92 protein-coding genes, 1 tRNA gene, 1 other RNA gene, 1 pseudogene and 1 other annotated feature (1 of these 96 running past the window's edge) are annotated in these 115,343 nt (G+C 45.5%); of the genes and pseudogenes, 60 read left to right on the forward strand and 35 right to left on the reverse strand.

The features are described 5' to 3' along the window. Window positions 1-254 precede the first annotated feature (254 nt). From AB6E51_RS07395 to rpsU, 6 genes are all read right to left on the reverse strand, one after another. The gene (locus tag AB6E51_RS07395) at window positions 255-593 is read right to left on the reverse strand and encodes a hypothetical protein (RefSeq protein ID WP_372058888.1); all 339 of its coding nucleotides are present in this window, start codon (window positions 591-593) and stop codon (window positions 255-257) included. 1,002 nt (window positions 594-1,595) lie between these two features. Continuing rightward, window positions 1,596-1,671: transfer RNA gene (locus AB6E51_RS07400), tRNA-Ile, on the reverse strand. A 163-nt stretch (window positions 1,672-1,834) separates the two neighbouring features. Next, the gene (gene rpoD, locus AB6E51_RS07405) at window positions 1,835-3,679 is read right to left on the reverse strand and encodes an RNA polymerase sigma factor RpoD (RefSeq protein WP_017069473.1); all 1,845 of its coding nucleotides are present in this window, start codon (window positions 3,677-3,679) and stop codon (window positions 1,835-1,837) included. A gap of 99 nt (window positions 3,680-3,778) precedes the next feature. Further along, window positions 3,779-5,530, reverse strand: a complete 1,752-nt coding sequence (gene dnaG / locus AB6E51_RS07410) for a DNA primase (RefSeq protein WP_017069474.1) — start codon at window positions 5,528-5,530, stop codon at window positions 3,779-3,781. 119 nt (window positions 5,531-5,649) lie between these two features. Next, complete coding sequence (locus AB6E51_RS07415; RefSeq protein ID WP_017069475.1) at window positions 5,650-6,093, reverse strand: GatB/YqeY domain-containing protein; 444 nt, start codon at window positions 6,091-6,093, stop codon at window positions 5,650-5,652. A gap of 25 nt (window positions 6,094-6,118) precedes the next feature. After that, window positions 6,119-6,334, reverse strand: coding sequence for a 30S ribosomal protein S21 (gene rpsU / locus AB6E51_RS07420; RefSeq protein ID WP_004396009.1), 216 nt, complete (start codon window positions 6,332-6,334; stop codon window positions 6,119-6,121). Window positions 6,335-6,592: 258 nt separating this feature from the next. Here rpsU and tsaD point away from each other — a divergent pair, with 258 nt between their 5' ends. Continuing rightward, window positions 6,593-7,609 (forward strand): tRNA (adenosine(37)-N6)-threonylcarbamoyltransferase complex transferase subunit TsaD, encoded by a 1,017-nt coding sequence (tsaD, locus tag AB6E51_RS07425; protein WP_017061410.1) that lies wholly within the window; start codon window positions 6,593-6,595, stop codon window positions 7,607-7,609. Window positions 7,610-7,715: 106 nt separating this feature from the next. Further along, the gene (locus tag AB6E51_RS07430) at window positions 7,716-8,531 is read left to right on the forward strand and encodes an alpha/beta fold hydrolase (protein ID WP_017062922.1); all 816 of its coding nucleotides are present in this window, start codon (window positions 7,716-7,718) and stop codon (window positions 8,529-8,531) included. A 92-nt stretch (window positions 8,532-8,623) separates the two neighbouring features. On the opposite strand, the gene plsY is transcribed toward AB6E51_RS07430, so the two are convergent. Next, window positions 8,624-9,220: a glycerol-3-phosphate 1-O-acyltransferase PlsY gene (gene plsY, locus AB6E51_RS07435; RefSeq protein ID WP_009847793.1), complete on the reverse strand. Its 597-nt coding sequence runs from the start codon at window positions 9,218-9,220 to the stop codon at window positions 8,624-8,626. Window positions 9,221-9,358: 138 nt separating this feature from the next. On the opposite strand from plsY, the gene folB reads away from it, so the two are divergent. The 3 genes from folB to AB6E51_RS07450 are packed head-to-tail and all read left to right on the forward strand — an operon-like array spanning window position 9,359 to window position 11,016. Beyond that, window positions 9,359-9,718, forward strand: coding sequence for a dihydroneopterin aldolase (gene folB, locus AB6E51_RS07440; RefSeq protein ID WP_017061412.1), 360 nt, complete (start codon window positions 9,359-9,361; stop codon window positions 9,716-9,718). Further along, window positions 9,715-10,197, forward strand: a complete 483-nt coding sequence (gene folK, locus AB6E51_RS07445; protein ID WP_017062921.1) for a 2-amino-4-hydroxy-6-hydroxymethyldihydropteridine diphosphokinase — start codon at window positions 9,715-9,717, stop codon at window positions 10,195-10,197. Before folB ends, folK begins: the two co-directional genes overlap by 4 nt. A 15-nt stretch (window positions 10,198-10,212) precedes the next feature. Continuing rightward, window positions 10,213-11,016, forward strand: a complete 804-nt coding sequence (locus tag AB6E51_RS07450; protein ID WP_010434624.1) for an undecaprenyl-diphosphate phosphatase — start codon at window positions 10,213-10,215, stop codon at window positions 11,014-11,016. Window positions 11,017-11,107: 91 nt separating this feature from the next. On the opposite strand, the gene AB6E51_RS07455 is transcribed toward AB6E51_RS07450, so the two are convergent. After that, a complete protein-coding gene (locus AB6E51_RS07455) occupies window positions 11,108-12,424 on the reverse strand; it encodes a multifunctional CCA addition/repair protein (RefSeq protein ID WP_372057804.1) in 1,317 nt (438 codons plus the stop codon). A 36-nt stretch (window positions 12,425-12,460) separates the two neighbouring features. Between AB6E51_RS07455 and AB6E51_RS07460 the strand changes: the two genes are divergently transcribed. Beyond that, complete coding sequence (locus AB6E51_RS07460) at window positions 12,461-14,131, forward strand: ExeA family protein (RefSeq protein ID WP_206360673.1); 1,671 nt, start codon at window positions 12,461-12,463, stop codon at window positions 14,129-14,131. Then, window positions 14,131-15,123 carry a general secretion pathway protein GspB gene (locus AB6E51_RS07465; protein WP_017061416.1) on the forward strand — a complete coding sequence of 331 codons (993 nt, stop codon included), beginning with the start codon at window positions 14,131-14,133 and terminating at the stop codon, window positions 15,121-15,123. Before AB6E51_RS07460 ends, AB6E51_RS07465 begins: the two co-directional genes overlap by 1 nt. A 105-nt stretch (window positions 15,124-15,228) precedes the next feature. On the opposite strand, the gene AB6E51_RS07470 is transcribed toward AB6E51_RS07465, so the two are convergent. From AB6E51_RS07470 to AB6E51_RS07480, 3 genes are all read right to left on the reverse strand, one after another. Further along, entirely contained in the window at window positions 15,229-15,840 is a 612-nt protein-coding gene (locus AB6E51_RS07470) for a TIGR04211 family SH3 domain-containing protein (RefSeq protein WP_017062917.1), read from the reverse strand. 205 nt (window positions 15,841-16,045) lie between these two features. After that, complete coding sequence (locus tag AB6E51_RS07475; RefSeq protein WP_017061418.1) at window positions 16,046-17,308, reverse strand: inorganic phosphate transporter; 1,263 nt, start codon at window positions 17,306-17,308, stop codon at window positions 16,046-16,048. 128 nt (window positions 17,309-17,436) lie between these two features. Further along, on the reverse strand, window positions 17,437-18,117 hold the full coding sequence (locus AB6E51_RS07480; protein WP_010434644.1) for a TIGR00153 family protein: 681 nt from the start codon (window positions 18,115-18,117) through the stop codon (window positions 17,437-17,439). Window positions 18,118-18,324: 207 nt separating this feature from the next. On the opposite strand from AB6E51_RS07480, the gene AB6E51_RS07485 reads away from it, so the two are divergent. After that, window positions 18,325-19,842, forward strand: coding sequence for a CYTH domain-containing protein (locus AB6E51_RS07485; RefSeq protein WP_372057803.1), 1,518 nt, complete (start codon window positions 18,325-18,327; stop codon window positions 19,840-19,842). A 51-nt stretch (window positions 19,843-19,893) separates the two neighbouring features. Here the strand turns inward: AB6E51_RS07485 and AB6E51_RS07490 are convergent, their stop codons facing one another. Further along, window positions 19,894-20,643 carry a potassium channel family protein gene (locus AB6E51_RS07490; protein ID WP_237291157.1) on the reverse strand — a complete coding sequence of 250 codons (750 nt, stop codon included), beginning with the start codon at window positions 20,641-20,643 and terminating at the stop codon, window positions 19,894-19,896. Between the two features lie 97 nt (window positions 20,644-20,740). Between AB6E51_RS07490 and AB6E51_RS07495 the strand changes: the two genes are divergently transcribed. From AB6E51_RS07495 to hldE, 3 genes are all read left to right on the forward strand, one after another. After that, complete coding sequence (locus AB6E51_RS07495) at window positions 20,741-21,997, forward strand: methyl-accepting chemotaxis protein (protein WP_372057802.1); 1,257 nt, start codon at window positions 20,741-20,743, stop codon at window positions 21,995-21,997. A 225-nt stretch (window positions 21,998-22,222) separates the two neighbouring features. Next, complete coding sequence (glnE, locus tag AB6E51_RS07500) at window positions 22,223-25,072, forward strand: bifunctional [glutamate--ammonia ligase]-adenylyl-L-tyrosine phosphorylase/[glutamate--ammonia-ligase] adenylyltransferase (protein ID WP_102393657.1); 2,850 nt, start codon at window positions 22,223-22,225, stop codon at window positions 25,070-25,072. Window positions 25,073-25,193: 121 nt separating this feature from the next. Continuing rightward, window positions 25,194-26,624, forward strand: a complete 1,431-nt coding sequence (hldE, locus tag AB6E51_RS07505) for a bifunctional D-glycero-beta-D-manno-heptose-7-phosphate kinase/D-glycero-beta-D-manno-heptose 1-phosphate adenylyltransferase HldE (RefSeq protein WP_017069485.1) — start codon at window positions 25,194-25,196, stop codon at window positions 26,622-26,624. Window positions 26,625-26,752: 128 nt separating this feature from the next. Here hldE and tolC read toward each other — a convergent pair whose 3' ends face one another. Next, the gene (gene tolC / locus AB6E51_RS07510; RefSeq protein ID WP_017062911.1) at window positions 26,753-28,078 is read right to left on the reverse strand and encodes an outer membrane channel protein TolC; all 1,326 of its coding nucleotides are present in this window, start codon (window positions 28,076-28,078) and stop codon (window positions 26,753-26,755) included. A gap of 227 nt (window positions 28,079-28,305) precedes the next feature. On the opposite strand from tolC, the gene nudF reads away from it, so the two are divergent. The 6 genes from nudF to parC all read left to right on the forward strand — a co-directional run bounded on the left by nudF (window position 28,306) and on the right by parC (window position 35,284). Beyond that, the gene (gene nudF, locus AB6E51_RS07515; RefSeq protein ID WP_372057800.1) at window positions 28,306-28,935 is read left to right on the forward strand and encodes an ADP-ribose diphosphatase; all 630 of its coding nucleotides are present in this window, start codon (window positions 28,306-28,308) and stop codon (window positions 28,933-28,935) included. Between the two features lie 4 nt (window positions 28,936-28,939). Then, window positions 28,940-29,380 carry a DUF1249 family protein gene (locus tag AB6E51_RS07520; protein ID WP_010434670.1) on the forward strand — a complete coding sequence of 147 codons (441 nt, stop codon included), beginning with the start codon at window positions 28,940-28,942 and terminating at the stop codon, window positions 29,378-29,380. Between the two features lie 60 nt (window positions 29,381-29,440). Then, complete coding sequence (cpdA, locus tag AB6E51_RS07525; protein WP_372057799.1) at window positions 29,441-30,265, forward strand: 3',5'-cyclic-AMP phosphodiesterase; 825 nt, start codon at window positions 29,441-29,443, stop codon at window positions 30,263-30,265. Window positions 30,266-30,296: 31 nt separating this feature from the next. Further along, entirely contained in the window at window positions 30,297-30,902 is a 606-nt protein-coding gene (gene yqiA, locus AB6E51_RS07530; protein WP_229647467.1) for an esterase YqiA, read from the forward strand. A 239-nt stretch (window positions 30,903-31,141) separates the two neighbouring features. Further along, window positions 31,142-33,022, forward strand: a complete 1,881-nt coding sequence (gene parE / locus AB6E51_RS07535) for a DNA topoisomerase IV subunit B (RefSeq protein WP_017061428.1) — start codon at window positions 31,142-31,144, stop codon at window positions 33,020-33,022. Window positions 33,023-33,025: 3 nt separating this feature from the next. Continuing rightward, complete coding sequence (gene parC / locus AB6E51_RS07540) at window positions 33,026-35,284, forward strand: DNA topoisomerase IV subunit A (protein ID WP_017067236.1); 2,259 nt, start codon at window positions 33,026-33,028, stop codon at window positions 35,282-35,284. A gap of 102 nt (window positions 35,285-35,386) precedes the next feature. On the opposite strand, the gene degS is transcribed toward parC, so the two are convergent. From degS to zapG, 3 genes are all read right to left on the reverse strand, one after another. Next, the gene (gene degS / locus AB6E51_RS07545) at window positions 35,387-36,451 is read right to left on the reverse strand and encodes an outer membrane-stress sensor serine endopeptidase DegS (protein WP_017061430.1); all 1,065 of its coding nucleotides are present in this window, start codon (window positions 36,449-36,451) and stop codon (window positions 35,387-35,389) included. Window positions 36,452-36,609: 158 nt separating this feature from the next. After that, window positions 36,610-37,965 carry a Do family serine endopeptidase gene (locus tag AB6E51_RS07550; protein WP_017061431.1) on the reverse strand — a complete coding sequence of 452 codons (1,356 nt, stop codon included), beginning with the start codon at window positions 37,963-37,965 and terminating at the stop codon, window positions 36,610-36,612. A 126-nt stretch (window positions 37,966-38,091) separates the two neighbouring features. After that, a complete protein-coding gene (gene zapG, locus AB6E51_RS07555) occupies window positions 38,092-38,547 on the reverse strand; it encodes a Z-ring associated protein ZapG (protein WP_017061432.1) in 456 nt (151 codons plus the stop codon). A 219-nt stretch (window positions 38,548-38,766) separates the two neighbouring features. On the opposite strand from zapG, the gene zapE reads away from it, so the two are divergent. From zapE to sspB, 8 genes are all read left to right on the forward strand, one after another. Beyond that, on the forward strand, window positions 38,767-39,870 hold the full coding sequence (gene zapE / locus AB6E51_RS07560) for a cell division protein ZapE (RefSeq protein WP_017061433.1): 1,104 nt from the start codon (window positions 38,767-38,769) through the stop codon (window positions 39,868-39,870). Between the two features lie 247 nt (window positions 39,871-40,117). Next, window positions 40,118-40,546, forward strand: coding sequence for a 50S ribosomal protein L13 (rplM, locus tag AB6E51_RS07565; RefSeq protein WP_010434689.1), 429 nt, complete (start codon window positions 40,118-40,120; stop codon window positions 40,544-40,546). Between the two features lie 13 nt (window positions 40,547-40,559). After that, complete coding sequence (gene rpsI, locus AB6E51_RS07570) at window positions 40,560-40,952, forward strand: 30S ribosomal protein S9 (protein WP_004740758.1); 393 nt, start codon at window positions 40,560-40,562, stop codon at window positions 40,950-40,952. A gap of 330 nt (window positions 40,953-41,282) precedes the next feature. Further along, on the forward strand, window positions 41,283-41,873 hold the full coding sequence (gene petA / locus AB6E51_RS07575; RefSeq protein ID WP_017061434.1) for a ubiquinol-cytochrome c reductase iron-sulfur subunit: 591 nt from the start codon (window positions 41,283-41,285) through the stop codon (window positions 41,871-41,873). Next, a complete protein-coding gene (locus AB6E51_RS07580; protein WP_017061435.1) occupies window positions 41,873-43,138 on the forward strand; it encodes a cytochrome bc complex cytochrome b subunit in 1,266 nt (421 codons plus the stop codon). The genes petA and AB6E51_RS07580 overlap by 1 nt, the downstream gene beginning before the upstream one ends. Next, window positions 43,135-43,872: a cytochrome c1 gene (locus AB6E51_RS07585; protein WP_017061436.1), complete on the forward strand. Its 738-nt coding sequence runs from the start codon at window positions 43,135-43,137 to the stop codon at window positions 43,870-43,872. Before AB6E51_RS07580 ends, AB6E51_RS07585 begins: the two co-directional genes overlap by 4 nt. A 97-nt stretch (window positions 43,873-43,969) precedes the next feature. After that, on the forward strand, window positions 43,970-44,605 hold the full coding sequence (gene sspA / locus AB6E51_RS07590; RefSeq protein WP_372057798.1) for a stringent starvation protein SspA: 636 nt from the start codon (window positions 43,970-43,972) through the stop codon (window positions 44,603-44,605). Window positions 44,606-44,611: 6 nt separating this feature from the next. Further along, window positions 44,612-45,106 (forward strand): ClpXP protease specificity-enhancing factor, encoded by a 495-nt coding sequence (gene sspB / locus AB6E51_RS07595; RefSeq protein ID WP_017072808.1) that lies wholly within the window; start codon window positions 44,612-44,614, stop codon window positions 45,104-45,106. Between the two features lie 91 nt (window positions 45,107-45,197). Here sspB and AB6E51_RS07600 read toward each other — a convergent pair whose 3' ends face one another. From AB6E51_RS07600 to AB6E51_RS07615, 4 genes are read right to left on the reverse strand one after another with little or no spacing between them, the layout of a single operon-like run. Beyond that, a complete protein-coding gene (locus tag AB6E51_RS07600) occupies window positions 45,198-45,803 on the reverse strand; it encodes a BON domain-containing protein (protein ID WP_017059276.1) in 606 nt (201 codons plus the stop codon). Between the two features lie 16 nt (window positions 45,804-45,819). Next, on the reverse strand, window positions 45,820-46,410 hold the full coding sequence (locus AB6E51_RS07605) for a phosphoheptose isomerase (RefSeq protein ID WP_004729817.1): 591 nt from the start codon (window positions 46,408-46,410) through the stop codon (window positions 45,820-45,822). A 2-nt stretch (window positions 46,411-46,412) separates the two neighbouring features. Continuing rightward, the gene (locus AB6E51_RS07610) at window positions 46,413-46,811 is read right to left on the reverse strand and encodes a YraN family protein (RefSeq protein ID WP_017059277.1); all 399 of its coding nucleotides are present in this window, start codon (window positions 46,809-46,811) and stop codon (window positions 46,413-46,415) included. Next, on the reverse strand, window positions 46,798-48,615 hold the full coding sequence (locus AB6E51_RS07615) for a penicillin-binding protein activator (RefSeq protein ID WP_372057797.1): 1,818 nt from the start codon (window positions 48,613-48,615) through the stop codon (window positions 46,798-46,800). Before AB6E51_RS07615 ends, AB6E51_RS07610 begins: the two co-directional genes overlap by 14 nt. A gap of 61 nt (window positions 48,616-48,676) precedes the next feature. Between AB6E51_RS07615 and rsmI the strand changes: the two genes are divergently transcribed. From rsmI to AB6E51_RS07725, 22 genes are all read left to right on the forward strand, one after another. Continuing rightward, window positions 48,677-49,543, forward strand: a complete 867-nt coding sequence (rsmI, locus tag AB6E51_RS07620) for a 16S rRNA (cytidine(1402)-2'-O)-methyltransferase (protein WP_372057796.1) — start codon at window positions 48,677-48,679, stop codon at window positions 49,541-49,543. Between the two features lie 195 nt (window positions 49,544-49,738). Further along, window positions 49,739-50,178, forward strand: an RNA gene (gene rnpB / locus AB6E51_RS07625) — RNase P RNA component class A. A gap of 228 nt (window positions 50,179-50,406) precedes the next feature. Continuing rightward, on the forward strand, window positions 50,407-51,357 hold the full coding sequence (gene rsmH, locus AB6E51_RS07630; protein WP_017062902.1) for a 16S rRNA (cytosine(1402)-N(4))-methyltransferase RsmH: 951 nt from the start codon (window positions 50,407-50,409) through the stop codon (window positions 51,355-51,357). A 3-nt stretch (window positions 51,358-51,360) separates the two neighbouring features. Beyond that, entirely contained in the window at window positions 51,361-51,678 is a 318-nt protein-coding gene (ftsL, locus tag AB6E51_RS07635; protein ID WP_060983032.1) for a cell division protein FtsL, read from the forward strand. Beyond that, entirely contained in the window at window positions 51,675-53,432 is a 1,758-nt protein-coding gene (locus tag AB6E51_RS07640) for a peptidoglycan glycosyltransferase FtsI (RefSeq protein ID WP_010434717.1), read from the forward strand. The genes ftsL and AB6E51_RS07640 overlap by 4 nt, the downstream gene beginning before the upstream one ends. An 18-nt stretch (window positions 53,433-53,450) precedes the next feature. Continuing rightward, the gene (gene murE / locus AB6E51_RS07645; RefSeq protein WP_372057795.1) at window positions 53,451-54,935 is read left to right on the forward strand and encodes a UDP-N-acetylmuramoyl-L-alanyl-D-glutamate--2,6-diaminopimelate ligase; all 1,485 of its coding nucleotides are present in this window, start codon (window positions 53,451-53,453) and stop codon (window positions 54,933-54,935) included. Beyond that, window positions 54,935-56,308 (forward strand): UDP-N-acetylmuramoyl-tripeptide--D-alanyl-D-alanine ligase, encoded by a 1,374-nt coding sequence (gene murF, locus AB6E51_RS07650; RefSeq protein ID WP_372057794.1) that lies wholly within the window; start codon window positions 54,935-54,937, stop codon window positions 56,306-56,308. The genes murE and murF overlap by 1 nt, the downstream gene beginning before the upstream one ends. Further along, the gene (gene mraY / locus AB6E51_RS07655; protein ID WP_008223690.1) at window positions 56,305-57,387 is read left to right on the forward strand and encodes a phospho-N-acetylmuramoyl-pentapeptide-transferase; all 1,083 of its coding nucleotides are present in this window, start codon (window positions 56,305-56,307) and stop codon (window positions 57,385-57,387) included. Before murF ends, mraY begins: the two co-directional genes overlap by 4 nt. A gap of 57 nt (window positions 57,388-57,444) precedes the next feature. After that, a complete protein-coding gene (murD, locus tag AB6E51_RS07660) occupies window positions 57,445-58,761 on the forward strand; it encodes a UDP-N-acetylmuramoyl-L-alanine--D-glutamate ligase (RefSeq protein ID WP_029235639.1) in 1,317 nt (438 codons plus the stop codon). 22 nt (window positions 58,762-58,783) lie between these two features. Next, window positions 58,784-59,980: a cell division protein FtsW gene (gene ftsW, locus AB6E51_RS07665; protein ID WP_065584711.1), complete on the forward strand. Its 1,197-nt coding sequence runs from the start codon at window positions 58,784-58,786 to the stop codon at window positions 59,978-59,980. 12 nt (window positions 59,981-59,992) lie between these two features. Further along, window positions 59,993-61,054, forward strand: coding sequence for an undecaprenyldiphospho-muramoylpentapeptide beta-N-acetylglucosaminyltransferase (gene murG / locus AB6E51_RS07670; RefSeq protein WP_371721371.1), 1,062 nt, complete (start codon window positions 59,993-59,995; stop codon window positions 61,052-61,054). Window positions 61,055-61,067: 13 nt separating this feature from the next. After that, complete coding sequence (murC, locus tag AB6E51_RS07675; RefSeq protein ID WP_017059288.1) at window positions 61,068-62,528, forward strand: UDP-N-acetylmuramate--L-alanine ligase; 1,461 nt, start codon at window positions 61,068-61,070, stop codon at window positions 62,526-62,528. 278 nt (window positions 62,529-62,806) lie between these two features. Beyond that, entirely contained in the window at window positions 62,807-63,499 is a 693-nt protein-coding gene (locus AB6E51_RS07680; RefSeq protein WP_017059290.1) for a cell division protein FtsQ/DivIB, read from the forward strand. Continuing rightward, a complete protein-coding gene (ftsA, locus tag AB6E51_RS07685; RefSeq protein ID WP_010434747.1) occupies window positions 63,492-64,760 on the forward strand; it encodes a cell division protein FtsA in 1,269 nt (422 codons plus the stop codon). The genes AB6E51_RS07680 and ftsA overlap by 8 nt, the downstream gene beginning before the upstream one ends. A gap of 31 nt (window positions 64,761-64,791) precedes the next feature. Then, on the forward strand, window positions 64,792-66,021 hold the full coding sequence (ftsZ, locus tag AB6E51_RS07690) for a cell division protein FtsZ (protein WP_017059291.1): 1,230 nt from the start codon (window positions 64,792-64,794) through the stop codon (window positions 66,019-66,021). Window positions 66,022-66,117: 96 nt separating this feature from the next. After that, the gene (gene lpxC / locus AB6E51_RS07695) at window positions 66,118-67,035 is read left to right on the forward strand and encodes a UDP-3-O-acyl-N-acetylglucosamine deacetylase (protein WP_010434751.1); all 918 of its coding nucleotides are present in this window, start codon (window positions 66,118-66,120) and stop codon (window positions 67,033-67,035) included. 389 nt (window positions 67,036-67,424) lie between these two features. Then, window positions 67,425-70,151, forward strand: a complete 2,727-nt coding sequence (secA, locus tag AB6E51_RS07700; protein WP_372057793.1) for a preprotein translocase subunit SecA — start codon at window positions 67,425-67,427, stop codon at window positions 70,149-70,151. Between the two features lie 348 nt (window positions 70,152-70,499). After that, complete coding sequence (gene mutT, locus AB6E51_RS07705; protein ID WP_017062897.1) at window positions 70,500-70,898, forward strand: 8-oxo-dGTP diphosphatase MutT; 399 nt, start codon at window positions 70,500-70,502, stop codon at window positions 70,896-70,898. A gap of 92 nt (window positions 70,899-70,990) precedes the next feature. After that, on the forward strand, window positions 70,991-71,815 hold the full coding sequence (gene dapB, locus AB6E51_RS07710; RefSeq protein ID WP_020628676.1) for a 4-hydroxy-tetrahydrodipicolinate reductase: 825 nt from the start codon (window positions 70,991-70,993) through the stop codon (window positions 71,813-71,815). 503 nt (window positions 71,816-72,318) lie between these two features. Continuing rightward, window positions 72,319-73,473, forward strand: coding sequence for a glutamine-hydrolyzing carbamoyl-phosphate synthase small subunit (gene carA, locus AB6E51_RS07715; RefSeq protein WP_010434758.1), 1,155 nt, complete (start codon window positions 72,319-72,321; stop codon window positions 73,471-73,473). A 16-nt stretch (window positions 73,474-73,489) separates the two neighbouring features. Next, window positions 73,490-76,720: a carbamoyl-phosphate synthase large subunit gene (carB, locus tag AB6E51_RS07720; RefSeq protein WP_017059294.1), complete on the forward strand. Its 3,231-nt coding sequence runs from the start codon at window positions 73,490-73,492 to the stop codon at window positions 76,718-76,720. Between the two features lie 195 nt (window positions 76,721-76,915). Continuing rightward, window positions 76,916-77,695 (forward strand): TSUP family transporter, encoded by a 780-nt coding sequence (locus AB6E51_RS07725; RefSeq protein WP_012603222.1) that lies wholly within the window; start codon window positions 76,916-76,918, stop codon window positions 77,693-77,695. On the opposite strand, the gene AB6E51_RS07730 is transcribed toward AB6E51_RS07725, so the two are convergent. From AB6E51_RS07730 to gltB (AB6E51_RS07775), 10 genes are all read right to left on the reverse strand, one after another. Then, window positions 77,646-78,491 carry a LysR family transcriptional regulator gene (locus AB6E51_RS07730; RefSeq protein ID WP_372057792.1) on the reverse strand — a complete coding sequence of 282 codons (846 nt, stop codon included), beginning with the start codon at window positions 78,489-78,491 and terminating at the stop codon, window positions 77,646-77,648. The two genes, AB6E51_RS07725 and AB6E51_RS07730, sit on opposite strands and share 50 nt — an antisense overlap. Window positions 78,492-78,695: 204 nt before the next feature. Continuing rightward, window positions 78,696-79,313 (reverse strand): TRIC cation channel family protein, encoded by a 618-nt coding sequence (locus AB6E51_RS07735; RefSeq protein ID WP_017070823.1) that lies wholly within the window; start codon window positions 79,311-79,313, stop codon window positions 78,696-78,698. Window positions 79,314-79,387: 74 nt separating this feature from the next. Continuing rightward, entirely contained in the window at window positions 79,388-80,257 is an 870-nt protein-coding gene (btuF, locus tag AB6E51_RS07740; RefSeq protein ID WP_372057791.1) for a vitamin B12 ABC transporter substrate-binding protein BtuF, read from the reverse strand. Between the two features lies 1 nt (window position 80,258). Then, window positions 80,259-81,212 (reverse strand): cobalamin biosynthesis family protein, encoded by a 954-nt coding sequence (locus tag AB6E51_RS07745; RefSeq protein WP_102332777.1) that lies wholly within the window; start codon window positions 81,210-81,212, stop codon window positions 80,259-80,261. 10 nt (window positions 81,213-81,222) lie between these two features. Next, a complete protein-coding gene (gene mtnN, locus AB6E51_RS07750; protein WP_017066514.1) occupies window positions 81,223-81,918 on the reverse strand; it encodes a 5'-methylthioadenosine/S-adenosylhomocysteine nucleosidase in 696 nt (231 codons plus the stop codon). A 127-nt stretch (window positions 81,919-82,045) separates the two neighbouring features. Then, the gene (locus tag AB6E51_RS07755) at window positions 82,046-82,474 is read right to left on the reverse strand and encodes a DUF1499 domain-containing protein (RefSeq protein ID WP_017059301.1); all 429 of its coding nucleotides are present in this window, start codon (window positions 82,472-82,474) and stop codon (window positions 82,046-82,048) included. Window positions 82,475-82,912: 438 nt separating this feature from the next. Then, window positions 82,913-84,325: an FAD-dependent oxidoreductase gene (locus AB6E51_RS07760; RefSeq protein ID WP_372057790.1), complete on the reverse strand. Its 1,413-nt coding sequence runs from the start codon at window positions 84,323-84,325 to the stop codon at window positions 82,913-82,915. Between the two features lie 16 nt (window positions 84,326-84,341). After that, window positions 84,342-88,805, reverse strand: a complete 4,464-nt coding sequence (gltB, locus tag AB6E51_RS07765; protein ID WP_372057789.1) for a glutamate synthase large subunit — start codon at window positions 88,803-88,805, stop codon at window positions 84,342-84,344. 428 nt (window positions 88,806-89,233) lie between these two features. After that, on the reverse strand, window positions 89,234-90,703 hold the full coding sequence (locus AB6E51_RS07770) for a glutamate synthase subunit beta (protein ID WP_017066517.1): 1,470 nt from the start codon (window positions 90,701-90,703) through the stop codon (window positions 89,234-89,236). Continuing rightward, window positions 90,703-95,250: a glutamate synthase large subunit gene (gene gltB, locus AB6E51_RS07775; protein ID WP_372057788.1), complete on the reverse strand. Its 4,548-nt coding sequence runs from the start codon at window positions 95,248-95,250 to the stop codon at window positions 90,703-90,705. Before gltB (AB6E51_RS07775) ends, AB6E51_RS07770 begins: the two co-directional genes overlap by 1 nt. A 529-nt stretch (window positions 95,251-95,779) precedes the next feature. On the opposite strand from gltB (AB6E51_RS07775), the gene AB6E51_RS07780 reads away from it, so the two are divergent. The 4 genes from AB6E51_RS07780 (at window position 95,780) to AB6E51_RS07795 (ending at window position 101,571) form a co-directional block, all read left to right on the forward strand. Beyond that, window positions 95,780-96,733: a TIGR01212 family radical SAM protein gene (locus tag AB6E51_RS07780; RefSeq protein ID WP_372057787.1), complete on the forward strand. Its 954-nt coding sequence runs from the start codon at window positions 95,780-95,782 to the stop codon at window positions 96,731-96,733. 91 nt (window positions 96,734-96,824) lie between these two features. Continuing rightward, window positions 96,825-98,576 carry a diguanylate cyclase domain-containing protein gene (locus AB6E51_RS07785; RefSeq protein WP_372057785.1) on the forward strand — a complete coding sequence of 584 codons (1,752 nt, stop codon included), beginning with the start codon at window positions 96,825-96,827 and terminating at the stop codon, window positions 98,574-98,576. Window positions 98,577-98,750: 174 nt separating this feature from the next. Beyond that, complete coding sequence (arcB, locus tag AB6E51_RS07790; RefSeq protein WP_017062885.1) at window positions 98,751-101,120, forward strand: aerobic respiration two-component sensor histidine kinase ArcB; 2,370 nt, start codon at window positions 98,751-98,753, stop codon at window positions 101,118-101,120. 7 nt (window positions 101,121-101,127) lie between these two features. Beyond that, on the forward strand, window positions 101,128-101,571 hold the full coding sequence (locus AB6E51_RS07795) for a hypothetical protein (RefSeq protein WP_017062884.1): 444 nt from the start codon (window positions 101,128-101,130) through the stop codon (window positions 101,569-101,571). Between the two features lie 136 nt (window positions 101,572-101,707). On the opposite strand, the gene arcA is transcribed toward AB6E51_RS07795, so the two are convergent. Both arcA and AB6E51_RS07805 read right to left on the reverse strand, forming a co-directional pair. Continuing rightward, entirely contained in the window at window positions 101,708-102,424 is a 717-nt protein-coding gene (gene arcA, locus AB6E51_RS07800) for a two-component system response regulator ArcA (RefSeq protein WP_004741534.1), read from the reverse strand. A 429-nt stretch (window positions 102,425-102,853) separates the two neighbouring features. Continuing rightward, window positions 102,854-102,955 (reverse strand): annotated as a pseudogene (locus AB6E51_RS07805) (ribonuclease activity regulator protein RraA); the annotation flags it as partial. 47 nt (window positions 102,956-103,002) lie between these two features. On the opposite strand from AB6E51_RS07805, the gene AB6E51_RS07810 reads away from it, so the two are divergent. Beyond that, window positions 103,003-103,488: a putative 4-hydroxy-4-methyl-2-oxoglutarate aldolase gene (locus tag AB6E51_RS07810; protein ID WP_017059310.1), complete on the forward strand. Its 486-nt coding sequence runs from the start codon at window positions 103,003-103,005 to the stop codon at window positions 103,486-103,488. 112 nt (window positions 103,489-103,600) lie between these two features. Here the strand turns inward: AB6E51_RS07810 and AB6E51_RS07815 are convergent, their stop codons facing one another. Further along, complete coding sequence (locus tag AB6E51_RS07815; RefSeq protein ID WP_017070076.1) at window positions 103,601-104,059, reverse strand: hypothetical protein; 459 nt, start codon at window positions 104,057-104,059, stop codon at window positions 103,601-103,603. Window positions 104,060-104,376: 317 nt separating this feature from the next. Continuing rightward, window positions 104,377-104,495: a sequence feature (Thr leader region), on the forward strand. Window positions 104,496-104,524: 29 nt separating this feature from the next. Here AB6E51_RS07815 and thrA point away from each other — a divergent pair. The 3 genes from thrA to thrC are packed head-to-tail and all read left to right on the forward strand — an operon-like array spanning window position 104,525 to window position 109,238. Further along, window positions 104,525-106,984 (forward strand): bifunctional aspartate kinase/homoserine dehydrogenase I, encoded by a 2,460-nt coding sequence (gene thrA / locus AB6E51_RS07820; protein ID WP_017059312.1) that lies wholly within the window; start codon window positions 104,525-104,527, stop codon window positions 106,982-106,984. 17 nt (window positions 106,985-107,001) lie between these two features. Next, window positions 107,002-107,958, forward strand: a complete 957-nt coding sequence (gene thrB / locus AB6E51_RS07825; RefSeq protein WP_372057806.1) for a homoserine kinase — start codon at window positions 107,002-107,004, stop codon at window positions 107,956-107,958. Further along, on the forward strand, window positions 107,955-109,238 hold the full coding sequence (thrC, locus tag AB6E51_RS07830; protein WP_017059314.1) for a threonine synthase: 1,284 nt from the start codon (window positions 107,955-107,957) through the stop codon (window positions 109,236-109,238). The genes thrB and thrC overlap by 4 nt, the downstream gene beginning before the upstream one ends. Window positions 109,239-109,315: 77 nt before the next feature. On the opposite strand, the gene grcA is transcribed toward thrC, so the two are convergent. Beyond that, complete coding sequence (gene grcA, locus AB6E51_RS07835) at window positions 109,316-109,693, reverse strand: autonomous glycyl radical cofactor GrcA (RefSeq protein WP_017059315.1); 378 nt, start codon at window positions 109,691-109,693, stop codon at window positions 109,316-109,318. 326 nt (window positions 109,694-110,019) lie between these two features. Here grcA and nfo point away from each other — a divergent pair, with 326 nt between their 5' ends. From nfo to AB6E51_RS07850, 3 genes are all read left to right on the forward strand, one after another. After that, entirely contained in the window at window positions 110,020-110,928 is a 909-nt protein-coding gene (nfo, locus tag AB6E51_RS07840; protein WP_017059316.1) for a deoxyribonuclease IV, read from the forward strand. A 397-nt stretch (window positions 110,929-111,325) separates the two neighbouring features. Continuing rightward, on the forward strand, window positions 111,326-112,006 hold the full coding sequence (gene ung / locus AB6E51_RS07845; RefSeq protein ID WP_017059317.1) for a uracil-DNA glycosylase: 681 nt from the start codon (window positions 111,326-111,328) through the stop codon (window positions 112,004-112,006). Between the two features lie 86 nt (window positions 112,007-112,092). After that, window positions 112,093-112,644 carry a hemerythrin domain-containing protein gene (locus AB6E51_RS07850; RefSeq protein WP_017070073.1) on the forward strand — a complete coding sequence of 184 codons (552 nt, stop codon included), beginning with the start codon at window positions 112,093-112,095 and terminating at the stop codon, window positions 112,642-112,644. A gap of 151 nt (window positions 112,645-112,795) precedes the next feature. Here AB6E51_RS07850 and AB6E51_RS07855 read toward each other — a convergent pair whose 3' ends face one another. Next, window positions 112,796-112,984 (reverse strand): DUF3545 family protein, encoded by a 189-nt coding sequence (locus tag AB6E51_RS07855; RefSeq protein WP_017059319.1) that lies wholly within the window; start codon window positions 112,982-112,984, stop codon window positions 112,796-112,798. A gap of 709 nt (window positions 112,985-113,693) precedes the next feature. Here AB6E51_RS07855 and AB6E51_RS07860 point away from each other — a divergent pair. Both AB6E51_RS07860 and yaaA read left to right on the forward strand, forming a co-directional pair. Beyond that, window positions 113,694-115,121, forward strand: coding sequence for a sodium:alanine symporter family protein (locus AB6E51_RS07860; RefSeq protein WP_032545312.1), 1,428 nt, complete (start codon window positions 113,694-113,696; stop codon window positions 115,119-115,121). Between the two features lie 208 nt (window positions 115,122-115,329). Then, window positions 115,330-115,343 carry the beginning of a peroxide stress protein YaaA gene (gene yaaA, locus AB6E51_RS07865; protein ID WP_372057784.1) on the forward strand. The gene runs 763 nt beyond the window's last position, so only the first 14 of its 777 coding nucleotides appear in the window; its start codon is at window positions 115,330-115,332; its stop codon lies beyond the right edge, outside the window.

Here is a 115,343-nt window from a genome sequence, read left to right on the forward strand (position 1 = left end):
TGGCTACCGATGTATTGTTGAACGCGAAATGTACAGCAAAGATCAACACGCCCTAATCAATATCGTGATCATCTAGTACTTCTACTAATAATTGATAGCCCTTCAGTGATAAAGATTTATTATTGTAGAACGCGCTATCTATAAAAAATCTCACAGAACCTTTCCCTGTATATCCGAGTTCTATTAATTTATTACTTAATAAATCAGGATAACTTTGTTTGATTTGTTCAGCAATTTCTAAAGGGGCAAGAAGGTTATGATTTTTGATTATATTTCTTACTTGGAGATACAATCCAAGCATCGATCCAAATCTCATTGCCATGTGTAATTTGCGTTAATTTAATTGTCGCTGCGTAATGCTTACCTAACATAGCTGCGGTTGAAAAGGAGAAGCACAGTTGAGGTTCTTCGAGAGAAGCTTCTAAATGGATCTCTTGCGAAGAGTAATCATTTTCATCGAAAATGACTTTCTCATGCGTGATTGATGGGCTTTTTTGGGATACTCCTTCCCCCCAACCTTTGGGGATATTTCCGTCGACTAAAAAGCTATATCCATTTTCAGCTAAATAATCAGAATCACTTCCATCGCTCATCGAACATCCCCATACTATTCATCAATACTGTAAACCTATACATTACTCCTCTTCATATGCATTTCAACACCCAAAGTCACATATCTACCATCACCCCCACTAACCATCCTAAAATCCTAAGTCGCTGGGTCGGTCTCTCTAGACTGGCCCTGTAATCTCTCTCTAACCCTTGCTTTACCTGACTTCTTCAGTAATTACTTTCCCTAAGTTTCGTTGACGGCGTCGTCGGTCCGGTCCTAGTCCGGTCTTTCGATTCAATTCTAGGGTAATTTAGTTTCTGATTTTGCCGTGACGGTGGCGGCGGTTAGATTCATTTCTCTAAGTTTTATCTTTTTCGTGACGGTGTTGACGGTGGTGACAACCTCGACGATGCTGACGGTAGATGTGATTCTAACTAGGTTTCTCTCTGGTTCTAGCCGTGGGGTTCTGGTGCTCTGTTGGTATCGGATTCGCTCTGTAGTTGATTCTCGCGTTGGCATCCCCGATTCCAGTATGAATACCAGTCCTTGCTCTTTCGTCTGATTCTAGTGGCTAGAGTGCTGAGGCCATTACGTTGGTGTTCTTAGCTTACGATGGAAGCGACCAATTACCGTCCATGGCAATTGGTCTTGATTCAATCCTATCTGTTCCCGTAGTGGCTTCTCTGTTGTTCTGGAATCACTGATGGGTACTTCTCTGGCTCTTAGGTCTCTAACTCATCTATATATTATTAACTTGAGCTAAAGGGAACGGATGTTGGTTATATTATTGTTAGGGTAGTCGGTGAGTTTTTCTGGGGTGTTGAGTGGTATGTCATTGCTCAGGGTGTTGGGCGTACAGACTAGAGTGGGTGTTGTTCGCGAGTAACGAATGGGATTGGTAAATGTAAGTGTGGGGGAACAACGTGGAATCTTTCAGTGGAGCTAATGGAATCGTGCTTACAGGAAGTAATCGAAGACCGGATATGGAAAGGACTAGAAAAGATAAAGGCCCATGAATTTCTTCATGAGCCTTATCGGAATTTGGTGGCCCCTCCCAGATTTGAACTGGGGACCGAACGATTATGAGTCGTGCGCTCTAACCACTGAGCTAAGGGGCCGTAGGGCATAGATTATAGGGGAAGCGTTCAATGGTGTCTAGACACTATAAGGGGCAATTCCGCTTACATCTTAGCCACTTAAATCACACAGATAAAAAAAAGGTGAGCCAACGCTCACCTTTTCTTATTTATGCTTAAAAGCTAACCACACTTGAGTGTGCGATTACTCGTCTAGGAAGCTACGCAGAGTTTCTGAGCGGCTTGGGTGACGAAGTTTACGCAGTGCTTTTGCTTCGATCTGACGGATACGTTCACGAGTTACGTCGAACTGCTTGCCCACTTCTTCAAGAGTGTGGTCAGTGTTCATGTCGATACCGAAACGCATACGCAGTACTTTAGCTTCACGAGGTGTTAGGCCTGCAAGAACGTCTTTAGTTGCACCGCGTAGGCTGGTTGCCGTTGCAGAGTCTAGAGGTAGTTCTAGCGTTGTATCCTCGATGAAATCACCTAGGTGCGAATCTTCGTCGTCACCGATTGGTGTCTCCATTGAGATTGGCTCTTTAGCGATTTTCAGTACTTTACGGATCTTGTCTTCAGGCATTTGCATGCGTTCAGCCAGTTCTTCCGGAAGTGGTTCACGACCCATCTCTTGTAGCATTTGACGAGAGATACGGTTTAGTTTGTTGATCGTTTCGATCATGTGAACCGGAATACGGATAGTACGAGCTTGGTCGGCAATCGAACGAGTGATTGCTTGACGGATCCACCAAGTAGCGTAAGTAGAGAACTTGTAACCACGACGGTATTCAAACTTATCTACCGCTTTCATCAGACCGATGTTACCTTCTTGGATTAGATCCAGGAATTGTAGACCACGGTTTGTGTACTTCTTAGCAATCGAGATTACTAGACGTAAGTTCGCTTCAACCATCTCTTTCTTCGCACGACGAGCTTTCGCTTCACCGATAGACATGCGACGGCTGATATCTTTGATGCTTTGAACAGTAAGAGACGTTTCACGTTCGATCATATCCAGCTTTTGGATAGAGCGACGGATGTCGTGCTCGTTACGTTTAATCTTTTCTGCGTATGGCTTGTCTGAAGCAAGAACTTCATCCAACCATGCTTCGCTAGATTCGTTGCCAGTAAATAGAGCAATGAAAGATTTCTTCGGCATTTTGCCGTACTCAACCGTTTGACGCATGATTAGGCGTTCTTGAGTACGTACACGATCCATAGAGTTACGCAGTTCGTTTACTAGGAAATCAAACTGTTTTGGTGTTAGACGGAACTCTTTGAATACGTCTTGCATCATTGTTGTTGCAAGCATTGCTTTCGGGCTTTCATGGCCGTACTCGTTGATCGCTAGCTGACGGTTCTGGTAGCTAGTACGAAGCGCTGTGAACTTCTCAAGAGCAAGCTCAGGATCGATACCTGTATCTTCTTCTTCCTCTTCCTCGTCGTCTTCAGCGTCTTCTTTGTCTTCGTCTTCCAGATCAGTTTCAGCAAGTTCTGAACCGATGTGAGTCGCCGTTGGCGCAGCTGTGCCATCGTCGTCAGGGTCAACAAAGCCATTGATTAGGTCTGTTAAGCGAATCTCTTCTGCTTGTACGCGGTCAAACTGTTCCAAGATGTATGGAATAGTGCCTGGGTACTCAGCAACCGATAGTTGAACTGTATTGATACCATCTTCAATACGTTTCGCAATGTCGATTTCGCCTTCACGAGTCAGTAGTTCAACCGTACCCATTTCACGCATGTACATACGAACTGGGTCAGTAGTACGGCCAATCTCGCTTTCTACGCTTGAAAGCGCAGCAGCTGCAGCTTCGGCTGCATCTTCATCTATATTGGCATCGTCATCATTAAGTGCTAGATCATCAGCATCAGGTGCAGTTTCAACTACCTTGATACCCATGTCGTTGATCATTTGAATGATGTCTTCTACCTGTTCAGAATCCACGATTTCTGCAGGTAGGTGGTCGTTTACTTCGGCGTAGGTCAGATAGCCTTGTTCCTTGCCTTTAATAACAAGTAATTTAAGCTGTGACTGCGGATTTTGATCCATAGATGATATCCAACTTCAGGTCTGGTGAAGGACGTTGCATTCTCAAATGCAAACCAATTATGTTAACAAATTTATTAAATGCTGACTAATCAAACAGGGTTACGCTTTTAGATCTAGCATTAAAGCTAGTAGCTCCCTTTTTTCTTCGGCTGATAAACCGACGCTTCTTGCTTTGGCCTGCAGGTTTTCAATTTGTTTTTCAACGCACTGGGCAAGTATGTTGTCCAATGAGTCTAAAAATATGTCTTCTTGATTGTCTTCGTCGAGGGGGATTTCCCAGCTCGCGAGACGAGACAGAAGAGCCTCATGTTTATTGTGTCGCCAATGCTCTAATAATTGGCCTGTGTTGATATGGGGATGCGCGTGGCATTTATCAAGTACTTCGACGAATAAACTTAGCCCAGGCAACTGTAAGCCTTTGACACTTGATAAATCCGGTACCATATCAGCATAGCTCGGATTTTGGATAAGCAAAGCGATAACTTCACGCATTGGAGTGCGCTTCAGCTCTTTATGCGGTTGAGGTGTCGGGTTCTGTGTATGAACACGCGCACGTCGCAATTGGTTATCAAATCCAGTTCGCTCATCGAGCAGTTTTTCGAGCAATTCTTGGAAGTAACTGTCAGGAATTTTGTTAATCAAGGCGCTGGCGTGTGCACGCAGTGCTGATTTCCCTTCGGTTGTTCCCAAGTTCAACTTGTGTATTTCAATTAGGTTATCGAACAAATAGGTCGAAAGCGGCGTCGCATTGTGGACCAGTTGTTCGAAAGCGGCTTTGCCGTGCTCTCGAATATAGCTGTCTGGGTCTTCACCGTCGGGCAAGAATAGAAACTTGAGTGTGTTACCGGTTTTCAGGTACTCAAGGGCATTTTCTAGTGCGCGCCACGCGGCTTCTTTACCTGCTCGGTCACCATCGTAACAACAAACCACTGTGCTGGTTTGGCGGAACAGCATTTGAACGTGGTCACCGGTTGTCGATGTGCCCAGTGATGCTACTGAGTAATCAACACCATATTGCGCTAATGCCACGACATCCATGTAACCTTCAACCACAAGTATTTGCGGCGGTTCACGGTAGGCTTGCAGCACTTCATAAAGGCCGTAAAGCTCTTTACCTTTATGGAAGATAGGCGTTTCTGGTGAGTTGAGATATTTTGGAGTACCGTCTTCTAATACACGACCACCAAAACCAATCACACGGCCACGACGATCGCGAATCGGGAACATTACGCGTCCACGGAATCGGTCGTATCGGTTACCTTTATCGTTCTCAATTAACATGCCGCCAGTTACGAGCATGTCTTGGGCTTCTTTCTGTTGGCCAAAGTTCTTACGAACTAAGTCCCACTCATCGGCCACATAACCAATGCCAAACTTCTGGACGATCTCGCCCGAAAGGCCACGATTCTTTAGGTAATCAATCGCAGGTTTGTTGGCTGATATTTTCAGTTGAGAGCGGTAAAAATTACTGATGCCGCCCATCAAATCGTAGAGGTTACGTTTTTGTTCGCTGTTGGCTCTTGGTGCTGTTGATATCTCGCCGCTGCGCTGTTCTCTAGGAACGTCGAGGCCTAAGAAAGAGGCTAGCTCTTCAATAGCTTCAACAAAATCGAGGCGTTCGAACTCCATAATGAAGTCGATAGCATTACCGTGTACGCCACAACCAAAGCAGTGATAAAACTGTTTTTCTTGGCTTACGCTAAAAGAAGGGGTCTTTTCGTTGTGGAATGGGCAACAAGCACCATAGTTTTTGCCTTTTTTCTTAAGTTTCACGCGTGCGTCCACAATGTCGACAATGTCGAGACGCGCTAGGAGATCATCGATGAAACTACGCGGGATGTGTCCTGCCATAAAACCTTAGAAAAATGCACTAACTGAGAGTGTGGATAATAATAGTTTGAATAGGTTACAGATACAAACAAGCCGTGCGTTCCGAAGGATTGCACGGCTTGTTGCAATTTGATTTGGGATTAAGCGAGTTTAGAACGAACTAAACCACTAACTTTCCCCATATCTGCACGCCCTTGAATTTGTGGTTTCAAGATAGCCATTACTTTACCCATGTCTTGCATGCCCGCTGGTTGAGCTTCGGCGATTGCGCTATCAAGTAGTGCAATAACTTCTTCATCAGTTAGCGGTTGAGGCATAAAGCCTTCAAGTACCGTAATTTCTGCTTTTTCCACGTCAGCAAGATCTTGACGATTTGCTGATTCATATTGAGCAACAGAATCGCGACGTTGCTTAACCATTTTAACTAATACAGCAAGAATGTCGTCGTCGTTCAGAGTGATCCGTTCGTCAACTTCACGTTGCTTAATTGCTGAAAGAGCTAAGCGGATAGTGCCAAGGCGCGGTTTGTCCTTGGCTTTCATCGCTAATTTTTGCTCTTCTTTGAGTTGTTCAATAAGAGCCATAACTCAGTCCTTATGGATTAAGTTATTAGTACAGGCGAACGCGACGTGCGTTTTCGCGAGCTAGCTTCTTAGCGTGACGCTTTTGAGCTGCTGCTTTAGCGCGTTTGCGAACTGTAGTTGGCTTTTCGTAATGCTCGCGACGGCGAACTTCAGAAAGGATACCTGCTTTTTCACAAGAGCGCTTGAAACGACGTAGTGCAACGTCGAACGGTTCGTTTTCACGTACTTTAACTATTGGCATATGCCTTTCACCTCAGGGGTTATTCATTATCGCTGGCCACTCAGTACCAAATCAGAGAAGTTACCCATCGAGCTAACTCTCTATTCGCGTTTGGCCATTAACCAGCTTGATCAAAAATGGTGCGGAATTTTAATCCGATCACAGTGGCTTTGTAAAGCACTTTGTCGATTATAGTCTGTACAATATTTGTTTGAAGAGCTTAGGCAGGGTAATATTGCGCTAATTTCCCATTTTAGACGAAAGCGTGCCGAGAAAATTATGCGCATTATTGGTATTGAAACCTCTTGTGATGAAACAGGAATCGCGATTTATGATGATGAGCAAGGGCTGCTTTCTCATCAATTATATAGCCAAGTAAAGCTGCACGCCGATTACGGTGGTGTGGTACCTGAGCTAGCTTCACGTGACCACGTGAAAAAAACAATTCCTCTTATTAAAGCGGCATTAGCAGAAGCGAACCTAACGTCGAAAGACATTGATGGTGTGGCTTACACGGCTGGCCCTGGTTTAGTGGGTGCACTGCTGGTTGGTGCAACGATTGGTCGCAGTATTGCTTATGCGTGGGGAGTGCCTGCAGTGCCTGTTCACCATATGGAAGGTCACCTTCTTGCGCCAATGCTAGAAGATAACCCACCACCATTCCCATTTGTGGCTCTGCTGGTTTCTGGCGGCCATACCATGATGGTAGAAGTGAAAGGTATTGGTGAATACCGAATCCTTGGTGAATCGATTGATGATGCAGCGGGTGAAGCGTTTGATAAAACCGCGAAACTGATGGGCTTAGATTACCCTGGTGGTCCACTGTTATCTCGTTTGGCGGAAAAAGGCACTCCGGGTCGTTTTAAGTTCCCGCGTCCAATGACCGATCGTCCGGGTTTAGATATGAGCTTTTCTGGTCTGAAGACGTTCGCAGCGAATACCATTCGTGATAACGATAATGATGACCAAACTCGTGCTGATATTGCTTACGCGTTTCAAGAAGCCGTTTGTGCAACCTTAGTAATCAAGTGCAAGCGTGCCTTGGTTGAAACGGGCATGAAACGTATAGTTATTGCTGGCGGTGTAAGTGCCAACAAACAACTGCGCGTTGAGCTTGAGGCGCTTGCTAAGAAAGTCGGTGGTGAGGTGTACTACCCACGCACTGAGTTCTGTACAGATAACGGTGCGATGATCGCTTATGCGGGCATGCAGCGCCTAAAGAATGGCGAAACGGCTGATTTGTCTGTTCATGCCACACCGCGTTGGCCTATTGACCAGCTAGAGCCAATTGCGTAATTGACTATAGTGTTTCGATAAACGGTCGCCTTGTGCGGCCGTTTTTATATCCTAGCTTACCGACTGTATGTCGATAAATAATTGCTGATAGAGATTAGGGAAGAAAATGAACAAGTTCACAGTAGACAATCAATCGATGGCGTACCTAGATGAAGGTCAAGGCCCTGTTGTTGTACTCGGCCACAGCTACCTTTGGGATAGTGCAATGTGGAAGCCGCAGATCGAAGCGTTAAAAACTCAGTATCGCTGTATTGTTCCAGAGCTTTGGTCTCATGGTGAATCTCAAGCTGCACCCGCTTCGATGCGTAACTTGAAAGATTACGCTCAGCACGTTTTGGCTCTGCTTGATCATTTAGAGATCGAAGAATTCTCAGTGGTTGGCTTATCGGTTGGCGGTATGTGGGGAACAGAGTTAGCGGAACTTGCACCTGCACGTATTAAGTCTTTGGTTCTAATGGATACTTTTGTGGGTTTAGAACCAGAGGTTGCTCACGCTAAGTACTTCAGCATGTTAGATACCATCACTCAAACCAAGACGGTTCCTCAGCCAATTGTTGAAGCGGTTGTTCCACTGTTCTTCGCTAATGATGCTCAAACCAACACGCCAACTTTAGTGGAAGGGTTTACTCAGCAGTTATCAGCTCTTGAGGGTGACAACGCTGAAGAAGTGGCACGAATTGGTCGAATGGTGTTTGGACGTCGTGACATGATTGAATCGGTAGAGAACTTTGCTCTGCCTGTTTTGATTGCTGTAGGACAAGAAGATAAACCACGTCCGGTACTTGAGTCATACCTAATGCACGATTGCATTACGGGCAGTGAATTAGTGGTGATTCCTGGCGCTGGTCATATTAGCTCGTTAGAGCAACCAGAGTTTGTGAACACAATGCTGAAGACGTTTTTAGATAAACATCTGCTGTAAGTTCTTAAATACTGAATAGTGTTGTTCGACTTATACTTACGTCGGTTTAAACGCATCTCGGTTTAAAAATAGTTCGGCTTAGACGTGACAGTTTAAGCCGATTTTTTTTGTCCGAGTTTTGGTTCGCTGCCATCGAGTAGGCGGCGGATATTCTGATGGTGACGCAACACGATCAAACAACACAACATGGCTACAGGCAGTGTGTATTGAGGTTTGACTAACCAAGCGTAGAAAGGGGCAAGTAGCACAGTAACCAGTGCCGCTAAAGAAGAGTAACGAAACAAAAACGCGACCACTAACCAAGTCGCCATGATCATTCCGGTTAGATCGAATCCTATTGGGGCGATAGCGCCAAGTGCGGTTGCCACGCCTTTACCACCTTTGAAGTGGAAGAAGATCGGATACATATGGCCAAGACACGCCGCAATTGCCACAACCCCAAGAATGATTGGGTCGATCTTGAGGTAGTAGCCAAGCCAGACAGGGATAGTGCCTTTCAGCATGTCACACAAAAGGACGGCAGCTGCTGCGCCTTTACCGCCAACACGCAGGACATTGGTTGCTCCTGGGTTGTTAGAACCTACTGTTCGAGGATCTGGGAGCCTCAAAACTCGGCATATCAAGACCGCACTAGAGATTGAACCTAGTAAGTAGGCAGCAATGATCATGATAAGTGCCAATGGGGTCATGTCTGTCCTTTAACGGTTATACGCCTAACGATGGGAAAATAATGCTCAATCCAAGAGTAATTGATATCATATCTCGAATTACGCAAATAATACGTTTTTTTCCCCAATTTGGGTATCCGACCTCTAAAAGGACAAGTCATGGCACTGGATAAAGTTTTCATTGAGCAGCTAGAAGTAATTACAACGATCGGTGTTTACGATTGGGAGCAAGAGATCAAACAGAAACTGGTGCTTGATATTGAAATGGCTCATGACAACCGCCCAGCAGGCAAGAGTGATGATGTGGTTGATGCTTTGGATTATTCGAAAGTGAGCACTGCAGTACTTGAGCACATTGCAAATGGCCGTTTTCTACTCGTAGAACGTGTTGCTGAAGAAGTCGCAGAGCTTATTATGACTCAGTTCTCTGTGCCGTGGATTAAAATCCGATTGGCTAAACCTGGCGCAGTGCCACAAGCAAAAGCCGTTGGTGTGATCATCGAACGAGGTCAAGCATGACAGTAGCCTATGTTGGTGTTGGCACGAACATAGACCGCGACAAGCATGCAAGGGTGGCATGGACAGAGCTTCAATCGTTAGGGACTAACCTTAAATGCTCTAAAATCTATCACTGTGAGCCCGTCGGTTTTAATAGCCATCCGTTTTATAACTTTGTGATAGAGCTCGACACGTCACTCTCATTGACTGAATTTTCACAGCAGCTGCGTAAAATTGAGTTTAAATGGGGTCGCTCTCAAGATGCGCACAAACTACAAGATCGAAAACTCGATCTTGATATTGTGCTGTTTGGAGAGGAGGTTTCTGAGTGTGAACCAGAATTACCACGCAGTGATATCTACAAATATCCTTTTGTAACACAGCCGCTTTATGATCTTTGTCCTGCGCGAGTGATCCCGCAAGACGGAAGAACCGTCAGTGAAATATGGCAGAAGATGCAGCAATTAGACTCGCTCTCTGTCGTAGATATAAAACTATAATTTTTAAGGTAAGTAATGAGTTATTTTGAAGCGTTTATATTGGCGTTGGTGCAAGGCTTTACAGAGTTTTTACCTATTTCCAGTTCTGCACACCTAATCCTTCCTTCAGCTGTTTTAGGCTGGGAAGATCAAGGTTTGGCTTTTGATGTCGCTGTCCACGTTGGTACTTTGGCAGCTGTTGTTATCTATTTCCGTAAAGAAGTGGTCTCTCTGTTGAGCGCATTCTTTGGTTCAGTGTTTAAAGGTGATCGTAGTAAAGAAGCGAAGTTAGCGTGGATGATCATTCTCGCGACGATTCCTGCGTGTATCTTTGGCTTGTTGATGAAAGATATTGTTGAGCTTTACTTACGCAGTGCGTGGGTGATCGCGACGACAACGATTATCTTTGGTCTATTGCTATGGTGGGTGGACAAGAACTCAAGCCTGCGCGATGACGAATACCAAGCGGGTTGGAAAAAGGCGCTGTTTATTGGTCTTGCTCAAGCAATGGCGATCATTCCGGGCACGTCTCGTTCTGGCGCAACCATTACCGCGGCGCTTTACCTTGGTTTCACACGTGAAGCGGCGGCTCGATTCTCTTTCTTGATGTCTATCCCAATCATCACTCTGGCTGGTGGTTATTTAGGTCTTAAGTTGGTGACAAGCGGTGATCCAATCCATGTTGGCACTTTGCTAACGGGCGTGGCGGTGTCTTTCATCAGTGCTTACATCTGTATCCACTTCTTCTTGAAGCTTATCTCTCGTATGGGCATGACACCGTTCGTTATCTACCGCCTGATTCTAGGTTGTGGTCTGTTTGCTTTCTTAATGATGCAGTAACAGACACAGGCAACGGTCTCGCTGTAAGAATTGAAACAAAAGGCCCGCTTAACTGCGGGCTTTTTATACGTTTTAGGTAGAGCGGCGACGATTAACTGCTAGCGAGTTCTGATAGGGCGTTTTCAATTGCGATGGCTCTGCGTTTCTCTTGTTCTTCTCGAATATCTTTGCCTTTAAAACCATCGGTAATGATCGCTTTTACTTCGACTTGAAGCGCCGCTTGGTAGGCGACTTCAAAGCGCGCTTTTTGAGGATAAGGCTGATCTTCTAATCCTTTTCGGCCTGCGTGGTCGGCCTGGCAGCAAAGTAGTATATCGTCGAACCTATCTGGCTTACGCCAAACATCGAACTTGTTGAGAACCTTGAGAAAGGTGGTTGGTTTGAGCTCGCCTGCGCGGTGGATATTAGAATGTTGCTCGCACACTAACAACGCAAGGTCTCTGAACTCATTGGGCACTCTCACTCGCTCACACAGTTTCTTGATTATCTTAACACCTGTGTGGCAGTGCATTTTATGGCTTGGCCATTCAGCTTGTGGTGTGACGCCTTTACCTAAGTCATGCACTTGAGCTGCAAAGCGTACCGGTAGCGATGGGCTTAATAGTGCGGCTTGCTGAGCAACCATCAGAGTGTGAATACCCGTGTCGATTTCAGGGTGCCATTTTTCAGGTTGAGGGACGCCAAATAGAGCGTCAATCTCAGGTAATACGACTGCCAATGCACCACACTCTTTCAATACAGAGAGGAACACTTCAGGGTGCGGTGTACTAAGAGACTTATGCCACTCTTGCCAAACTCGCTCTGCAGTAAGGTGTGCCAGTTCACCAGATTGGACGATCTCACTCATCATATCCATGGTTTCAGGTGCAACCGTGAAGTTAAGATGGTGAAGCTTGGCGGCGAAGCGAGCCACACGCAGTACACGAAGAGGGTCTTCAACAAAAGCGTCTGAAACGTGTCTTAAGATACGATCCGAGAGATCTTTCTGGCCATGATAAGGATCGTGAAGTTGGCCTTTATCATCTTGAGCTATAGCGTTGATGGTCAGATCTCGACGCATCAGGTCTTCTTCCAAACTCACGTCTGGCGCGAAGTAACATTCGAAGCCTGTGTAACCAGAGCCTGATTTTCTCTCAGTGCGAGCCAGTGCGTGCTCTTCTTTGGTTTTTGGGTGCAAGAATACCGGGAAATCTTTTCCCACAGCAGTAAAGCCAAGGTTTTCCATCTCTTGAGGGGTACTCCCTACCACGACCCAATCTCTATCATAACTATCAATATTGAGCAGCTTATCGCGCACTGCTCCACCGACTAGATAGCGTTGTAGCCCGTTGTCTTTTGGTAGGCTATCGTAAATTTGCAACTTATCACCTCGAAATGTTTTATCACTGCTGGACTTTACTGCAAGCAATGGTACTTTCCATTAATCGTAATTATAGGGCAGCACATGTATAAGGAATATTTTGGCTTCGTTGAGATGCCATTTTCGATTGTACCAAATTCTCGCTACTTGTTTTTGAGTCAGCGCCATCAAGAAGCGATGCAGAACCTACAAGCCGGTTTAGGCGAGGGTGGGGGCTTTGCGATGCTTACTGGTGAGGTTGGTACAGGGAAAACAACGGTCGCTAAGGCGATGTTGTCTTCATTGGATAGTCATACTCAGGCTGGCCTTATACTTAACCCTACGTTTTCAAATACGGATTTACTAGAAGCTATCTGCGATGAGTTTGAGGTCGAGTACCCAGAACAAGCATCGTTGAAACAGCTCAGTCAGGCTATTCATTATTTTCTACTTGATAGCCATGCCGAAGGCATTCAAACCCTATTGGTGATCGATGAAGCCCAACACCTCGCTGCCGATGTGTTGGAGCAGTTACGCCTTCTAACAAACTTGGAAACCGACAATCGTAAGCTGTTAAAAGTACTGTTGGTCGGCCAGCCGGAATTACAACAGCACTTACAAACCACGCAGCTACGTCAGCTAGCACAGCGCATTACTGGTCGTTATCACTTACTGCCTCTTAATACCGAAGAAACGGGCAAGTACATCGCGTTTCGTTTGGAGACGGCGGGTGGCGAGCAGATGTTGTTTTCGAACCGTTCTATCAAGCTGATTGCTCAATATACGCATGGTATTCCAAGGCTCATTAACTTGGTGTGTGATAAAGCACTGCAGTTGGCTTTTCATGACGGTGAGCAGCTACCGAGCAATGAAACGGTTAACCGAGCGTGTCAGCAGGTTATGTCCTTTCAGGCCGATGTGTATCACGTCGAGAAAGCTCTAACTTCTCGTGTCGCGCCTAAGTTATTCCAATACGCAGGGATTGCGACGTTAAGCGTTGGTCTTGCAATAGCGACCTTTAACTTCGCTCCAAGCTATATCAATGCTTGGTTGCCTACGGATGCATCAAATGGAGCAAAGACGGAAGTGTTAGCACGTACTCAGCGTTCTTTGGTATCAGATGTTCCTAAGTTGGTTGCTGAGCCAAAACCTGCCAAGTTTGAATTGCCACAACACATTCAACAACATTTGATGCAGGGGACCAATCGTTCTCTCGCTATCAAAGACTTGTATACGCTGTGGGGATATCAATCTTCACTGCGTGATGGATTGTGCTTAAGTGAGCCACAAAGTGTTTTTGTGTGTGAGCAGCAGCAGGCCAGTTTGGATACCTTGTTAGAACTTGGTGTTCCTGTGGTACTTAATCTCGACATAGACCAAAAACCAGTGTTTGCTGTGCTGTATGGCGTGTCTAAGGATTCTGTCGAGTTGCTGGTTAATGAAAAGCTGTTGGTGATGCCGAAGCAATCCTTAGAGCAAATCTGGCAAGGCGATTACGTCGCTATTTGGAAGCAGCCGCTGCGAGAGACCCTTAAAGAGGGCTATCAAGGTGAAGCGGTTGCTTTGCTTGATCTACTGCTTTCTGAAGTATTAGGAGAGGTTGTTTCCGGTAGTGATGTATTTGATTATGAGTTAAAAATGAAAATCGAAGCATTTCAAACGTGGCAAGGTATGTCTGTTGATGGCATTGCAGGTAAGCGCACCTTAGCAAGATTGCAGAGATTAGCTCAACTCGATTCGCCTAAGCTGATGTCACTAGAAGGGGGCGAAAGCTAATGTCACGTATTATGCACGAACTTAAACAGCCGTCTCACAAGCCATCTTCTATTAATCAGCACTCTCTTAGCAAACCAAGCTTCAAAGGCTACCAGAATCATCATGTTCCTAATTCTGCAAAAGGGATGAGCAACAAGCGAGGTTCATCGTTAGCGATGGGGCTACTCTTAATCTTGGTTCCTTCTTTGTTGGTGGGTGGCGTCTTGGCTTATCAATCGTATATCCAACAACAAGAAGCCGTGAACCAAGCTGCCAATGTCGCTCTGCCAGAATTTAAAACTGAATCAGACATTGAGCCTGAAATTGCGGATGCTGATATAGCAAGCATGGATGCCGTGTCTGAGGAAGAAGATGCCTTGTTCACCGTTCGCCCTGCACCGGCGAGCCAACCGTTGAAAGCATTGCCACGCCAAGAGATGTATGCACAGATTGATTCTGGCGCTAATCGTGCAAACACCGCTGGTGGCTCAGCAGTGATCTTCGCTAATGCTGATAACAACACTCAAATGACAGCCAGTTCTGAATCGTCATCCGTTCAGCCAGGCGCGAGTGATGAAACGACTGCTCTGCAATCAAGCACTGATCAGCAATCAAATAGTGACTTACAATCGGACAGTGATCTGCTGCAAGGGCTAGACCTCAGTGAGTTGCCACCTGATTTGGCATTGAAGCTTGAATCCATTATGGGGGAGCAACAAAGCGCTCCTGAGCCGATGGATTCTAGACCCTCAGGGCAAAGGGGTTCTCAGGTCATTGAGTTGGAAACGCACACCAATAGCTTATCAGGCGTCCTTCCTAAGTTAGACCTACAAACCCATATGTACTCGAGCAGCGAAACCAAACGTTGGGTAAAAGTGAACGGCCAAGAAGTGGCGCAAGGAGATTGGATTGGACAAGACATTCAATTGCTGGAGATTAAGCCACAATCGGTGATCATAGAGTTCAATCAGCAGAAGATAGAAATCCCAGCTCTGTACGAGTGGAAAGGCTAGCGAGCTCTAAAGGTATCTAGATAACAGACAAATAAAAAGGAGCACCTCGGTGCTCCTTTTTGATCTTCGATACTGAATTTACTGTACCTAATACAAGCGTTACGTCTACGCCCAACCGTTTGGTGATTTTCTGCGACGAGGCATGATGTGTGGCAGAACAAGGCCTAGAAGTAGACCAATACCCGCAACACCACCACCGTACATGAAGTACTTCAATAGTAGGTCGTCTTTTTGAGTGTCTAGCTTAGCGCGCAGTTCACGGTTCTCTGTTTGAGAACTCGTTAGCTGTTGGCTAATTTCACTGTAGTTCTGTTCTAGTTCAGCAATCTGCTTGTTACGAGAATCTAGAGAGCTTGCTAGGCCAGCTTTTTCGCTGTCAGCACTCTGACGAGCATTCGCTAGCTTGCCTTTAACTTCCGTCAGCTCTTTCTCTAGCTTAGGCATACGCAGTGCCATGCTTTCTTGAGTGCTTACAAACTTGCTTTCAACCCAACCTTTACGGCCACGGTTGTCTTGAATTTGGGTGTAACCCGTACTCTTGTTAGTTTGTAGGAATGTAATCTTTTCACCAGCATCAACACTACCGATGATACGGAATGTGTTGTTTGGGCCAGAATGCATATAAGTAAATAGTTTGTCAGCAATATAACGGTCTTGTGCAAAGGCAGCTGGAGCCGCAAGCATTGCGAACAAAACTAAGCTAATCAGTTTTTTCACAGTAAATCCCTTAACGATTCAAATTGGGTAGGCGTATGAGTCAGCCTCAATCAGCAAATAATATTTAGTTTCTTTATGCGGTGCAACAAAGAAGGGAGGCAAAGCCTCCCTTTCTGTGCGTTTGAGTCAATAATGACATGGCATTTACATATCGTTACTGAAGCTCACACTGTTCTGACGCTAGTATTCACTAACGCAGTCGCGATTACATAGTAAACGCAGCTTGAATTCCGTAGAAGAACACAACAGCAAGTAGAGCACCTGCAGGTAGTGTCACAATCCAAGAAGCCACGATATTACGTACAACGCCTAAGTTTAGTGCTGCGATACCACGAGCAAAACCAACACCTAAAACAGCACCAACGAGTGTTTGTGTAGTAGAGATTGGAAGGCCAGTACCTGAAGCTAGTACAACCGTACATGCAGTTGCAAGTTGTGCAGCAAAGCCACGGCTTGGTGTTAGTTCTGTAATACCAGTACCAACGGTTGCCATTACTTTATGACCCATTGTTGCAAGACCAACAACGATACCGAATCCACCTAGAGGAAGAATCCACCATGCGATAGTACTCTTACCTGTGATTTCACCCATGTGCTCAACGGTTGATACAACAGCAGACAGTGGACCAATCGCGTTCGCAACGTCGTTTGAACCGTGTGCAAATGCCATCGCACAAGCTGTGATAACCATGAGTACAGAGAAGATGCCTTCAACACCTGCAAAGCCGTGGTCTTCTTCGCGGTTAGCGAATTTCTTCTGGATGTATAGGTAACCGCCGATCATTACAAGCGCAGAAACGCCAGCAGCCCAAACCCATGCTTCAGTGTTGCTTAGGTGAAGACCAACGTGCTTAAGGCCTTTCTTGATGGTTACAAGTGCAATTACCATTGTTGTAATGAACATGTATACCGGTACAAAGCGTTTCGCGTTAAATAGCGGGTTCTCTGTATCAAAAATCAGTCGTTGAGCACTTACAAATATGACGTAAGCGAAGAAGCCGGAAATAACGGGTGTGATAATCCAACTACCCACAATACCTTGAACACTGTTCCAGTCTACAGCTTCAGTACCTACAGAAATACACGCAAAACCGATGATTGCACCGATGATTGAGTGAGTCGTAGAAACCGGCCAGCCCATGTAAGAAGCGAGAAGTAGCCATGTACCAGCAGCAAGAAGTGCTGACATCATGCCGTACACAAGTACATCTGGTTGATGAGCGAATAGAGACGTTTCGATAACACCTTTACGGATCGTGTCTGTTACTTCGCCGCCCGCAAGGTAAGCACCTGCGAATTCAAAGATCATTGCGATAATGATCGCTTGTTTAACGGTTAAAGCTTTAGAGCCTACTGAGGTGCCCATTGCGTTCGCAACGTCATTTGCACCAATACCAATAGCCATCAAGAAACCGAAAGCTGCTGCAACAATAATCAGGACAGTGCCGTAGTTAGCAAGGATATCCATCGTAATACCTAGTTGTTTGATAACAAGCGGAACAAATTTAGACGCAAAAAACCGCTCAGCGAGAGGAATACTCAGCGCATAAGTGGTTTGTTCAAAAAATGCTCTTCGTTATATGGTTAACGTATGATTTAAGATCGAGAAAGCATTACTTCAAGACGAGCGCCTACACGCTGTGCTTGATCTGCAATACCACCAACCCATTCAAGAATTTTGTATAAGAACATGATATCAACTGGATTCAGATCGCCTTCAATTGCCATTAGTTGTTGGCGTAGTTCGATCTGCATCGCATCCGTGTCATCTTCAATTACATCTAATTGATGAATCATTTCGGCAACGAGTGTTACTTCACGGCCTTTAAAGCCAGTCTCAAGTAATTCGTCTAATTCATTGATTACGTTTTGTGCTTGGTTCGCTGCATCTAGACAACGTTTAACGTAAGCGATGAAGTTTTCTTGCATAGGAGCAGGAATGACAAGTTGACGACCATATACACGGCCAGCAATGTCTTTCGCTAGGTTTGCGAGTTTGTCTTGTTGAGTTAATAGCTCCAACATATCGGTGCGATCAACTGGCATAAACAAACCACGAGGAAGTTTAAGGCGAATTTCACGTTTTAGTACGTCAGCTTCTTTCTCAAGGTGAGAAATTTGAGCTCGAATTTCTGATGCTTTTTCCCAGTCACCTTTTGAAGAAACTTCAAAGAAATTAACTAGGTGAGAACAACATTCGTTCACGCATACTACGTGACGCTGCAAAGGTTTAATTGGGGACTTTGCAAATAACCCCATAATTGTATTTACTGGCATGGTCATCCAACCTAATAAATAATAACCTTAAAACAACATACACCATATTCATGGTGAAATGTTAAGCGATGGCTACAAAGTCGCGCATGTTAACCTAATCAATCTCTCATTAAAACTGTTTTAGATCATCATAAGGGCGATATTTCTGACTTGCCGACTTTTCAAATTGGCAATATCCTGTCCCTATCTTCACAGAAAGGTATAACTATGGAAACCGAGATAGAACTGAAGTTTTTTGTTTCTCCTGAATTTTCAGAGACTTTACGCAATAAAATTGCTGAAACTAAAGTACTTCAGCACAGTTGTCGTGAGCTAGGTAACATCTACTTTGACACCGCTGACAACTGGCTACGTAAGCACGATACAGGCTTACGCATTCGACGCTTTGATGACGTATTTGTACAAACCGTAAAGACTGCTGGTCGTGTGGTTGCTGGCCTGCATCAAAGGCCTGAATACAATGCAGAACACGACAGCAACGAACCTAAGTTAGCCCTGCACCCAGAGGATATCTGGCCAGCAGGTAAAGACATCGAAACGTTGCAAGCTGAGCTGACTCCTCTGTTCTCTACCAACTTCACGCGTGAGCAGTGGTTGATTGGTATGCCTGATGGTAGCCAAGTCGAGGTCGCATTCGATCAAGGCTTTGTTGAATCAGGCGACCTGCAAGAACCGATTTGCGAAGTCGAATTGGAACTTAAATCCGGTCAAACGGATGCGCTATTTACATTGTCTCGCCAATTCTGCGAACAAGGTGGCATGCGTTTGGGTAACCTAAGTAAAGCAGCTAAGGGTTACCGTCTTGCTCAAGGTTATCAAGGAGATGAAGTCACTCCTTTGACCTTAGTTGATACTGACAAAAGTGATACTGTTGAATCATGTTTCATTCAATCTTTAGAGCATGCTCTCGCTCATTGGCACTCTCACGAGCAGATTTTTACTGAGCGTCAATCGATTGAAGCGTTACATGAGATAAGCCATTCGTTAAGTTTTATTCGTCAAACCTTCACTATTTATGGTGACATTGTTCCAAGACGCGCGAGTGCTATTTTACGCCAAGAACTTAAGTGGCTTGAGCAAGAACTTGATTGGCTAAAAAGTTATGACCACTTCGAAGATTTGCTCGAAGATAAAGGCCACGTGCTGCGTAAGCTCGATGCACGTAAGTTCTTGGTCGCTGAGCTTAAAGAGATGCAAGAGCAACTGCCAGATCGTGAAGACCTGCTGACCTTGCTGAGTTCTGCTCGATACACCGGTTTATTATTAGATCTGAGCCGTTGGATCTTGTCTCGTGGCTGGCAACCTTTCTTAGATGAAAAAGCACGTGAGCAAATGGCTCGTGGTATCGAATGGTTTTCCGTGCAGCAACTCGATCGTACATGGGCCGATTTGATGGAAGCTTTCCCGCCAGAGCGAGTGATGACCAGCCAAGCGTATATTGATCAGCAATACCGTTTGATGCGTAATTTGTATTCTGGCGTTGGTTTCGCGAGTTTGTATAATGACGATGAACGAAACAGCTTCCGCTTGCCATGGGCCGATATGGTGCAAGGCATTGATGACTTGCTGGCACTCAAAACATTGGAGCCTTTGACTGAGAAGTTGGAAGGCGATGAGAAAGTTCAGCTAGAGCGTTGGTTGGCTCGCCAAGAAGTGTCTATTCTGCATGCGATGGAGCAGACACGACAAATCAGCGTTGAGGTTGAGCCATACTGGCAAGACTAAACTCAATACCGATATCAGTATAAGTATGAATTTGAAAATAGGGCTTCGGCCCTATTTTTTTGTTTGTTGCTCGAGCTTTTCTAGTCGCTCTAGTATTTTTTGTTGTTGCTCTATGATCTTTTCAAGATGCTTCTCTTTGTTTTCTGCTCGTTGATTCTCATGGTGAGTTGGGGAGGTGATCAGAGAAGTAATCAAGCCTGAAATCATACCAAAAACACCCACACCGCAAATGATCACCAGAGAGGCGACTAATTTCCCTGAGTTCGTCACGGGGTAATGATCGCCGTACCCTACGGTACTGATGGTAACGAAAGCCCACCACAAAGCATCTTGGCCAGTGGTAATGTTGGCATTGGGATCTTTGTGTTCTAACAGCAGGATTGTTCCTGCTCCTATGGTTAGGAGAATAACCAGCAGCAGAATAATTGAGGCGAGTGTGGTTTCTTTGCGATTACGAAACAGCTCTCTAAAAACACGTTTACCCGAGCGGAGCACAAGAATGACACGCAGGATCTGAAAAATGCGAGCGAAACGAAGTGGTTCGATCATTGGGATACTTGCTAAGAAATCGATCCAGTGTACTTTTAGATATTCTTTCTTATTTTGTGATCTCAATAGATCAATCGTGAGCTGAAAAAGAAAAACACTACAGATTATAAAATCGAGGCCGATAAGAACTTGTTTTGATTCTTTATCAATCGGTGCAAACAATAAGCCTGAGATCACAAATAACGCTAAGAAAGAGAGAATCAGTGATAATAAGCTCATCGGCTTGGTTGTGTCTTTGATACTATTTAACATTCATACGAGGCTCAAAATAAATCGCGAACTTTGACTGAAATAGCCACCTCGCGGATATAGAAGCCATCAATATATAAGAATTAATGGAGAACTGACAATGACTAAACTGTCATTCAAGCCGTGGGAAAGGGTAATCTCTGACGTTCGTCTCGTTCCAAAAATGGTCATGTTGATGATATTCAGCACTATCTTGATCATTTCGAAGCAGCTATGGGACGCAAGTACGTTTCACGATTCATTGCTTGCTGTAACGAACAATGCGCAAGTCGCACAACAGCATTACGAGACTTACCTAGTTCAAGTGGCTTGGCAAACAGCCTTGATGATCATTGTGTTTGTGGTTCTTCTGTTAGCAGCGGCGCGCGTTATGCTGCGCCAGACTCAATACCTTAATGACGCCATTAAAACCATGGCAGATAAGAACTTATCAGTGCCGATTCAAATGGACTGTAAAGATGAATACGGCGATGTGGCACGCGAACTTGAAAAAACTCGCGTCCAACTGAACGACATGATCAAAACTCAGGTGGCCTCTTCTGATGAGCTGTTTGCTCTGACGGAAGTGATGACCATCAGCATGTCTGAAACCAAAGAGTCAGCTCAAGAAGAGTTCAACGAGATCGATCAACTGGCAACAGCAATGAGTGAGATGACGTCGACGGTGCAAACTGTCGCTGAGCATGCACAAAGCGCTTCGTCATTGACTGAACAGGCATCAGGCCAAGCTCTTACTGGTCAGAAGTTCGTTCAAGGATCAGTGTCTAAGATGAGTGAGCTATCTTCAGATATCGCAGCATCTGCAGCAGCGGTAAACCAAGTAGAAGAACGCGTTGACTCAATTGGCAGTGTGGTTGGTACTATCCAAGGCATTTCAGAACAGACAAACCTACTAGCATTGAACGCTGCAATTGAAGCGGCACGTGCCGGTGAAGCGGGTCGTGGTTTTGCGGTTGTTGCTGATGAGGTTCGTAACCTTGCACAGCGCACTCAGCAAGCGACGGTAGAGATTCAAGACATGATCAGTCATCTACAAAGCAGCGCTAACTCTGCGGTAGAACTGATGGAGAAGAGTGTTGTTGAAGCGGCTGAAGGTGTTGATCTGGTGACTAACGCGGGAAGTGAGCTTGACGGCATTGTAAGCCAAGTCAATCAAATCAATGATATGAACTTCCAGATCGCGACCGCTGCAGGCCAACAGAGCAGTGTTGCTGAAGAGATGAGCGTCAACCTGACCAATGTACGCGAGCTTGTTGAAGCTTCAGTTGTGGTGGTTGGTGAACTGCTCGAGACCTCTCAGCTTATGGAAAGTAACGCGCAAGAACTCGACGGTAAGATTAAGCAATTTAAGGTTTAGTCCTCAGCACCCAATCTTCATCCGTCAAAGGCTAATTCCCAGAGACTGTTTCTCGGTTGTAAGCTCAACCAGATAAGTTAATCGATAAAACGCCCACATTGCTAATGTGGGCGTTTTTTATTGGCGTAACTTTGGTATAACTTATCTTTAGTTATGAAAACTCGTTATTGAAGAACTGAATCGATAAACCGATTGTTCGGCGCGCAGCTTATACAAGGAAGAAACATGCCATTGCCTTCTCAACTCATCACTCACTCCCAGTCTGCTTTTGAGCAATTATTAGAGCATCAAAGTGAAGCCATCAATACTTGGTCTGAGCCACTGACTGAAGATCTTAAACGTGTACTCGGTTTAAGCTGTTTTATTGGTGATTGCCTGCAGCGTGATACGGTTTTATGTGGTGACTTACCTAATATGTTGGCATGCGAAGAACGCGCTGAAGGATACCGAGAACGCTTGGCTGAATTACTTTCTAGTTGCACCGATGAAATGAGCGGTCAGCGCGTGCTGCGTCAATTCCGAAATCGAGAAATGACCTACATTGCTTGGCGTGATTTTATGGGTTCGTGGGAGCTAGAGCAGAGCCTAAATCATCTATCGATGTTGGCTGAGGCGATGATCTTCGAAACCTACCAATGGCAGTACGATATTTGTTGTAAAGAGTGGGGCACACCTTGTAATGAACAAGGCGAAGCACAGCCGATGTTGATCATTGGTATGGGCAAGCTAGGGGGCGGTGAGCTTAACTTCTCTTCCGATATCGATCTGATCTTCACCTACCCAGAGAATGGTGAAACCCAAGGTGCAAGACGCAGCATTGCCAATGCGCAGTTCTTTACACGTCTCGGGCAACGTATTATTAAGGCGCTTGATCAGCAAACCTTCGATGGATTCTGTTATCGAGTAGACATGCGCCTGCGTCCATTCGGTGAGAGTGGTCCACTGGTCATGAGTTACGCTGCGCTAGAAGATTACTATCAAGAACAAGGTCGCGATTGGGAACGCTACGCTATGGTCAAAGCGCGTGTGATGGGCAGTGAGATGTACCCTGAGTATCAAGAGCTTCGCCAAATGCTACGCCCGTTTGTGTTCCGCCGTTATATTGATTTTAGTGCGATTCAATCTCTGCGCCGAATGAAGTCTATGATCAGCAGCGAAGTGCGTCGTCGTGGTCTCTCGAACAACATCAAGCTTGGCTCTGGTGGTATTCGTGAAGTTGAGTTTATCGCACAAGTCTTCCAATTGATTCGTGGTGGACGCGAGCCTAGCTTACGCGGTCGAGGGTTACTCGAAACCTTAAGTGCGATTGAATCCCTTCATCTGCTAGAGTCTGAAGAGGTGGGGCACCTACGTGAAGCTTATCTGTTTTTGCGTCGCCTTGAGAACCTGTTACAAGCCATGGCTGATAAGCAAACTCAAACCTTACCTGACGGTGAATTCGAACAACTGCAGCTTGCGGTTGCCATGCAATTTTCCGATTGGGATAGCTTGATTGTGGCAACTCGCGCCCATATGGCGAATGTACATACCGTGTTCGAAGACCTAATTGGCGTTGATGAAGATGACGCTAATCCGATCGCGAGCCACTTTAGCGAGTTGTGGGATATGGCCCATAAACCCGATGTAATTGAGCACGTGTTGGAACACGACATTGCGGTCGCGAGCCCGCCTGATGCGGCGAAAACGATCATTCAGTTTAAAGCCGATTTGGCTAAAAAGACTCTTGGCCCTCGTGGGCGGGAAGTCCTCAATCGACTGATGCCGAAAGTGTTTCAAGCGCTGTACACCGCTAAGGATGCCGAGTTTGGTTTGTCGCGAGTACTGCATCTGCTGCATAAAATCGTTACGCGTACCACTTACCTTGAACTACTAGATGAACACCCTGCCGCGTTGACTCAGCTAGTTCGCCTGTGTACGGCAAGCCCGATGATTTCGGAGCAGTTGGGTCGTTATCCAATTCTGTTAGATGAACTTATCGACCCTCAGCAACTCTACAATCCCGTGCCTTTAGAGTCTTACAAGACCGAGTTGCGTGATTATCTAGCCCGTATCCCTGAAGATGATATGGAGCAACAGATGGAAGGTCTGCGTCAGTTTAAGCAGACCTGTATATTGAGAATTGCAGCCGCGGATATTGCGGGTGCTCTACCTGTCATGAAGGTCAGTGATCACCTGACCTACTTAGCAGAAGCCATTGTGGAGGCGGGGGTCAATCAAGCTTGGTTACAAGTATCCGCCAAGTTTGGTGAACCGACCCATGTTAAAGATCGCGAAGGTCGCGGTTTTGCTGTCGTTGGTTATGGCAAAGTCGGTGGTTGGGAGCTTGGTTATAACTCCGATCTCGATATCGTGTTCATGCACGACTGCCCGGTACACATCTATACTGATGGAAAGAAAGAGATCGATGGACGCCAATTCTACTTAAGATTAGCGCAGCGTATTATTCATATTTTCTCGACCAGAACTGCTTCTGGCATTTTGTACGAAGTCGACACTCGTCTACGCCCCTCAGGTGCATCTGGCCTGTTAGTGAGTCCAACCGATGCCTTTGACGAGTATCAGCACAATGACGCGTGGACATGGGAGCACCAGGCCCTCACTCGTGCTCGTATGATTTACGGTGATGACTTATTGGTATCTGCGTTTAACAAAACTAGGCATGAGGTTTTGTGCTTGCCACGAGATGAGGCAACACTCAAAAAGTCAGTTGTGGATATGCGTGAAAAAATGCGTGGCCATTTAGGCGGTAAAAAAGCCGATCGATTCATGCTTAAACAAGATGCGGGCGGTATTACTGATATTGAGTTCTTGGCGCAATACTTAGTGCTTAGATACAGCAATGAGAAGCCAAAGCTTACTCGTTGGTGTGACAATGTACGAATCTTCGAAAGCTTGTTGTCACAAGGGATTATGGACGAGCAGCAAGGTATGGCATTAACCCATGCTTATACAACATTAAGAGATGAAATCCACCACCGTAATCTACTTAATCTTGATGCGGATGTGGCGATTGAAAAGTTCGAAATGGAAAGAGAACATGTTGTTCAGGCATGGAAGCAGTGGATGGAAGCATAATTCAGTCATAGCGTAGCGAGTGCTATGTTTATCTTGATAGGCTTTTACTCATTTATCTGTAGTTTAGCCACTGTAATCAGTGTGCTAGACTCTAGCCAGATTCGATTTTTGGAGCTCAACAATGAAACCAATTCTACCTGACTACAGCCAATCAGGTGTTCTTATTGTCGGTGACGTAATGCTTGACCGTTACTGGTATGGCCCAACTGGCCGTATTTCACCAGAAGCACCAGTCCCCGTTGTGAAAGTAGAAAATAACGAAGAGCGTCCTGGTGGTGCTGCCAACGTAGCAATGAACATTGCCTCTCTTGGTGGGCATGCTCATGTTGTTGGTTTGACTGGTAAAGATGAGCCTGCTGAGGTGTTGAAAAGCACTTTAGGTGCTCTGAAGGTTAAGTGTGATTTCGTTGAGTTAGAAGACTATCCAACCATCACCAAACTACGAGTGATGAGCCGTGGTCAGCAGTTGATTCGCTTGGATTTTGAAGACAAATTCGAAAACACCAACCCAGAGCTTATTCTGTCTCGCATGGAGCAAGCCCTACCAAATGTACGTTCGGTTATCTTGTCAGATTACGCGAAAGGTGCATTAGAGCATGTACAGAGCTTCATTCAAAAAGCACGCGCAGCCAATGTTCCTGTATTCATCGATCCCAAAGGCGCGGATTTAGAGCGCTACCGTGGTGCGACATTACTTACACCAAACATGGCAGAGTTTGAGCTGGTTGCAGGTAAAGTGAAATCAGAAGAAGATCTTATCGAGAAGGGTATTGCCTTGATCGAGAAGTATGACTTTGAAGCTCTATTGGTGACTCGCAGTGAAAATGGTATGACTTTATTACGTAAAGGTCAGGCACCATTCCACTTGCCAACCCAAGCGAAAGAAGTGTACGACGTAACTGGTGCTGGTGATACGGTTATCTCAGTACTGGCTGCGTCTGTTGCAGCTGGTAAGCCATTGGATGAGGCGTGTGCATTAGCGAACGCTGCAGCTGGTGTCGTTGTTGGTAAGCTAGGTACGTCAACGTTATCCACGATAGAGCTAGCTGAAGCGATTCACGGCAGTCAAGACACAGACTACGGTGTGATCTCAGAAGCGGCACTGGTTGAAGCGGTGAAGCGTGCTCGTGCGAAAGGCGAGAAGGTAGTTATGACCAATGGCTGCTTTGATATTCTACATGCTGGTCATGTTTCTTACATGAATCACGCGGCTGAGCTGGGCGATCGTTTGATCGTTGCGGTAAATACCGATGAATCAGTGAAACGCTTGAAAGGCCCTGGTCGCCCTGTGAACCCAACTGATCGTCGTATGGCGGTATTGGCTGGCTTAGGTGCAGTTGATTGGGTTGTCCCATTCTCTGAAGATACCCCTCAACGTTTAATCTCTGAGGTACTGCCAAGCATTCTTGTGAAAGGTGGTGATTACAAGCCTGAAGAGATTGCTGGTGGTGCGGAAGTGATTGCTGCTGGTGGTGAAGTTAAAGTACTTAACTTTGAAGATGGTTGCTCTACCACTGAAATCATTAAAGCGATTAAAGGTGGTCGAGGCTAGTTTTTAGTTTTTAGTTTTTAGTTTTTGGCGTTAAGCTTTTAGTTAGGCAGTAAATCTCGCTTTAATCGATAATAAAAATGCCGCTCAATGAGCGGCATTTTTGTAACGGTAACTTGAGTAATTAAGAGTTACTTGCTTGCTACTTTTAGACCTGCGTTTACATCAACGATGTCTTGTTCGCTTAGTGTACCAACCGCTTGACGAAGCTGAAGAACACTTAGGATGTAGTTGTAACGAGCATCTGAAAGGTTTTTGTTCGCATCATATAGACGGCGAGTCGAATCTAGTACGTCAACGATAGTACGAGTACCCACATCAAAACCAGCTTCTGTTGCTTCTAGAGCAGACTGAGCTGAAACAACAGACTGTTCGTAAGCGCGTAGAGCACCAATAGAAGCTGTGATGTTGTTGTTGAAGGCACGTACGTCTTTTACAACGCTACGGTAAGTTGCTTCTAGATCTTCACTTGCTGCAACGTAGTTGTATTCAGCCTGTTTAGTCAAAGAAGTTGTGCTACCACCCGTATATAGAGGTACCACTAAGTTCAAGCCTAGGTTTAGGTTATCTTGATCATAATCAGTTGAGCTGTTTGATTGATCTGTAAGAGCGTAACTACCATCAAGAGTTAGGCTAGGTAGATGACCAGAGCTTGCTAGAGAGATGTTATCTTTTGCTACGTCTTGAGAGATACGAGCAGCAAGTAGACTAAGGTTCTTTTGCTCTGCTTGTTCAACCAGTGCAATCGCAGACTCAGAAGATTTGCTTGCTGAGAAACGGTCAGTGTCTAGGATGCTTAGGTTAGAGTGTTCTTGACCTGTAATCTCACGTAGACCTTCGTAGTTATTAATCAGAGTGTTCTCTGCTAAAACTTCATCAGCTAAAACAGCATCGTATTGAGCTTGCGCATCATGTACATCGGTGATTGCTGAAAGACCTACTTCAAAGCGCTGTTTTGTTTGCTCTAGTTGGCGAGCAACCGCTGCTTTTTCTGCACGAACGAACTCTAGGTTATCTTGAGCACGCAGTACTTCGAAGTATGCTGTTGCTACACGCAGGATCAAAGCTTGTTGCTCTGCTGCATACGCTGAATCAGCCTGACGAGCGGTTTTCTCTGCTGTATCTAACGAGATCCATGAAGAGCGTTGATAAAGTTCTTGAGTGAAGCCGATCGCTGCTCCCCAAGTGTTATTATCAATACTTGAGCTACCTGAACCAGAAGTATCTCTGTCACCACGGTTAATGTCGTAGTTCGCTGTTAGGTTAATTTGTGGTAGCAAATCACTACGGCTTGACGTTACTGCTTCAAAAGCGGCATCGCGCTGCGCTGCTGAACGAAGAAGTTGTGGATCGTTCTGTTTTGCTTGGTCGTAAACTTCAGCTAGCGTATCAGCGAAAGCTGACGAACTCAGGCTGCCAATTGCTGCACTGATAAATAGTGGAAGCAGTTTTTTCATTTTCCTATTCCTGCCTTTAATAGAATTTTCTCTGAAAGAGTTTAACCCAGTTTGATGGTAATTTACTCGAAACTTTGCACTTTTTTACATTTAACTGTCCGCTTGTGCAATATTTATTTTTTAAAACTTAACTTTAATTATAAAATTTATACAAAAAGTTGAACCTTATCCTTGGTAGTTAACTCGGACAATGAGTAAACTATAAAGATCACTTAGTGAGGTACCAAATGCAACAGTATGATAATCAACGACACGAGTTTACTCCTCAAGATGTGGAAATAGTCTCAAAAGAGACGCTGTTTCGTGGTTTTTTCAAAATGGTTAAATACACATTTAAACATAAGCTGTTTGAGGGCGGCTGGAGCCAACCTATAGAACGCGAGATGTTTGAACGTGGTCATGCTGCCGCTTTGTTACCTTATGATCCTATTCGTGACGAAGTGGTGATCGTAGAACAGATCCGTGTCGGCGCTCTAGAGCATGAGAACCCTTGGCAATATGAAATTGTGGCCGGGATCATTGATACGAACGAATCATCACAAGATGTTGCTCGTCGTGAAGCGATGGAAGAAGCGGGCGTTGAAGTCGGATCTGTATTGCCTATCACTTCGTATTACCCTTCATCTGGCGGTTGTTCAGAAAAGCTCGACGTCTTTGTTGGCTGTGTTGATGCAACCACAGCAAAAGGGGTACACGGTTTAGATTACGAAGGTGAAGATATTCGCGTACAAGTGATGAGTCGCGAAGCGGCTTATCAGTTAGTAAAAGAGGGTGTGTTTGAAAATGGGGCCACAATTATTGCGCTGCAGTGGCTACAATTGAACTACCAAGAATTACAGTCAGAGTGGATAGATTAACGTTATGCCAAATATAGCAGTCAAGAAACCGTATCATGTTGATCTTGCTGAACTGATGCGAGTTTACGAGACTAACTATGCCAAGCTTAACGCTCTGTTGCCGGTAGGGCATGAGGTTGGTGATGTTCGCTGTTACCAAGCCGTTAATATGGTGTATCAATTGACAGTGAATGAGGTCACAAAATACACCACATTAATAGACATATGTCAGAGTGACGAGACGCCAGTGTTTCCTTTGCCAAAAATGTCTGTCAGGCTATATCACGACGCTCGAGTTGCAGAAGTGTGCGCTAGCGGGGATTTTTCACGAGTCAAAGCGAAATATGACTATCCCAACACTAAGCTTCTGCAAAAGGATGAGAAATTTCAGTTGAACAAATTTCTTGGAGAATGGTTAACGTTTTGTTTAAAAACGGGTATCAGCCGTTCGCCAATTCCTTTTTAATTGAGCCCCATTGTAAAAACACTTTAAAGTTTAAACAGTAACGTATCTGGATTTGGTATTTTGGAATTATCACACACTTCAAAATTTGATGAGAGCAGTATTAAGCTTGTACAGCTAACGGACACGCATTTGTTTGCGCCGAGCAATGGCAGCTTATTAAGCATCAATACTCAAGATAGCTTTCGTGCTGTAGTTGATGGCATTGTTAACCAAGGCTTCGATTATGAGGCGATCTTGGCGACGGGTGATATCTCTCAAGATCACAGTGCTGAGTCGTATCAAAAATTTGAATCAGGTATTCAACCTCTGGAAAAGCCATGTTATTGGTTGCCAGGAAATCATGATTTCAAGCCTAATATGGGCAGTGTCTTACCATCACCTCAAATAAAGTGCGTTGACCATGTCTTACTGGGTGATAACTGGCAGATGGTGATGCTGGACTCGCAAGTGGTTGGTGTGCCTCATGGTCGCCTCAGCGATCAACAACTTGATCTGTTAGAACAAAAATTGATCGAATTCCCTGAGCGTAATACCTTGGTTTTACTGCACCACCACCCGTTATTAGTGGGCAGCGCATGGCTGGATCAACATAACCTAAAAGATGCGGATCAATTTTGGGATGTGGTTCAGCAGCATACCAATGTCAAAGCGGTACTGTGTGGCCACGTTCATCAAGACATGAATCGAGATCATCATGGTGTGCAAGTCATGGCAACCCCGTCGACTTGTGTGCAATTCAAACCTAATTCAGATGACTTTGCCGTTGATACATTGTCTCCGGGTTGGAGAGAGATTGAATTACATCAAGATGGCACAGTAAGCACTCAAGTGCGCCGCTTGCCTAATGGGCAGTTCTTACCTGATTTTGAAGCGGGTGGTTATTGATGTTAGTGATTATTGTTGTAGGAGGCTATTAATGTCCGGTTCTAATCAGCAAGTCGCTAAGCCATCATTGCTTCTCTATATTCATGGGTTTAACAGTTCATCTCGTTCTCATAAAGCGAATGTGATGGCTAATTACTGTGCGGAGCATCGGGCTGATATTAAAGTCGTCACTCCTCAACTGCCGAGTTTCCCTCAGCAAGCGGCACTTCATCTGCAACATCTGGTGGAACAATATAAAGAGCAATATCAGATTGCATTGGTCGGTAGCTCATTGGGTGGCTATCTTTCAACATGGCTGAATAGTCATTATGGTTTTAAAGCGGTGGTTGTAAATCCAGCAGTGAAGCCGTATGAGCTTCTTGCCGACTATTTGGGTGAACAAGTAAACCCATACACACATGAGCGATATGTACTGGAAACAAAGCATATTGATGAACTGAAGGCGTTAGAGGTTCCGGCTATCGCTAAGCCGAGCGACTTCTGGTTACTTCAGCAAACGGAAGACGAAGTTCTGGATTACCGACAAGCGGTAGAGAAGTACCAAGGTGCAACACAGACAGTAGAAGAGGGCGGGGATCATAGCTTTGTTGATTTTGAACGCTACCCACAACAAATCATCACCTTTCTAAATCTTTAATCTGTTCCACCAACCAAGTGATTTTCTCTTGTTTGCCTGTTATTTCATCTATCAATGGTGAAATATCATAGTTTGATGTCTTAGTTTTTGAACTAGCTTGACATCATTACTCAGCTTCCAGACTATATTCCCCAATACTTCGCTCGTTCGCTCTACTATGACGGTTCATAGTAATGATTCTGCTTTAGTGAAACTGGAGCCAGCGAACTGACGCAAACTTTTTGAGTAAACTCCGTATTATGACTGAACAATATAATGCAAAAGACCTCGAGGTACTTGAAGGTCTCGACCCTGTGCGACACCGCCCGGGAATGTATACCGAGACAGAAAGACCTAACCACCTTGCCCAAGAAGTCATTGATAACTCGGTCGATGAAGCACTAGCGGGACACGCTAAGAAGATCAAAGTGGTACTTCATGCAGACCAATCGTTAGAAGTTACCGATGACGGCCGTGGTATGCCTGTCGATATCCATCCTGAAAAAGGGATCTCAGGTGTTGAGCTGATTTTAACTAAGCTCCACTCTGGCGGTAAATTCTCGAATAACAACTATAAGTTCTCTGGTGGTCTGCACGGTGTAGGTATCTCGGTTGTAAACGCGCTGTCAAAACGTGTTGAAGTGACCGTACGCCGAGAAGGTCAGGTTCACGAGATCGCACTTGAAGGTGGTCATGCAGTAACAGAGCTTACTGTGACGGGCACTTGTGGTCATCGTAACAGTGGTACATCAGTACATTTCTGGCCTGATCCTAAGTACTTCGATAGCCCTAAATTCTCGACACTTCGTCTGATTAACAACCTACGTGCAAAAGCAGTGCTTTGCCCAGGTTTAGAAATTACCTTTATCGACAAAGTCGGTGGTGAAGAGCATAAATGGTTCTATGAAGATGGTCTAAAAGACTACCTTGCCGAAGGCGTGAAAGGTTACACCTTGCTGCCTGAAGAACCGTATGTTGGCGAATTCGTTGCTGAAACAGAAATGGCAAACTGGGCGATCATCTGGCAGCCAGAAGGCGGCGACATGATCACCGAAAGTTACGTGAACTTAGTACCGACTAAACAAGGTGGTACACACGTAAACGGTCTTCGCCAAGGTCTTCTTGATGCAATGCGTGAGTTCTGTGAATTCCGTAATTTGCTGCCGCGTGGCGTTAAGCTAACGGGCGACGATATCTTCGATCGCTGTTCGTACGTACTGTCGGTGAAGATGCAAGATCCGCAGTTTGCTGGTCAAACAAAAGAGCGCTTGTCTTCACGTCAAACTGCTGCGTTTGTGTCTGGTGTGGTAAAAGATGCGTTTAGCCTGTGGTTGAACGAAAAGCCACAACTGGCAGAACAGCTAGCAGAAGCTTGTATTGCGAATGCCCACCGCCGTATGCGCGCAAGCAAAAAGGTTGTGCGTAAGAAAATCGCTTCAGGCCCAGCACTGCCGGGTAAGCTAACTGACTGTTCAGTTCAAGACTTAAGCCGTACCGAAATCTTCTTCGTGGAAGGGGACTCGGCGGGTGGTTCTGCTAAACAAGCACGTGATCGTGAGTTCCAAGCAGTTATGCCACTTCGCGGTAAGATCCTAAATACATGGGAAGTGTCAGCAGACCAAGTATTGGCTTCGCAAGAAGTGCACGACATCTCGGTGGCTCTAGGCATCGACCCGGACAACGATGATTTATCCGGCCTGCGTTACGGTAAGATCTGTATCCTTGCCGATGCGGACTCGGATGGTCTTCATATCGCGACACTGCTGTGTGCTTTGTTTACTCGCCATTTCCATGCATTAGTTGAAGCGGGTCATATCTATGTGGCAATGCCTCCTCTGTATCGTATCGATTGCGGTAAAGAAGTGTTCTACGCACTTGATGACGCAGAGAAAGACGGTGTGCTTGAGCGACTATCGCAGAAGAAAGCCAAGATCAACGTGCAACGATTCAAAGGTCTGGGTGAAATGAACCCACTTCAGTTGCGTGAAACCACCATGGATCCAAACACTCGTCGCCTTGTGCAGTTAACGATTGATGACAGCGAAGCAACCAACGAGATGATGGACATGCTGCTTGGTAAGAAACGTGCAGATGATCGCCGTACATGGCTACAGACTAACGGTGATATGGCCGAGGTATAATGGATGTCTAACGAAATTACATATGATGGCGTTGAACAGCTGCCAATGCGCAAGTTCACCGAAGATGCCTACTTAAATTACTCAATGTACGTGATCATGGATCGTGCATTGCCGTATATCGGTGATGGCTTGAAGCCAGTACAGCGTCGTATTATCTACGCGATGTCTGAGCTAGGCTTATCGGCTGCATCGAAATACAAAAAATCAGCACGTACCGTTGGTGACGTATTAGGTAAGTATCACCCACATGGTGACTCTGCTTGTTACGAAGCGATGGTATTGATGGCGCAGCCTTTCTCTTACCGCTACCCATTGGTAGATGGTCAAGGTAACTGGGGTGCTCCTGATGATCCGAAATCGTTCGCTGCGATGCGTTATACCGAAGCCAAATTATCTAAGTTTGCTGAGGTTCTTCTAGGTGAACTAGGTCAAGGCACTGTTGACTGGCAACCAAACTTTGATGGCACGATGAAAGAGCCTCAAATGTTGCCTGCTCGCCTACCTCACATCCTACTTAACGGTATTACAGGTATCGCGGTAGGTATGGCGACCGATATTCCACCACACAACGTGCGTGAAGTCGCTAATGCAGCCATTCACCTAATTGATACGCCTAAGTCTGAGCTTTCAGACGTGATGGGTTTCATTCAAGGTCCAGATTACCCGACTGAAGCTGAGATTATCTCCCCGAAATCGGACATCGAAAAGATCTACCGTACTGGACGTGGCAGCATCAAGATGCGCGCGGTTTGGCACAAGGAAGGCTCTGATATTGTTATCACGGCTTTACCTCATCAAGTGTCAGGTGCGAAGTTACTTGAGCAAATCGCTAACCAGATGCGCGCTAAGAAGCTGCCAATGGTTGACGACTTGCGAGATGAATCGGATCACGAGAACCCAACGCGTATCGTTGTCGTTCCTCGTTCGAATCGTATCGACTGTGACCAATTGATGAGTCACCTGTTCGCGTCGACGGATCTAGAGAAAAACTTCCGCGTTAACTTGAACATGATTGGTTTAGATAATCGTCCTCAAGTTAAAGGCTTAGTTCAAATCCTGAAAGAGTGGATCGAGTTCCGTCGCACAACGGTTCGCCGTCGTTTGCAGTACCGTTTAGATAAAGTACTGGCACGCTTGCACATCTTAGAAGGTTTGCTTGCTGCTTATCTTAATATCGATGAAGTGATTGAGATCATTCGTACAGAAGACGAACCATGTCCTGTCCTAATGAGCCGTTTCAACATTTCTGAAATTCAAGCCAATGCGATTCTTGATATTAAACTTCGTAACTTAGCTAAGTTAGAAGAGTTTAAAATCCGAGCGGAACAAGAAGAGCTTGAAGCTGAACGTGAGAAGCTTGAAAAGCTACTCGGTTCAGAGCGTCGCTTGAATACGCTGATCAAGAAAGAAATCCAAGCAGATGCGGATAAATACGGCGATGATCGTCGTTCACCTCTGATTGAGCGCGCTGAAGCGAAAGCGCTAACAGAGCGCGACTTAGTACCAAGCGAACCAATCACGGTTGTGTTGTCTGAGAAAGGTTGGATTCGTCATGCCAAGGGGCATGAAGTTGACGCTGAAGGTTTGAACTACAAATCGGGTGATAAATTCTTAGCGAGTGCTAAGGGTAAGAGTAACCAGCAAGCGGTGTTCCTCGGCAGTGATGGTCGAAGCTACTCCCTTGAGTCACATTCATTACCGTCGGCGCGAAGCCAAGGTGAGCCAATTACAGGCCGCTTGAACGTCAGCCCAGGTACTTCTATTCGCCAAGTGGTGATGGGAGAGAATGAACAATTATGGTTAGTCGGTTCTGATGCAGGTTATGGTTTTGTTTGTAAGGGTAGCGATCTGCTGTCCAAGAACAAGAGCGGTAAAGCCTTGGTTAACTTGCCACAAGCTTCTGAAGTGATGATGCCAAGCCCTATTGCTGACTTGGACAGTAATCAGATTCTGGCGATTACTAACCAAGGTCGTATGTTGTTGTTCCCGATTAAAGATCTCCCTCAGCTGAGCAAAGGTAAAGGCAACAAGATCATCAACATCCCTTCTGCGAAAGCAAAAGAGCGTGAAGAGTTTGTCTCACATCTTATGGCTATCCCAGAGAATGCGACGCTGACTATCTACGCCGGTAAACGTAAGCTTGGTTTGAAACCTGCGGATCTTGAAAACTTCCGTGGTGAACGTGGTCGTCGTGGTGGTCTACTGCCTAGAGGACTACAGCGAGTGACTCGCATCGATATCGAAGAGCAAAGTGAATCGTAGAGATACTTGAAACAATCTTTAGATAAAAGAAAACCCAGCCTATGAGCTGGGTTTTTTGTACTTGTGTATTAGCAGCTTGAATCATTGCTTACAGAGTTTGCTCTACAGGCGAGTATCTTCGGCGATGGTCACCTTTAAGGTTTTGCTTTCACCTTGGCGCAATATACCCACATCGATAACTGTACCAGGTCGCAGGTCGGTAACGATGTCCATTACACTCTGGCGACCATTTACTTGGTTATCGTTGATACTGACAATAATGTCTTGAGCTTCAAAACCCGCATCGGCAGCCGGACCATTAGGGTCTATCCCCAACACAACGATCCCGCCGATATTCTTAGTACCCAACATGCGTGAGGTGACTGAGTTGATGTCTTGTCCATCGATACCAATATAGCCACGAATCACACGACCATCGGCGATGATCTTTTCCATGATTTTATTAGCAAGCGGATAGGGGATAGCGAATGAGATCCCATAGGTTTCCATGTCGGTAGCTTGCTGGAAAGAGGCGGTATTGATACCGACTAGCTCACCTTGTGAGTTCACCAGTGCGCCACCTGAGTTACCTTCATTGATTGCCGCATCGGTCTGGATAAAGGCTTGATGGCCATCGGCACTGATCGAAGAACGGCCGGTTGCAGAGATGATACCAAAGGTTGTTGTTTGACCTAGGTTGTATGGGTTACCGATAGCCAGTACAACATCACCGACATTGGCTTTGTAATTAGGATTGAGTGGGATCACCGGTAGATTATCACCGCTGACTCTAAGTATCGCGATATCGGTGCGTTTGTCTGAACCGACAAGTTGCGCAGCTGCTACTCGGCCATCTTGAAGTGCCACAACTATTTGGTCTGCTTGAGCCACCACATGGAAGTTGGTAATGATGTAGCCTTTCTCGCTAACAATCACCCCAGAGCCCAAACCTTGTGTGAGCAGTTTGTTTCGATCGCTTTCAGCGTATTTACGGCTATAAATGTTAACCACTGCAGGCGCCGCGCGGCGAACTGCTTGGTTAAATGAAATCTGAAGAGAGCCAATATTATCGACTTTAGGGCTAGTGACGTCAGCGACAATCGCTGGTCTTAAGCTCGGGAAGGCGAGAAGAATAAGCGCCGCTGAAACGAGTCCAAGGGAAATAGAACGAAATAGAAAGGACAGCATGTTTCCCTCTTCAACAAGTAAGGTGTGAAGCCTCCATCAATGGATGACTGATTTGATTACAAGTGAAGCATAGCATTTTGATTGATCTAAAGAAAAGGGAGACTGAGTAAGTTTAAAGCAAACTTACTGAGCCTCCCTGTAATTGCGCTGACGTAAGACTATCGAATCACAAGATAGATAGTTCGGTCGCCTCGCTGGATATTAAGCGCCAGTACACCAGGTTGTTTTTCAAGAATCTCTCTAAACTCAGCAAGGTTCTTAACGGGCTGGCGGTTTACTCCGATGATGATGTCATCTTTCAGGAGTTGATAGGCTTCGGCTGGTGAACCTTGAGCAACATTCGATACCTTGACGCCCGTTGCAGAGTCACTCTCTGTTGTGTTGGTTAACTCAGCACCAGCTAGTCCTTCATGGAGCTTCTCAGCTTGTGTTTTATTATTGGTGGATTCACCAAGCGTCACATCAAAGGTTTTGCTCTTACCGTCACGAACCACACCCAGTTCAATCTGCTTACCAGCGCCGAGTGTTGCGACCTTAGCTCTTAACTCGCTGAAGGTATCAATGCGTTTGCCATTAATAGAGACAATAATATCGCCCGCTTTCAGTCCTGCTTTATCGGCTGCGCTGTCAGGGACGATTTGGCTAACAAAGGCGCCCTTGCTTGATTCATAACCGAGTGCTTCTGCCAATTCAGAGGTCACTTCTCCGCCTTGAACGCCAAGCATGCCGCGTTTTACTTCACCGAAGTCGAGAATTTGTTCTGTCAGGTTTGTCATCATATTAGAAGGGATTGCAAAGCCGATACCGACATTACCTCCGTTAGGGCCAAGAATGGCGGTGTTGATACCAATTAGCTCACCGTTAAGGTTCACTAGCGCACCACCAGAGTTGCCGCTGTTGATTGCTGCATCGGTTTGAATGAAGTTTTCAAAGTTTTCTAGATTCAGGCCGCTACGGCCGAGTGCAGAAACAATACCGGATGTCACGGTTTGCCCAAGTCCGAATGGGTTACCGATCGCGACACTAAAATCACCAACTCTTAGTTTGTCTGAGTCTGCGACTTTTATCTGGGTCAGGTTTTTGGCTTCTTCTAATTTTAGCAGTGCGATATCAGACATCTGGTCGCCGCCGATTAGCTCAGCATCGTACTCTCGACCATCATGCAGTTTTACTTTGATATCGTCCGCACCATTAATGACATGGTAATTGGTCACGATATGACCTTTCTCGGCGTCAATGATGACACCAGAGCCTAATCCGCGGAAGGGACGCTCTCGTGTTTGTTCTGGACCAAAAAAGAATTGAAATTGTTCAGGGATTTGCTGACGTTGTACCTGTTTGCCTTCTACGGCAATACTAACCACAGCGGGGGTCACTTGTTCAAGCATAGGAGCAAGGCTCGGTAATTGTTCATTACCCACACTTAATGGCAGTGCGGCTGTTGCTTTAATGGGGGTGATGATTGAACTTAAGCTTAAAGTTAGCACTGATAAAGCAAGCAAAGGTTTTTTCATCATAAACTCCTCTCTAGTTAAGGTCTTAACCCTCTTATACGTTTAATAAGTATGATAAGTTTCAAATGACCTGAGTGAAAGTTATGACTCAAAAACCTTTGTAAAGTTCACAGAAGTGTTAAATGTTTACGATGCTTTTGCTGTAACAACATCGGGAGCATTCATGATTTCTTTCTTCTGCTCTGTAAATAAACCGGTTGCGCCATTAGCGTAATCTTTCGGTTGTTCCTCAAGTGTCGCCTCTTTTACTGAAGGCTTCTCTTGTGGCTTGTCCGAATGGGCAGCGGCTGTTTTCACAAACGGGTTATCTTGCTCTGGCAGGTTAGGAATCAGCTCTGAGCTTGTTTTTTCCATGTGTTGGTACAGTTTTGTGTAGTCTTTACCTAATGTGTCCAACATTTCTGCTGATTTCGCAAAGTGATCAGCCAGCTCTTGTCGCTGCTGCTCAAGGGCAAACTTTGCGCTATCCAATTCTTTCTGTACGTTCTTTTGTTTTTTGTATTCAGGTGTCATGAGACGAGAAATAGCGACCCCTAAAATAACTCCGACTAGTAAACCGGCAACGGCATACATCCAAGGCATAACAGCTCCTTATTATTGTTTTTTAACATGTTTGTTACTGCTTAGTTACACGTGACACGGCTCCATGGTACTATGAGAAAGCCGCAGTATAAAGAGAAATGCGTGTGCGCTAGTTAGCAGTTTGATGCTGCATTATTCACCACATCACGTTATTCCTCGTACTGTTTGGGCTCATTTTTAGTTGTTGTCTGATATTGCTTTCATTGTGGAAATGTCGTCATGAATCCCATTAAAAAATACGAACAAGATATAAAAGAACATGGATTTCAAAGAGATCCAGCACAAGAGCAAGCCGTAAAATCTTTAGATGAACTCTTTCATCAATTTCAAGATTACATGAATACGCCCATTCCTCAACTGACTCGCTTCCAGAAATTACTAGGCAAAAAGCCAGAACTGCCACAACCACCGAAAGGTCTCTATTTTTGGGGTGGCGTAGGGCGAGGAAAAACGTACCTAATGGATACGTTCTATGATGCCTTACCGACCACTAAAAAAATGCGTGTTCACTTTCACCGCTTTATGTATCGAGTTCATGATGAGCTAAAGGCGCTAGGTAATGTGAGTGATCCATTGCCTTTAGTCGCAGACAAGTTGAAGGAAGAAGCGGACATTATCTGTTTCGACGAATTCTTTGTTTCAGACATCACCGATGCGATGATCCTAGGAACCTTGTTCCAAGAGTTATTCGCTCGAAACGCTATCTTGGTTGCGACCTCTAATATTCCACCTGCGGATCTGTATCGCAACGGGTTACAGCGAGCGCGTTTCTTACCTGCCATCAAGCTCATTCAAGACAACTGTCATATCCTTAATGTCGATAGTGGTATTGACTATCGTCTACGTACCTTAGAACAGGCTGAGATTTACCATTACCCGCTAGATAGCCAAGCGAATATTAATCTCGAAAAGTATTACGCTCAGCTCGTTGGTGAAGATAAAGAGAAGCTTAAGCAGATAGAGGTTAACCACCGTCAATTAGATGTAGTCGAAGCGAGTGATGGCGTACTGCATGGTACCTTTGCTCAGCTTTGTCAGTCGGCTCGTAGCCAGAACGACTATATTGAGTTGTCTCGGGTTTATCACACAGTTCTATTGGCGGATGTATTGCAAATGGGCGCGACTTCAGATGACGCTGCGAGGCGCTTCATTGCATTAGTTGATGAGTTCTACGAGCGCAATGTGAAGCTGATTATTTCAGCGGAAGTGGAGCTAGAAAAGCTATACACCCATGGTCAGCTAGAGTTTGAATTTAAACGTTGTCAGTCGCGTTTAATTGAAATGCAGAGCCATGAATATTTGGCAAAAGAACACTTAAGTTAGCTTTGATTATCTCGAATAAGAAATAGAATTAAAAAAATCGTGATTTTGTTCAAAAAGAGGTGATTTTTTCTTCGCTCTTCTCTATAATCCTGCGACCTACCGTTACTGCGGGCCTCTAGCGATGAGTAAAATCACGTTATGCCAAGAGTTTTCCAACACTCGAAGGGGTGATGAATGGTAACTCTTAGACAGTGGGAATACGCGAGTATTCCTTAAGTGTAAATTTTTTAAATAGGTAATTATTAGCATGAAAACTTTCGTTGCTAAACCAGAAACTGTAAAACGCGACTGGTATGTTGTAGACGCTGAAGGCAAAACTCTTGGCCGTCTAGCAAGTGAAATCGCTTCTCGCCTACGCGGCAAGCACAAAGCAGAATACACTCCTCACGTAGACACTGGTGATTACATCATCGTTGTTAACGCTGAGAAAGTTGCTGTAACTGGTAACAAAGCTAAGGGTAAGGTTTACTACCGTCACTCAGAGTTCCCAGGTGGTCTTAAAACTATCACTTTTGAAAAGCTAATTGCTAAGAAACCAGAAATGGTTCTAGAACTAGCAGTTAAAGGTATGCTTCCACGTGGTCCTCTAGGCCGCGCGATGTACCGTAAGCTTAAAGTGTACGCTGGTACTGAGCACAACCATGTTGCTCAACAGCCACAAGTACTAGACATCTAAGGGGATTATGAAAATGGCAGAGAATCAATACTACGGCACTGGTCGTCGCAAAAGCTCAGCAGCTCGTGTTTTCATCAAACCAGGCTCTGGTGAGATCGTAATCAACAAGCGTAGCCTTGATGTTTACTTCGGTCGTCCAACTTCTCGTATGGTTGTTAAGCAACCTCTTGAGCTAGTTGAACTAACTGAGAAACTTGACCTTTACATCACTGTTTCTGGTGGTGGTATTTCTGGTCAAGCTGGCGCAATCCGCCACGGTATCACTCGCGCTCTTATGGAGTACGATGAAACTCTACGTCCTGCTCTACGTGCAGCTGGCTACGTTACTCGTGACGCTCGTTGCGTTGAACGTAAGAAAGTTGGTCTACGTAAAGCACGTCGTAAACCTCAATTCTCTAAGCGTTAATTTTTCTTTACGAAAAAGTACACGCCCCCAGTTTTACGACTGGAATTGTGGTTCAAAGCTCGGCTATATGCCGGGCTTTTTGTTTTTATACCCCCTCTAAACGCTTTCCCTTCCTCGTTTTATTTCCAAATTCTTATATTTTGAAAGCTTTTGTAACCCAATGTGCGCTTTGCCTCATGATTGTTACAAAAAGGTAGCTTTATCTTGTCAAAAAGTAGGGTTTTATTTATCATTTGCCGTCAATAAATAGAACTAAATACATATTTTGTTAGCCATGCTCTTTAATCGGAATTATTTCAATCCACAAGGAGCAAATGGGAGAATGTTTGGATGAGCAACGCGCCTTTAAATAACGGTCGCAGGCGTTTCTTAACCGCAACAACAGCCGTTGTTGGTGGTTTAGGAGCAGCTGCTGTAGCCGTGCCTTTTATTAAATCATGGAATCCGAGTGCCAAGGCGAAAGCTGCGGGCGCGCCGGTGGAAGTGGAAGTCAGTAAGTTAGAACCGGGACAAATGGTTCGTGTCGAGTGGCAAGGTAAACCTGTATGGGTTGTACGCCGTGCTGAGTCGGTACTAGAAAACCTAAAATCGATCGGTGGTCAACTTCGTGACCCTCAATCTGAAGCTGAACAACAACCAGAATACGCACAGAACGAGTTCCGTTCAATTAAGCCGGAATTCTTCGTTGCTGTTGGTTTCTGTACGCACTTAGGTTGTTCTCCAACTTACCTGCCGGATTCTTTTGCAGAACAAGTTCAGGGTGTTAAGTCTGGTTTCTTCTGTCCTTGTCATGGTTCAAAGTTTGATATGGCAGGTCGAGTATTCCAAGGCGTACCAGCTCCATTGAATCTTGTTGTACCAAAGCATATGTATTTGAGTGACACTAAGATCATGATCGGTGTGGACGAGGGAGACGCGTAATGCAAGGATTGCTTGATTGGGTAGAGAAACGTCTACCCGCGATGAATGCGTATAAAAAGCATTTATCTGAATACCCAATGCCTAAGAACTTTAACTTTTGGTACCTTTTCGGTTCTTTGGCAATGTTGGTATTGGTTAACCAAATCCTTACGGGTATTTGGCTAACAATGAACTACGTACCGTCAGGTGAGGGTGCATTTGCTTCTGTTGAATACATCATGCGTGATGTGGAATACGGTTGGCTACTACGTTACATGCACTCAACAGGTGCTTCGGCATTCTTCGTTGTTATCTACCTGCACATGTTCCGTGGCCTAATCTATGGTTCTTACCAAAAGCCTCGTGAGCTACTTTGGATCTTCGGTATGTTGATCTTCTTAGTGCTTATGGCTGAGGCTTTCATGGGTTACCTACTACCATGGGGTCAAATGTCTTACTGGGGTGCTCAGGTAATCATTTCTCTGTTTGGTGCGATCCCTGTTATCGGTGATGACCTAACGCTTTGGATCCGTGGTGACTACATCATCTCTGGTGCAACGCTGAACCGTTTCTTCGCACTGCACGTTATCGCTCTACCAATTGTACTTCTGCTGCTTATCGTACTTCACGTACTAGCACTGCACGAAGTGGGTTCGAACAACCCAGACGGTATTGAGACGAAACTTCCTAAAGGCACAATGGGCGACGACTACAAAACGCAGTTCCCATTCCACAAGGATTACACTAAGAAATACGACATCATTGACTCTATTCCTTTCCACCCATACGGGACCGTGAAAGATATGGTTGGTGTGGCCGGTTTCCTATTCTTCTTCTGTTATGTGCTGTTCTTTAACCCAGAGATGGGTGGATTCTTCCTTGAGCCGCCAAACTTTGAAGCTGCTAACCCACTGAAAACACCAGAGCACATCGCTCCGGTATGGTACTTCACGCCGTTTTACGCAATTCTGCGTGCTGTTCCTGATAAGTTGCTAGGTGTTGTAGCAATGGGCGCATCTATTGTTGTGCTATTCCTACTACCATGGTTCGACCGTTGTAAAGTGCGTTCTTACCGTTACCGTAGCAAACTGCATTTGATTAACATCATCCAATTCACAATAAGCTTTATTGCGCTTGGTGTACTTGGTGCGCTTCCAGCAACGCCAACATACACGCTACTGGCTCAAATCTTTAGCTTAGGTTACTTCATGTTCTTCGTTCTACTGTGGTTCTACAGTAAAAATGAAGCGACGAAACCATTACCAGAAAGGGTGACATTCAAATGAAAAAGTGGATTGTAATTTTATTTGCTATGTTGCCCTCACTGGTGATGGCAGCGGGTGCAAACGTACCATTAGACAAAGCGAACAATGATTTAACAGACAAAGCTTCATTGCAAAATGGCGCTAAGATGTTCATGAACTACTGTTTCGCTTGTCACTCAACGCAGTACCAGCGCTATGAACGTGTTGCGAATGATTTAGAGATCCCCGTTGATCTTATGAAGGAAAATCTGATTTTCGACCCTGAAGCGAAAATCGGTGACTTGATGGTTAATGCTATGCCTTCTGATCAAGCGGCAAGTTGGTTTGGTGCTCCGCCACCAGACCTAACATTGGTTGCTCGTGTTCGTGGCGCAGACTGGCTGTACACTTACCTTCGTACTTTCTATGAAGATCCGTCTCGTCCATTTGGCGTGAACAACATTGTTTTCCCAAGCGTTGGTATGCCGCACGTTCTTGAAGAACTGCAAGGTATCCCAACACCAATCTACGATACTCATATGGTAGATGGCGAGGAAGTGACGGTTGTTGTTGGCACTGAGACTGACGGCTCTGGCGAATTAAGTGCTGGTGAATACGACGAAGCAGTTCGTGACCTTGTTAACTTTTTGGTTTACTCGGGCGACCCAGTTCAACTTGAGCGTCACGCTATGGGTTGGTGGGTAATGGCCTTCTTAGTAATCTTCACTATCATCGTGATTTTGCTGAAGAAAGAGTATTGGCGTGATGTGCACTAATTGTGCTATAATACCGTGCTAATTCCCAAATTATGTTAATGTTCAATGGAGGCTTTAGGCCTCCATTGTTTTTATTTAAAGTGTACTGGAGGGCTCCATGGCTGTAGCTGCCAATAAACGTTCTGTAATGACTCTTTTCTCAAGTGCTTCTGATATGTATAGCCATCAGGTGCGCATCGTTCTTGCTGAAAAAGGCGTAAGTGTTGAAGTTGAGTTGGTTGATGAAAAAAATCTACCAGCAGAGCTTGTTGAACTGAACCCGTACAAATCAGTACCTACTCTTGTTGATCGTGAGCTTGCTCTATATGACTCGAAGATCATCATGGAATACCTAGATGAGCGTTTCCCTCACCCACCGTTGATGCCTGTATACCCGGTTGCTCGTGGTAACAGCCGTCTAATGATGTACCGCATTGAGCGTAACTGGTATTCAGTTGCAGAGAAGATCGTTAAAGGCAACGCTGAAGAATCTGAAGCAGCTCGCGTTAAACTGCGCAACGACCTACTGACTCTTGCTCCTATCTTCGCTGAGTATGAATACTTCATGAGCGAAGAGTTTAGCCTAATTGATTGTTACCTAGCTCCGCTATTATGGCGTTTACCTGAGCTTGGTATCGAACTAACTGGTCCTGGTTCTAAAGAGCTTAAGATTTACATGAACCGCGTATTCGAACGTGATTCATTCCTAGCTTCTCTAACTGAAGCTGAGCGTGAGATGCGACTCGTTCGCTAAGCGTTTATGGATATTTCTAATATGACTCCACGCCGACCATACATGCTTCGTGCATTTTATGAATGGCTGGTTGATAACGAACTAACTCCACACCTTGTTGTTGAAGCAACATTACCGGGTGTGCGAGTTCCAGAAGAGTTTGTTCAAGATGGTCAGATCATTCTGAACATCGCGCCTCGTGCGGTTGGACAACTTGAACTGGGTAACGAAGCTGTGACGTTTAGTGCTCGCTTTAGTGGTCGTCCACACTCTGTGATCGTTCCGCTTTACGCAGTACAAGCGATTTATGCTCGTGAAAATGGTGCTGGTACCATGTTTGAACCTGAAGAGGCTTACATGGAAGCGTTTGAAGAAGGGATTGAAGAAAGTCCTTTTGAAGAACCAGAAAAAGGCCCATCTTTGAGCGTTGCAACGGCAGACGTAGATGCTGAAGAGCCTGACTCAGATCCTGAGCCACCTCGTCCAGCGAAAGGTCGCCCAAGCCTTCGTGTTATCAAATAACGTTAGTTAAATAACGAACCAAATAAAAAAGCAGCGACTCGTCGCTGCTTTTTCTTTTCTGCTATATAGCATTCAATTGACTGGCTTAAGGCTAGTTAACAGCCGTCTCTTCTTCACCATATTCAAACGCTCGAATGACCTGTTTTACGCCAGAGATGTTACGAGCAACTTCTGTTGCGATATCGGCATGCTCTCGAGTCACGAGTCCAAGCAGGAATACTTCTGAATCCTCAGTAATCACTTTTACTTTGATGCCGTTAAGCTCAGCATTCGCAAGCAGAGCTGATTTCACTTTAGTGGTAATCCAGCTGTCTTTACTAATAGCACTTACAGACAAAGGTTCTTTCACTCGAACCTGATTGTGGATGCTCTCAACGCCAGCCACTTCTTTGGCTTGGTTTTCAAAAGCGCGACGTTCTGAATCTGTGGTTGCTTGTCCCATCAATACCACCGAACCTCGGTACGAGCTTGCGGTGACACGTACGTTGCCACGGAATGGTTGTTTATTGGTAATCGCTGCGACTTCAAATTCGATGTTGTTGTCGTTCCAAATCTCTTTGGTTGTTCGCGTATCCGTGACTAGGTTTGCAGTGGTTGCAGCACCAGCAATGAAAATGCCAGCACAACCAGACAGAGACAGTGTAAGTAGCGAAACACTAATCAGCTTAAACAGCCTCATAGAGGTTAATGATTTCATTGTGATGCTCCGTATATCACTCTTCGTGAGCAGGGAAGAGTACTTGATCGATTAGGTCACATAGGCAGTGTAGTGTCACCATGTGTACTTCATGAATGCGCGCTGTACGGTGTGAAGGGATACGAATCTCTACATCGTGTTCACCAAGCAAACCTGCCATCTCACCACCATCTTTACCGGTAAAGGCGATAATTGTCATGTCGCGAGTTACCGCCGCTTCCATTGCCTTGATGATGTTCTTGCTGTTACCACTAGTCGAGATAGCCAACAGGATATCGCCAGTTTGACCAAACGCACGTACCTGCTTAGAGAAGATCTCTTCATAGTGGTAGTCGTTAGCCACAGCCGTTAGCGTGGTGTTATCTGCTGTGAGTGCCATCGCTGGAAGGCTAGGGCGCTCTGTTTCAAATCGGTTGAGTAGGCACGATACAAATTGCTGAGCATTCGACGCCGAACCACCATTACCACAACAAAGAATTTTGTTTCCGTTAAGCAAGGTCGCAACCATTGCTTGAGCGGCATGCGTGATTGCGTCAGGCAGAGCTTCTGCAGCCGCAATTTGGATTTGAATACTTTCTGTGAAACTTTCTTTAATGCTGTCTAGCATGTTTATCCTTGGGTAATCGCGTTTTGAATCCAGTCGATAGTGTCATTCGGCCCTTCAATGGCAACAATATCAAACCTGAAATCTGTAGAGTGCACCGACAAGCCTTGCTGCATAAGCCAAACATTGGCTGTTTTGAGCAGTTTCTGTGACTTCTTGGCAGTCACCATTTCAGCGGCATGTCCGTAGCGGGTTTGCTTGCGGTATTTTACCTCAGCAAACACAACCGTATTGTTATGGCGCATTATAAGATCAATCTCGCCACATTTTGCTATGAAGTTTTCTTCTATTAACGATAAACCGTGGTTAATCAGATAAGATTTTGCCACGGCCTCGTATTTATCACCCACTTGTTTGTGGGTGATGGTTGGTTTGGATAGGAACTTTCGGCTAAAAAGCCCCATGCTCTGCCCAGCTGATTTCACGTTGAACCACACAGTTGTTATCGATGGTTAGCACACCCGTTTCACCTGGAATGCTGTAACCTTGCACGGCTTTCATCTGTGGCAGTGCATCCATTAGATAGTATGCATCCATTCCTAGTGCTTGCAGACGCTTTTGGCCGTTTGAGTGCGCAGGCCATAGGTCGTTGAGCTCTTTATTAAGCTCGTTTTTATTCTCAACTAATAGTGGGATATCGCTGTAGAACACACCGGTTAGGTCTTCATACTGCTTATCACCGCTGTTGCTGCGTGAGTTTGAGAAAAGAGCGGGCTGGCTAGCATCAGGGTTAATTGCAACTTCAATGAAGGGTTTGATTAGCGTTAGCTCTGAGTTCTTAGCCACAATGTAAACAGAATCGATATCACGACGGCTGCGTGGCTCTGTTTCTAGGTCTAGGTTCAGTAACCCGTCCATTTGAGCGATACGCTGTTGGCTCTCTTGCAGGCCGAATACCTGATTCACATTACGTTGCAGTTGGCGTTTGTCAGAGAATAAGCTGATAGCAACATCGTTGCTGCTGTATTTTTTCCACTCTTCTTTAAACGCTTGCTCAACACGCTCACCTAAACGTCCTCTTGGCGCAAGGATAAGCGGATACTTGTAGCCTTGAGCAAATAGGTGTTTCGCTGCCTGAGCAACTTCTTGTTCTGGCGATAGAGCGAGATAACAAATGTTAGTATCAGGTTCTAGTTGTGTTGGAATGTTCAGAGCTAATGCTGGAATCGAGTTTTCGTGGTTTTTCTGTGCTTGCTGAAGCTTAGTGATGTTACTCTTGATCAGCGGGCCAACGATGAAATCAACATTGTTCTCTTCCAGTGTCGCTTTAATCTCAGCGGCACTTTGCACGTTGGTATCCATTACCGTCAGCGTTGCATCTTCTTCGCGCTCTTTGTCATTCATCATCGCAAAGATGAAACCGTCACGCACAAGTTGTGCCTGCTTGCCGTACTTACCGGTTAGAGGCAGTAATAGTGCAGTGCTGGTTGGCTTGCTGATCTCTAGCGCCAAGATGTCAGTGATCGCCTGAGGTGTATATGTTGCTGCTGGGTGCTGAGAGTTCTCTGCTAGCCAATCAGACAGGGTTTCCTGCAGGTTTGGAAGGTTTGAATTCAGCGTCTTCATGTAAATCGCCAGCTGTAACCAACCTGCAAGAACGTCTTCTGTAGGCGACGTCTTAAGCTCTAGAATCTCATATTGAGAGTAGCTATTTAGGTTCTGCCAAATACGGTCAGCAGCTTGCTGTTGGAGCTCGTCGTCAGCGTCTAGATATTCTGAATAAAGAACTAACTCACGGCTTGCTTCAAAATACTCGCTTTGCATTTCAGAAATGTTCGCGCGTAGCTCGTGATAATCTTTCCACTGCTCGTTCGGAAGTTTCCACCAAGGCTGGAAGTTCAGTTGGCTATAAGCTTGTTCAGGCTGCGAGTTATTCACCAGCAGTTGAGCGCGCGCTAATTGCCATTCCGCTTGTTGCGTTTCGCTCAGCTCTTGTTTTGCTAAGCGTTTAATCAGCAGAGTTGCTTGATCGGTTTTTCCGGCTTGCACAGAAGCCTTAAGTGCCATGATTAACCAGTCGTTTTGTAGACTTCCTTTGCTACTATCCGCCTGCATCATGTAACTTTCAGTTGATTGCGCTGGATCTAGTGTAATATCAACACGCGTTGGTGCTTGAGGACCTGAAGAACAAGCCGCCAATGTAATTGCTAATGCAATTGGAGTTAGTAAGCGTGGTACACTGAGTCTCTTATGGTTCATCGTTGCCATGAGTTCTTTAAATTCCGTATAAATTTGTATCTATATTAATCGTTGAAGTGATGGTAAACAAATGACAGATAACAAAACCTTGCTCACAGAGAGCCCAACTCTCTACATTGTGCCAACCCCAATCGGAAATTTGGGAGATATCACTCAAAGAGCAATTGAAATTTTATCAAGTGTCGATGTTATTGCAGCCGAAGACACACGCCACACGGGTAAGCTGCTTGCTCACTTCAATATATCAACCAGAACGTTCGCTTTACATGATCATAATGAACAAACTAAAGCACAAGTTCTAGTCGAAAGGTTATTAGAAGGTCAGTCTATCGCATTAGTCTCTGATGCGGGTACTCCTTTAATCAGTGATCCAGGTTACCATCTTGTCTCACAATGTCGTCAAGCGGGTGTGAGAGTTGTGCCACTTCCTGGTGCTTGTGCTGTGATTACCGCACTCAGTGCGTCAGGTCTGCCGTCGGATCGTTTCAGCTTTGAAGGCTTCTTACCGCCAAAGAGCAAGGGTCGTAAAGACAAGTTCTTAGAGATTGCAAAAGCAGAGCGCACATGTATTTTCTACGAATCACCGCACCGTATTACGGATTCTCTGCAGGACATGCTAGAGATCTTAGGACCCGACCGTGAGGTCGTGTTGGCTCGTGAGCTAACCAAGACATTCGAAACCATTCAAGGATTACCATTAGGTGAGTTGATTGAATGGATAGAAGAAGACTCGAACCGCAAGCGTGGTGAGATGGTGTTGCTGATCCATGGTCACCGTGAAGAAGCGAGCACAGAACTGCCAGACGAAGCGACTCGCACACTAGGCATTCTAACCAAAGAGCTGCCTCTTAAAAAAGCGGCGGCGATGACGGCAGAAATCTACAATCTGAAAAAGAACGCGTTGTACAAGTGGGGCCTTGAGCACCTAGATGGTTAACGCTGAATAGATAAATAGCTGCTCAGTGTATAAGTCGCTAGAGTGCTATTTTAAAGCTTGTGAGGAATGAAGGTCGTCCCTTCATTCCTCTTTTTTTGTCTGGATTGTGTGAAATTCATGCGTTTACTTAGCGGTTTGCAGCATATTTGTGATCTCGCTAGACACTGCACTCTAATCTCTATACAATCCGCCCTCGGAGTTGAACGGGTAATCGCTGCTTTGCTGATGTCCTTCGGGAGACTGACGTTGAGGTCCTTCGGGAAACTGACGTTGAAGTCCTTCGGGAGACTGGCAGAGGGGAGGAACGTCCGGGCTCCATAGAGCAGGGTGCCAGATAACGTCTGGGGGGCGCGAGCCCACGACAAGTGCAGCAGAGAGAAGACCGCCGATGGCCTCATTTCTTCGGAAGGGGCACAGGTAAGGCTGAAAGGGTGCGGTAAGAGCGCACCGTGCGACTGGCAACAGTTCGTAGCAAGGTAAACTCCACCCGGAGCAAGATCAAATAGGCCCTCACATTGCGTTGCTCGCGTATGGGGGCGGGTAGATTGCTTGAGCCTGTGAGCGATTGCAGGCCTAGACGAATGGTTACCGCCGCGCAAGCGGAACAGAACCCGGCGTATGTGTCAACTCCACCTATATAAAGAACCCATCATTACTTAACGGTAGTGATGGGTTTTTTGCTTTATATTGACGTAAATTATTTAGATTTCCTTAGAATCCTTCATCCTGATATGAGCTTGGGTCAAAAATTCCCAAAGCCTATACACAATATGGTGGAGATACGGCGTGAAATCAGTACACTAAAACGTTAATAGAACAAATTATTGCCGAACTAATGGCTCAATCCACTCACTGAGAAGACTATGACAGAAGCATTCAAACATATTTCAGTATTGCTTAACGAATCTATTGACGGACTTGCGATCAAACCTGACGGTACCTACATCGATGGTACTTTTGGCCGTGGTGGTCACAGCCGTACAATCCTGTCTAAACTGGGCGAGAATGGACGACTCTTTAGTATTGACCGCGATCCACAAGCGATTGCAGAAGCGCAAAAGATTGATGACCCTCGTTTTACGATTATTCACGGCCCGTTCTCAGGTATGGCTGAATATGCAGAGCGTTATGACTTAGTCGGTCAAGTGGATGGTGTGTTACTGGATCTAGGTGTTTCTTCACCACAGCTAGATGACGCTGAGCGTGGCTTTAGCTTCATGAAAGACGGTCCACTTGATATGCGTATGGACCCAACAACCGGTATTCCTGTCTCTCAGTGGTTAGTTGAAGCCGATCTTGATGACATCACATGGGTTATTCGTGAGTTCGGTGAAGACAAACACGCTCGTCGTATCGCGAAAGGCATCATTGCTTATCAAGAGAATGAAGAGAACGAACCACTAACGCGTACCGGTCAGTTGGCTAAGCTTATCTCGGATGTAGCTCCAAAAAGCTTCAAAGAGAAAAAGCACCCAGCAACACGTGCTTTCCAAGCCTTCCGAATCTACATCAACAGTGAACTTGAAGAGATCGATACAGCCCTGAAAGGCGCAGCAAGCATTCTTGCTCCTCAAGGCCGTTTGTCTGTTATTAGCTTTCACTCTCTTGAAGACCGCATGGTGAAGCGCTTTATCCGTAAAGAGAGCCAAGGTCCGCAAGTACCACATGGCCTGCCACTAACAGAAGAGCAGATCAAAGCGCTAGGCAGTGCTGATCTTAAGCCTGTTGGTAAAGCGATCAAGCCTTCTAAAGATGAAGTGGATGAGAATACTCGTTCGCGTAGCTCAGTATTACGAATCGCAGAAAAGCTATAGTCAATGAAGACCTCCAAACCGAACTTAGCCAAGATAATATTTTTTGATTTGATCTCCGTGGGCAAGGTCCCATTGATGCTTCTTATCTGTATCTTCGCGAGTGCGATGGGGGTCGTTCTTACGACACATATGTCACGTCAGGCGATCACGCAAAAAGACACGGCGTTGGTGGAGCGAGAACAGCTTGATGATGAGTGGCGAAATTTAATGCTTGAAGAAACGGCTCTGGCTGAACATAGTCGCGTTCAAGCATCGGCAAAACGAGAGTTAGACATGAAACGTCCAGACTCTGATAAAGAAGTTGTGATCACACTGAAATGACCGGTAAAAAGGAAAAATCACCCGCGAAAACCGTTAATAAATCAACGAAAAAGCGTGTGAAGAGCGAAAAGGATTCGGATCCAGTTCTGATAAAATGGCGTTTTAACGTCGTTATTGCTTTCGTGTTTCTTGCCTTTGCTGCACTTGTTGGTCGTGTGGCTTATATACAAATCATTGAACCAGATAACTTAATTCGTCAGGGCGACCTTCGTTCGGTGCGTGTTAAGGCTATTCCTTCTGCTCGTGGCATTATTTCTGATCGCAATGGTGAGCCACTTGCTGTCAGTGTTCCTGTTGAAGCGGTATGGGCTGACCCGAAAACCATTTTCGATAAAAATGGTATGGCTCAAATTGATCGTTGGTATGCGTTAGCTGATGTACTTGGCCTAGAACGACAACCGATGATCGATAAGATCTCTAGTAACAAATCCCGCCGATTTATTTATCTTCAGAGACAAGTTAGCCCTGCGATGGCTAAATATATCCGCGATCTTAAACTCGTGGGTGTGGGGCTTAAAGCTGAATCTCGTCGTTACTACCCTGCAGGTGAAATCAGTGCTCATCTTATTGGTGTAACCGGTATCGATGGTCATGGTCTTGAAGGTGTAGAACGCAGTTATGATCAGTGGCTCACTGGTGAAGCGGGTAAACGTACCATTCGTAAAGATCGCTATGGACGCGTTGTCGAAAATATTGCCTTAGAAGAGCGTGAAGAAGGCAAGCCATTAGAATTAACCATCGACCAACGATTACAGGCCATTGCTTATCGAGCGATCAAGCAAGCGGTGGCCGATCATAAGGCGACTTCAGGCTCTGCGGTACTGCTCGATGTAAAAACAGGTGCCGTGTTAGCCATGGTCAATGCGCCATCTTACAACCCGAATAACCGTGCTGACCTACAAAGCTTTAAGATGCGAAACCGCGTATTAACCGACGCCATGGAACCTGGCTCTACCGTGAAACCTTTTGTGGTTTTAGCGGCGCTAGAGAACGGCACCGCAGACCCAGATGTCGTTATTGATACTGGCAACGGTATTATGCAGATCGGTGGTAGTCGTGTGCGAGATTCGTCTAAAGTGGGTAAGGCTGACTTAGCGTTGATCCTCAAAAAGTCGAGTAACATAGGTGTTGCGAAATTAGCGCTTAATATGCCACTCGAAGCCTTGCTTGGTATGTACAGCTCGGTTGGTCTAGGTGAGATGTCTGGGCTGAATTTGGTTGGTGAAACGAGCGGTATTTTCCCGAATCGCCGTCGCTGGTCAAAGTTTGAGATTGCGACCTTAGCGTTTGGTTATGGTTTGTCTGTTACACCGATGCAGTTAGCACATGCTTATGCGACGCTAGCCAACAAAGGCTTATATGAGCCAATTCATATTATTAAGAGCAACGACCAAGATTTTTCTAAGCAGATTATCAAGCGAGAAAACGCTGAACTGGTTTTGAACATGCTCGAAGGGGTGACTCAAAAAGGTGGAACGGCGACAAGAGCCGCCGTTCCGGGTTACCGCGTTGCAGCCAAAACGGGTACATCTCGTAAGGCAGAGGCTGGCGGATACAGTGATGAATACATTGCGATCACTGCAGGCTTTGCTCCAGTCAGTGACCCAAGAGTTGCGTTGGTTGTTGTAGTCAATGAGCCTCAAGGTGACCTTTACTATGGTGGCTCAGTCGCAGCCCCTGTATTTTCTGAGATCATGAAGGGTGCACTACAAATCATGAATGTCCCGGCTGATGAAAATAAGTTTCAAGAATAGAGTTAATCAGGATTCAATATGAGTAATAGCCTCACGCTGTCATCTTTACTTTCTCCTTGGGGGGACTTTGATTCAACAGAACTAGAGTCGATTGCTGTTGAGCAATTGGAGTTGGATAGTCGTGCCATCAAGAAAGGTGATATTTTCGTCGCCATTGTTGGACATGCCGTTGATGGTCGCCGTTTTATCGACAAAGCGGTCGCTCAAGGAGCTAAAGCCGTCATTGCACAGGCTGGTGATGACAAAGCTCATGGCTTGGTTGAGTGGTTAAATGCAGTTCCTGTTGTTTATGTAGCGGAGCTAAATTCAATTCTCTCTGAACTGGCTGGTCGAGTTTATTCTTCTCAAGCGACCAAACTGATTGGTGTTACTGGCACCAATGGCAAAACCACCATCACCCAATTGATTGCTCAATGGCTTGATCTTGTTGGTCAGCGTTCGGCGGTAATGGGCACCACAGGTAATGGTTTCCTAGATAATCTAAAAACAGCGGCTAACACCACAGGCAGCGCGATTGAAATACAGCGCACGCTGAGTGAGTTGGCTGAAGAAAAAGCCGTTTATACTGCGATGGAGATCTCTTCTCATGGTTTGGTGCAAGGTCGAGTAAAGGCTTTGGACTTTGAAGTTGGTGTCTTTACTAACTTGAGTCGTGATCATCTTGATTACCATGGCACCATGGAAGAGTACGCTCTGGCGAAGAAGAGCTTGTTTACTCAACACAAATGCAAGCATGCCGTCATTAATGTGGATGACGAAGTGGGTAAGGCTTGGATGACAGATTTATCCAAGGCCATTGCTGTTTCACTATCACCGCTAACGGGTTATCAACAATCGGTATGGGCGTCTGATGTCGCTTATGCAGAAACTGGTATTCAGATGTCTTTCGATGGTAACTGGGGACAAGGCGATCTTTCGGTTCCTTTAATTGGTCAGTTTAACGCATCAAATGTATTGGTTGCTTTCGCGACTCTGCTTTCATTGGGCATCGATAAGCAAATATTAGTCGATACTGCACCTCAGCTTCAGCCTGTTATTGGTCGTATGGAACTGTTCCAAGTGCCGAGCAAAGCTAAAGTAGTTGTTGATTACGCTCATACACCAGACGCGTTAGAGAAAGCTCTGGCAGCATTGCGCGTGCACTGCTCGGGAAAATTGTGGGCTATCTTTGGTTGCGGTGGAGAACGTGACACAGGGAAACGCCCGATGATGGCAGCGACCGCAGAGCAGTTCGCCGATAAAATCATTATTTCAGATGACAATCCTCGTAGCGAAGATCCTGCCTTGATTGTCAAAGACATGCTGGCAGGCTTAAACAAACCTGAATCTGCATTTGTGGAACACGATCGCTACCAAGCGGTTAAGTTCGCGCTTGAGCAGGCAGGCAGCAATGACATTATTCTTTTGGCTGGTAAAGGCCATGAGGATTACCAAGTATTAAAAGACGAAACGATCCATTACTCAGATCGAGAATCTGCGCTTCAACTTTTAGGTATTTCATAATGATTGATGTATCACTCGAACAGATTTGTTCAGCGGTCAGCGGTGAGTTGATTGAGGCTGGTAACTCAAACAATGCCGTAATTAATGCCGTTTCTACCGACACTCGCACCGTTGAAGAAGGTGCATTGTTTGTTGCTATCGTCGGAGAACGTTTCGATGCGCATGACTTTTGTCATCAAGCGGTTGAGGCAAATGCGAGTGCGTTGTTAGTCGAACGAAAACTTGACCTAAATATTACTCAAGTTGTTGTTGAAGACACTAAACTTGCTTTAGGTCAGCTAAGTGCTTGGATCCACAAACAATGTGATGTGCCAACCATGGCGATAACAGGAAGCTGTGGCAAAACAACCGTCAAAGAGATGGTCGCGAGCATTCTGCAACAACGTGGCAAGGTGTTGTTTACTGCGGGTAACTTCAATAATGATATTGGTGTACCACTAACCTTACTGCGCAGTGAGCCCAATGACGACTATGCCGTGATAGAACTGGGCGCGAACCATATTGGTGAAATCGCCTATACCACGCAACTTGTGAAACCGCAGGTGGCGTTGGTGAATAACGTAGCTGCCGCGCATCTAGAAGGCTTTGGCTCAATTGATGGTGTTAAACAAGCGAAAGGCGAAATTTTTCAGGGGCTTGCTGCTGGTGATACTGCTATTGTTAACCTAGAGAGCAATGGTGGTGACTTCTGGAAAGATGTGCTTGCAGACAAAAACGTACTGACATTTTCAGAAAGCGACAGTACGGCAGATTACTTTGCTAAGAATATTCGCATTAATGAGCAGGGCGAAGCTTGCTTTGAGATGCAAACGCCGCAAGGCGCTATACCGGTTGAGCTTGGCATTATTGGTCAGCATAACGTAGCGAATGCGTTGGCTGCAGCAGCGTTGAGTATCCAGTTTAGTGCCACGCTTGAAGAAGTAAAAAATGGTTTAGCGAATCTTATCTCTGTCAAAGGACGAGTTGAGGTTCAACAATTAAGTCAGAATATCAAGCTGATAGATGACAGTTATAACGCTAGCGTACCTGCGATGAAGGCGGCAGCCAAACTGCTGTCGAGCTTCAAAGGTCAGCGTTGGTTGATTTTAGGCAATATGGCTGAATTAGGCGACGAAAGCCTTGCACTTCACCGTCAAGTCGGTGAATATGCTGCCCCATTCGCTTTTGAGCATGTACTCACTTACGGTGATGATACCAAGGTGATTAGTGAAGTGTGTAACGGCACTCACTTTGCAACGCATGAAGCGATGATCGCGCACATAGAGCAGCACTTGAGCTTGCCAGAAAACGCGCCACATACCTTGTTGGTAAAAGGCGCCAATAGTGCAGGAATGAGTAAAATAGCCGCTGCTTTAAAGGAGAACTTTTCATGATAATTTGGCTTGCAGAGCTACTACAGCCACACTTTTCTTTTTTCCGTTTGTTCGAATACTTATCGTTTCGTGCAATCGCGAGCATTTTGACGGCTTTATGTCTGTCGCTGTGGATGGGACCTCGTTTAATTGAGCGTCTGCAAATGCTGCAAATTGGCCAAGTTGTTCGTAATGACGGCCCAGAATCTCACTTCAGTAAGCGTGGTACACCAACCATGGGTGGTGTGATGATCCTTGCTGCGATCATCATTACGGTCTTACTTTGGGCTGACTTATCAAACCCTTACGTTTGGGCCGTACTTGTCGTGCTAGGCGGTTACGGTGCAGTTGGTTTTGTTGATGATTATCGTAAAGTCGTTCGTAAGAACACTGATGGCTTGATTGCGCGTTGGAAGTACTTCTGGCAATCGGCTATTGCATTGGTTGTGGCGTTTGCTCTGTATGCTCATGGGCAAGACACTGCTGCGACACAATTAGTGGTGCCTTTCTTTAAAGATGTGATGCCACAACTTGGCCTGCTGTACATCGTGCTGACTTACTTTGTTATTGTGGGTACTAGTAACGCGGTAAACCTAACTGATGGCCTAGACGGCTTGGCGATTATGCCAACGGTTATGGTTGCAGCTGGTTTTGCTGTTATCGCTTGGGCGACAGGTAACGTTAACTTTGCAGCATACCTACACATTCCATACATCCCATACACCTCTGAACTGGTTGTGGTATGTACTGCTATCGTTGGTGCAGGCCTTGGCTTCCTATGGTTTAACACTTACCCAGCACAAGTATTCATGGGCGATGTTGGCTCTCTAGCACTGGGTGGTGCGTTAGGTGTGATTGCGGTACTCGTTCGTCAAGAGTTGGTACTAGTGATCATGGGTGGTGTGTTTGTAATGGAGACCTTGTCAGTAATCCTGCAGGTGGGCTCTTACAAATTACGTGGTCAGCGTATTTTCCGTATGGCACCGATTCACCACCACTATGAGTTGAAAGGCTGGCCAGAACCGCGTGTTATCGTACGCTTTTGGATCATCTCAATGGTATTGGTACTGATTGGTCTAGCGACACTGAAAGTTCGTTAATCCTATGCGAGCCTCTGTATTAGAGGCTCTTTGAACTATTAAGAGCATCTTGTTTGAATGGAACGTTGGCAAAATATTCAAAATGTAGTGGTTGTGGGGCTCGGTATTACCGGGCTCTCTGTCGTTAAACATCTCGTAAAATATCAGCCCCATACTTGCGTAAAGGTAATTGATACGCGAGAGCTACCACCAGGAAAGGAATCTTTGCCTGAGTCGGTAGAGCTGCATTCTGGAAGCTGGAATAGCCAATGGCTAGCTGAGGCTGATCTGGTGGTTGCTAACCCAGGCATTGCTTTAGCGACACCTGAAATTCAAGATGTGCTTCAAGCGGGTACGCCTGTCGTTGGCGACATCGAGCTGTTTGGTTGGGCTGTAGATAAGCCTGTTGTGGCGATTACTGGTTCAAACGGTAAGAGTACCGTGACGGATTTGACTGGTGTGCTTGCTAAGGCTGCTGGGCTTAATGTTGGCGTTGGCGGCAATATTGGCATTCCTGCCCTAGACCTTCTAGAACTTGATGCGGATTTATATGTCCTTGAACTTTCAAGTTTTCAGCTAGAAACCACATCGAATTTAAAACTTGCCGCTGCGGCATTCTTAAATCTGTCTGAAGATCATATGGATCGCTATCAAGGCATGGCTGATTACCGTGAGGCCAAGTTAAGAATCTTTAATAACGCGCAGTGTGCGATTGTTAATCGTGAAGACAAAGAGACTTACCCTGACCAGACAATGCCATTGTTGACTTTTGGCCTAGATAACCAAGAGTTTGGTGTATCAACGATTGATAGTACTGAGTGGTTGGTCGATCACGGTAAACCTGTCCTTGCTACCCAAGATTTAACATTGGTTGGACGTCACAATGTGGCGAATGCGTTAGTCTCACTTGCACTATTGAAGCAAGTTGGTATCGACTACAGCAAAAGTCTTGATGCTTTGAAGGCCTATAACGGTTTGACGCATCGTTGCCAAGTCGTGGCTGACAAGCGCGAAATCAAATGGGTTAATGACTCCAAAGCAACGAATGTAGCCAGCACATTGGCAGCCCTGTCTGGGTTGGAGTATCAAGGTACGTTATATCTTTTGGTTGGCGGCGTTGGTAAAGGTGCTGACTTTAGTGAGCTTGAACCAGTATTGGCGCAACTTGAGCGTGTTCAGCTGTGTTGTTTCGGTGAAGATGCAGATCAATTCATGCCTCTGCACCCATCGGCACAAAAGTTCGATACCATGCAGCAGATAATCGAATCTATCTCGCCACAGCTGGTGGCTGGAGATATGGTGATGCTGTCTCCGGCGTGCGCAAGCTTCGATCAATTTAATAATTTCATGGCAAGAGGTGATGCGTTCACTGAGCTTGCTCATGAGTATGCTTAACGTGTTGAAGGACTAACATTCAGTGCAAAGAGTCAAAGAGATTAATCAATCCATCTGGCAGTGGCTAAACCGTGCTACTCCCGAGGCGCTTTACGATCGTCAATTGGTGTGGATTGCTCTTGGGCTAATGCTGACAGGTTTGGTGATGGTGACGTCTGCTTCGTTCCCCATCAGTGCTCGTTTAACCGATCAGCCGTTTCACTTTATGTTCCGTCATGCCATCTTCCTTGTATTGGCGTTAGGTGTCTCTAGCGTCATATTGCAAATCCCGATGCAACGCTGGTTTCAATACAGTATGTATCTACTGGGCTTGTCCTTCTTCTTGCTGATTGTGGTATTAGCCGTCGGTAAGTCGGTTAACGGCGCATCGCGTTGGATCCCATTAGGGCTATTTAACTTACAACCCGCTGAAGTCGCCAAGTTATCGCTGTTTATCTTTATGGCGGGCTACTTGGTTCGGAAGCAAGATGAAGTGAGAAAAACCTTCTTCGGTGGTTTTGGTAAACCGATCATGGTATTCGGCGCTTTTGCCGTGCTGCTGCTAGGCCAGCCCGATTTAGGTACTGTGGTCGTAATGCTAGTGACCCTGTTCGGCATGCTATTCATTGCTGGTGCCAAGCTTTCACAGTTTATCGCCTTGATGGTGGCAGGTATTGCCGCGGTCGTCGGTTTGATTGTTATAGAACCTTATCGTGTTCGACGTGTTACCTCATTCTGGGAACCTTGGAACGACCCGTTCGGCAGTGGTTACCAGTTAACTCAGTCATTGATGGCGTTTGGCCGTGGTGATTGGATGGGGCAAGGGCTTGGTAACTCGATTCAAAAACTCGAATACTTACCAGAAGCGCATACCGATTTTGTATTTGCTGTGTTGGCTGAAGAGCTTGGCTTTGTCGGTGTTACCTTAGTATTAATGTTGATCTTCAGCTTGGTGTTAAAAGCCATTCTGATAGGTAAAAAAGCCTTTGAACACGATCAAGTGTTCAGCGGCTATCTGGCTTTTGGTATTGGTATTTGGTTTGCGTTTCAGACGCTTGTTAACGTAGGTGCTGCATCTGGCATCGTTCCGACCAAAGGTCTAACCCTACCGCTAATCAGTTATGGTGGTTCGAGTTTAATTGTTATGTCTGTGGCGGTATCAATGCTGCTGCGCATTGACCACGAATGCCGAATGCAACAAAAAGAACAAGCTGATAGTCAAAACGAATTAGTAGAATAAGAATCTAACGTGATGAAACAAAACAAAAAACTTTTAGTGATGGCTGGTGGTACTGGCGGTCACGTTTTCCCAGGGTTAGCAGTAGCGAAAAAGCTTCAGCAACAAGGTTGGGAAATTCGCTGGTTAGGCACAGCAGACAGAATGGAAGCGGATTTAGTGCCAAAGCATGGCATTGAAATCGACTTCATCAAAGTGAAAGGCCTGCGTGGTCAAGGCATTAGCAAGTTAATTAAAGCGCCGTTCCAGATTATTAGTGCCATACTTCAAGCAAGACAACACATTAAAGCATGGCAGCCTGATGTGGTACTTGGCATGGGTGGTTACGTGAGTGGCCCGGGTGGTATCGCGGCATGGTTGTCTGGCATTCCAGTGGTTCTCCATGAACAAAATGCAGTGGCAGGTTTAACCAACCAATGGCTGTCTAAGATTGCTAAAAAGGTTTTCCAAGCTTTCCCTGGTGCTTTCCCTACCGCAGAAGTGGTGGGTAACCCAGTACGCGAAGATGTGGTTGCCTTAGCTGAACCCGAGCAACGCATGGCTGAGCGTGATGGTGACATCCGCATCTTGGTTATGGGCGGCAGTCAGGGCGCAAAAATCCTAAACGATACCTTGCCAGTAACGATGGCGCAGCTTGGTGAAGGCTTCACTGTGATGCACCAAGCGGGTAAGAACAATCAACAACAAGTTATTGAGCAATACAAATCACATTCTGTTGGTAATGTTCAAGTGACTGAATTTATTGATGATGTGGCGCAAGCTTATGAGTGGGCAGATCTATTAGTGTGTCGCTCAGGTGCATTAACCGTATCAGAAGTGTCTGCGGCAGGTGTCGGTTCTATCTTCGTTCCGTTTATGCACAAAGACAGACAACAAGCGTTGAATGCCGACCATTTAGTTGAATGTGGCGCAGCGTTAATGATTGAACAGCCTCAACTAACGGCTGATAAGCTAGCGAACACTATCGCGCAGCTTGATAGAAATGAATTAAAAATGATGGCAACAAAAGCTCGTCAAGCCGCCAAGCTTGATGCTGATGTGACCGTCGCTGAAGCGATTAAAGCTTTAGCAAAATAATGAGATTGAATTGATGACGATTGAACATACCCAAGACTTAGCGCAAATCCGTGCAATGGTGCCAGAGATGCGCCGTGTTAAATCTATCCACTTCATTGGTATTGGTGGTGCCGGAATGAGCGGGATTGCTGAAGTCTTGCTAAATGAAGGCTACCAGATCACGGGTTCTGATATTGCTCAAAACCCAGTGACTGATCGTTTAGTTAGCAAGGGTGCGACCGTTTATATCGGTCACCAAGCGAGTAACGTTGCCGACGCAAGTGTGGTGGTTGTTTCAACCGCTATCAACGAAGAAAACCCAGAAATTATTGCAGCTCGTGAAGCGCGCACACCGATCGTTCGTCGTGCAGAAATGCTGGCTGAGCTGATGCGTTTTCGTCACGGTATTGCTGTGGCAGGTACGCACGGTAAAACAACCACGACTGCGCTAGTGACACAGATTTACTCGGAAGCCGGCCTAGATCCAACCTTCGTAAACGGTGGTTTGGTTAAAAGTGCTGGCACTAACGCACGTTTAGGTTCAAGCCGTATTCTTATCGCTGAAGCCGATGAGAGTGATGCTTCATTTTTACATCTGCAACCTATGGTTAGTATCGTAACTAACATTGAAGCGGATCATATGGATACCTACGGCGGCGATTTTGAAACGCTAAAGCAGACGTTTATTGATTTTTTACACAACCTACCATTCTACGGTCAGGCTGTGATGTGTGTTGATGATCCAGTAGTGCGTGAGCTTATTCCTCAGGTAAGTCGCCAGGTGATTACTTACGGTTTCTCTGAAGATGCGGATATTCGTATTGAGAACTACGTACAAGAAGGCCAGCAAGGCAAATTCACAGTGGTACGTGAAGGTAAAGCTAACCTTGATATCACGTTAAACATTCCAGGTCGTCACAATGCATTGAATGCATCCGCGGCGATTGCTGTTGCAACAGAAGATGACATCAGCGATGAAGCGATTCTCAAAGCGATGGCGGGAACGGAAGGCACGGGTCGCCGTTTCGATCACCTAGGTGAGTATGAAACAGGTAAAGGCGTTGCAATGCTGGTCGATGATTACGGTCATCACCCAACCGAAGTTGATGTGACGATTCAAGCTGCTCGTAGTGGCTGGACTGATAAACGTCTTGTTATGATCTTCCAACCGCACCGTTATAGCCGTACTCGCGATCTGTATGATGATTTCGCGAACGTTCTTGAGCAGGTTGATGTCCTAATTCTGTTAGATGTTTATTCTGCAGGTGAGAAACCGATTGCAGGGGCTGACGGACGTTCATTAAGTCGAACTATTCGTGGGCGTGGTAAGATAGACCCAATCTTTGTTGCCGATATCAACGCACTGCCATCGGCTTTAGCCAACGTAATTCAAGGCGGTGACCTTGTTTTAACGCAGGGTGCAGGCGATGTTGGTCGTGTAGCGAAGCAACTTGAATCGCTACAATTAGACATTAATAAGATGCAAAACGCGTAACAGAATACTGTATACAGACTGTGGTTGATCGCTCACTTCTTGCGATTGACCTAAAATTGACCAAAAATCTTATTATCAACGTTTGATAGTTTGATTTTGCTCAGTATAATTCATAGGTTAAAGTAAGTGCTTTTACCTCTATTACGAAGATAGGGAATAGAATTGCGAACCAACGACAGGGAATGCGGGCTTTGGTAGAAAGTACTTTTAGCGAAAACCGCCACCTATTCAGTTTACCGTCGCTCAAGAAACACGCCTTAGGCGGGTCTTTTTTTGTCATGGTATTGCTATTCATTGGGTTTCTTTTCTATACCACACTAACTTGGATGTGGGACGATCAGCGATTGCCTCTCTCCAAAATAGTACTTCAAGGCGACTTAACTTACGTAACCGCTGGTGATGTTCAACATGCCTTTAGCGAGCTAGAGCACATTGGAACCTTCATGTCGCAAGACATCGGTGTGTTGCAAGACAGTTTAGAAGCGTTACCTTGGGTTTCAGTGGTCTCCATTCGTAAGCAGTGGCCAGACACAATAAAAGTATTTTTGACTGAGTACCATGCGGCAGCAATCTGGAACGGTAACATGCTGCTGAATGACGATGGTCAGGTGTTTAATGGTGATATCGGCCTGTTGAAGGGCGATAGAGTTAAGCTTTACGGCCCAGACGGCACCAGCCAAGAAGTGATAGAAAAGTGGCGACAGATAACCCCTTTGATTAACAGTCTAGGGTTAACCGTTACCTCTCTCGTTCTCAATGAGCGTCGCGCTTGGCAAATAATCCTAGATAACGGTATCCGTTTAGAACTAGGTAAAGATTCTTTAGATGAGCGTGTTGAACGCTTCATTTCGCTTTACAACGAACTTGGTAGTAAAGCGAATCAAGTGAGCTACATCGACCTCAGGTATGATACGGGAGCCGCTGTAGGCTGGTTTCCAGAGCAAGAGTTAGAAGAGAGCACAGATGACTAAGACCGCAGATGACAACATAATCGTTGGTCTTGATATAGGCACTGCGACCATATCAGCTCTGGTTGGTGAAATATTGCCTGATGGTCAAATCAATATCATTGGTTCTGGGCAAAGCCCATCCAGAGGTATGGATAAAGGTGGTGTAAACGACCTAGAGTCGGTAGTTAAGTCGGTTCAGCGAGCTATTGATCAAGCAGAGTTGATGGCGGAATGCCAAATCAGCAATGTATTTATCTCGCTATCGGGTAAACATATCGCAAGCCGAATTGAAAAAGGCATGGGCACTATCTCTGATGAAGAGGTGTCTCAAGACGATATGGATCGAGCGATCCATACCGCGAAATCAATTAAAATAGGTGATGAGCAGAGAATTCTGCACGTGATCCCACAAGAATTTACCATTGATTATCAAGAAGGGATTAAGAACCCACTTGGCTTATCTGGTGTTCGAATGGAAGTCAGTGTTCACCTAATTTCTTGCCATAGCGACATGGCGAGAAACATTATTAAAGCTGTTGAACGATGTGGTCTCACAGTAGAACAAATCGTGTTTTCAGGACTTGCCTCAAGCAATGCGGTAATTACTGAAGACGAGAGAGAGCTTGGAGTATGTGTTGTCGATATCGGTGCGGGTACAATGGATATTTCCATTTGGACTGGCGGCGCACTTCGACACACAGAAGTCTTTTCCTACGCAGGAAATGCAGTAACCAGTGATATTGCCTTCGCTTTCGGCACGCCAGTGAGCGATGCTGAAGAGATAAAAGTAAACCATGGTTGCGCTCTGAGTGAACTCGTAAGCAAGGATGACTCTGTTAACGTCCCAAGTGTTGGTGGTCGCCCATCGAGAAGTTTGCAACGACAAACTTTGTCGGAAGTGATTGAACCACGTTACACTGAACTTATGGGTCTCGTTAACCAAACTATTGATACGGTTCAATTACAGCTACGAGATGAAGGTATTAAACACCACCTTGCAGCTGGCGTCGTTCTCACTGGTGGAGCGGCACAAATTGACGGATTGGTAGAGTGTGCGGAACGTGTTTTCCGCAATCAAGTTCGAGTTGGTAAGCCGTTAGAAGTTAGTGGCTTAACTGACTATGTTAAAGAGCCGTATCATTCTACGGCGGTTGGTTTACTTCATTACGCAAGAGATTGTCAGATCAGTGATGAAGGTGATTACAGCGAACCTAAGCGTTCAGCACCTTCTATGTCTGGTTTATTTGGCAAATTGCGTAATTGGATACAAAAAGAGTTTTAACCTGAGTTGCAGGAAAAAACGGAGATAACACATGTTTGAACCGATGATGGAAATGTCTGACGATGCAGTAATTAAAGTCGTTGGAGTTGGTGGCGGTGGCGGTAACGCTGTTGAGCACATGGTACGTGAATCAATCGAAGGCGTAGAATTCATCAGTGTTAACACTGATGCACAAGCACTTCGTAAAACAAGCGTGAGCAGCGTGATCCAAATTGGTGGTGATATCACTAAAGGTTTGGGCGCTGGTGCAAACCCACAAGTAGGCCGTGATGCAGCTCTCGAAGATCGAGAAAGAATTAAAGAAGTTCTAACTGGCGCCGATATGGTATTTATCGCAGCTGGTATGGGCGGTGGTACTGGTACAGGTGCTGCTCCAGTTATTGCTGAAGTTGCGAAAGAGTTGGGTGTGCTAACGGTTGCTGTTGTAACTAAGCCATTTAGCTTTGAAGGCAAAAAACGTTTAGCGTTTGCTGAGCAAGGTATTGAAGAGCTTTCTAAACATGTGGATTCTTTAATTACGATTCCAAATGAGAAGCTACTTAAAGTACTTGGCCGCGGCGTAACTCTGCTAGAAGCTTTCGCAAGTGCCAATGATGTACTTAAAAACGCTGTACAAGGTATCGCTGAGCTAATTACTCGCCCTGGTATGATTAACGTCGATTTCGCGGATGTTCGCACCGTAATGTCTGAGATGGGTCATGCAATGATGGGTAGCGGTATCGCAAAAGGTGAAGACCGTGCTGAAGAAGCTGCTGAAACGGCAATTTCTAGCCCACTACTAGAAGACATCGACCTAGCTGGCGCACGTGGCGTTCTTGTGAACATCACAGCAGGCCTAGATATGCGTCTAGATGAATTCGAAACAGTAGGTAATACAGTTAAGGCATTCGCATCTGATAACGCAACAGTTGTGATTGGTACTTCTCTAGACCCTGATATGACGGATGAAATCCGTGTAACTGTTGTAGCAACAGGTATCGGCACAGAGAAAAAACCAGACATTACATTAGTTGCTGGTGGTAAAGCTAAGGTTGCACCAACTCCTCAACCACAGGTAGCGGCTCAAACTGCACCAAAAGTGGAAGAGAAAGTGGCACAACCATTGCAAGAAAAAACTGAGGTTAAACCTCAAGTTAAGCCGCAGCCAACAACGTCACCTGTTTCTTCAGGTACAGGCGCTAGCCAAAGTGCAGCACCTAAGGCTGAGAAAGAGAGTGGATACTTAGATATTCCAGCATTCTTACGACGTCAGGCTGATTAACAAATACCCAAAATTTGACTATCGTCGAATTAATGGTAAAATTCTCGGTCGGTAAATACTGACCGTGATTTGTAGCACTGATAACGAGGCAAGCAGATGATCAGACAACGTACTCTGAAAGAAATTGTGAAAACAACTGGTGTGGGTCTCCACTCTGGTCGTAAAGTCACACTTACTCTTCGCCCGGCAGCTGCAAATACAGGTATTGTTTATCGTCGTACAGATGTAAATCCACCTGTAGATTTCCCAGCTGATCCAGCGTCAGTTCGTGACACTATGCTATGTACAGCTCTTGTTAATGACGAAGGCGTACGTATCTCTACAGTGGAACACCTTAACGCAGCTTTAGCGGGTATGGGCATCGACAACATTATTGTTGAAGTAGATGCACCTGAGATCCCAATTATGGATGGTAGCGCAAGCCCATTCGTATACTTGCTACAGCAAGCGGGTGTAGAAACACTGAATGCAGCGAAGCGTTTTATTCGTATCAAAAAGCCTATCCGTTTTGAAGATGGCGATAAGTGGGCAGAATTTGTTCCATTTAACGGCTTCCGTATGGACTTTGAGATCGACTTTAACCACCCAGCTATTGAATCTGATGAGCAACGTTTGTTGTTTGATTTCTCTTCACAAGGTTTTGTGAAAGAAATTTCTCGCGCTCGTACTTTCGGCTTCATGCGCGACATTGAGTATCTACAATCTCAAAACCTAGTACTTGGCGGTAGCTTTGATAATGCTATCGTACTGGACGAATACCGAATTCTTAATGAAGAAGGTCTACGTTTTGACAATGAGTTCGTAACTCATAAAGTACTAGACGCGATTGGTGACTTGTACATGTGTGGACACGCTATTATTGGTGAGTTCCGTGCATACAAATCAGGTCACGGCCTAAACAACCAACTACTACGTGCAGTACTTGCTGACGCAGAAGCTTGGGAGTGGGCAACATTCGAAGAAGAAGTAGGCTCTCCTGTTGCATTTGCTGAGCCAGGAATGGTTCTAGCGTAATTGTTGTTTACAGCAATATAAGATTTCGAAAACCAGGTCATTGACCTGGTTTTTTGTATCTATTTTCCAGATACAGTGTCGTCAACATCCGAAAGTTGTCTCCCAATGAGCTGCAGTCTGGCTAATCCATCAGCAATTAGAAAGAAAAGTTCCAAGCACATCAAACAAATGGGGTTATAAATGGTTGTTGGTGTGAAAATTACTTACACTAAAGGGCATTAATTTTAACTCAAGCCTTGAAAACTCTACTCTCAAGTACAATATCAAAGATACTAGATTTATCTCAGTATCCTTGGTTAGTAACTGAAGACTAGTTCATAGCTAGTAGAGACACTGACGGCATTTAAAATAGATCGCGGACGATCTGAGAACGAAGAGATTCCAAGCACATGATTACTAAGCTGCTGACAAAGGTAATTGGCAGTCGCAATGACAGAACACTGCGCCGCCTTAGAAAAATTGTAAAAGAAATTAATAACTACGAACCAACGTTTGAAGCTCTTTCAGACGAAGAGCTAAAAGCAAAAACGGTTGAGTTTCGTGAGCGCTTAGATAAAGGTGAATCGCTAGACCAACTTCTACCTGAAGCATTTGCTACGGTACGTGAAGCGTCTAAGCGTGTTTACGGCATGCGTCACTTTGACGTGCAAATGATTGGTGGCATGGTTCTAAATGCTGGCCAAATTGCAGAAATGCGTACTGGTGAAGGTAAGACTCTTACAGCAACCCTACCAGCTTATCTTAACGCCCTACCTAGCAAAGGTGTTCACGTAGTAACGGTGAACGACTACCTAGCGAAGCGTGATGCGGAAACAAACCGCCCATTATTTGAATTCCTTGGTATGACTGTTGGCGTAAACGTGCCAAACATGGCTCCACCAGAGAAGAAAGAAGCGTACCAAGCGGATATCCTATACGGAACAAACAACGAGTTTGGCTTCGATTACCTACGTGACAACATGGCTTTCCGTGCTGAAGATCGTGTTCAACGTGAGCGCTTCTTTGCTGTTGTCGATGAGGTTGACTCAATCTTAATCGATGAAGCTCGTACTCCACTTATTATCTCTGGCCCAGCTGAAGATAGTTCAGATCTTTACACGCGTATTAACACGTTGATCCCTAACCTTGAGCGCCAAGATAAAGAAGATTCTGAAGAGTACCGTGGTGAAGGTCACTACACCTTGGACGAGAAATCGAAACAGGTTCACCTGACTGAAAACGGTCAAGAATTTGTAGAAGAGCTAATGGTCAAAAACGGCCTGATGGAAGAGGGTGACACGCTTTACTCTCCAACTAATATCAGCCTATTGCACCATGTTAATGCAGCGCTGCGTGCACACGTACTGTTTGAGAAAGACGTCGACTACATCGTTACTGAAGAAGGCGAAGTGGTTATCGTTGATGAACATACTGGTCGTACTATGCCAGGTCGTCGTTGGTCTGAAGGTTTACACCAAGCTGTTGAAGCTAAAGAAGGTGTGAAGATTCAGAATGAAAACCAGACGCTAGCATCGATTACATTCCAGAACTTCTTCCGTCTATACGAAAAACTGTCAGGTATGACAGGTACAGCCGATACAGAAGCTTTCGAATTTCAGTCTATCTACGGCCTAGAAACAGTGGTTATCCCAACCAACAAGCCTATGGTTCGTAACGATATGCCAGATGTGGTTTATCGTACCGAAGAAGACAAGTTCAATGCGATCATTGAAGACATCAAAGACCGTGTAGCTGCTGGTCAGCCATCATTGGTTGGTACGGTTTCTATCGAGAAGTCTGAACTACTGTCTAACGCACTGAAAAAAGCAAAAATTAAGCACAGCGTTCTAAATGCTAAATTCCACGAAATGGAAGCAGAGATCGTTGCACAAGCTGGTATGCCGAGTGCGGTAACTATCGCAACTAACATGGCTGGTCGTGGTACCGATATCGTATTAGGTGGTAGCTGGCAGGCACAAGTTGAGAAGCTAGAGAATCCAACCAAAGAGCAGATCGAGAAGATCAAAGCTGACTGGAGAGTAATCCACGATAAAGTGCTTGAGTCAGGTGGTCTGCACATCATTGGTACTGAGCGTCATGAATCTCGCCGTATCGACAACCAGCTACGTGGTCGTTCTGGTCGTCAAGGTGATGCGGGTTCTTCTCGTTTCTACCTATCAATGGAAGATTCTCTGCTACGTATCTTCACATCGGATCGTATGGCTGGTCTTATCCAAAGTGGTATGGACGAAGGCGAAGCGATCGAATCTAAGATGCTTTCTCGCTCAATTGAAAAAGCACAACGTAAAGTTGAAGGTCGTAACTTCGATATTCGTAAGCAGCTTCTTGAGTACGATGATGTAGCCAATGACCAACGTAAAGTGGTTTATGAGCTTCGTGATGAACTGATGAGCTCTGACGATATCAGCGAGATGATCGAACACAACCGTGAAGATGTATTGGCATCAGTGATTGATGAATACATCGCACCTCAGTCTCTTGAAGATATGTGGGATATCGCGGGTCTGCAAGATCGTCTGAAGAATGACTTCGATCTAGACTTTGATATTCAAGGTTGGTTAGACGAAGACGACAAGCTTTATGAAGAAGCATTGCGTGAGCGTATTCTTGCTATGGCGGTTGATTCGTACAAACAGAAAGAAGAAGTGGTTGGTGCTCAAGTACTGCGTAACTTCGAGAAATCTGTGATGCTACAAACGCTAGACGGCCTTTGGAAAGAGCACTTGGCTGCGATGGATCACCTTCGTCAAGGTATCCACTTACGTGGTTATGCTCAGAAGAACCCGAAACAAGAGTACAAGCGCGAGTCGTTTGAACTGTTTGAAGGCCTACTAGATGTACTGAAAACAGACGTTGTTACCATCCTTTCTAAAGTGCGCGTTCAGCAACAAGAAGAAGTTGAAAAGATGGAAGCTCAACGTCAAGCTCAAGCTGAAGAAGCGGCGCGTCGTGCACAAGCGCAACATGCAACAGCTGAAAACCAGCTAGCTGACGATGAAGCTGAAGCGGCATCTCCACAAACGGTAGTGCGTGACGAGCGTAAAGTTGGCCGTAACGAGCCATGCCCATGTGGTAGCGGTAAGAAGTACAAGCAGTGTCACGGTAAAATCGCGTAAGTTTAATGAATCGTTGCTGTAGCGCATGATAGCTGCGTTGGTGGTACTCACTTACAGTCGTAAGCTCCGTGCCACCGCCTTGCTCTCATACACTACAACTTAGCTTCATAAAACTGACAAATAGAATATAAAGAGTCGCTTAGGCGGCTCTTTTTGTATGTAAATTTCATGGCTTACTTTGTTACGCAAGGAAGTTGTCATTCCCTATAGCGAGGAGTGAGCGTAGTAGGGAATCTTGTTTAGTTAGGCTCGCGTAGTTTTAGATCCCCAACTCAGTCGTTCCTCTTTCTTGAGGATGACGTATTTAGGGACTATGTGAGTTCAGCGTTTTATTAAGGAACACCATCAATGAAAAGAATCCATATCGTAGCGGGTATTATCTTCAATCAAGATAAGTCACAGGTCTTTATCACTAAGCGTCCAGATGACAAGCACAAAGGTGGCTTCTGGGAATTTCCAGGTGGCAAGGTTGAAGAGGGCGAAACTATTGAGCAAGCGATGACTCGCGAGCTTGATGAAGAGGTCGGTATCAAGGTGACCGAGCAGTCTCTGTTTGAGCATCTTGAATTTGATTACACGGATAAGTCACTTAAGTTCGATTTCATTCTCGTGACTGATTTTGAAGAGCAGCCTTATGGTAAAGAAGGTCAGCAAGGTGAATGGGTAAGCCTAGAATCATTGAATCAATACGCCTTCCCAGAGGCAAATGTGCCAATTTTAGAGCGAGTAATAAAAGAGTTTTCGTAATTGCTAGCCTGAGTTTGAGATTGTTGTTAGTTTAAAGAGATTAATCGATTGAACGTTGCTGCAAGAGATAAGTGGCAACGGTAACCAAAACAATGGAGATATTCGCAGTGGTAAGAATTGCAATTGCAGGAGCAGCGGGCCGCATGGGCCGCAACTTGGTGAAAGCCGCTCATCATAATTCAGAAGCAAGTGTTGGAGCTGGTTCAGAGCGTCCAGAGTCATCTTTGGTCGGCGTAGATGTCGGCGAGTTATGCGGTGAAGGTCGTTTTGATGTTGCTTTAGTCGATGATTTGTCTAAAGCCATCGAAGAGTTTGATGTGATTGTCGATTTTACTGCCCCTGTTAGCACATTAGCGAATATTGAACTTTGTAAACGTCACGGTAAAAAACTGATCATCGGTACAACGGGCTTCTCTGAAGAAGAGAAGCAGGTGATTGATGCTGCTTCAAAAGAGATGGCTATCGTAATGGCACCTAACTACAGCGTTGGTGTGAACCTGGTCTTTAAGCTGCTAGAGAAGGCCGCTAAAGTGATGGGCGATTACTGTGATGTCGAGATCGTTGAGGCTCATCACCGTCATAAAGTCGATGCACCGTCAGGTACTGCGATTGGTATGGGCGAAGCTATTGCGGGTGCTATGGGCAATGAGCTGAACGATGTAGCTGTATGGTCACGCGAGGGTATTACTGGCGAGCGCACTAAAGATGAGATTGGTTTCGCGACGATTCGTGCCGGTGACATTATTGGTGAACACACCGCTATGTTTGCTGATATCGGTGAACGAGTGGAAATTACCCATAAAGCTACTGATCGAATGACCTTTGCTAATGGCGCAATCAAGGCCGCGGTTTGGTTAAATGATAAACCAGCAGGCTTTTATACCATGACGGATGTGCTTGGTTTGAATGACCTATAAATAGATATTTATGCGCTGGCAATTGCCGGCGCTTTCTTGATTTGGTGCATTTTCCTTAGTAATCTCACTTCTCCGATCTTCCTTCTACTTTCTTCTTATCGCCTTTTTGACTCCATTTCTATGCTGTTTATGTGGTCTTTAGTGTGTTTTTTGTTTTAGATCTTTAAATTGTCATGTTTTCTCTTGGTATTTATCGATTGCGTTTTGTTGCTGATATTTTTATCACTCTATGGTTGGCTAAAATGAGGAGTGAAAATTAGAAAATCGTAATATTCGAGCTAAATGCGCATGAAAGTTGAACTTTTGGAGCTTTGAGGGGGTAAATTGAATTAGTCCTTGCAAATGTTTAATTTCTTTTGAGTTAAATGTTGACACGTATCACGCAGATCACTAAAATACCGCCAATTTGTCTAATTTCCATAAACACGCAGTTTTTGGTGTTGCAGGAAGGTAGATTTGCAAATTAAATCAATTTTAATGCATTTTTATTTCTGGAGGTTGTCTTGAAGAAGTCAGCACTACTCGTCCTAGAAGATGGGACAGTATTTCACGGTGAAGCCATTGGCGCTGTAGGTTCTGCAGTTGGTGAAGTCGTTTTTAATACCTCGATGACGGGGTACCAAGAAATCCTCACTGATCCTTCCTATTCTCAACAAATCGTTACCCTTACTTACCCTCACATTGGCAATACCGGAACCAATTCCGAAGACGAAGAATCTTCTTCAATCCACGCTCAAGGCCTTGTGATTCGCGATCTCCCTCTAATCGCTTCTAACTTCCGTAATGAACAATCCCTTTCTGATTACCTTAAGTCGCAAAACGTTGTTGGTATCGCTGATATCGATACTCGTAAGCTGACGCGTATTCTTCGTGAAAAAGGCGCACAGAACGGTTGTATCGTAGCTGGCTCTTCAGTAAACGATGGAAACCTAGACGAAGCTCTAGCTCTTGCTAAAGCAAAAGAATTCCCTGGCCTGAAAGGTATGGACCTTGCGAAAGAAGTTACAACAAAAGAAGCGTATCAATGGAAACAAGGTTCGTGGACGCTTACGGGTGGACTTCCTGAAGCGAAAGCAGACTCAGAATTGCCATACCACGTTGTTGCTTATGACTTCGGTGCAAAACGAAACATCCTACGAATGCTTGTTGACCGCGGCTGCCGCCTAACGGTTGTTCCTGCTGAGACTTCAGCTGAAGAAGTACTTGCTCTGAACCCAGACGGTGTTTTCCTTTCAAATGGCCCTGGTGACCCAGAACCATGTACTTACGCAATTGAAGCGACAAAAGTGTTCCTAGAAAAAGGCTTACCAATCTTCGGTATCTGTCTAGGTCACCAGATTCTTGCTCTTGCGTCAGGCGCTAAGACAGTGAAGATGAAGTTTGGTCACCACGGCGCAAACCACCCGGTTAAAGATTTAGATCGTGATGTTGTGATGATTACTTCGCAAAACCACGGCTTTGCTGCTGACGAAGAAACCCTTCCAGAGACACTACGTGCAACGCACAAATCACTATTTGATGGTTCTCTACAAGGTATTCACCGTACAGACAAACCAGCATTCAGCTTCCAAGGTCACCCTGAAGCAAGCCCAGGTCCAGAAGACGCAGCGCCGTTATTCGACCACTTTATTGAACTAATCAAACAGCACACAGCGTAATTCGGAGTAGTAGACAATGCCAAAACGTACTGACATTAAAAGTATTCTTATTCTAGGTGCTGGCCCGATCGTTATCGGCCAAGCATGTGAGTTCGATTACTCTGGTGCTCAAGCTTGTAAAGCGCTTCGCGAAGAAGGTTACCGAGTTATTCTTGTAAACTCGAACCCAGCGACAATCATGACTGACCCAGACATGGCAGATGCAACTTACATCGAGCCTATCCAATGGGAAGTTGTGCGTAACATCATCGCTAAAGAGAAGCCTGATGCAGTTCTACCTACTATGGGTGGCCAAACTGCATTGAACTGTGCTCTAGACCTAGAAAAGCACGGCGTTCTTGAAGAGTTCGGTGTTGAAATGATTGGTGCAACGGCTGACGCTATCGATAAAGCAGAAGACCGTTCACGCTTCGATAAAGCAATGAAAGCAATTGGCCTTGAGTGTCCAACTGCTGATACAGCGAAAACGATGGAAGAAGCTTACAAAGTTTTAGACATGGTTGGCTTCCCTTGTATCATTCGTCCATCGTTCACGATGGGTGGTACTGGTGGCGGTATCGCTTACAACAAAGAAGAATTTGAAGAAATCTGTCGTCGTGGTTTGGATCTATCTCCAACTAATGAACTTCTTATCGATGAATCACTTATCGGTTGGAAAGAGTACGAGATGGAAGTGGTTCGTGACAAAAACGACAACTGCATCATCGTATGTGCGATTGAAAACTTCGACCCAATGGGTATTCACACAGGTGACTCAATCACCGTGGCTCCAGCTCAAACGCTGACAGACAAAGAATACCAACTAATGCGTAACGCATCTCTAGCAGTACTGCGCGAGATTGGTGTTGAAACAGGTGGTTCAAACGTACAGTTTGGTATCAACCCGAAAGATGGCCGTATGGTTATCATCGAGATGAACCCACGTGTATCTCGCTCTTCTGCACTAGCATCTAAAGCAACAGGTTTCCCAATCGCTAAGATTGCAGCGAAACTGGCTGTTGGTTTCACGCTAGACGAGCTAATGAATGACATCACTGGCGGCGCAACTCCAGCATCATTCGAACCAACAATCGACTACGTAGTAACTAAGATTCCTCGTTTTAACTTCGAGAAGTTTGCAGGTGCTAACGACCGCCTAACGACGCAAATGAAGTCGGTTGGTGAAGTTATGGCCATCGGCCGTAACCAACAAGAATCTCTACAAAAAGCACTTCGCGGCCTAGAAGTTGGCGCGACTGGTTTTGACGAAATGGTAGACCTAGACGCACCAGATGCTCTAACGACGATCCGTCACGAACTTAAAGAAGCTGGCGCAGAGCGTATTTGGTACATCGCTGACGCATTCCGTGCTGGTATGTCGGTAGATGGTGTATTCAACCTAACGCAAATCGACCGTTGGTTCCTAGTTCAAATCGAAGACATCGTTAAGCTAGAGCAAGAACTTAAAGCGAAAGGCTTTGCTGGTCTAAATAAAGACGAGCTAAACAAGCTTAAGCGTAAAGGTTTTGCTGATGCGCGCCTATCTAAGATTCTAGGTGTGGCGGAAAGCGAAATCCGTCGTCTACGTGACCAATACGATATCCACCCGGTATACAAGCGTGTAGATACGTGTGCAGCTGAGTTCTCTTCAGATACGGCTTACATGTACTCATCTTACGATGACGAGTGTGAAGCAAACCCAACAGACAAAGAAAAAATCATGATTCTAGGCGGCGGTCCAAACCGTATCGGCCAAGGCATTGAATTTGACTACTGTTGTGTACACGCATCACTAGCGCTACGTGAAGATGGCTACGAAACTATCATGGTTAACTGTAACCCTGAGACAGTTTCTACAGACTACGATACGTCTGACCGTCTGTACTTCGAACCAGTAACTCTGGAAGACGTACTAGCAATCGCTCGTGTTGAGAAGCCAAAAGGCGTTATCGTTCAGTACGGTGGTCAAACGCCACTTAAACTGGCACGTGCTCTTGAAGCTGCTGGCGTACCAATCATCGGTACTAGCCCAGACGCAATCGACCGTGCAGAAGACCGTGAGCGTTTCCAAGTTGCTGTAGACCGTCTAGGCCTACTTCAACCAGAAAACGCGACAGTAACAACAATGGAGCAAGCGGTAGAGAAATCTCGTGAAATCGGCTTCCCACTTGTTGTACGTCCTTCTTACGTACTTGGTGGTCGTGCGATGGAAATCGTATACGACGAGCAAGACCTACGTCGCTACTTCAACGAAGCAGTTAGCGTATCAAACGAATCTCCAGTACTACTTGATAGCTTCCTAGATGACGCTGTTGAAGTAGACGTAGATGCGATTTGTGACGGTGAGCGCGTTGTAATCGGCGGTATTATGGAGCACATCGAGCAAGCGGGTGTTCACTCTGGTGACTCAGCATGTTCTCTTCCTGCATACACGCTAAGCCAAGAAATCCAAGACGTAATGCGCGAGCAAGTTGAAAAGCTAGCGTTCGAGTTGGGTGTTCGTGGTCTGATGAACACGCAGTTTGCTGTTAAGAACAATGAAGTGTACCTAATCGAGGTTAACCCTCGTGCAGCACGTACGGTTCCATTCGTATCTAAAGCAACTGGTGCGCCAATCGCTAAGATTGCCGCTCGTGTAATGGCGGGTCAATCTCTAGAGTCTCAAGGCTTTACGAAAGAAATCATCCCACCTTACTACTCAGTGAAAGAAGTTGTACTTCCATTCAACAAGTTCCCTGGTGTTGACCCACTGTTAGGCCCAGAAATGCGCTCTACTGGTGAAGTTATGGGTGTTGGTGCGACGTTCGCAGAAGCATACTCTAAAGCTGAATTGGGTTGTGGTAACATCTACCCAGAAGGCGGTCGTGCACTTCTTTCTGTTCGCGAAGGCGACAAAGAGCGTGTTGTTGACCTAGCATCTAAGCTATCTAAGCTTGGTTACCAGCTAGACGCAACTCACGGTACTGCGGTTATCCTTGGCGAAGCGGGCATCAACCCACGTCTAGTAAACAAGGTACACGAAGGTCGTCCTCACATTCTTGACCGTATCAAGAACAACGAGTACACGTACATCGTGAACACTGCAGCTGGCCGTCAAGCGATTGAAGATTCTAAAGTTCTTCGTCGTGGTGCACTTGCTGAGAAAGTTAACTACACGACTACGCTAAATGCTGCATTCGCGACTTGTATGGCGCACACTGCAGACGCGAAAACGTCAGTAACTTCAGTTCAAGAGCTACACGCTCAGGTTAAAGCTTCTCAAGCTTAATCGCCTAAAGTGTATCGCTGATATGCGGATATAAATGCTCAAAGCCCACTCCTCGGAGTGGGCTTTTTTATGTCTGTTATTCCGCGGTAACTTAATGATGAATATTTGGAATAGGTTAGAGTCTTGTGTTTCGTTATTGCTCGTCTGCCGTGAGTGGTAACTTGTCGCTACACAGGACTTTAAGGCGTTGGGTATATGGAAATCACTCTAGAAATATTGGCTATCTTGTTTGTTGTTGCAACGGCAGCAGGCTTTATTGATGCAATGGCTGGCGGCGGTGGGTTACTGACTCTACCTGCATTGCTAGCGGCTGGAGTTCCACCGACGCAGGCATTGGCAACTAACAAACTCCAAAGCTCATTTGGCAGCTTCTCTGCGAGTTGGTATTTCGTGCGCAACGGTATCGTCAGCATCAAAGAGATGCGCCTTGCTATCTTTTGTACCTTTATTGGCTCTGCAATTGGCGCTGAGTTAGTCCAGCACATTGATGCGAGCCTACTGACCAGTGTTATCCCACTGCTGCTTATCGCTATCTCTCTCTATTTCCTGTTGGCCCCCCAAACTAGAGCGTCTGAAGGAAAACAGAAGATCTCTGAGGCCATGTTTGCTCTGTGTATTGGTGGCGGCGTGGGTTTCTATGATGGCTTTTTTGGCCCAGGAACAGGTTCTATCTTCACCGTCTGCTTTGTTGCTATTGGTCACTTCTCGTTAGTCGATGCTACGGCGCGTACTAAAGTACTTAACTTTACCTCGAATATCGCTGCCTTAATTTTCTTTATTTTGGCTGGTTTGCCTATTTGGGAGTTGGGATTAGTGATGGCGGTCGGTGGATTTATGGGCGCTCAGCTTGGCGCTAAAGTGGTGGTGACAAAAGGGCAGAAATGGATTCGCCCCCTTGTGATCGTGATGTCGATGCTAATGGCGTCTAAACTGCTTTGGGAACAGCATCAACAATGGATTCTATCAGTGTTTTAACTCGTGGAGACTGGTAACTATTTGGTCTGACACAGATATGAATCGGCCGAATCAAGCCTGCTAATTCGGTGAAGCTATACAGATATTGAGGCTCAATATTGAGTGTTTTTACGATAGAGAGCGGTATTAACGCTGGCCCAGTCCCGCCCAATGCAAGTTGAGCCGCTGCGGTGTAGGCATCCATCTCCATCAAGGGTTTGATACCAAACTTCTCTAATACAGAAAGTTGATAAGAATTGGCAGGGTTGGTCATGTCGTTAGTGATGACCATTGGAGGAAGCTCCGTTAGCGGTGACTTACTCACTATGTAAAACGGCTCATCAAATAGATGGAAGGTCATCAACCCATGATGCGGTGGCAGTAAGCCAGCACACAACCCCAAGGTCGCCTTACCAGATTGCACTCGCTCTATGATTCTCGGCGTGTGGTTGGTGGTAATGGTGATGTACTTATCTTGCTGGATGAACTGGCCCATCATCTCACCTAAATAACCGGCTATCAGAGACTTAGAGCTGTCTAGGGTGATGAGAGTAGTATCTTCCAACTCTTGCTGTTCATAAATAAGCCCGCGAAGTTCATTGAATGTCGGGCCAATACTCTCTATTAATGCTATCGCATCTGGCGTGAGTTTTATCTGTCGGCCACTCGGTTCAATGATCTTTTTACCTAGCTTCTTTTCTAAATTCGCAATCCGTTTGCTGACCGCTGATTGGCTGATATAAAGCAAACTGCCTGTGCGGCTCATGGTCTTTGCTTTACTCAATACCAGTAGAGTTTCGATTCCTTCGAGTAGCATTGGGTTATATTCATGAAATTTGGGAATGATTTTTTCAACTTACCTCAAACAACATTCATTCTCTAGTCTTGAAACTAAAGCTTTGAACCAAGTTAGGTATTTTTAGCTATGCTCGCACGTGTAGCGCGAGAGCATAATAATTGTGTTGGGGAGCTCAAATTAAGAAAGGCTCCTTTGCGGAGCCTTTCACTTTGTAACGATAGCTTATTTGATGGCGAAGGTCGGCAATGATAAATGCCAACGAATAGCGCCAAGCCTGATCAATAGTGTTGAGAACACGCCGGCCAGAAATGCAGTTTCTGAGTCGTGCCCCATGCTGATCGCCACGGTATGGAAAGCGCCACCAATGATACAAGCGGTCGCGTAGACTTCACTTCTTAGAATCATTGGCACTTCACGGGCAAGCACGTCGCGGATAATACCGCCACCGCAACCGGTGATGACACCCATGATGATGGCCACTAGTGCTGAATCTTGATAGATAAGCGCTTTTTCCACGCCAATGCCAACAAACACCGCTAGGCCAATCGCATCACATACCGGCAATATCCACCAAGCCAGACGTTTCGGGCGTCTTACAATAATCATGGTCAACAAACAGGTGATGATGATGACCCAAAGGTAGGTGGTATCGGTGATCCAAAACACGGGAGTTGCACCCAATGCCATGTCACGAATTGTGCCGCCGCCAATCGCGGTTACACTGCCTAGAACGGCGACGCCAAAGGGATCCATCTTAAGACGGCCAGCGACAAATACGCCTGAGACGGCAAAGATGGCAGTGCCAAATAAATCGATAATATAAAGCAGCATGGAGTCCATGATACTGGTGCTCTTATAGTTAAAATTGTAGGGACAGGTCGGTGGCGAATTGTACGAAAAAACGCAGCAAATAGTTAGTGATTTTGCCTAGCTCTATCGAAGAAATCGCACACTTGTTGGATCGCTTTCAAAGTTCTCGTTGTCGGGCGATTAATCCAGTCTGAATTGAGGGACCAAATCTGATTTTGAGCGACTGCTGGGACTTCATCTTCCCATGTTTGCCACATGGTTCCATTCTCAATCGCGTGCTGAGAAGTGAAAATCACTTGCGGTTTTCTTAATACAACTTGTTCAATACCAACTTGCGGATATGGCGAGGCGCTGTCTTCAAAAATATTGTGTCCACCACAAAACTCAAACACCTCACTTGGCCAGTGTCCTTGAGCAACAGTGATGATCGGCTTTTCACTGAGCTGGTAGAAGTAGTTTACTGGCTCGGCATCTTTGTATTCTAGTCTCAACGCGTTGAGCTGCTCTCTGTATTGCTGAGCGTTATTTTCGCCAATGCTTGGATCGCTAGCGTATTCGCTCAGTTGTTCAATATTGGTTGCGATACTGTCTAGGCTTTTGGTCTTGGAGTAGTAAATATTAAAACCAAATTGCTCTAGTTTCGCGAGCTCTCTGGGCGGGTTTCCCGCTGGCCACGCAAGAATCAAATCAGGCTGAAGTGCGATGATCTTCTCAACCTTGATACCTTGATAGTTTGCCACTTTTTCAAGCTTATCGGCTTGTGGTGGGTAATCACTTCGTTCACTTACGGCAACAAGGTTGTTGCCTAAACCAGCGCTGTACGCGAGTTCAGTGGCATGAGGAGCAAGGCTGACTACGCGTTGAGCCAGCTGTACTTGTTCTTGAGTCCGTGGTGCTTCTTCTGCAAATGATAAAGGCAGCCATAAGCTGGAAGACAAAATAGTAAGGCTTGTAACAAGTGCTGAAGGTTTCACTCTAAATCCCTTGGTGAATAAATAGTAAGGCTAGGCTTTGTAAAAATATCCAGATAGCGATGCGACCAAAGAGTAGTTTCTGAACCTGAGATAGATGCAGAGCTGACGGTGCGATTCTTCCGCCTAATTTTGCGCGAATGGCTTTAGTGTTGTCGTAAATCGCAGGGCCACCTAATGATAACTCCAGCTTGTTGCCAACAGCCGTGATTAACCAGGCTGGGCCGGGTAGTGGCCAAGAGCGACTTTGGACTAGCATCATCTTAAATGTGTGCGTTGCTTTATCACCAAAGACGATCATCAAGGCAAATAAGCGCATTGGTATAAGTTCTAGGATAGCGACGATCTTGATTGCCGTTGAGCCGAAAGGAGAAAACTGCTTGCGACTTGGCGACCAAGCTCGAGCTAACTCGACCACAAGGCGATACATTAACGCAGCGATTCCACCACCAATGGCGTACCAGAACAACACACAAACTACGTTACGAGCGTAACCCATGATTATGGTTTCTGTGGCGGCTTTGCCGAGGCCAAGTGACGAAAGTGATTCGGTTTGACGGTTGACAATCGGAGCCAGTAACTGACGAGCGGCCGCTTTATCTTCTCGGCCAAGTACTTTGATCAGTTGGTTAGCCAGCTTTTCATTATTGCGCCAATCAATCGCGAGTAATAACAGTGCCAATTCAAACAGTTGAGATTGCCAAACCAATGGTTGCAGTGCCAATAGAATAACCAGAGTTGGCAGTACCATTAACCCCCAGGCTAATGTGCCTGAGATTAAACTTTGGGAATAGTTGTGGTTGTTATTAACCTTGCTTGCTAAAAGCTCAGCAAACTTATGCCATAAGGTCGTGGGGTGTGCGGCATGGGGGATAGGTAAAATTAAATGAAAAAGCAGTGCTCCCCACATCACAAGGAGCACGCCATTTGCAAATACCTGATCAAACAGTGTTTGCATGTCTAGTCGCTTACTTTAGTAGGGCAACCATCTTGATAACCATTTCAGAAGAGCTTTGCGCTGCTAGTGGCAGGAACTCTTCGAAGCTCATTGGTGATTCTTTGTCTGCAACATCAGAGATTGCACGAACAACCACGAATGGTACTTGGAATTGGTGACAAGCTTGAGCGATAGCCGATGCTTCCATCTCTACAGCAACAACAGATGGGAAGTGCTTGCGGATGAACTCTTGGCGTTCTGCTGTGCAAACAAATGCGTCGCCAGTACAGATAAGACCGCGAACGGCATGCTTGTCTTCCATTTGTGCTAGTGCTTGTTCAGCAACAGCCATCAGTTTGTCGTCAGCTTTGAACGCTGCAGGTTGACCTGCCATTTGGCCGATTTCGTAACCGAAAGCTGTAACGTCTGCATCGTGGTGTCGAACTTCAGTTGAGATAACCACATCGCCAAGGTACAGTGTTGAATCAAAACCGCCAGCAGAGCCCGTGTTAAGAACGACATCTGGTTGGTATTCGCTTAGTAGGATTGAAGTACCAACAGCCGCTGCTACTTTACCAATGCCAGATTGAAGCAAAACAACGTCAACACCATTTAGCTGACCAGAGAAAAAGGTACAACCGCCTTTATTAACTTCAGTAATGTCTGAAATTGCTGCTTTTAGGATCGCAACTTCTTGCTCCATTGCGCCAATGATGCCGATTTTCATGTGTAGTCTCTTAATAAATAATATTTAAACAGTAGAGCGAAATTGTAGCATGGATAAGAAGTGTCGAGCGACTGCCCAGAGGCACTTCTCATCCGAATAGTAGCGATTTATCTGCGTATTCTTTTATCTATTTGATTAGGCCTTCGCTTTTCAAGCTAGCACGAAGTTGTTCAGCTCGTTTTCGGTTTACGCCAAAATCAGAATGGCCAGTACGAGACTCTGAACGCACGATCAGTTTGCCATCCGTGATTTTAAGTTCTAAGTCATCGACAAAACGCATGATGCGCGAAGTACATTCAACACGCAGATAATCTTCTGTTTTACTCGCGGTTTTTGATCCCGGTAAGGTTAGCGCAACCTGCTCAATCGCATCTAAGCTCGCTGAATCTGACAACTCAAACGCGGCCAATGCATGTTGCTCACGATCATCTTGAGTTGATACGCAGTTTGGTTTGTCTCCACAAGGTGATGAAGTTCTGTCTTTCATGTCCGTGATTCCTTGGCTGCAAGCGGTTAACGTTAAAAGTGATAACGAGAGGAGAGCTGCTTTTTTCATAATGTTTCCTATGGCGTTGTTTTAATTGTAGTTATAGGTATTGGCTTGTTTGCGATTGTTTTACGTATTTTTCGATATGCTTGTGATAAACGTATCTAATTCAAAAAAGGATCCATCATTGGATCCCTTTTTTATAGTAACGGCCTGAGTAATAAAGGAAACCTTATACTAGGGCGTGTTGACCTTTCGTGGTTAAATTTTGTTCGAGATAAAAGCGTTTTAATCGCGGCGAGGGGGAAGTAGCCTAGTCACTCTAAGCAAATCTCCCTCAACAAAGAGTAAAACGCTTTTAGCCGAACCCTTCGGGCAGCGTTTGCTGGTCATTTCTACTACGTTATCGGCTTCTCATGTAGGCTAGCTACACATCGACGCCTCTGCCTTGTATAAATGCCCAGCAACTCGCTGCAAAAATCAGCTCGAAAGATCAACACGCCCTGGTCACACTTCTAGGTAATCCAAGATCCCTTCTGCGGCTTTACGGCCCTCATCGATAGCGGTTACTACCAAGTCAGATCCTCGAACCGCATCGCCACCTGCAAAGATCTTGCTGTTGGTGGTTTGGTATTGAAACTCTTGTTTACCGGGAGCCTTGATACGACCCCACTGATCGAGTTCCACACCGAAGGGTTCTAGCCATTCCATCGCATGAGGTTGGAAACCAAATGCCATGATCACAGCATCGGCTTCAAGAACATGTTCACTGCCTTCGACAGGCTCTGGGCGACGACGGCCTGCTTCATCAGGTTCACCCAAAGCGGTTTTCACGAATTTAACGCCAACCACATGACCAGCGCTGTTAAGCTCTAAGCCAATAGGTTGGAGGTTGAACTTGAACTTCACACCCTCTTCACGCGCATTCTTCACCTCACGGCGAGAGCCCGGCATATTCGCTTCATCTCGGCGATAAGCACAAACAACATTAGCTGCATGCTGACGAATCGAAGTTCGGACACAGTCCATCGCGGTATCACCACCACCAAGCACGACGACTTTCTTACCTTGCATATCGATAAATGGGGTTGGGTTATCCAGTTCCATGACCTTGTAGGTATTGGAAACAAGGAATGGCAGTGCATCATAAACGCCCGGTGCGTCTTCGTTATCTAACCCAGCACGCATGTTTTTATAGGTACCGACACCTAAGAAGACAGCATCGTAGTCATCGACCAGTTGTTGTAGTTGAACGTCTTTACCGACTTCGGTATTCATCTTAAATTCGACACCCATACCACTAAAGATACGGCGACGGTTTTCCATGATGCCTTTCTCTAGTTTGAACGATGGGATACCAAACGTGAGCAGGCCACCGATCTCCGGATAGCGGTCAAATACTACGGCCTTCACACCGTTTCGAACTAAGATATCAGCAGCAGCAAGACCTGCGGGGCCTGCACCGATGATTGCGACCTTTTTATCAGTCCATTCGACATGCGACATGTCTGGCTTCCAACCCATCTCAAACGCTTTGTCATTGATGTATTTTTCAATGTTGCCGATGGTTACTGCGCCGAAATCGTCGTTGAGGGTACAAGAGCCTTCACACAAACGGTCTTGAGGACAAACTCGTCCGCAAACCTCAGGCAAGCTGTTGGTTTGGTGGGACAGTTCAGCCGCTTCGATAATGCGCCCTTCATTGGCAAGCTTGAGCCATTGAGGGATGTAGTTGTGGACTGGGCACTTCCATTCACAGTAAGGATTACCACAGTCTAAACAGCGGTCAGCTTGCGCCTTAGCTTGTTGTTTAGTGAAAGGTTCGTAGATCTCTACAAACTCAATCTTACGAATTTTGATTGGTTTCTTCGCTGGATCTACGCGATTCACATCAATAAATTGGTATACATTCTGGCTCATTATTGGCTCCTTCCAATTATTGCGCTTGAACACGAAGTTCAGCAGAGCTGCGGCTTTGATGACCGAGCAAGGTATTAAGGTCCGCCGTCTTCGGCTTCACTAGGTAGAACTTCGGAATCCATTCATCAAAGTTCGCCAGAATAGCTTCAGCGTGTACTGAGCCAGTCTCTTCTAAGTGCTCTGCAATTAAGCCACGCAGATGTTCTTGGTGGATAAATAAGTCAGACAGAGAAAGTGCCTCGACCGACTCGTTATTTACTCGACCTTGGAAGTCTTCGTTCTTATCCATGACATAAGCAAAACCACCTGTCATACCGGCGCCGAAGTTGACGCCAGTTGCGCCAAGAATGGCAACAATACCGCCGGTCATGTATTCACAGGCGTTGTCACCAGCGCCTTCAATCACAGCAACCGTACCTGAGTTACGTACGCCAAATCGTTCGCCAGCCGTACCAGCTGCAAACAGCTTGCCTCCAGTTGCGCCATACAGACAGGTGTTGCCTATGATGGTCGCTTCGTTACAAGTAAATGCGGTGCCTTGGTGAGGCTTGATAACCACTTTGCCGCCAGCCATGCCTTTGCCAACATAGTCATTGGCATCGCCTGTTAGGTAAAGCTCAACGCCGCCTGCGTTCCAAACCGCAAAAGATTGGCCTGCTGTACCGTCGAGATATAACTTGATTGGTGAACCTGCCATCCCTTGGTTGCCGTATCGCTTAGCAATTTCACCAGAGATACGAGCACCAATCGAGCGGTCTGTGTTGATCACGTTGTAGTAAAGGCTGGTGGATTGACGTTTCTCAATTGCATCGAGTGCATCATCCAGAATCTGCTGGTTGAGCTGAGCTTTATCAAATGGTGCGTTTGGCTCGGTCCAAAACAGTGGGTGACCTTCTGGAGATACCGGAGCTTCGAGTATTGAAGAGAGATCGAGCTTGTTCTGTTTCGCGGTGAGGCCTTGAACGGCTTCAAGTAAGTCAGTACGACCAATCAGGTCCGTTAGTTTTTCTACGCCGAGTTCTGCAAGGTATTGGCGAACTTCATCGGCTAGGCCTGTAAAGTAGTTCACCACCATGTCTGGCAGGCCTTTGAAGTATTCGCGGCGTAGTGTTTCATCTTGAGTCGCAACACCCGTCGCACAGTTGTTTAGGTGACAAATTCGTAAGAACTTACAACCCATTGCGACCATTGGCGCGGTACCAAAACCAAAGCTTTCTGCACCGAGAATCGCACCTTTAATCACATCAAGGCCAGTTTTTAAACCACCATCGACTTGCAGGCGGATCTTATGACGAAGCCCGTTAGCAACCAGTGCTTGTTGAGTTTCTGCTAAGCCAAGCTCCCAAGGGCAACCTGCGTATTTTACCGAGGTTAGAGGGCTTGCCGCGGTACCGCCATCGTAGCCAGAAATGGTGATCAGATCGGTATAGGCTTTCGCTACACCAGTTGCAATCGTGCCTACACCCGGTTCCGATACTAACTTTACTGAAACCAAGGCTTTAGGGTTCACTTGTTTAAGGTCGAAAATCAGCTGCGCTAGATCCTCGATAGAATAAATATCGTGATGTGGAGGAGGGGAGATCAGTGTCACCCCTTGAACTGAATATCTCAGCTTAGCGATTTCTGCGGTAACTTTATGGCCGGGCAGTTGACCACCTTCTCCAGGCTTCGCACCTTGCGCGACCTTGATCTGCAAAACATCCGCATTGGTTAAGTAATGTGGCGTCACACCAAAACGACCGGAAGCTATCTGCTTGATACGAGAGTTACGGTCAGTACCAAAGCGTCGAGGGTCTTCACCACCTTCACCAGAGTTTGAGTAACCACCCAAGCGGTTCATCGCCATTGCTAATGCTTCATGCGCTTCTGGGCTCAAAGCACCGATCGACATTGCCGCAGAGTCGAAGCGTTTAAACAGATCGCTGTTAGGCTCGACTTGCTCTAGTGGTAGAGGCTGATCGGCTTTTTTGAGGCTCATTAAGTCGCGTAACATCGCAGCTGGACGAGCATTTACTTGCTTAGCAAAAGAGAGATAATCCGATGTCTCACCTGTTTTTACTGCAGTTTGCAGAGTGCCAACCACATCAGGGTTATAGGCGTGATATTCGCCGCCGTGTACGTATTTGAGTAAACCACCGTGCTCGATTGGCTTACGCTTAGTCCAGGCTTTACGAGATAAGTTATAGATATCTTGCTGGAAATCGCTAAAGCTTGCGCCTTGGATTCGAGTGGTAACTCCGCGGAAACAGAGCTCAACAACATCGGAATGAAGGCCAACGGCTTCGAAAAGCTGTGAACAGCGATAAGAGGCAATGGTTGAAATTCCCATCTTCGACATGATCTTGTACAGACCTTTGTTGATGCCGTTTTGGTAATTTTGCATTGCGGCACGATAATCTTTATCTAAAGAGCCATCATCCAACATTTTACCTAACGCTTCATAAGCGAGGTATGGGTAAACCGCGGTTGCACCGAAGCCAAGCAGCACAGCAAATTGGTGTGGGTCGCGCGCAGTTGCTGTCTCAACAACGATGTTGGCATCACAACGCAGGTTGGTGTCAGCAAGCCTTGTTTGCACCGCACCAACCAACATGGCTGCAGGGATCGGTAGTTTTCCTTTCTCTAAACCTTTGTCCGACAGCACAACTAAAACCGCACCTTCGCTGACTTCTTGTTCGGCGCTATCACATACTGCTTTGATTGCTTGTTCTAGATCTTGGTTATTCGGGTCGTAGTGCATGCTGAGAATGACATGACGATAATGTTTTTGACTCAACTGCAGAAGCTGCTGCATGTCTGAGTAAAGCAGTACTGGTGAATCAAACGTGACACGATAGGCGTGACCGTCTGTTTCACAGAACACGTTCATCTCTTTACCAATACTGGTCGCCAAAGACATCACGTGTTTTTCACGCAATGGATCAATCGGTGGGTTGGTGACTTGTGCAAACTTTTGACGGAAGTAATCAGTGACCAAGCGTTCTTTTGAAGAGAGCACAGCCATTGGCGTGTCGTCGCCCATTGAGCCCACTGCTTCTTGCCCCATATCACCAAGCACACGCAGCACTTGGTCGGACTCTTCGTTGCTCATCGCAAACTGTTTTTGGTAGGTCTTGAGCGTATCATCGTCAAAGCTACGCTTACCCACTTGGTCATCTTGCAGCGCAGAAAATGGCGTTAACTTGTGAACGTTCTTTTCCATCCACTCTTTATATGGGTGGCGGCCTTTGAGGTCATTGTCGATCTCATTAGATTGCCATAGCTTGCCGCGGCGAGTATCTATTACCAACAGTTCGCCCGGGCCAACACGGCCTTTCTCTGCGACTTCATCCGGTGCGTAGTTCCAGATACCGACTTCTGATGCGAGCGTGATTAGATTGTCTTTGGTAATCACATAACGCGCAGGACGCAGGCCGTTTCTATCTAGGTTACACGCAGCGTAACGACCATCTGAAAGTACGATACCAGCAGGACCATCCCACGGTTCCATGTGCTTTGAGTTGAAGTCGTAGAATGCACGTAGATCTGGGTCCATATCTGGGTGGTTTTGCCAAGCGGGCGGCACAAGCATGCGCATCGCTCGGAACACATCCATACCACCGGCAAGGAACAGGTCGAGCATGTTATCTAGGCTTGATGAATCTGAGCCTGTCTCATTCACAAAGGGTGCGGCGGTTTGTAAGTCTGGCAGCAACGGCGAAGAGAATTTATAGGCACGAGCCTTAGCCCATTGTCGGTTACCTTCAATGGTATTGATCTCACCATTGTGCGCTAAATAGCGGAATGGTTGAGCCAGTGGCCAACGTGGCTGAGTATTGGTTGAGAAACGCTGGTGGAACAGACATATCGCCGATTCCATGCGTAAGTCTGCAAGATCGAGGTAAAATCGCGGAAGATCGGCCGGCATACACAGACCTTTGTAAACCATGACTTGTGTCGAAAGGCTACAAATATAGAAATCTTTGTCTTCGGTGATCTGTTTTTCAATTCTGCGACGAGCGATATAAAGGCGTCGTTCAATATCGCGTTCACGCCAACCCGCGGGGGCCGAGATAAACACTTGCTGAATATTGGGAACTGAATCTTTGGCAATCGGACCTAATACGTCGGTGTTGGTCGGTACTACGCGCCAACCTGCAACCGTTAAGGTCTCTTGAGCGAGCTCTTTATTGACGATGTCTTGCGCGGATTGCGCTTTGATTGGATCTTGGCTGAAGAAAATCATGCCGACAGCGTATTGCTTGCCGAGCTTGAAGTTATTCTCTTCAGCAATAATTCTGAGATAAGAGTCAGGCTTCTGTAGTAATAAGCCACAGCCATCCCCGGTTTTACCATCCGCAGCGATACCACCACGGTGTGTCATGCGATCGAGGGCTGAAATAGCAGTTCTTACCAACTTATGACTAGGTTGGCCTTCCATTTGCGCTATTAAACCAAATCCACAGTTGTCTTTTTCAAGACTAGGATCATATAGAGCCATTGCAATTCTCCCTTTTGCTTCTCTGTCATCCAGACAGTAAATGACTAACTATTCATGTACTTGTTGTTTTTTATAAACTGATAGTTTGCTTTAGCCAGTTAAAACGTTATTGGTTGTGTTAACAAAACCGATTGATTTTGTTTTCATCAGCTTTACAACGTATAGCTAATTGTGTTTAAGGTCAAGTTCATGGTTAATTATCATGCATAAACGCGATTAGCCACTTAATAATCTAAAATAGTCGATGGATATCAATGAGATATAGAAGGTAGATGTTAACGAGATTTAACATATACAACAGGGTGATTTTGAAAGCGCCAAAGGCCAGATAGAAAAAAGGCTAGCATCGAGTGCTAGCCAAATATAAAAGTTAGGAAGGGTGTTGCTTTTCCTCTAGGCTAACGTCATTGACGTTAGCCCGAGAAATATTATGCGGAAAGCATGAGTGAATCAGCTTTCGCTTCTAAGTTTGAGTTACCCATTAAGAAGTCATCAATCGCAATCGCACATTCACGACCTTCATTAATACAACGTACAACTAGAGATTGACCAGTACGCATATCACCAGCAGCGAAAACGCCTTTCTGGTTCGTTGCAAAACCTTCAGAAGCGACGTTACCGCGCTCGTCCAGTTTAATGTCTAGTTGAGCAAGCACGCCGGTTGGCTCCGGGTGTAAGAAGCCCATTGCTAGGAATGCCATGTCACAAGGAATAACACGTTCAGAGTTCGCGACTTCATCAAAGCCTGGACGCTCACCTGGTTTCGCATCTTGCCAAACGATGTCAGCAATACGTAGACCCGTCACTTGACCTTGCTCGTTACCGATGAACTCTTTGGTTAAGATGTTCCAGTGACGTTCACAACCTTCTTCGTGAGAAGTGGTGGTTTTCATGATCATTGGGTATTGAGGCCAAGGCATGTTTGCAGGGCGCTTCTCTGGTGGGATCGGCATGATCTCAACCTGAGTAATGCTCGCTGCCTTATGACGGTTTGATGTACCCACACAGTCAGAGCCAGTATCACCACCACCGATAACCACAACGTGCTTATCTTTAGCGTGAATCTCTTCTGTTTTAAGATCTAGGTTGTTAGCACGGCGGTTGTTTTGACCAAGGAATTCCATGGCAAAGTGAACGCCTTTCAACTCACGACCAGGGATTGGCAAGTCGCGTGGAACCGTAGAACCACCCGTTAGCAATACCACATCAAACTCTTGGCGTAACTGTTGAGCATTAACATCAACACCGATGTGTTGGTTAACTTTAAACTCAACGCCAGCTTCAGCCATTAAGTTGATCTTACGATCAATCACGTCCATACCCAGTTTGAAATCTGGGATACCGAAGCGAAGTAGACCACCGACTTTCTCGTCACGTTCAAATACCGTTACCGAGTGACCAGCGCTGTTTAGCTGCTCAGCTGCGGCTAGGCCAGCAGGACCTGAACCGATAACTGCGACAGTTTTACCTGTGCGAGAGCGTGGTGTTTTAGGTTTTGCGTACCCTTCACGGTACGCAGTTTCGACAATCGTTTTCTCGATATTACAGATAGTGATTGGGTCTTGGTTGATACCAAGAACACAGGCACTTTCACAAGGAGCAGGACAAACACGACCGGTAAACTCAGGGAAGTTGTTGGTAGAGCTTAGGATATTCCAAGCCTCTTCCCAGCTGTCACGGTAAACCGCATCATTGAATTCTGGGATGATGTTACCAATCGGACAGCCGTTGTGACAGAAAGGTACGCCACAGTCCATACAACGAGAGGCTTGAGTATTGATCTTTTCACCAAACTCTTCGTTAAGTACGAACTCTTTGTTGTCTTCAATTCGAACTGACGGGTCGAGCTTCTTTGGAAGCTCACGACCGTGTTCTAAAAATCCAGTAGGCTTACCCATTATACTGCCTCCACTTCTTCCGTTTGTGCCTGTTGTGCTTCAGCTTTACGCTTTTCAAGAACCGCTTTGTAGTCGCGTGGCATTACTTTAACTAGTGATGCAACGCTTGTTTCAAAGTTGTCTAGGAAAGACTGAGCAACTTCACTTCCTGTGAATTCAACATGCTTCGTTAGCATATCGAGTAGAAGATCTTTATCTTCTTGTTCAATTGGGTCTAGGTCTACAAGTTCTGCGTTGAGCTTGGTTTCGAAGTCACCTGCTTTATCCCAAACATAAGCGACACCGCCACTCATACCTGCAGCAAAGTTACGACCCGTTGAGCCAAGGATAATTGCCGCGCCACCTGTCATGTACTCACAACCGTGATCACCAACACCTTCAACTACAACCTTCGCACCTGAGTTACGAACACAGAAACGTTCGCCAGCCATACCGCGAATGAAAGATTCACCAGAAGTGGCACCGTAGAAACATACGTTACCCACTACGATGTTGTCTTCTGCAACGATAGAAGATTTCGCATCTGGGTACAGTACCAATGTACCGCCAGACAGACCTTTACCCCAGTAATCGTTCGCGTCGCCTTCGACTTCGAACTTAACGCCTTTCGCAAGGAATGCACCGAAAGATTGGCCCGCACTACCGTGGAATTTAACGTTCATTGGTTGTGGTAAACCTTGGTCTTTGTAAACCTTCGAGATTTCGTTCGACAGCATGGTACCTGCAGAGCGATCCGTGTTGATGATAGGGAAGGTCGCATTCACGGCTTCGCCTTTCTCAAGTGCTGGAATTGCAGCTTGAATCAACTTACGGTCTAGAACGTCTTCTAGGTTGTGATTTTGTTTTGTCTGGTTGTAGATACCGTCTTCAGCACGAGCCTGCTCAATGTGCAGTACTGGTGTTAGATCTAGGTTCTTGTACTTCCAGTGGCCGATGTCATCGCGAACTTTAAGTTTGTGTGATTGACCAACCATTTCGTCGATAGAACGGAAGCCAAGCTCAGCCATTACTTCACGTAAACCTTCAGCCATGTATTGGAAGAAAGTCACTACGTCTTCTACGCGGCCGTCGAAACGCTCACGCAGAGTTTTGTTCTGTGTTGCAATACCAACAGGACATGTATTTTTGTGACACTTACGCATCATGATACAGCCTTCAACAACCAATGCTGCTGTTGCTACGCCCCATTCTTCAGCGCCAAGTAACGTTGCTACTGCAAGATCACGTGGTGTTTTCATCTGACCATCAGATTGAACAACGATACGGTTACGTAGGCCGTTTTTCAGTAGTGTTTGGTGCGTTTCCGCTAGACCCAGCTCCCAAGGCAGACCGGTATGACGGATAGAAGACATCGGAGATGCACCCGTACCACCATCAAAACCTGCGATAAGTACCACGTCAGCTTTCGCTTTCGCTACACCCGATGCAATCGTACCTACGCCAGCTTCTGATACTAGCTTCACGTTGACACGACCGTTACGGTTCGCGTTTTTCAGATCGTAGATCAGCTGAGCCAAATCTTCGATTGAGTAGATATCGTGGTGTGGCGGTGGCGAGATAAGACCTACGCCCGGAGTCGAGTGACGCGTTGCGCCGATCCAGTCATCAACCTTATCACCAGGTAGTTGACCACCTTCGCCCGGTTTCGCACCTTGAGCCATCTTGATTTGTAGCTCATCAGCGTTAGATAGGTAGTAAGACGTTACACCAAAGCGACCAGAAGCCACCTGTTTGATTGCTGAACGTTCCCAGTCGCCGTTTTCTTTACGTTCGAAACGCGCTGGATCTTCACCACCTTCACCTGAGTTTGATTTCGCACCAATGCGGTTCATCGCAACAGCCAATGTTGAGTGAGCCTCATGCGAGATTGAACCAAAGCTCATTGCGCCGGTTGCGAAACGCTTAAGAATGTTCTCGATTGGTTCTACTTCTGCTAGAGGAATAGAGCCTGCAGGGTTCTTGATGAAGTCCAGTTGGCTACGTAGCGTTGCTGCGTTGTCGCCTTGGTCATCAACTGCTTTTGCGTACTTCTTGAACTGACCGTAATCTTTGTTACGCGTCGATTCTTGAAGTAGAGAAATCGTTTCTGGGTTGAATAAGTGTTTCTCACCACGTTGTTTCCACTGGTAAACACCACCAACATCAAGGATCTGAGCTGGAATTTCACGAGCTGGGTAACCAACACGGTGACGAACCAATACTTCTCGCGCGATATCGTCGATCGTTAGACCTTGGATACGAGAAACAGTACCTGTGAAGTATTTTTCAACCACTGATTTGCTAACACCAAGTGCTTCAAAGATTTGTGCACCGTGGTAAGACTGCAGCGTAGAGATCCCCATCTTAGAGAAGATCTTAAGTAGACCGCCGTTAACACCTTTACGGTAGTTATCGAATAACTCACGTGGGTGTACGTTTGGATCTAGCTTCTTAGTACGTTGCAGTTCAACAATCGTTTCAATAACTAGGTATGGGTTAACTGCGTTTGCACCATAACCGATAAGCGTTGCAAAGTGGTGTGTCTCACGAGCGTCGCCCGTTTCAACAACGATGTCACACTTAGCACGTAGACCTTTACGGATTAGGTGGTGGTGAACCGCGCCAACCGCCAGCATTGCTGGAATAGCGGCATGGTTAGAGTTAACCGCACGGTCTGTCAGTAGGATGATAGAGTAGCCATCAATCACTGCGTCTTCTGCGTATTGGCAGATACGCTTAAGTGCGCGCTCTAACTTACCTTGGTCGCCATTTGCTTGGAATACGATATCCAGCGTCTTCGCCTGAAGGTGCTCGTTATCGATTGCACGCAGTTTTTCTAACTCAGAGTTAGACAGTACTGGAGACTCAAGTTCTACTTTTTGACAGTGCTCAGGTGTTTCAGCAAGTAAGTTCTGGTCTTTACCTAGGTAAGTGTTCAGAGACATAACCATGCGCTCACGAATCGGGTCGATCGGCGGGTTAGTTACTTGTGCAAACAACTGTTTGAAGTAGTTTGAAAGGTGCTGCGATTGGTGAGAAAGAATCGCTAGCGGCCAGTCAGCACCCATTGCAGAAAGTGGCTCGTAGCCTGTTTTCGCAAGAGGTAGAATGATTTCGTTTACTTCTTCAGAACTCACGCCAAACGATTGTTGTTTGTGTAGTAGTTTCTCTGGAGAAGGTTGGCTAAATTCGTTGCTCGCATCCGGTAGCTTTTTCAGGCTCAGAAGGTTCTCTTCAACCCACTTTTCGTAAGGTTGTGCTTTAGCAATGCTGTCTTTCACTTCTTCATCAGAAATGATGCGGCCTTGCTCAAGGTCAGCAACGAAGATACGACCTGGTTGTAGACGACCACGGTACTCAACGTTTTCAGGTGCAATCTCAACAACACCAGACTCAGACGCCATTACTAGGAAGTCGTCTTTAGTTACTGTGTAGCGAGAAGGACGCAGACCGTTACGGTCAAGTGTTGCACCTACTTGAACACCATCGGTGAAACATACTGATGCTGGGCCATCCCATGGTTCCATTACGTTCGCGTGGTACTGGTAGAACGCACGACGAGTTGGATCCATGTTTTTGTTTTCTTGCCATGCTTCCGGGATCATCATCATCAACGCGTGTGGCAGAGTACGACCTGAAAGAACAAGTAGTTCCAGTGCCATATCGAAGTTTGATGAATCCGAACTACCTTCCTGACAGATAGGAAGCAGCATGTCGATTTCAGCTTGTGTAAACAGATCCGATTCTAGGATTGCTTCACGTGCTTTCATCCAGTTCAGGTTGCCGCGAACCGTATTGATTTCGCCATTGTGCGCGATGTAACGGAAAGGCTGAGCTAGACGCCAACGTGGGAATGTATTGGTAGAGAAGCGAGAGTGTACTAGTGCTAGAGCTGTCACCATGGTTGGGTTTTGCAGATCTAGGAAGTACTGAGGAACTTGTTCAGTTGTTAGCTGACCTTTGTACACCAATGTCTTGTAAGACATAGAGTTGATGTAGAAGTCATCACCGATATTTGAAACGCTTTCTAGGCATACACGAACCGTGTAGTTACGTAGAACATACAGTTTACGCTCAAGCTCTTCTGGTGTGATACCAGGGCCGCCAGAAATAAATACGTGTTCAAATTGAGGTTCAGTGCTTAGTGGGTCAGCACCAATCATTGAATTGTCCGTTGGAAGTTCACGGTAACCGATAACTTCTAACTCAAGGCGTTGTGCATTGCGTTCTAGAATGTCACGACACTGTGCACGTTTGTGTTCATCTTTAGGGAAAAGTACAACACCAACACCATATTTTTCAAAAGATGGCAGCTTAATTCCAAGCTTTACGGCTTCTTCTAGTAAGAATTCGTGCGGCTTCTGTAGCAGGATACCTGCACCATCACCAGAACACGGATCGCAGCCTTGGCCGCCACGGTGTTCCATACGTGCAAGCATATCGAGTGCTTGAGTTACTACATCATGAGATTTGCGATTCTTTAGATGCGCAACAAAACCGATACCACAAGCGTCATGCTCCAATTCAGGAGTATACAGACCCTGTGAGTTCTGCTCTTGATCTACCATAGATACATCCTTCCAGTTAAATCTAGGCGCAACTTATTTGTATAAAGTCAGCCTTGTCCTTTTATATTTATGGGTCTAAACCTGCCTATGCTGGCGGTTTGAATCCTTTCCGTATCTCGCAGGAAAAGTATTGCGAGAAAAACAATCCTTAGTGATACCTGTTTATTTTTAACCACAAACTAGTGGTTTATATAGGTGGGAGTTAGATATCACCGACTTATTAGCAAGTTTTCGTTGTAAGTAAATACTCAAAAATAGCCAATATGTGTAAGTATCCTACAATTTTGTCTAGGCGAATTGCAATGAAAGTTGACCCATGTAGACCATTTTTTTCGTTTTATTTTGAATTTAATGCCCAACAAATGTGCAACATTAGGCAAATAGAGCCGATTTTTTGCATGTTTATTGATATTTGTTAGGTTGCTCGCAAAAAGCCTTGAGTAAACTAATTGGTCGAATTTTGCAGGGATGTAATTTTTTTTCAAAAAAGACTGATATTCATTCTTATTTACTTGAGTGCTTTGAAAATATGCAATTACACGAGTTGGTCAATACTATCGGCCAAGACCTTCAACGCCGTTATGGCGAGAAGGTTCACAAGCTGACGCTTCATGGTGGTTTCAGCTGCCCAAACCGAGACGGGACAATTGGCCGTGGAGGTTGCACGTTTTGTAACGTGGCTTCCTTTGCCGATGAACAAACTCAAATTCAAAGTATTGCTGACCAGCTAAAAGATCGTGCGGGTGAGATTGCTCGTGCCAAGAAGTACCTGGCTTACTTTCAGGCGTACACCAGCACTTATGCTGAGGTGCAAGTGCTCAAGAATATGTATGAAGAGGCGCTAAAAGCACCCGGTGCAGAGATCGTCGGCCTTTGTGTTGGTACGCGACCAGACTGTGTGCCTGATGCGGTGTTGGATCTGTTAGCGGGCTACGTTAAACAAGGCTATGAGATTTGGCTCGAGCTTGGCCTGCAAACCGCCAATGATAAAACCCTCAAGCGAATTAACCGCGGCCACGATGTTGCGGTGTATGAAACGATCACCCAACGCGCACGCGCTTTAGGTATCAAGGTGTGTACTCACCTGATTGTTGGTCTACCAAAAGAAACCAAAGCGGATAACCTTGAAACCTTAGACAAGGTATTAGCCGTTGGCACCGATGGTATTAAGCTGCACGGCCTTCATATAGTAGAGGGCAGTACCATGGCTAAGGCGTGGAAGGCAGGAAAGCTAGAAGCCCCAAGCCTCGAAGAGTACATCGATATCGCGAGTGAGATCATTCAACGCACTCCTGCGGACGTGGTTTATCACCGTGTTTCTTCAGCGGCGAGACGCCCAACCTTACTTTCTCCTTTATGGTGTGAGAACCGCTGGTTAGCGATGACTGAAATAGGTCGTTCGTTGGATAAAACCGGTGCTCAAGGCATCAAAACGGGCTCTGCATTCGAGTACACGTTGCCTGTTTTAAACGCGGCCAATTAATAGAAATGGGTGACTGTAGGTAACAGCAGATAAAACCAATAAATAGTGGTAACATTTCCCTAGCAGATTTTATGGTATAGATTGAGAGTAAATGGAACTGGTAATGACTTGGTTGTGGGACAGGGCGTATGGCTACGGTATTTATATCGTTGTTGTATTGCTGATTGCTCTCATCTGCTGGCATCTCTATTCTCGTTATCAGTCGCATATCGAAACGCTTCTACTTGCTACCCCGTCGCCACTCTACTTTGTTGATGTTCGAAGTGGCGAAATACTCTATGCCAATCGCCAAGCCATGCAGTTGCTTGGTATCCGCCAAATCGGTGTTAATTTTCGCTTTCCTACTGTGGAAAGCGAGAACAGCTTTCGTCACTACTTAACCAACCACATCAACTCTCGAGCCTTCGAGCAGGTCTCCCTGTGGGCGCTTTCTGAATTTGAGTCGTTCAAGATCAACTTGAACGGTCGTAAGATCCATTTTAGAAATAAGCAGGCTTGGATGATTCACGCCTCACCTTATAAAAACACTAACGAAGAACTGTCCCAAGAAGTTCGAGAACTGAATGTTGCTCGTACCGCTTTGGATTCTTTGTCTGAGCTGATCTACGTGAAAGATCAGAAAGGTCAGTTAGTGACGAGTAATCGCTCGTTTAAAAAGTTTTGGCATGGTCGTGCTGAAGAGGGCACCCTGAGTGTTTCTGGTGGAGTATTAAAAGGTCGTGTAAGTGAACGCTCTTGGACTACAGATCAAGATGGAAAAAGCTGCTTGCTTGAAACCTACCAAAGTGTGCTGCTTTCCCAAGATGGAGAAACCATCGGCACGCTCTCTATTAGTCATGATGTGACCGATTGGCATGACATGCAGCAGAAACTGCGTGGCGAGATGGAGAAGCGAAAAGATACCGAAGTGGCACTTGCGCAGCGTGACACCATCTTGCAAAACCTCCTGGAGGCCAGCCCAGACTCGATTGGTATCTTTAATGAAAACATGGTTTATCAAGCGTGTAATAAACCATTTGTGGCTGCGCTGGGTATCTCTGAAGTCAGTGACTTGATCGGTAAACGTTTACAAGATGTGGTGCCACATAGCATCTATACGCGAATATCAGAAACCGATCATCAAGTGCTTCATCAAAGTAAATCACTGCGTTATATCGACAAAGTGGTCTCAAGTGATGGAACATTTACTTGGTATGATGTAGTCAAATCACCGTTTAGAGATCCAGCATCGAGCACTAATGGTGTGTTGATCATGGCGCGTGATATTACAGAGCGTTATCTAGCAGAACAAAAGCTTGAAGAAGCCAACCTTGAACTTGAACGCCTCAGCTTTATGGATAGCCTGACTAAAGTGTCTAACCGACGTCGTTTCGATGAACAGCTCTCTACACTGTGGCATTATCATGTGCGTGAGAAGCTGCCACTGACGATCATGCTATGTGATATCGACTTCTTTAAAGGCTACAACGACTTTTACGGACACCAACAAGGCGATGATGCTTTGATTCAGGTTTCTCAGGCATTTAAGCAGGTGTTGAATCGTTCATCTGATTGTGTGGCTCGTTATGGTGGTGAAGAGTTCGGCTTTATTCTGCCAAATACAACGACCGAAGGTGCTCAGCTGGTGGCGCAGCGTATTCATGATGAAGTCCTAAAATTGGAACTTGCGCATGAGAAGTCGACAGTCTCTGAATTCATCACGGTGAGTATTGGTATTATCTCTTACATTCCTACACCTGATGATGAAATGGAATCGGCTGTTGCCTTGGCTGATAGTGCGTTGTATCAAGCGAAATCAGACGGTCGCAACCGTTCAATGGTGCATCCATACTCAATTCGCTAACGCTATAAAATTGGCAATTTGATTATCCCCGGCTATTTTTGCTTAGTTAGTATTTGTATTGGTTAATTAACCTTCGAAATTACCGCTGAACACTTGCTGCGTGTGATGTAGCTAGCTTACCTCCCATCTTCAAACAGGGTAGAATGTTGCTAGTCTTATCGCATGGAGCGCTAAATGAAACCCATGAAAAATCTTGCCCAGTATTACGTGGATCTACTCGTAAAACTGGGGATTGTCCGCTTTTCTATCTTACTCGCCCTAGCGCTTGTTGCCCTCGCTGTTGTTGTGCAAGTCGGTATCACCCTTGCACTCAAAGGCAATGTTGATGACATCGACATTGTCCGTTCAGTTTTCTTCGGTTTAGTGATCACGCCTTGGGCGGTTTATTTTCTGTCAGTGGTCGTGGACCAGTTGGAAGAATCACGTCAAAGGTTAGCGAAATTGGTCTCTAAACTTGGCGACATGCGTGAGCGAGACCAAGAACTCAACAATAAAATGCAGCTCAATATCGAGAAGCTTAATCAAGAAATTGAAGAGCGTGAAAAAGCGGAAGAAGCGCGCGCAGAAGCAATGCAAGATCTCGAAAACGAGGTGTTCCAGCGCGAGCGTACTCAGCTTGAACTCGCAGAACGTACTGCACTGTTACGCTCGTTTATCGATGCCTCGCCTGACCTTATTTACTACCGTAATGAAGATGGTGTGTTCTCTGGTTGTAACCGTGCGGTTGAAGAGCTCACTGGTAAAACAGAAAAAGAGCTAGTTGGTTTAACTCCTTGGGATGTTTACAGTAAAGAGGTCGCTCAGCAAGTTGTTGAAACCGATAAGAAAGTATTTGCTGACAACCAAGCACTGACTTATGACCAATGGCTTGAATACCCAGATGGCCGCAAGAGTTACTTCGAACTGCGTAAAGTGCCTTTCTACAGCAAAGATGGTCGTCACTTGGGCTTGGTTGGTTTTGGCCGCGATATTACTGAACGTAAAGAGCATCAAGAGTCGTTAGAAAAAGCCAGCCGCGATAAGACCACCTTTATCTCAACTATTAGCCACGAGTTAAGAACGCCGCTCAACGGCATCATTGGCTTGAGCCGCATGCTGCTTGATAGCCAACTGACCACCGAACAGCGCAAGCAGATGCAAACCATCAAGGTGAGCGCGGTGACACTGGGTAATATCTTCAACGATATTATTGATATGGATAAGTTCGACCGCCGTAAGCTTGAACTCTTCCCTACGCCTATTAACTTTGAAGATTTCGTTGTCGAGATCGAAAGTATCTCTGCGTTGATGGCTGAGCAGAAAGGGTTAAGGTTCGATCTAGAAAGATTGTCTGATCTTCCAGCTGCTGTTGAGGTGGATGGTACTCGTCTTAGACAGGTACTGTGGAACCTTGTTAGTAACGCGATGAAGTTCACCAAAGATGGTGGAGTGGTGATGACAGTCAGCGCCGACATTGATGGTGATTTTGCCAACATTACGATGGAAGTGGAAGATACTGGTATTGGTATCCCTGAAAGTGAAATCGAGAAGATCTTCGCGATGTACTATCAGGTGAAATCGGGCACGGACAACTTGCACGCTGTCGGCACGGGTATTGGTCTCGCTGTCTCTCAACAGCTGATTAATATGATGGATGGCCACATTGAAGTCATCAGTGAAGAGGGCTTTGGCAGTACCTTTACGGTTTCGATTCGAGTTCCAGTGAATCACGATACTCAGGCTCTGATCAAAACGCCAAGAAAACAGTCGAATCTTAAGATCTTTATGGTCGAAGACATTGAACTCAATATCACAGTGGCTCGCTCTCTACTTGAAAGCCTTGGCCATGAAGTGACAGTCGTGATGACGGGTAAAGAGGCGCAAATTGCTTTCAATCCTGAAGACTATGATTTGGTGTTGTTGGATATCCAACTGCCAGATATGACGGGTTTCGATATTGCTCAATACTACCGCGAGAAATACAGCCAGCTACCGCCTTTGGTGGCGTTAACTGCGAACGTATTAAACAACAAGCAAGAGTACTTCCAGAAAGGCATGGACGAAGCGATCAGTAAACCTTTGTCGGTTCGAGCTATCCAAGATGTCATCAGTGAACTTATCGAAGATGCACCAGAGGTAATTGAGAAGGTAGCGGGCACCGATAAGGTTGAGAGCATTGATAAAGTCGACGCGAGTAAGCCTGTTCTTTCAGAAATTGATACCACTTTGCTTGATATTGATATGCTAGAGTCTTATGTTGATATTGTTGGACCGAAACCGGTTTTGGATAGCATCGCGATGTTCGAAGATATGATGCCGGAGTATATGGAAATATTGAACTCCAACATGGTCGCGAAAGATAAAGCCAGTATCGTTTCTGAGGCACATAAGATTAAAGGTGCTGCAGGTTCTATTGGTCTGAAACGCATCCAACAAGTTGCCCAGAAAGCTCAATCTCCAGATTTGCCTGCGTGGTGGGAGAACATTTCAGATTGGGTTGATGAGATAAATAACGAATACCAGAATGACATTGAAGTTTTAAAGAGTTGGTTAAATCAAAGGTAGAAGAATAATGAAAAAATTAGCATTCGCCGCATGTGTAGTGGCATTAGCGGGTTGTTCTGCGCCACAAGTAGAATGGCAGCAAGATAATCAAGTCGAAGTATCTGCAGCAACAGTTACCATGAAAAGCAACCTTTGGCACAACAAGATGCCAACGATTGGCGAGACTCAAGATAAGACCCTACATGGTGCTATCTACCTAGAGTCAGACTCACAACTGCCAGCAACGCTTGCGGTTGAAAGTGTTACGGTTAAACAGGGTGCAGACACCTTGTTGGTAACGGCTGACGATCTTGATTTAAGAACACACAGTGAAACTCAATGGGAAGTCGCGTTTGTATGGCAGCTAGAAATCGACAGTGACAAGCCTGTTGATGTGGCGGTGGAACTTAAAGATGGCGAAACCGTGAAGTGGTTAGTAGAGAAAGACGTTAAGGTGGATACGGTTTACTAAAATCTTATCCAATTAAGAACAATAAAAAAGGGAGAATGCGTTGGCATTCTCCCTTTTTAATAACTATTGATGACGCTTCTAGTGTTCAAAACACTTACTGGTGAGTAGTGCTAAATGGTAAGAGGCGCGAATCGAATTAGTCTTCTAGGTCACCACAAAAGCGGTAGCCTTCACCGTGAATCGTTGCGATGATTTCTGGCGTACCAGAAACAGATTCAAAGTGCTTACGAATACGACGGATTGTTACGTCTACAGTACGATCGTGTGGCTTAAGCTCACGGCCAGTCATCTTCTTAAGAAGGTCAGCACGTGTTTGGATCTTACCTGGGTTCTCACAGAAGTGAAGTAGAGCACGGAACTCTGAACGAGGTAGCTTGTAGCCTTCGCCATCTGGGCTAACCAGAGAACGACTGTTGATATCTAGTACCCAACCGTTGAACTCATACTTCTCAACGCTACGCTTCTCTTCTTGAACAGAGCTTGTGCTCATTGAACGGTTCAGAAGGTTGCGTGCACGGATAGTCAGTTCACGAGGGTTGAAAGGCTTAGTGATGTAGTCATCAGCGCCGATCTCTAGGCCAAGGATCTTATCAACTTCATTATCACGACCAGTTAAGAACATAAGCGCTACGTTTGCTTGCTCACGTAGTTCACGCGCAAGTAGTAGGCCATTCTTACCTGGAAGGTTGATGTCCATAATTACAAGGTTAACTTGGTTGTCAGATAGCACTTGGTGCATCTCTTCACCGTCGCTAGCCTCAAAAACAGCATATCCCTCTGCTTCAAAAATACTCTTTAGAGTGTTACGAGTTACTTGCTCATCTTCAACGATAAGAATCTGCGGGGTTTGCATTTGGCGGTACCTAAATTTGTGACGAAACTGTGCTAATAGAATAAATTCTAGGCAAAAACATAACATACAGGTAATGTATTTTTGATGATAACTTAAAGTTTTCAAAAAAACACTTACTTCCAGCTATCTGCCTTCCTTGAAGTATTGCCCAATAACGTAGATCCAGTACGCCTTTCAATCATTCTTTTAGTGATTGGAGTGGATTCTATAATGTTAACAGCATGCTAACAACGCGAGAATGTTAATTCCATTCACTTTGTTGATTTACATCAATTGCCGTATCGCAACAAACTTTAATAGTATGGCTACAACTTAACCAATGTTATGGTGACTATTTAGCACCAAAACAAGAATGATTATTCGAGATGCTTCTCACATCTTGCCTGCTAAAGACCGGATTATGAACCAAGGAAGCTGAAAGCTGTCTTAAGAGTCTAGTAGATAAATATGCTCAATCAACTTTTATTGAGTAATAAATTGAGCATAGAACAATGAAAACAAAGGATTAATTTTAATAACATATAAAAGCATAGAGGCTAGCCTGACATAACCGGTAACGCCTTACTCACGGAGGATATATGCACGATATAACACCCGACTTGTGTGATGAGTTTGAAAGCGAAGTCACCCTACTGAACATGCCATTGCAGAACTTCGGCCAACGTGGTGCGTTCTTTGGAAAAATTGTAACAGTTCGTTGTTATCACGATAATTCCAAGGTTCGCGAGGTTTTAGAGACCGACGGCTGTGGCAAAGTGCTTGTCGTTGACGGAAATGGCTCATGCCAGAAGGCGCTGCTTGGCGATCAACTCGCTATTCTCGCGATAGAAAACGGTTGGGAAGGCGTGATTGTAAACGGTGCGGTGCGTGATGTAGGCATGATGTCGCAAATGGACCTTGGCGTTCAGGCGTTAGGTGCATCGCCATTCAAAACAGAGAAACGCGGTGTCGGCCAAGTGAATGTGACACTCTCTATACATAATCAACTGATTCAGCCTGGTGACTATATTTATGCCGATTGGAATGGCGTGTTAATTTCATCTGAGCTGTTAATTGAATCGTAACTGACTCAAATTGAATGCCGTTGATAGATTAGAACGGGGAATGGTTTGTGATGTACTAAAAGTTTGGATCTCAATCCGCACTAATCTGTTAATAAAGAACAAGCTAAAGAGACTAAAAGCGAAACCCTAGTCCCACTTCAACACCTTGCTGCCACTCTTCATAATCAAGGGTGGCATGCAAATCTAGGTTATCTGTTAGTTGCACTCGGCTGGAAACCTCTGCGGCTACCGATTTCTCATTGTCTTCGGTCTCGTCTTTATAGGTGTGTAGAGAACTGTTAAAAGAGACTCTTTCTGAGAACTGATAACTGACACCACTCAAGAATCCACTTTCCTGTTTCAGTGCCGCACTATTGATACGTGTACCGACGTAAAGATCCACATCTGAAAACAAGCTATAAGAGTAGCCACTGTCTATCTTCCAAGTATCGAAGCTTTCACTCGACGCGTTTTGTGTGGAGATAAAGAATTTATGAGAAGAACTATCGATCTGGCTGGGTAGTAGAGGCAAGCTATTCGCTGAACAAACAACAGGCATAGCAAAAGCCAAAAGAATAAGTAATCTCTTCATTTCCCACTCCTGATGTCATTATTATTGTTCTTCGAACGTTATCGTTCAATTAAAGCACAGAACTTGTACGTTCGCTGCACAATCGATATAGCATTTTGTTATGACTATATATGCAATTGATCACTCTTGCCTGTTCAATGAGTAAATCCAGTATCTTAAGTGAAGGTTTATACAGGGTGTTTTATCCCTTAAATGACGGTTTGCTCTGAAAAACGGTGCGAATGTAAAAAAAACGCAACTTTTCATTGACGTCCAGTGGTAAAAATTGATACACGTAGAGTAAAGCACAAGCAGAGAATTTGATATGCAGCACGTAAGCCACCTAGTAATGACCACAACCATTATTATTACCGACATTAACATTGTTGGGGCAGGCTGCTAAGTAACGGATTTTAAAAAAAAGGCCTGTATCCAACAAGATACAGGCCTTTTTTTGTACCATTTTTATGACTTATGGAGAAAGGGATGCGCGTTTTAAAGTTTGGAGGTTCATCATTAGCTGATGCAGATCGTTTTTTACGAGCGGCTGATATCATCGCTAATAATGCCCAGCAAGAAGAGCTAGCCGTTGTACTATCGGCTCCAGGAAAAACAACCAATAAGTTGGTCGCTGTTATTGAAGCTGCACTGAAAAATGGTGAAGCTGACGCACAGATTACAGAGATCGAATCTTCATTTAACACACTGTTTGCAGAGATCAAAGCGGTCGTGCCTTCTATCGATGGTGCCGCGTTTCAAGAGCAGGTGGATACCTCTCTTGCTCAGCTAAAGCAGTTCGTGAATGGCATCAACCTACTTGGTATGTGCCCGAACCACGTTAATGCTCGCATCATCAGTAAAGGTGAGCGAATCTCTATCCAGTTAATGAAAGCGGTACTGGAAGCGAAAGGCCAACCAGCAAGCCTGATTGACCCTGTCCAATACCTATACGCTAAAGGCGATCACCTTGAAGCTATGGTCGATGTGGATGTCTCTACTCAGAACTTCCAACAATCTCCACTTCCTAAAGGTCACGTTAACATCATGCCTGGCTTTACTGCGGGTAATGAAAAAGGTGAGCTAGTCACACTAGGTCGTAATGGTTCTGACTACTCAGCGGCTGTGTTAGCGGCGTGTCTACGTGCTGATTGCTGTGAAATCTGGACTGATGTCGATGGCGTTTACAACTGTGACCCACGCTTAGTTGATGATGCTCGTCTGCTCAAGTCTCTTAGCTACCAAGAGGCGATGGAGCTTTCTTACTTTGGTGCTTCGGTTCTACACCCGAAAACCATTGCTCCTATTGCGCAATTCCACATTCCTTGTCTGATCAAAAACAGCTTCAACCCACAAGGCGCAGGTACTTTGATTGGCCAAGACACTGGCGAAGATAACCTAGCAATCAAAGGTATTACGACGCTAAGTGACCTAACCATGGTTAACGTATCAGGCCCAGGCATGAAGGGCATGGTAGGTATGGCGAGTCGTGTATTCGGCGCGATGTCTTCTGCTGGCGTTTCTATTGTCCTTATTACTCAATCTTCTTCTGAGTACAGCATCAGCTTCTGTATTGAATCGGCTGATAAGGTGAAAGCGAAACAAGTGTTGTCAGACGCGTTTGAACTTGAACTTAAAGATGGCCTGTTAGAGCCGGTTGAGTTCATGGATGACGTTGCGATTGTAACGCTGGTGGGTGACGGTATGCGCACTTCACGTGGCGTAGCATCTCAGTTCTTCTCTTCTTTAGCTGAAGTGAACGTCAACATTGTTGCTATTGCTCAAGGTTCTTCAGAGCGCGCTATTTCAGCGGTTATCCCTGAAGACAAAATCTCTGAAGCAATCAAAGCGTGTCACGAGAACCTATTTAACTCTAAGCACTTCCTAGATGTATTCGTTGTGGGTGTCGGCGGTGTTGGTGGCGAGCTTGTTGACCAGATCCAACGTCAGCAAGGCAAACTGGCTGAAAAAGGCATCGTGATTCGCGTATGTGGTTTAGCAAACAGTAAAGGTTTGTTGCTAGACAGCGATGGTCTACCGTTAGAGCAGTGGCGTGACCGTATGTCGAGTGCGACTGAAGAGTTCAGCCTAGCGCGTTTAGCGGCTTTGGTTCAACGTAACCACATCATCAACCCAGTATTGGTTGATTGTACGTCTAGCGAAGGTATTGCGGCGCAGTACGCTGATTTCCTAGCGGCTGGTTTCCACGTAGTAACACCAAACAAGAAAGCAAACACAGCAAGCATGGCTTACTACCATCAGCTTCGTGAAGTTGCACGCAACTCACGTCGTAAGCTGATGTACGAGACAACAGTAGGTGCAGGTCTACCGGTCATCGAAAACCTACAGAACCTTATCTCTGCAGGTGATGAACTTGAGAAGTTCAACGGCATTCTTTCAGGTTCACTGTCTTACATCTTCGGCAAGCTTGATGAAGGTATGACACTGAGCCAGGCAACCAATATTGCAAAAGATAACGGCTTCACTGAACCGGATCCTCGAGATGATCTATCTGGTATGGATGTGGCGCGTAAGTTGCTTATTCTTGCTCGTGAAGCAGGCATGGCGCTTGAACTTGAAGATGTTGAAGTAGACCAAGCTCTGCCACCGGGTTTTGATGATTCAGGTACGGTTGAAGAGTTCATGGCTCGCCTACCAGAAGCGGATGCTTACTTCAAAGAGCAGTCAGCTATCGCAGCAGAAGAAGGTAAAGTACTTCGTTATGTGGGTGAAATCGCTGAAGGTAAGTGTAAGGTTCGTATCGCTGCTGTTGATGGCGACGACCCAATGTTCAAGATTAAAGATGGCGAGAACGCATTAGCATTCTACAGCCGTTACTACCAACCAATCCCTCTAGTACTGCGTGGCTACGGCGCGGGTACTGAAGTAACAGCTGCTGGCGTATTCTCTGATGTGATGCGTACTCTTGGTTGGAAATTAGGAGTTTAAGAATGAGTTCAAGTGATATGGATGTTGTCGTTTATGCTCCTGCATCAATCGGTAATGTCAGTGTAGGGTTTGATGTGCTGGGGGCCGCTGTGTCTCCAGTGGATGGCACGCTGCTAGGTGACCGAGTTATGGTTAAAGCCGGTGATGAACCATTCTCACTTAAAACTGCAGGCAGCTTTGTTTCTAAGCTGCCAACTGAAGCAAAAGAAAACATCGTTTACGACTGCTGGGTGGTGTTCTCGAGAGAGCTTGATAAAAAAGGCGTTACGCTAAAGCCTTTAGAAATGACACTAGAAAAGAACATGCCTATCGGTTCAGGTTTGGGTTCTAGTGCATGTTCAATCGTCGCGGCACTGGATGCGCTAAACCGTTTTCACGGTCAGCCCCTGAATGAAACTGAACTGCTTGCTCTGATGGGTGAAATGGAAGGCAAGATTTCAGGTGGTATCCACTACGATAACGTTGCGCCATGTTACCTTGGTGGTGTGCAGCTCATGCTTGAAGAGCTAGGCATCATCAGCCAAGAAGTACCGTGTTTTGACGACTGGTACTGGGTAATGGCTTATCCGGGTATTAAGGTTTCAACGGCTGAAGCGAGAGAGATCCTACCATCTCAATATCGTCGTCAGGATATTATTGCTCATGGTCGTCACTTAGCGGGCTTTATCCACGCGTGTCATTCAGGTCAACCTGAACTGGCGGGGAAGATGATCAAAGACGTGATCGCTGAACCATATCGTGAGAAACTGCTTCCAGGGTTTGCTGATGCTCGTAAATACGCGCTGTCAGCTGGGGCACTGGCTACTGGTATTTCTGGTAGTGGTCCAACTCTATTTAGCATTTGCAAAGAACAAGATGTCGCCGAGCGTGTTGCACGCTGGTTAGAACAAAATTACGTACAAAATGAAGAAGGATTCGTTCACGTTTGTCGCCTAGATAAGCAGGGTTCGATCGTTACAGGAAGTGAGTTATGAAACTGTACAACATCAAAGAAAATGATGAACAAGTCTCTTTTGGCCAAGCCGTTCGTCAAGGCTTAGGCCGTAATCAAGGTCTATTTTTCCCATCTGAACTGCCAAAGTTTGATGATATCGATGCGCTGCTAGCAGAGGACTTTGTCCCTCGTAGCTCAAAGATTCTGTCAGCATTGATTGGTGATGAATTACCAAAAGAACAGATCGACCAAATGGTGGATGCAGCGTTCCAATTCCCTGCACCAATCAACCAAGTAAAAGACGGCGTTTACGCGCTTGAGCTTTTCCACGGTCCAACACTGGCGTTTAAAGATTTCGGTGGCCGCTTTATGGCTCAATCTTTAGCAGCTGTTTCTGATGGTGGTCAAATCACTATCTTAACGGCAACATCAGGTGATACTGGTGCGGCGGTTGCGCATGCTTTCTACGGCATGGAAGACATCAATGTTGTGATTCTTTACCCGAAAGGCAAGATCAGCCCACTGCAAGAGAAGCTGTTCTGTACGCTTGGCAAGAACATCCACACTGTGGCGATTGATGGTGACTTTGATGCGTGTCAGGCTCTAGTTAAAGACTCATTTGATGACGCTGAACTGCGTAAAGAGATCGGTCTTAACTCGGCAAACTCGATCAACATCAGCCGTTTAATGGCTCAGATCTGTTACTACTTTGAGGCGGCTTCTCAGCTGACTAAAGAGCAACGTGAAAACCTCGTTATCTCTGTACCAAGTGGTAACTTTGGTAACCTAACGGCTGGTCTATTGGCTAAAGCGCTAGGTCTACCTGTTAAGCGTTTTATCGCAGCAACTAACGAAAATGACACTGTTCCTCGTTACCTAGAAACAGGTCAATGGGATCCAAAACCGACTGTTGCGACAACATCGAACGCGATGGACGTAAGCCAACCAAACAACTGGCCTCGTATCGAAGAGCTTTGCCAACTGAAAGGTTGGGGCTTAGATACACTAGGCAAAGGTAAAGTATCTGACGAGCAGAGCGCTGAGTCAGTTCGCGACCTAAAAGCACAAGGTTACCTATGTGAACCACATGGTGCGATTGCTTACCGTCTACTGGAAGAGCAACTGCAAGAGAACGAAACTGGCTTGTTCCTGTGTACAGCACACCCAGCGAAATTCAAAGAAGTGGTTGATGACATCCTAGGTTCTGATATCGAACTGCCTGGCCCGCTAGCAAAACACGCGGCGATGGAATTGTTGTCTGAAGATCTTGATAACGATTTTGAAGCGCTAAAAGCTGTGCTTCGTCGAGTTCAACCGTAACGTCCATTTGTTTTTCGAACAAATAAAAACGGCGCTCAATGAGCGCCGTTTTTGTATTCTAATTTAAGCTCTAAAAATTATAGAGACTCAGTGAACGTACGTGCGATAACGTCACGTTGCTGTTCAGTTGTTAGAGAGTTGAAACGTACAGCGTAACCCGATACACGGATAGTTAGCTGTGGGTAGTTCTCTGGGTGAGCAACTGCGTCTTCTAGCGTTTCACGCTTAAGAACGTTAACGTTTAGGTGTTGACCACCTTCGATGCGTGGTGCTGCTTCGATTGCAACTTCACGGCTTTCGTACTCGCCTAGGTCTGCAGCTGAGATAACTTGGTCAGCTTCGAAACCTGCAGTAGCAACAACACAACGAGCTTCATTCTTCTCGCTATCTAGTAGCCAGATTGAGTTTAGTAGGTCATCGTTTGCTGCTTTAGTAATTTGAATACCTTGGATCATAACTATCTCCTAGTCCACTGAATGTGGTTTGATTATGGTGTTAACTTTCGATTTTTATTGAGCTGGGTAATATATACCTAATATTAGTAAGGTTAACATTGATTTAAGTCAAAAAACAACCAAAAACCATATTTTTACAAAGGTGATTATATTGAGGTAAATCAATAAAACCTTTGAAAACAAAGTAATTACAAAATATTTTAAAGTATAAAAAATATTTAACAGTCATATTTGTTGTAAGTTTACTACATTTGTTGTGTTTTTATTGAACTACAACCGATACGACCCTTTATTTATTAAGCATTCTGAAAGTGTAAAGTGATTTAATGACAAACAATAATTCATCCTCAAAACCGGAAACAAATATTAAGTTTATTGGCGCTCATGTCTCGGCTGCTGGTGGAGTTGATCAGGCGCCTATGCGTGCACGTGAAATTGGCGCCAATGCGTTTGCACTGTTTACCAAGAACCAGAGACAGTGGGCGGCAAAACCGCTAGAAGCGAAAACCATTGGTGCCTTTAAAGCTAATTGCAAAATGTTGGGCTTCGGTGCTGAGCACATTCTTCCTCATGACTCCTACCTTATTAACCTAGGAGCACCAGAAGAAGAGAAGCTAGAGAAATCACGCGCGGCTTTTATTGATGAAATGGAGCGTTGTAATCAACTTGGATTAACGCTTTTGAATTTTCATCCTGGGAGTCATTTAAAGAAAATCTCAGAAAGCGAATGTTTGGCGAAGATCGCTGAATCGATCAACCTAGCTCATCAAGCGGTACCTGACGTAATCGCAGTGATCGAGAATACGTCTGGGCAGGGCACTAATCTGGGTTGGAAGTTTGAACATCTAGCAGAGATTATCGAACAGGTAGAAGATAAGTCACGTGTTGGTGTGTGCTTAGACACCTGCCATACGTTTACTGCTGGCTATGACTTACGTACAAAAGAGGCGTGTGAGCATACTTTTGCTGAGTTCGACCGCATCGTGGGTATGCACTATCTAAGAGCAATGCACATCAATGATTCAAAAGCTGAGTTCGCGAGCCGAGTCGATCGACACCATTCTTTAGGAAAAGGCGAAATTGGCTGGGATTGTTTTGAGTATATTGCCTCTGATTCTCGCTTTAATGGTATCCCTCTTATCTTGGAAACCATTGATTCGACGATCTGGAAAGAGGAAATTCAACAACTTAGAATGTTTCATCGCTCAGCAACGCTAGCGAGCGAACAAGCGTAATAATAGAGGGGGAAATTTATTTCCGTCTATTTCTAAAAATTGGCACCTTTCTTTCATAGTATTAAAGTGAATATGTAGTTCACGATGTCTTAGAGGAGGTGCCTTTATGTATTCAATCACCCAAACTTCAACTATTGCTGTCGCACGCCGTTTACCTACACCAAACCGTCACGTGCATAACCACGGCCACCATCGTACACAGCAGAAAAGTGGTTAATCGAGATAAGCACAACTTGAACTGATTATTATGATTCATCAACAAGTGAACCCTACACATCATGTTTATTGATAGCTGTATGAGGTATAACTAGAGCCTTATTTAGGACAGTTAGCCGATACAGCTATTTTTTTGTCTGGCGAAAGCCGCTAGAAACCTTGATGATTGGGAAGTAAAACGATGACCGCACCAAAGACTTGGGAATCCATTATTAATGATGAACGTGATAAAGAGTACTTTCAGAGTGTCCTCGCGTTTGTTGAACAGCAACGTAATAGTGGTAAAACCGTCTACCCGCCACAAGAACAGGTGTTCAGTGCCTTTGATATGACGCCTTTCGAATCCGTGCGAGTGGTTATCTTAGGGCAAGATCCTTATCACGGTGCTAACCAAGCTCACGGCTTAGCATTCTCAGTGCTTCCTGGTGTGAAAATCCCACCTTCTCTACGCAATATGTACAAAGAGCTTGCACAAGATATAGAGGGCTTTGAGATTCCTAGTCATGGTTATCTCGATTCTTGGGCATCGCAAGGGGTGTTGATGTTGAACACAGTCCTTACAGTCGAAGAGGCAAAAGCACACTCACATGCTAAGTGTGGCTGGGAAACCTTTACCGATGCCATTATTGCTGAGCTCAATCAGCGCTCTGAACCGATCATCTTTTTGTTGTGGGGCGCACACGCCCAGAAGAAAGGTCAAGCGATTGATGACGACAAGCATCATGTGTTGGTTGCACCTCACCCATCGCCATTATCGGCACGCCGTGGATTCTTCGGTTGTCAGCATTTCTCTACAACCAACAAGCTGCTTTCTTCTATGGATCAACAACCTATTGACTGGCGTTTACCAACAGAAGTGTAGGTTGGTGGTTTTCTGAGCAGGGTCAAATCATAAATCAGCATATTCGTATACACTTATAAATAGTAGGTGTAATGGAGTGCAATACTATGATGATTGAAAGGATAAGACGAGAGCATGGCTATATGGCTCGTTTACTCGCGATACTCAACAGTAAGTTAGAGTTTCTGAAACAGGAGCGAGAAATAAACTATAGCCTGATCGCAGAGGTGGTTCATTACCTTATGAACCATTCAGACAAAGTGCATCACCCTAAAGAAGACGTCATTTATCGCTACTATCTTAAGCAATATGGCAGCGAGCAAGCGATTGAAGACTTGGAGTTAGAGCATCAATTGCTTTCTGAGAAAACGGCGGACTTTTTAGGTTTGGTCGATATGATCCTTCAAGATGCGGTGGTTCCTCAGCAAGTCTTTATTGAGCAGCTTGAAGCGTTTGTTAAGGCTCAGCGAAAGCACATGGAATATGAAGAGAAGCATGTGCTACCCATGATTGTTGAGGCGTTCACGGTGAAAGATTGGCAAGAAGTGGAGTCTCAATGGCTTCAACCGGAAGATGACCCTGTTTTTGGAGAGACCATCGCCGATCAATATCGCCAACTCGCGGCTCGGGTTCGACAAAATGAACAAGAGTGTGTTTAGCCCGTTGTAATGTTGAGGTGCACCTATTTTAGGTGTCCTCTATATTAGAGGGTTGGTTTCCAAATGGCGCTTTGAGCGGATTAACTACCTCAAAAAATAAAAAAGGCACCTATATAGGTGCCTTTTGCTATCTGATTTCTTATCGTGCTGATTAAAGTTTTATATCGTCAAGGCTAAAATCAAGACCTAGGTTCATCTCTCTCAGCTCTTTCTCAAGCTGCCTACGATCGTTGATGGCTTCGATTTCACGCCACTTACGCTTGAGTGGTTTCGAGCGTGATTTTTGAGTTACACGAGGCATTTCTAGTTCTGATACTTCATCGAATTGAAAGCTATCCATAAGCCATATCTCCTTCCGTGGGACTAGTTCTTACGAACCAATAAATATCATATTTAGGTTCACAATAACTTTGATTTGTTTCTCATTTGTTTCAAATCCATGAAGCTTTTGTTCTATTTTCTTATGCATGCTCACACATTGTGATAATTATTATGTATAAAAAATAGGCAAACAAACCTAAGTAAACGATTAAATTGGGGGTTATTGAATGTTAATTCATTGTGCGAATGGAATAGCGTTTTGACTACAATGCATTGAAGTGCACATGGTACCGTGCGGTATAGGGATCTCATTGGCCTAGAAAAAAACGAAGATCTTCACTATACCTTGTAAAACCTAGGCTGACGTCATTTTTATAGGATGGTGTTCTTGTTGGGGTAGTGCCGTGGCTGTTGTTGATATTATGTCCCGATAATGTGACTTTTATTGGGCTGCATTGTTGAAAGTTGTGTTAACAAAAGGTGTGTTATTAGTGAAATGTCATTTTAATATAAGTGTATTTGCATATTGATTTTTAGGCCGTCTCGCTGCATTATCCGCCCGTCAAAAAATACACTGATACGTAAAATGGATGCATGAAGCGACATTTACAGTCTCAATCGCCGCAAGAATATAACAAGAGTGCCGACACAACATTGACAGAGGCATAGGCGATTAAGAGGAAGGCTAGGAAGCATGATCGGTGCTTAAACTCAATTACGAGGTTCACGTGACAGACTTAATCAATTTGATGAACGATCTCCTTTGGGGATCTATCTTAGTTTACTTACTGGTTGGTGTGGGTATCTACTTCACTGTACGACTAGGCTTCATTCAATTCCGCCATTTCGGCCACATGTTCTCTGTTCTTAGAAACAGCCGTAAAGCAGACAGTGCTGGTATCTCTTCTTTCCAAGCTCTTTGTACTAGTCTCGCTGCTCGTGTAGGTACGGGTAACATGGCAGGTGTTGCTGTAGCACTAACCGCTGGTGGCCCTGGTGCTATCTTCTGGATGTGGCTAATCGCAATGCTAGGTATGGCAACATCGTTTGCAGAAAGCACACTGGCACAGCTATACAAAACGCGTGATAACGACGGTAACTACCGCGGCGGCCCTGCATACTACATGGAGAAAGGCCTAGGCATGCGTTGGATGGGGGTTCTATTCTCTATCTTCCTCATCATTGCATTTGGTCTTGTATTCAACGCGGTTCAAGCGAACGCGATTGCAAGCGCAATGAATACGGCATTCGACCTTGAGCGTAGCTACGTTGGTGTTGGTATCGTAATCATCTCTGCGTTCGTTATCTTCGGTGGTATCCGTAAGATTGCACGCACAGCAGAAATCATCGTTCCAATCATGGCATTGGCTTACCTAGCGATCGCTATGTACGTGATGTTCGCGAACATCGAGAAAGTGCCTGAAGTACTGGCTCTTATCTTCAAGAGTGCATTCGGTCTGCAAGAAGCAGCAGCGGGTGGCCTAGGTTATGCAATCGCACAAGCGATGATTAACGGCATCAAACGTGGTTTGTTCTCGAACGAAGCGGGTATGGGTTCTGCGCCAAACGCAGCAGCTTCTGCTACGCCTTACCCACCGCACCCAGCATCACAAGGTTACGTGCAAATGCTAGGCGTGTTCATGGATACCATTGTTATCTGTTCAGCAACAGTCGCAATCATCCTGATGTCTGGTGAGTATGTACCACACGGTGAAGTAACGGGTATCGAACTAACGCAACGTGCACTAACAGCACAAGTGGGCGAATGGGGCGGCATTTTTGTAGCGGTAGCGATTTTCTTCTTCGCTTTCACTTCAATCATTGCAAACTACTCGTACGCTGAAACGAACCTTATCTTCCTTGAGCACAACAACAAGAAGGGCCTAGTGCTGTTCCGTATCGTTGTTCTGGGTATGGTTATGTTCGGTTCTCTAGCGACGTTACCAACGGTATGGGCACTGGCTGACGTATCGATGGGCCTAATGGCGATTGTTAACTTGGTGGCGATTATCCTGCTATCGGGTATCGTGATTAAGCTAGCGAAAGACTACAACCGTCAACTAGACGCAGGTAAAGTACCAACATTTGATTCGAATGACTTCCCAGAGCTTAAGTCTCAGCTGGAAGACGGTATTTGGGACAACAACAAGAAGTAATCTTGTTGGAGCGATAAACAGCTCATCCTAAAGTGATTAGAAAGGCTAAGGTTTCGACCTTAGCCTTTTTCTTTGCCTGTCATTTGTCTCATTCTGTCTATCAAAGCTCATTCTCCCTATCGAAGTAATAGGAAGAGTCATAAAGACAAGTTGATGTTTTTTCTATACTCTAGCAGCATCCAGTTAGATAACCGATTAGGGTAAAGTTATGTTAGTTGTCGT

Origin of the sequence: Vibrio sp. 10N.247.311.47 (assembly GCF_041467535.1) — a bacterium.
Lineage (GTDB): Bacteria > Pseudomonadota > Gammaproteobacteria > Enterobacterales > Vibrionaceae > Vibrio > Vibrio crassostreae_C.

Bases quoted from the DNA above. Each gene is read 5' to 3' on its own strand.
- AB6E51_RS07475 (WP_017061418.1), bottom strand. From the start codon at position 17,308: ATGGATATCCTTGCTAACTACGGCACTGTCCTGATTATTGTTGCAGCA.
- AB6E51_RS07795 (WP_017062884.1), top strand. From the start codon at position 101,128: ATGAAAAAATTAGCATTCGCCGCATGTGTAGTGGCATTAGCGGGTTGT.
- AB6E51_RS07785 (WP_372057785.1), top strand. From the start codon at position 96,825: ATGGAACTGGTAATGACTTGGTTGTGGGACAGGGCGTATGGCTACGGT.
- AB6E51_RS07610 (WP_017059277.1), bottom strand. From the start codon at position 46,811: ATGGGGCTTTTTAGCCGAAAGTTCCTATCCAAACCAACCATCACCCAC.
- yqiA (WP_229647467.1), top strand. From the start codon at position 30,297: ATGTCCGGTTCTAATCAGCAAGTCGCTAAGCCATCATTGCTTCTCTAT.
- AB6E51_RS07495 (WP_372057802.1), top strand. From the start codon at position 20,741: ATGACTAAACTGTCATTCAAGCCGTGGGAAAGGGTAATCTCTGACGTT.
- hldE (WP_017069485.1), top strand. From the start codon at position 25,194: ATGAAACCAATTCTACCTGACTACAGCCAATCAGGTGTTCTTATTGTC.
- plsY (WP_009847793.1), bottom strand. From the start codon at position 9,220: ATGACCCCATTGGCACTTATCATGATCATTGCTGCCTACTTACTAGGT.
- AB6E51_RS07580 (WP_017061435.1), top strand. From the start codon at position 41,873: ATGCAAGGATTGCTTGATTGGGTAGAGAAACGTCTACCCGCGATGAAT.
- AB6E51_RS07605 (WP_004729817.1), bottom strand. From the start codon at position 46,410: ATGCTAGACAGCATTAAAGAAAGTTTCACAGAAAGTATTCAAATCCAA.
- folB (WP_017061412.1), top strand. From the start codon at position 9,359: ATGGCACTGGATAAAGTTTTCATTGAGCAGCTAGAAGTAATTACAACG.
- AB6E51_RS07855 (WP_017059319.1), bottom strand. From the start codon at position 112,984: ATGGATAGCTTTCAATTCGATGAAGTATCAGAACTAGAAATGCCTCGT.
- AB6E51_RS07415 (WP_017069475.1), bottom strand. From the start codon at position 6,093: ATGGCTCTTATTGAACAACTCAAAGAAGAGCAAAAATTAGCGATGAAA.
- AB6E51_RS07745 (WP_102332777.1), bottom strand. From the start codon at position 81,212: ATGCAAACACTGTTTGATCAGGTATTTGCAAATGGCGTGCTCCTTGTG.
- arcA (WP_004741534.1), bottom strand. From the start codon at position 102,424: ATGCAAACCCCGCAGATTCTTATCGTTGAAGATGAGCAAGTAACTCGT.
- lpxC (WP_010434751.1), top strand. From the start codon at position 66,118: ATGATCAGACAACGTACTCTGAAAGAAATTGTGAAAACAACTGGTGTG.
- mutT (WP_017062897.1), top strand. From the start codon at position 70,500: ATGAAAAGAATCCATATCGTAGCGGGTATTATCTTCAATCAAGATAAG.
- AB6E51_RS07585 (WP_017061436.1), top strand. From the start codon at position 43,135: ATGAAAAAGTGGATTGTAATTTTATTTGCTATGTTGCCCTCACTGGTG.
- AB6E51_RS07730 (WP_372057792.1), bottom strand. From the start codon at position 78,491: ATGCTACTCGAAGGAATCGAAACTCTACTGGTATTGAGTAAAGCAAAG.
- zapE (WP_017061433.1), top strand. From the start codon at position 38,767: ATGAATCCCATTAAAAAATACGAACAAGATATAAAAGAACATGGATTT.
- secA (WP_372057793.1), top strand. From the start codon at position 67,425: ATGATTACTAAGCTGCTGACAAAGGTAATTGGCAGTCGCAATGACAGA.
- ftsZ (WP_017059291.1), top strand. From the start codon at position 64,792: ATGTTTGAACCGATGATGGAAATGTCTGACGATGCAGTAATTAAAGTC.
- dapB (WP_020628676.1), top strand. From the start codon at position 70,991: ATGGAGATATTCGCAGTGGTAAGAATTGCAATTGCAGGAGCAGCGGGC.
- AB6E51_RS07640 (WP_010434717.1), top strand. From the start codon at position 51,675: ATGACCGGTAAAAAGGAAAAATCACCCGCGAAAACCGTTAATAAATCA.
- petA (WP_017061434.1), top strand. From the start codon at position 41,283: ATGAGCAACGCGCCTTTAAATAACGGTCGCAGGCGTTTCTTAACCGCA.
- sspA (WP_372057798.1), top strand. From the start codon at position 43,970: ATGGCTGTAGCTGCCAATAAACGTTCTGTAATGACTCTTTTCTCAAGT.
- AB6E51_RS07815 (WP_017070076.1), bottom strand. From the start codon at position 104,059: ATGAAGAGATTACTTATTCTTTTGGCTTTTGCTATGCCTGTTGTTTGT.
- AB6E51_RS07810 (WP_017059310.1), top strand. From the start codon at position 103,003: ATGCACGATATAACACCCGACTTGTGTGATGAGTTTGAAAGCGAAGTC.
- murE (WP_372057795.1), top strand. From the start codon at position 53,451: ATGAGTAATAGCCTCACGCTGTCATCTTTACTTTCTCCTTGGGGGGAC.
- mtnN (WP_017066514.1), bottom strand. From the start codon at position 81,918: ATGAAAATCGGCATCATTGGCGCAATGGAGCAAGAAGTTGCGATCCTA.
- thrA (WP_017059312.1), top strand. From the start codon at position 104,525: ATGCGCGTTTTAAAGTTTGGAGGTTCATCATTAGCTGATGCAGATCGT.
- AB6E51_RS07395 (WP_372058888.1), bottom strand. From the start codon at position 593: ATGAGCGATGGAAGTGATTCTGATTATTTAGCTGAAAATGGATATAGC.
- AB6E51_RS07450 (WP_010434624.1), top strand. From the start codon at position 10,213: ATGAGTTATTTTGAAGCGTTTATATTGGCGTTGGTGCAAGGCTTTACA.
- AB6E51_RS07770 (WP_017066517.1), bottom strand. From the start codon at position 90,703: ATGGGTAAGCCTACTGGATTTTTAGAACACGGTCGTGAGCTTCCAAAG.
- carB (WP_017059294.1), top strand. From the start codon at position 73,490: ATGCCAAAACGTACTGACATTAAAAGTATTCTTATTCTAGGTGCTGGC.
- AB6E51_RS07850 (WP_017070073.1), top strand. From the start codon at position 112,093: ATGATGATTGAAAGGATAAGACGAGAGCATGGCTATATGGCTCGTTTA.
- murG (WP_371721371.1), top strand. From the start codon at position 59,993: ATGAAACAAAACAAAAAACTTTTAGTGATGGCTGGTGGTACTGGCGGT.
- tolC (WP_017062911.1), bottom strand. From the start codon at position 28,078: ATGAAAAAACTGCTTCCACTATTTATCAGTGCAGCAATTGGCAGCCTG.
- rplM (WP_010434689.1), top strand. From the start codon at position 40,118: ATGAAAACTTTCGTTGCTAAACCAGAAACTGTAAAACGCGACTGGTAT.
- ftsA (WP_010434747.1), top strand. From the start codon at position 63,492: ATGACTAAGACCGCAGATGACAACATAATCGTTGGTCTTGATATAGGC.
- AB6E51_RS07550 (WP_017061431.1), bottom strand. From the start codon at position 37,965: ATGAAAAAACCTTTGCTTGCTTTATCAGTGCTAACTTTAAGCTTAAGT.
- murD (WP_029235639.1), top strand. From the start codon at position 57,445: ATGGAACGTTGGCAAAATATTCAAAATGTAGTGGTTGTGGGGCTCGGT.
- AB6E51_RS07430 (WP_017062922.1), top strand. From the start codon at position 7,716: ATGAACAAGTTCACAGTAGACAATCAATCGATGGCGTACCTAGATGAA.
- ung (WP_017059317.1), top strand. From the start codon at position 111,326: ATGACCGCACCAAAGACTTGGGAATCCATTATTAATGATGAACGTGAT.
- AB6E51_RS07615 (WP_372057797.1), bottom strand. From the start codon at position 48,615: ATGGCAACGATGAACCATAAGAGACTCAGTGTACCACGCTTACTAACT.
- zapG (WP_017061432.1), bottom strand. From the start codon at position 38,547: ATGCCTTGGATGTATGCCGTTGCCGGTTTACTAGTCGGAGTTATTTTA.
- folK (WP_017062921.1), top strand. From the start codon at position 9,715: ATGACAGTAGCCTATGTTGGTGTTGGCACGAACATAGACCGCGACAAG.
- murF (WP_372057794.1), top strand. From the start codon at position 54,935: ATGATTGATGTATCACTCGAACAGATTTGTTCAGCGGTCAGCGGTGAG.
- nfo (WP_017059316.1), top strand. From the start codon at position 110,020: ATGACAAACAATAATTCATCCTCAAAACCGGAAACAAATATTAAGTTT.
- parE (WP_017061428.1), top strand. From the start codon at position 31,142: ATGACTGAACAATATAATGCAAAAGACCTCGAGGTACTTGAAGGTCTC.
- AB6E51_RS07520 (WP_010434670.1), top strand. From the start codon at position 28,940: ATGCCAAATATAGCAGTCAAGAAACCGTATCATGTTGATCTTGCTGAA.
- gltB (WP_372057789.1), bottom strand. From the start codon at position 88,805: ATGGCTCTATATGATCCTAGTCTTGAAAAAGACAACTGTGGATTTGGT.
- AB6E51_RS07480 (WP_010434644.1), bottom strand. From the start codon at position 18,117: ATGCCAGTAAATACAATTATGGGGTTATTTGCAAAGTCCCCAATTAAA.
- AB6E51_RS07485 (WP_372057803.1), top strand. From the start codon at position 18,325: ATGGAAACCGAGATAGAACTGAAGTTTTTTGTTTCTCCTGAATTTTCA.
- AB6E51_RS07490 (WP_237291157.1), bottom strand. From the start codon at position 20,643: ATGTTAAATAGTATCAAAGACACAACCAAGCCGATGAGCTTATTATCA.
- thrC (WP_017059314.1), top strand. From the start codon at position 107,955: ATGAAACTGTACAACATCAAAGAAAATGATGAACAAGTCTCTTTTGGC.
- nudF (WP_372057800.1), top strand. From the start codon at position 28,306: ATGCAACAGTATGATAATCAACGACACGAGTTTACTCCTCAAGATGTG.
- AB6E51_RS07780 (WP_372057787.1), top strand. From the start codon at position 95,780: ATGCAATTACACGAGTTGGTCAATACTATCGGCCAAGACCTTCAACGC.
- arcB (WP_017062885.1), top strand. From the start codon at position 98,751: ATGAAACCCATGAAAAATCTTGCCCAGTATTACGTGGATCTACTCGTA.
- rsmI (WP_372057796.1), top strand. From the start codon at position 48,677: ATGACAGATAACAAAACCTTGCTCACAGAGAGCCCAACTCTCTACATT.
- rpsU (WP_004396009.1), bottom strand. From the start codon at position 6,334: ATGCCAATAGTTAAAGTACGTGAAAACGAACCGTTCGACGTTGCACTA.
- glnE (WP_102393657.1), top strand. From the start codon at position 22,223: ATGCCATTGCCTTCTCAACTCATCACTCACTCCCAGTCTGCTTTTGAG.
- AB6E51_RS07600 (WP_017059276.1), bottom strand. From the start codon at position 45,803: ATGAAATCATTAACCTCTATGAGGCTGTTTAAGCTGATTAGTGTTTCG.
- parC (WP_017067236.1), top strand. From the start codon at position 33,026: ATGTCTAACGAAATTACATATGATGGCGTTGAACAGCTGCCAATGCGC.
- dnaG (WP_017069474.1), bottom strand. From the start codon at position 5,530: ATGGCAGGACACATCCCGCGTAGTTTCATCGATGATCTCCTAGCGCGT.
- rpsI (WP_004740758.1), top strand. From the start codon at position 40,560: ATGGCAGAGAATCAATACTACGGCACTGGTCGTCGCAAAAGCTCAGCA.
- AB6E51_RS07725 (WP_012603222.1), top strand. From the start codon at position 76,916: ATGGAAATCACTCTAGAAATATTGGCTATCTTGTTTGTTGTTGCAACG.
- ftsL (WP_060983032.1), top strand. From the start codon at position 51,361: ATGAAGACCTCCAAACCGAACTTAGCCAAGATAATATTTTTTGATTTG.
- tsaD (WP_017061410.1), top strand. From the start codon at position 6,593: ATGCGCATTATTGGTATTGAAACCTCTTGTGATGAAACAGGAATCGCG.
- AB6E51_RS07680 (WP_017059290.1), top strand. From the start codon at position 62,807: ATGGTATTGCTATTCATTGGGTTTCTTTTCTATACCACACTAACTTGG.
- AB6E51_RS07465 (WP_017061416.1), top strand. From the start codon at position 14,131: ATGTCACGTATTATGCACGAACTTAAACAGCCGTCTCACAAGCCATCT.
- thrB (WP_372057806.1), top strand. From the start codon at position 107,002: ATGGATGTTGTCGTTTATGCTCCTGCATCAATCGGTAATGTCAGTGTA.
- AB6E51_RS07760 (WP_372057790.1), bottom strand. From the start codon at position 84,325: ATGAGCCAGAATGTATACCAATTTATTGATGTGAATCGCGTAGATCCA.
- rpoD (WP_017069473.1), bottom strand. From the start codon at position 3,679: ATGGATCAAAATCCGCAGTCACAGCTTAAATTACTTGTTATTAAAGGC.
- grcA (WP_017059315.1), bottom strand. From the start codon at position 109,693: ATGATCCAAGGTATTCAAATTACTAAAGCAGCAAACGATGACCTACTA.
- rsmH (WP_017062902.1), top strand. From the start codon at position 50,407: ATGACAGAAGCATTCAAACATATTTCAGTATTGCTTAACGAATCTATT.
- gltB (WP_372057788.1), bottom strand. From the start codon at position 95,250: ATGGTAGATCAAGAGCAGAACTCACAGGGTCTGTATACTCCTGAATTG.
- AB6E51_RS07735 (WP_017070823.1), bottom strand. From the start codon at position 79,313: ATGGACTCCATGCTGCTTTATATTATCGATTTATTTGGCACTGCCATC.
- degS (WP_017061430.1), bottom strand. From the start codon at position 36,451: ATGCTGTCCTTTCTATTTCGTTCTATTTCCCTTGGACTCGTTTCAGCG.
- AB6E51_RS07755 (WP_017059301.1), bottom strand. From the start codon at position 82,474: ATGAAAAAAGCAGCTCTCCTCTCGTTATCACTTTTAACGTTAACCGCT.
- sspB (WP_017072808.1), top strand. From the start codon at position 44,612: ATGGATATTTCTAATATGACTCCACGCCGACCATACATGCTTCGTGCA.
- mraY (WP_008223690.1), top strand. From the start codon at position 56,305: ATGATAATTTGGCTTGCAGAGCTACTACAGCCACACTTTTCTTTTTTC.
- AB6E51_RS07460 (WP_206360673.1), top strand. From the start codon at position 12,461: ATGTATAAGGAATATTTTGGCTTCGTTGAGATGCCATTTTCGATTGTA.
- murC (WP_017059288.1), top strand. From the start codon at position 61,068: ATGACGATTGAACATACCCAAGACTTAGCGCAAATCCGTGCAATGGTG.